Raw genomic sequence first — 114139 nt, forward strand, 5'->3', positions numbered from 1 at the left:
GCTGACGCAAAGCCAGCCGCAGCAGGCTTCGACACCTGCACACGCCGAGGCGAAAGCCAGCCAGGCAGCCCTGACGGCGACGTCAGGCGCGACAGCGAGCACCGCGGCGACCAGCACCGCGCCGCTCACGCTGGACAGCAGCTTTCAGCAGGTATTGAGCAGCTTCAGCAAGCAGGATGAGAAAGGCGCCTCGCTGACGCAAACGGACAGCACCGCGCTGACCAGCGCGCCGCTCAGCAGCAGTACCGCGCCGCTGATGACGCAGACCGCGTCGGCCACGACCGATACGCCATCGACGCCGATGCTTAACGCTCAGCTGGGCAGCGACGAATGGCAGCAGGCGCTGAGCCAGCAAATCGTGATGTTCAGCCGCAACGGCCAGCAAAACGCCGAGCTGCGACTGCATCCGGCAGACCTTGGCGCGATCCAGATTAGTTTAAAGCTGGATAACGACCAGGCGCAGATCAATATGGCCTCCAGCCACAGCCACGTCAGGGCCGCGCTGGAAGCCGCCCTTCCGCAGCTGCGTACCGCGCTGGCGGAAAACGGCATTAACCTGGGACAGAGTCAGGTAAGCAGTGACAGCTTCGCGCAGAGCCAGGGCTTCCAGCAACAACAACAGGAGGCACGCCGCGACGGACAACACGGCACCTTCTCTCTCTCCCAGGATGACGATAGCGAGATAACGCCGATCGCCGTTCCCGCCGCCTTACAGGCGCGCATCCTCGGCACCGGCGCTGTCGATACTTTTGCCTGACAGCGACAAACGCTGAAGGTAAGCGTAAAACCCGCGTCTTTTCTTCCCATTGTTTGACTTAAGACGCGGGATAATCTGTCCAGGCAAACCGAGAGGTTTGCCAATAATTCACAGGAAGTTACTGCAAAAATGTCTGATAACGCGAAAGCAAAAGGCCGCAAACGTTCACTCTTAATTCCGGTGTTACTGATTGTAACGCTGGCCGCTTGTAGCGTGGCAGGTTATGCAGCCTGGCGAATGATGAATAAACACGATAGCGATAAACCGGAAGCCGCGAAAGTTGAACCACCGCCCGCTCCCGTCTTTTTTGCGCTTGATACCTTTACGGTCAACCTGGTCAATCCTGACAACGATCCTGACCGCGTGCTGTACGTAGGCTTTACCCTGCGTCTGCCGGATGAGGATACCCGTCGTCGGATGAATGATTATCTGCCGGAAGTGCGCAGCCGTCTGCTGCTGCTGCTCTCTCGTCAGAGCGCCGCCACACTGGCGTCGGAGCAAGGTAAGCAGGCGCTGATTGAACAGATTAAGCAGGTGCTGTCACCTCCGCTGGTGAAAGGACAGCCTGCGCAGGTGGTAACTGACGTGCTGTTTACCGCCTTCATATTGAGGTAAATCAATGGGCGATAGCATTCTCTCCCAGGCTGAGATTGACGCGCTGCTTAATGGCGACAGTGACAGCGCGGTAGATGAAAAGAGTCAAAGCGGGCCGGAAGGCGACATTCGTCCTTACGACCCTAATACCCAGCGTCGCGTGGTGCGCGAGCGCCTTCAGGCGCTGGAGATTATTAACGAGCGTTTCGCCCGACATTTCCGTATGGCGCTGTTTAACCTGCTGCGCCGCAGCCCGGATATCAGCGTCGGTGCGATCAAGATTCAGCCGTACCACGAGTTCGCCCGCAATTTGCCGGTGCCAACCAACCTGAATCTGATCCACCTGAAACCGCTGCGCGGAACCGCGCTGGTGGTGTTCTCGCCCAGTCTGGTGTTTATCGCGGTAGATAACCTGTTCGGCGGCGACGGTCGCTTCCCCACTAAGGTGGAAGGCCGTGAGTTTACCCACACCGAACAGCGCGTTATCCGCCGCATGCTGAAACTGGCGCTGGAAGGCTACAGCGACGCGTGGAAGGCGATCTATCCGCTGGATGTGGAATATGTTCGCTCCGAGATGCAGGTTAAGTTCACCAATATCACCACCTCGCCGAACGATATCGTGGTCAACACGCCGTTCCAGGTCGAGATTGGTAACCTGGTGGGCGAGTTTAACATCTGTATTCCGTTCTCGATGATTGAGCCGCTGCGCGAACTGCTGGTCAACCCGCCGCTGGAAAACTCCCGTACCGAGGATAACCACTGGCGCGAAAACCTGGTGAAACAGGTCCAGCATTCGGAACTGGAGCTGATTGCGCACTTTGCCGAAACCTCGCTGCGTCTGTCGCGTATTTTGCAGCTGAAGCCCGGCGATGTGCTGCCAATCGAGAAACCGGAGCGCATTATCGCGCACGTCGATGGCGTACCGGTATTGACCAGTCAGTACGGCACCATGAACGGCCAGTATGCCCTGCGTGTCGAGCATTTGATTAACCCGATTTTGAATTCGCTGAATGAGGAACAGCCCAATGAGTGACAGCAATAAACCGTCCGACGACATTTCTGCGGACGATCTGTGGGCTGAGGCGATGAACGAGCAGGCCGCCACCAGCGCGCCGCAGAGCGACGACGTGTTTAAAACGTTCGAGAGCAGCGCCGCTGCCGGTTCGCTGCAGGATATCGACCTGATTATGGATATCCCGGTTAAGCTCACCGTTGAGCTGGGCCGCACCAAAATGACCATCAAAGAGCTGCTGCGTCTGACGCAGGGTTCCGTGGTGGCGCTGGATGGTCTGGCTGGCGAGCCGCTGGATATCCTGATCAACGGCTATCTGATCGCTCAGGGCGAGGTCGTGGTGGTGAACGATAAATATGGCGTGCGTATCACCGATATCATTACGCCGTCTGAACGTATGCGTCGTCTGAGCCGCTAAGTATGATGAATACCCAGTCCCACGCGCTGCAACCCGCGGCGCCCGCGGCTCCGGCAATTTCAGCCGGTTCCGTCGTGACCCAGGTCAGCAGCGTGCTGGCCGTGATTGTACTGCTGATCCTCGCCTGCGCCTGGCTGGCGCGCCGTCTCGGCTTTGCGCCAAAAACGGTAAGCAACCAGGCCCTGAAGGTGAGCGCCAGCGTACAGGTCGGCCAGCGCGAGCGCGTGGTGATTGTGGATACCGCCGAGGCGCGCCTGGTGCTGGGCGTCACGGCGGCGCAAATTACTCATCTGCATACGCTGCCGCCGGTGGCGCCAGATGAACGCGCGCCCGCTTCCGCCGCGCCGCAAGATTTTCGTCAGCTGTTACAGAATTTGGTTAAACGTCCCGGAAAACCCCAATGATGCGTCGACTGCTTCCTCTTCTGCCACTGTTGTTGCTGGCGCCGGCCGCTCACGCCCAGCTGCCGGGCCTGGTCAGCCATGCGTTGCCCAACGGCGGGCAAAGCTGGTCGCTGCCGGTACAGACGCTGGTTTTTATTACCTCGCTGACCTTTATTCCCGCCGTACTGCTGATGATGACCAGCTTTACCCGCATCATCATCGTGTTCGGCCTGCTGCGCAACGCGCTCGGCACGCCCTCCGCACCGCCGAATCAGGTGTTGCTTGGCCTGGCGCTCTTTCTGACCTTCTTTATTATGGCGCCGACCTTCGACAAGATTTACGACGAAGCCTATTTGCCCTTTAGCCAGGACAAGATCAGCATGGATGTGGCGCTGGAGAAAGGCGCGCAGCCGCTGCGCGACTTTATGCTGCGCCAGACGCGCGAAGCAGATCTGGCGCTGTTTGCCCGCCTGGCGAATACCGCGCCAATTGAGGGGCCAGAAGCGGTGCCGATGCGCATTTTGCTGCCTGCTTACGTAACCAGCGAGCTGAAAACCGCTTTCCAGATTGGCTTTACCGTTTTTATTCCGTTTCTGATTATCGATCTGGTGGTCGCCAGCGTGCTGATGGCGCTGGGGATGATGATGGTGCCGCCGGCAACCATCTCGCTGCCTTTCAAACTGATGCTTTTTGTACTGGTGGATGGCTGGCAGTTATTAGTCGGCTCCCTGGCGCAAAGCTTCTATTCCTGATTATTCCGATTCCCCCGGAGATATAAATGACGCCAGAATCCGTAATGGTAATGGGCCAGGAAGCGATGCGCCTGGCGCTGATGCTTGCCGCGCCCCTGCTGCTGGCGGCGCTGGTCAGCGGCCTGATTATCAGCCTGCTGCAGGCCGCAACTCAGGTTAACGAACAGACGCTTTCATTTATACCGAAGGTGCTGGCCGTTGCGGCGACAGCGGTCATTGCCGGGCCCTGGATGCTGAATCTGGTGCTGGACTATATCCGCACCCTGTTTACCAACCTGCCTTATATGATCGGCTGATGGTCACGCTCGACAGCAGCCAGCTGGTTCACTGGGTCAGTCAGTTTTTCTGGCCGCTGGCGCGCATGCTGGCGCTGTTCGCCACGGCGCCGCTGCTGAGCGAGCGCGCCATCAGCAACCGGGTGAAGATCGGGCTGGCGGCGCTGATTACCTGGATAATGGTACCGACGCTGCCTTCGGTCGAGGTCACGCTGTTTTCACCTGCTGGTTTCTGGCTGCTGCTTCAGCAGATGCTGATCGGCATCGGCCTGGGGTTCACAATGCAGCTGGCATTTGCTGCGGTGCGCCTGTCCGGCGAGGTGATTGGTTTACAGATGGGGCTCTCTTTCGCCACCTTTTTCGATCCAGGCAGCCGATTGAATATGCCGGTGCTGGCGCGTTTTCTCGATATGCTGGCGATGTTGCTCTTCCTGACCTTTAACGGACATCTGTGGCTGATCTCGTTACTGGCGGACAGTTTTCATACGTTGCCGATTGGCGGGCAGCCGCTAAACGCCAATGCTTTTAATGCACTGGTCAAAGCGGGCGGGTTAATTTTCCTTAATGGCATGATGTTAGCGCTACCCTTAATCGTCCTGCTGCTTCTGATAAACCTGGTACTGGGTTTGTTAAACCGTGTTACACCTCAGCTGTCGATTTTCGCGGTTGGCTTTCCAATTACCTTAACAGTGGGAATTTTGACCATGGGGTTGATGATGCCACTGGTTGCGCCCTTCTGTGAGCATCTGTTCAGCGAAGTCTTTGATTTGCTCGCCCAGTTTCTTTCGGAACTGTCTCAACCCTGATGATTAAGTATCTCACTATCTTTCTGAAGTGATACTTAAGCCACTTAAAACATTCTGTGCATTTTTCAAACCAGTTTTCTCAGAAATCAACTAAGGAAATTCTGATAAATGAGAACTGACTCTGAAAATTATTCTTATTAAACCCCGCTTCAAGTATTTTATTTCACAGATTCCCGGCATCGCTAACTCAGTGGAATCGTTGACAAAATCGGCAACAGGTTGTTTTCGAACAAAAAAAATCCTTTAACGATTTTTCTTGTCAGGACCTTTTTTTTCCGGCATTGTCAACACTCGCTAAAACGTCACACTTTCGCTAAGCAAATGTTTTTAAGAATCGTCCTATCAGAATTGAGTGTGTTATGCGCGATAGTGACGGGGCTCTCAAAACAGGGTGTTATGCACGCTTATTGCAAACCGCCAGCGATTCCCGCTATCACTGGAGGGATAAGTGACGTCAAGGCAGCACAAAAACAACTTTGCAGAAACGGGTCAGGGAAGAATACTTTTGGCAGGCGTATGGCCTGTCGCCAGACTGCTGAGCAGAATAAAAAAGTGTCTTAGAAATCTCTCTCGTACCGCAACGCGTAATTCATCGTTGATTTAAACGGATAACAAATTGGTGAGGGTCGCTAAACATGCCAACGATTATTATGGATTCATGCAACTACACACGCCTGGGATTATCGGACTACATGTCCTGTAAGGGAGTCAAAAAGAAAAACATCTTTTCCGTCTCCGATATTGAGCAATTACAGCAGCGCTGCGAACAGTTAAAACCTGGCGTAGTGTTTATTAACGAAGAATGTTTTATTCATGAATCGGATTCCAGCGACCGCATCCGAAACATTATTATGCAGCATCCTGAAACGCTGTTTTTTATCTTTATGGCGATTTCTAATATCCATTTTGAGGAATACCTCTACGTTCGTAAGAACCTGATTATTACGTCAAAATCGATAAAAACGACGACGCTGGACTCTTTACTTAGCACTTATTTGCAGAAAAAACTCAACGCATCTACCCGTATTTCTTCAGGACTGGATGTGCACCCGCTGACATTAAGTCAGACTGAGTCTAATATGCTGAAAATGTGGATGTCAGGTCATGACACCATTCAAATTTCAGACAAGATGCAAATTAAAGCCAAAACCGTTTCGTCACATAAAGGCAATATTAAGCGCAAGATCAAAACCCATAATAAACAGGTTATCTACCATGTGGTGCGCTTAACTGATAATGTGACCTCAGGCATTTATGTCAATGTGAGATAGTTAATCAGCGAAAGAACCGGCTAACCAGGCCGGTTTTTTTTCGCCATTTTTGCGAGCAAGATCTCATTCCCTCCCCTCACCCTTTTCCTTTCTCTGCCGATGTTAGCCTCATACCCCCGACATGAGATCAAGGATATGAACACCTCACTAGCTTCTTCTACGCCGTTCAAGGCTGGCCTGTGGCGCAACCTGCGTCTGGTGCCGCTCTTTAGTATGATTTTTGGCGGCATTATGCTGCTGTTCGCCCTCTGTATCGCCCTTGCCAGCTACTTTCTGGTTCAGAGCAACCAGTCGCTGCGGGACGCCACCGATGAGATCCAGGTGCGCATGGGGATCTCCAACAGTTCAAACCATCTGCGCACCGCACGACTGACGATTATTCAGGCTGGCGCCGCCGCCCGCATCGGCGAAATGGATGAGTTCAAAGCCAGCATCGCCGCTACCGAGAAGCGCATTCAGCAGGCGCAGGAGGGCTTCAGGGTCTATCAGAACCGCAAAGTCAAAACCCCGGAAGATATCGCGCTCGACGGGCCGTTAACGGCGCGTTTCAACGACTATGTTGAGAAGGGCGTAAAGCCGATGATCAACGCCGGCAAGCAGGGCAGCTTTGAAGGCATTATTGCGCAGGAGACCGACGTCACGCGTAAACTCGACAATGCCTATAACGAGGTGCTGCTGCAGGCCATCAAACTCCGCACTCAGCGCGCTGACGCCATTAACGCCAGGGCTGAGCATCAGTCGCGCATCGGCTTTATTGCCATGGCGGTCGCTTTCGTCGCCGCCTTGCTGCTGACGCTGGTGACTTTTGTCTTCCTGCGTCGCGTCGTGATCAATCCGCTGCGTCAGTCGGTCACGCGCATAGAGCGCATCGCTCAGGGCGATCTTACCGCGCCGCCGGAACCACACGGTCGCAGCGAAATTGGCACGCTGCTGCATAATCTGCAGCTGATGCAGGATTCGCTGGTGAAAACCGTCGGTACGGTGCGCGAAGGCGCAGTGGCCATCTATCAGGGATCCGGCGAGATCACAGCCGGCAATACCGATCTCTCCTCCCGTACCGAGCAGCAGGCTGCCGCGCTGGAGCAAACCGCCGCCAGTATGGAGCAGCTGACCGCGACGGTGAAGCAGAACGCCGAGAACGCCCACCACGCCAGCCAGCTGGCGGCAGACGCCTCTGGCAAAGCGCGCAGCGGCGGCGAACTGGTTAACGGCGTGGTTAAAACCATGACCAATATCTCCGGCAGCTCGAAGAAGATCGCCGAAATCACCAACGTCATTAACAGTATCGCCTTCCAGACCAATATTCTGGCGCTGAACGCCGCGGTGGAAGCGGCGCGTGCCGGTGAGCAGGGTCGCGGCTTCGCGGTGGTGGCAAGCGAGGTGCGCAGTCTGGCGCAGCGCAGCGCCCAGGCGGCTAAAGAGATTGAGTCGCTGATTGCGGAGTCGGTCAATTTGATTAAAGACGGTTCGCATCAGGTGGGCGAAGCAGGTGAAACCATGGGCGAGATCGTTGAGGCGGTACGCCGCGTCACCGATATTATGTCGGAAATCGCCGCCGCCTCGGATGAGCAGAGCCGCGGTATTCAGCAGGTAAGCCAGGCGGTGACCGAGATGGACAACGTTACGCAGCAGAACGCCTCGCTGGTTGAGGAGGCTTCGGCAGCGGCCGCGTCGCTGGAGGATCAGGCAGGCAAGCTGACCCAGGCGGTCGCCGCCTTCCGCCTGCAGGATACGCCCGCGCGTCCGGCCACTTCATCCGCTTCTGCCTCGCCCGCGCTGAAATCGCCGCTCGCCTCCCCGCGTCCGGCGCTGGCGGCTCCAGGCAATGACAACTGGGAAACATTCTGACGCCGCCAGGCAGTAAAAGGCGTTTTGAATAGGACAGATTAAGCATTAAATAAGGCGCCTGCGGGCGCCTTTTTATTTCCTGCTGTCAGGAGGGATGGTGCGTAAATAGCCTTTTAATTCTCCTGGTAAGGCTCCACAAATACCCCTTCCGGATGATCGCCCTCATTAAAAAACCAGATGCCCAACGGATAATCTTCCAGCGCCACCAGATACATGACGCCTTCATTAAAGGGTTCTATGGCGAGAATAGTGCCGACGCGGCGCGGGCCGCCGTCGGTTTTCACGGTTACGCGGTCATTGACCTTCATGCACGTTGCTCCTGATGATTTTCCTGGCATCAGTGTAAACGAAGAGGCCTGCCTCAGCGACGCGCAATTACCCAAACCGCATGGATGATGCCGGGAATATAGCCGCACAGCGTCAGTAAAATATTGAGCCAGAATGCGCCGCCAAAACCGACCTGCATAAATACGCCCAGCGGCGGCAAAATAATAGCGATAATGATGCGTAACAAATCCATGGTCTCTCCTTGTCGCGTCAGTTTTTTACTTTGCTGCTAACTATAGACGATGTGGCTGATTAAAAAGGAAAAACCAGGTAAATTTAAGTAAGCGCGTAACTTTTCGCTTTCTTTACGTTTCGCAACAAGACTTCTGACACGGCTACCTTTTACACTTTCCTCACTGCCCCACCCCAAAGGGGCAGTCAACCTAAAAGTAACAAGGATTTTGCCCGCGCAGCGCGGGCTTTTTTTTTGCCTGCCTTACTCTCCTTCACAGATTCCTTAGACAACCTTGCCCGCCAGCTATACTTAGTCGATCCGCCGCGATCCGTGGTCGGAGAAAGCCTGTAAATCCTTTGTTAAAAAGGAGAGCGATAATGGCACAGACAAACGCAAGCGGTACCGATCTTCAGCACGACGATAAACCCGACGTGGAGTCGCTGCTGGAAAGCCTGCCGGGCAAAGCGCAGGAAATGCCTCACTCTTTTCCGGAGGCGGATAACAGCCGTCACCTCAGCACCGGCGGCAGAGCATGGGGAAGCAGTATTGAGCTGGCGGATGAGTACGAACTGGATATTCGCGACTGCACCTGTAATGAATTGAACCGCTAACCGCGCGGCAAAAAAATACCCGGCAGGGAGCGCCGGGTAAATATTCAATTAATTCGTTACACCAGGAAATTCTTGACACCTCAGCAGGGTACGCCTGCCCTGCGTTAAGACAAGCACTCTCTGTGCACAAGCCTGTAACCTTTTCCGCTAAAAAGACGGGGAAGTTACCGGGAACAGCCTGAATTTAGCGGCTCTCGACCATGCACTCTTTGTGCATCCCGCCTCGCTTATCCGCTTCGATTTAAGAATTATCCTGGAAGTAGCGCGCGACGGGCGAAAAGAAGGCGCAATCGTTCATCAACTATAATACTGAAAATCCGCCAGTTAATGTCGCAAGGAGCCTGCTATGCCCAGTTTGCAACAGCCGCTGTTAGTCATTACCGATCTGGATGGTTCCCTGCTCGATCATCATACCTACCGCTGGGATGCTGCCGCAGAGTGGCTGGCCGAGCTACAGCGTAATCAGGTGCCGGTGGTGATCTGCTCCAGTAAAACCGCCGCTGAAATTGTGCCGCTGCAAAAGCGGATAGGCCTGACAGGCATCCCCTTTATTGCTGAAAATGGCGCGCTGGTGCAGATGTCAGCACAACGGCGCGTGCGCGTTCCCCCCGAAAGCCCCGGCTACGATGCGCTCTGTCAGACGCTCAGCACGTTGCAGTCGCGCTTTCGTTTTCAGGGCTTCTGTAATTTCAGCAATGCTGAGGTTGCGGCGATGACTGGCCTTGCCGAAGGCGAAGCCACGCTGGCGCGCCAGCGAGAGGCGTCGGAAGTGATTGTCTGGCGCGACGATGAAGAGAAGCTGGAGGCGTTTCGCGCCGCGCTGGCGCAGCATCAGCTCCAGCTGACGCAGGGCGGCCGCTTCTGGCATGTAATGCCGACAGGCAGCGGCAAAGGCGAAGCGCTGCGCTGGCTGCTCGGCCAGTATGACCATGTTCCCACCACTATCGGCCTTGGCGATGGCCCCAACGATGCACCCATGCTCGATGCGGTTGATTACGCCGTCGTGATCAAAGGCTATAGCAAAACGCCAGTCTCGCTGACCCGGCAAGACGCGCAGCAGATCTACCATACGGCGCATTACGGCCCCGAAGGCTGGAAAGAAGGTCTTGATTATTTTCTGAGCCAGCCAGATTAAGCCGCACCCACTGTTTATCAAAAGGATAGCGCGATGAGTGATTTTTATCAGAATGGCGTGATTACCAATTTCCATAATCTGACCGACCGCAGCGTAGAGTCGCTGGAAAAAGAGATGGTGCGCTTCGCGCGCAAACGCAAAATGGGGCTGATTCTGCCGTCGCTCTTTTCTGAACTGGAAGGGCCGGCGCTGGGACATATCGTCGATGAGCTGGCTAAAGTGCCCTATCTTGACGAGATCGTGATTGGCCTCGATCGCGCCGACCGCGATCAGTTTCTCTACGCGCGCGAATTTTTCTCGCGCCTGCCGCAGCGCCACCGCATTTTATGGAATGACGGCCCGCGCCTGAAGGCAATTGATGCCGAGCTGGATAAAGAGGGGCTATCTCCCTCCCAGCCGGGCAAAGGACGCAACGTCTGGTTCTGCACCGGCTTTACGCTCGCCTCGGATCGCACCCAGTGCGTGGCGCTGCACGACTGCGATATCGTCACTTATGAACGCGGCATGCTGGCGCGCCTGCTCTATCCGCTGGCGAATCCGGCGTTCCAGTATGAGTTCTGCAAAGGCTTTTACGCGCGCGTCGCCGACGGCAAGCTTAATGGCCGCGTTGGACGTTTGCTGGTTGGCCCGCTGCTGCGCTCGCTGCAGAAGGTCTATGGCCACTCCGAATATCTCGACTACCTGGCCAGCTTTCGCTATCCGCTGTCGGGCGAATTCGCCATGCGCACCCATGTGCTTAACGGCATTAAAATTCCCGGCGACTGGGGGCTGGAGATTGGCGTGCTGTCGGAAATTTACCGCAACTACACCACGCGCCAGACCTGCCAGGTGGAGATCGCCGACAACTATGACCACAAGCATCAGCCGCTGGCGGAAGATGATGGCACCGGCGGCCTGAAGCGTATGAGCAGCGATATCGTGCAGTCGCTGCTGCGCAAACTGGCGACGATGGGCGTGCCGCTCACCAGCGACTCCTTTCGCGTGCTGAAGGCGACCTACTACCGCAACGCGCTCGATATGATGGAGATCTACAACCATGAGGCGGCGATGAACGGCCTGAAGTTCGATCAGCACACCGAAGAGGCGGCGGTGGAAATGTTTACCCAGTCGATTCTGGAAGCGGGACAGGCCTTTATCGAGCGCCCTAACGACAAGCCGTTTATTCCCAGCTGGAGCCGCGTTCAGTCCGCCTTCCCCGATATTTTGCAGCGTATCTACCAGGCGGTGGAAGAGGACAACGACGGTAAGGTTTAACCTTCAGCCACCACGCGGTTGCGGCCCTGACTTTTTGCCAGATAGAGTCGGCGGTCCGCTTCCGCCTGTAAGCGCGTCGCCTGGTAATCCCCCTGCTCTTCGCTGCTGGCGACGCCCGCGGAGAGCGTCACGCTAAAGCAGCGGCTGGCATTCACCAGAATGGTTTTGGCCGCCAGCCGCTGTCGCATACGTTCCGCCACCTTTTGCGCATCTGCCAGCCCGGTGTCAGGCAGCACCACGCAGAACTCCTCGCCGCCCACGCGCCCGGCCAAATCCTCTTTACGCAACGCCTGAGCGATAATCGCGGCGACGCGCATCAGCGCCTGGTCGCCCGCCTGATGGCCCCAGGTGTCATTGACGGATTTAAAGTGATCGATATCGAGCTGAATCACCGAGAGCGGCGCATTGAGCTGCTGGCAGCGTGCCGTCTCCCCCTCAAAGCGCTCAAAAAAGGCGCTGCGGTTAAGCAGACGCGTCAGGCCATCGTAGCTGGCGCGCCACTCCAGCCGGGCAGAGAGCTGGCTCAGCCGCCGCACCAGACGAACGATAACCTGATGCGCCACCAGCAGCAGGAGTACGAACAGCAGCCACATCGCAAGCATAAACAGCATGGCATGTCCTAAATCCTGCCGCAGCCCCTGCGCCAGCGTTTGCTGATTCAGCAGGTAGCCGTCCACGTTTTTCAGCCTGCGCCAGCTGATAAACTGACTCTCCAGCCGCAGCGCGCCCTGCGGCTGACGCGCCATTTGGGCGTAGAGCCGCTGTTGCGCACTGCTGCTCAGCGCTTTACCGTCCGATGCGTTAAGCGACGCCAGGGGCTGTTGCGCTTTATCCAGCAGCATCACGCTCCCCTGCAACGCACTATGGCGCATGCTGCCCAGCAGCCTGGCGATACGCTGCTGGCTAAAATCCATCGACAGCACGCCATACCAGTAGCCGTTGCTGAAGACAGGTGTGCTGACCGTAAGCATGGCGCCCTCATCGTTCGCGCCCTGATAGACGCCAGACCAGCGCAGCTGCTGAGAAGAAGCCAGGGCCGAGATGGCGCGGAACCAGGGACGCGATACGACGGTAGCATAGCTGGCGGAAATGGCTGACAGGCTCTGCGGCGGACGCGAACTGATAAAAAAACCGGCGCGCGAGGTGTACCAGAAGCGCGAATGGAAATCGGCCTCCGCATCGCTGAACTGCATAATAAAGCTGAACTCCAGCGCCGCGAGCAGCTCGCCGTTAAGTCGCGCCGCATCGCGTTGCAGCAGATTATCCTGCGCCAGCTCGCTGTCACCAACGCCGTTTATCGGCATGCTGCGCGGCATATTGAGCCGCAGCTGCCAGGCGGGCTGGCGGCGCAGCTGATTAAACTCCGCCAGCGCGCGGCGTCCGTGATCGGCGTCGAGCGGATGCGACAGCGCGTAAGTGAACATGCGGCGATAGTAGATTAGCCCGTCAATGCTCTCCTGAAACTGGCTTTCCAGCCCGTTCTGCATATCTGCCAGCGCGGCGCGCTGCCTGTCTTCATAGTTCGCATGCAGGGTGTAAAGCTCGCGCAGGGTCAGAAAAAAGGAGAACAGCAAGACCGCTAAAAACAAGAGGTGAACACGCAGCTCGGGACGTAACGTTCGGACGGAGAGCGGCAAAACAACCATCAGCAACGATGCTCCGAATAACTAACATCGGGCGATTATAACAGGCGTGGTGGATCAGAAAATGCGGGAAGTCACGGGGGATGAACAAAGCATCCCCGTTGAATGGGGCTTAGCTGGCGAGCTGTGATTCAGGGACAGAGTGGCTAAGCTCATCCTGATGAAAGGCTTCGCGGCGCACTGCGTAGCCGTCATACCAACGGCACTCTACCATTCCGCTGGCATAGCCAGTCACAACCATGGCGGGGCCGCCCTCTTTATGCTGAACTTCATCGCTAATCATAAAGCTCATTTCCTTCTCCTTTTGACCGTTAACAGAACCTTTCTATCTATAGCAGCCATCCGGATAGCCTGCCTGTTAAGGCGGGCAAAAAAGCGTAAATTCAGAGTAAAGCAGTAAGAAATATTGAAAATAAAAAAAGCGGATAAAAATTATTATCCGCTTTTAACATCTGAAGGAGCTGAAATCAGATTTTGCAGCCTTCGCAATCCGCTTCGTCGCCTGCATCGTCCGGCACTTCATTGACCTTTTCCGCCGCCCTGGCTTCAGCCTGCTCCAGCTGGGCATCAATATCAAATTCAAACATATCGTCGTTCATCGCGTCTCCTCTTCAGACTTCACATCATATGGCAGTGCGCTTTATACCGATTTACCGCGCAGTTTAGCAATCAGATTCACCGCCAACAGCACAATCGACCCAACGATAAAACCGAGCACCAGGTTAGCGCCGTTACTGAGCAGGCTGGCCACCAGCCCGTTCATATCGCCGGTAATTGCCTCAATCAGATGATGCAGCGGCGCGAGGCCATGCACGATAATGCCGCCGCCGACCAGAAACATCGCCAGGGTGCCGGCCACCGTGAGAATTTTCATCAGCCAGGGGGCGAATCCGAGCAGAAAACGGCCGACGCCCTGTGCGATTGCCGAAGACTTCTCATTCAGCCAGTAGCCGAGATCGTCGATTTTTACGATAGCGGCGACGATGCCGTACACGCCGATAGTCACCAGAATGGCGATACCAGCGAGGATCAATACCTGGTTCAGCAGCGGAGCGTCAGAAACGATGCCGAGCGTAATGGCGACAATCTCCGCAGAGAGAATAAAGTCGGTACGCACAGCGCCTTTGACCTTATTCTTTTCAAACTCGCGCGGGTCCTGCTGCGCCAGTTTATCCAGCCGCTGCTGGCGCGCCTCGGGGCTTTTCTCCTGCTTATCGTGCTGCAAACTGTGCAGCACCTTTTCGACCCCTTCATAGCAGAGGTAGGCACCGCCAATCATCAGCAGCGGCGTAATAAGCCAGGGTGCGAAAGCGGAAATCAGCAGCGCCAGCGGCACCAGGATCAGTTTATTAAGAAACGAGCCTTTCGCGACGCCCCACACAACCGGCAGTTCGCGATTGGCCTTTACGCCCGTTACCTGCTGCGCGTTCAGCGACAGATCGTCGCCCAGCACGCCAACGGTTTTTTTTGCCGCCACTTTACCCATGACGGAGATATCATCCAGAAGTGTTGCAATATCATCTAATAAAGTCAGTAAGCTGGATCCAGCCAAAATTTCTTCCTTATTCCGGTTCGTTATGTTGACAACAGGGACAGCGCTCCAGCGTCGCGGCGGTTATCTCAGCGATGCCGTCGCACTCCCACTCTACGCGGACCGCGCCTGACAGCTCGCCTGCATGCAGGTATTTGCTGACCGGGCTTTCCGTCATGCCGGTAATCTCCTCCGTCGCGACCAGCGTGTCGCCGACATAGACGCGCGCCGTCGCATGAGCATTAACCATGCGCTCGTCGCGCAGCTGATAGAGGCGTTTTACCGTCAGTTTAATACTGCTCATCCAGAACTCCTGCTCGCGGGGGAAGGCGAAATCTAACCCGGCGAAGTCAACAAGGCAAGGCGACCTCAACGCGGCCGATAGTGCTGAATACCGTTGTGATCGATCTCTGCGCTCTGGTCCATCGCCAGCAGCCACTCCTCCAGCCGCTCCTGAAGATCGCTGTCGCTTAGCCGCAGCTTATTGCGCAGCGCGCACTCCCAGATAATCAGCACCTTCCAGCCGCTCTCCTGCAGCTGCCGGACATAGCGGTTATCGCGTTCAACGTTACTGTTGATTTTGCCGACCCAAAATTCTGTGCGCGTCGCCGGCACCTTAAAGAGATAGCAGTTGTGGTGATGCCAGAAACAGCCGTGAACAAAGATAATCGCCTGCTGCTCCAGCAAAACGAAATCGGGACGGCCTGGCAGGTTTTTATCCTGAACGCGGTAAGCAAAGCCGCGATCCTTTAACAGCTGCGCCACCCGCAGTTCGATGGCGGTATCCTGCTGGCGTATCGCACGCATATTTTTGCTGCGGGTCGTGCTGGAGTGTACATCGGCCATGGCGTCTCCTTTTTGCCCTATCTATCAACTTTAGTCGGACTCAATAAAAGCGAAAGCCTCCGCTGCGGTTAACGAGGCGGCGACCGGCGGATAAAATCCCGACGATGCGTCATGCAGGCGGCCTTTAGGCATCGACCGCCAATTTCTTCGAAGCCAGAGGAGTGTTAGCATAGCCCGTTCACAGTTAAGGAAAAATGCATGCTTGCCGATGACGCCACCGCAATGACGGAACCCGCTTCTCCCCTGCTCTCTCCCGATAGCGAAACCGCTGACCTGATGCGCCAGGTGCTGGCGATTTATGCCGCGCGCGATTTAGCGGCAAAATTCCATCAGGCGGGCTTCCGCGACTGGACGCCGCAGCAGCTGACGCGTCTGCGGCAAAACAAAAGCGCATTGCCGCCCCTGAGCGAAGGCGAATTAGCGCTGTTGCGCAGCCTGCTGCCTGCGCGTCCCGCCCATTACGACAACCCGCAGTTTCGTTTTATCGATCTCTTCGCGGGCATTGGCGGCATCCGGCGCGGTTTCGACGCCATCGGCGGAAAATGCGTCTTCACCAGCGAGTGGAATAAAGAGGCGGTGCGCACCTACAAGGCCAATCACTACAGCGATCCGCAGGAGCACCGCTTCAACACCGATATTCGGCACATCACCCAGCCCGCAGGCCTGCGCGACGAGGCGGCCATCTATCGCCATATCGACGCGGAGATCCCCGATCATCAGGTGCTGCTGGCCGGTTTTCCCTGCCAGCCCTTTTCGCTGGCGGGTGTGAGCAAAAAGAATGCGCTGGGGCGCGCGCATGGCTTCGAGTGCGAAGCCCAGGGTACGCTGTTTTTCGACGTGGCGCGTATTATCGCCGCCAAAAAGCCGCCGATCTTTGTGCTTGAGAACGTCAAAAACCTGAAAAGCCACGATCAAGGCCGCACCTTCGCCGTCATTATGGCGACGCTGGATGAGCTGGGTTACGACGTGGCCGATGCCGATGCCGACGCGCCGGATGCGAAGATTATCGACGCGCGCCACTTCCTGCCCCAGCACCGCGAGCGCATCGTGCTGGTCGGCATCCGCCGCGACTATCCGTTCAGCAAAGCGCTGTCGCTGCGTCAGATTGAGCAGCACTATCCGTCCGCAGTGCCCAGCCTGCAAAGCCTGCTGGAACCCGAGCCGGAGGAGAAATATATTCTTTCCGCGCAGCTGTGGCGCTACCTCTACGACTACGCCAGAAAACACAAAGCGAAAGGCAACGGCTTTGGCTTTGGGCTGAACGATCCGCGTAAAGCTGACGTCTGCGTACGCACCCTGTCGGCTCGCTATTATAAAGATGGTTCGGAAATCCTCATCGATCGCGGCTGGGATCAGGCACTGGGCGAAGCGGATTTCAGTAACGCGGAGAATATGGCGCGTCGGCCGCGTCGCCTCTCGCCGCGCGAATGCGCGCGCCTGATGGGCTTCGAAGCGCCAGGCGAGCATCAGTTCCGCATTCCGGTTTCCGATACGCAGGCCTATAAGCAGTTCGGCAACTCGGTCGTGGTGCCGGTTTTCGCCGCCGTAGCACAGCTGCTGCTTCCCATTATCAGGCAGTTAAATAACGCATAACAGGGCCAGAGTTTCGCTTAGTAACGCGCATTATGCTGTTTTTCCAGCAATGCGCCCTCTGTCACAAAGTTGTCACGCAACCGGCGAATACTCGCTTTTATTTTCGGGTTGCGCTATGTCTTCCATCACTCTTCTTAATCGCCGTTTTCGCCTGCGTAAGCCGGGGCTTCCCGGCTGGCTCAGCAGTCTGCGCGGCAACTTCACCCTGTTTGTTATCCTGTTCTGCCTGCTGCAGGCGCTGGGCGTTACGCTGCTTACCGCGCAGGTCAATCATACACAAAGCGCGCTGGCGCAAACCGCGGAACTGCGGGAAAGGCTGGCCCTGCTTGATAAAGCGCGTATCGAACTGCTGACCGCCAGCGATGACAGCCATCGCGCGGGTATCTATCTGATGCAGGACCAGCAGAGCGGCTCGGTAGACAGCTGGAAAAGCCTGGCTGACAGCGCCAGCGCGTCGCTGCAGCAGGCGAAAACGCTTTTCGCCCGCTATCACGCCGCTGACAACAGCCCGCTGGCGCAGGGCTTTACCCTGCTGGCGCAAGGGCTGGAAGAACAGCTGAAAGGGTTAAAGGATAACCAGATTGACGCCTTTTTTATGGTGCCGATGCAGGCCTATCAGCAGCAGTTCAACGACGCCTGGTTCGCTGAAATCGACGCGGCAAACAAAGAGCTTGGCGCGGTAAATCACAGCACGCTGGAGAGCATGACCCACAGCCGCAACCTGTCGCTTATCGTCAGCGCGCTGCTTTTCTCGCTGCTGATTATCGGCGGCGTGCTGCTGGCGCGCGGCGTGATTACGCCGCTGCGTCACGCCAGCCGCCAGCTGCAGCAAATTGCAACCGGCGATCTGCTGTCGCCACCCGCCGCCGGACGCTTACAGGCGCGTGAGACGCAGCAGCTGTTCAGCGCCATGGCGGAGATGCGTCAGGGGCTGCGCCATATCGTGCATGAGATCAATACCATCGCCGCCAGCGTGGCGGCAGGCGCGGGCGAGATGCAGCAGCATAACGCACGCGTCAGCGAGCAGCATCAGGCGCAGAACGCCAGCTTTACCCATCTGTCTCAGCGGCTGCGACGCGTCGCGGAAGAGGTGGAAACCAGTGCGCAGGTGTCGCAACAGGCGACGCAGCAGGCCTATGACGCCGATACGCTGATGCAGCAGTGCGTTTCGCGGGTGGATGAGATGGAGACGCAGATGCGTCAGATTGTCGACGCCTCAGGAGATATCGCCGGTATCGTGGAGATGCTGGAGAGTCTGTCGCTGCAAACGCGCCTGCTGGCGCTTAACGCGGCGATTGAATCGGCGCACGCCGGGGTTTACGGCCGCAGCTTTTCCGTGGTGGCGAAAGAGATCGGCATGCTATCCAGCCAGAGCAGCGGTTCGACGCAGCGCATCGACGGTCTGATTCAGCATACACAACAGCATGTCACGGAGGGTTTTAACAAGGTTAAAGTGCTGGAGAAGCTGTTCCAGACCATTAGCGGCGCCGTGGCCGCTATCGCCGGACAGCTTCAGGCGCTTCAGCAGAACGCAACGGCGCAAAGCAAGCGGGTCAGCCATATCGCCGCCGAGGTCCATAAGCTGGATGAGACGCTGCAGGCCAGCACCGGACTCAGCACGCAGCAGCAGCGCGCGGCTGATACGCTTCAGCAGCAGGCGGCGCGACTGGCCCAGAGCGTGCAGCAGTTCCGCATCTGATATGGCTGGTGAGCGCCCATAAAAAAACCCGTCTTGCGACGGGTTTTATTTATTTCTTTTTCTTGCTCTGTTTCTTCAGCAGAGCGCGTAGCTGCTTGACCTCATCCGCGGAGAACGCGTTTGACGCGGTCTCTGCCGTATCCTGGTTATCTACCGCCGATGCGGTGGGCGGCAGCAGGCTCTCCTGCAGACGCTGAACAATCTCCTGACTCATTGAGATCTGATTTTCCAGCGCCAGCTGTTTAATCTGCTCCTTCAGCGCCGGATCAATCTTAATCGTCAAATTTACCGTATCAGTCATTCCGTTACTCCCTTCGTTATTTATCCACAACGTAGCGGAAGTCACTAACGTTTAACAGACTGTCATAAAAATTTAATATTAGGCGCGTATAGGGCTAAAATCGCGCAGCACCGATTCGTCGATGCTGGTGAGGTTGCCCTGTAGCTCTGCGCACAGCTTGGCCATATAGCCCACCAGAAAGTCCGCATTATGCTGCGCCAGCGCCCTGCCCGCCTCGGTTTGCATCGTATCCGGCAGCCGCAGCAGCTTCTTCTGGAAGTGATCGAGCGTCCAGTTTACATCGTTAAGCTCGCGCATTTTGCCGAGCGGATCGTCACTGTCAAACAGCGGACGATTCAGCGCGCCGGCCGTGTAGAACACGCGCGCCAGGCCAATCGCGCCCAGCGATTCGAGACGATCGGCGTCCTGAACGATTTTCGCCTCCAGGGTTTCCGGCGTAATGGCGGCGCTAAAGCTGTGCGCTTTCACCGCGTGGCTTACCGCGGGGATCAGCGCAGCGGGAAAGTCGGGGAAATCCTGCGTCAGAATGCGCGTGGTCTCTTCTGCGGCATAGGTAGAAGCCAGATGGCGTTCGGGATGATTTTTCGGCAGGTTCACCACGTCGTGAAAATAGCAGGCGGTCAGAACCACCAGCGGGCTGGCATCGCTGCCTGCCATAATGCGTTGGGCACTCATCCAGACGCGGCGCAAATGGGCAATATCATGCGCCTTGTCATCATGAACCCAGTTAATCTGAAACCAGCTTTCGAAGCGCGTTTGCCAGAGTGAGAGCGACATGGCTTATCTCCCTGTTAATGTTTGGGTATCGGTCTTAACATCAGACCGTACGCATTGGGACGTCATCTTACCGAGTAGCTGATGACAAATTTTTGACACAGGGTGGTTTTAATTCGCTGTGATAAAACCGGTTTCGAAAAAAAATGAGACCAGGATCGAGTTATAGCGCTAATTCAAGCGCTATCCCAGTTTTTAACAAACTTTCAGCATTAACCCATATCAATTATCTTAAGCAAATCTTATTAATATTGAGCAAAACCGCCTCGTCACTTCCCTCTCAGTGGACAGAACCAGCGGCGGCATCTTCCAGAATGAATCAGTATATCTGCGCTTTGTGAAGGTTAAAGAATCTGAAAAGGTTTCAAAAACGCCCGATATAACGTACTGTATTCGGGTTATACCAGGTAAGGGACCACTTAGTAGACTCGGTCTGGTGCGTTTTTTGCATTTTCGCTTTTTCCTAAAGGCAAATCGTTGTGTTGCCGTTACTGTAAGGCGACAAATTGTTAAGCAGATTGATGTAAATTCATCACGGCTGAGCGCAGGCGCAGGACAGCGATTGAATGTGTGTCAACCGGGCTCTATTTATATTCAGAGGTAATCCATGAAAGAACGGCCGATTCTTTTTTCCGAACAGCGGGTTCGCGCCCTGCTGGTTGGCCAGCAAACCCAGACCCGGCGCATCATGAAAACGCAGACTTTCGGACCGGGTCAGGATCATCATGAAGGCGTACACGCCTTCGACGTTAACGCTAACCATCTGCATGGCTATAAGCTGATGTCGATGGCCGATATCAGCCAGCACTGCCCCTATGGCAAGCCGGGCGATATTTTGTGGGTGCGCGAGACCTGGCGCGGCCCTATCGTGCCCGAAAGCGATCTGGCGGAGTATGAACGCGATCCATCGCCGTTCCGCCTGCCCGCATTTTGTCAGTACCGCGCCGACAACAATGAGCTGGGGCACCATACCCAGGGCGGACCGGAAGCCGATCAGTTCGGCTGGCAGACCGCCATCCATATGCCGCGCTGGGCCAGCCGCATCAACCTGCAGATCACCGCCGTACGTGCGGAGAAGATCCAGGATATCAGCGAAGATGACATTATGGCTGAAGGGGTGCAGACCGATTCGCACTTCCTGAATAACTTCTTCACCATGAATATGAATGCGGAATCGCCTAAAGAGGCCTACCGTAAAGCGTGGCAGAAGCAGTACGGCGCCACCAGCTGGGAAGTCAACCCCTGGGTCTGGGTGATTGAATTTGCGCGCGTCGAGCGCAATTAATACTGCTTTGCGGGCTAAATCACAGACAAATTGCATGCTAAACGGTTGAATAGACAGCTTTCATCCCTGCAGCCAGATCAAGGTGCCAGCGACCGTTTCGGATGCTGGCATTTTTTCTGGCGCGTCAGGGTCGCGAGGGAAATTCTTCAGCGAGTACTGCGATGTTTAAATGGCCGTGGAAAAACGATAATCGCGCTTCCTTTGTTGAGCTGCCCTGGCAACAGGGGCTGGCACAGCCGGTATTTAGCTGGCTGGATGAGGATGAGCAGCAGGCGCTGATCGCCATGGCGCAGCGTTTCCTGCAGCAAAAAAAACTGGTGCCGCTGCAGAATGTCGAGCTTGATGAATTGCGCAGCGCGCGCATCGCTCTGCTCTTCTGCCTGCCGGTGCTGAAGCTGGGGCTGGAGTGGCTCGACGGCTTTCACGACGTGCTGATCTATCCAGAACCTTTTGAAGTCGCCGACAGCTGGGAAGATGAACAGGGCCTGGTGCATCACGCCGCCGCCGTTCATGCCGGACAGAGCTGGACGCAGGGCCCGATTGTGCTCAACTGGCTCGACCTTCAGGATGCGTTCGATCTCTCCGGCTATAACCTGGTGATCCACGAAGTGGCGCACAAGCTGGACGCACGTGGTCGCGGCTACACCAGCGGCATACCGGTGATGGCGCTGCGTGATGTCGCTCTGTGGGAAAAAGATCTTCGCGCCGCCATGGATGAAATCGAAAATGAGGTTGAGCTGGTTGGCGAACAGGCCGCGACCATCGATCCTTACGCCGCCAGCGATCCCGCCGAGTGTTTTGCCGTACTGTCCGAATACTTTTTTACCGCGCCGGCGCTGCTGTATGAACGCTTCCCGGCGATGTACCGCCATCTGAGCCAGTTCTATCGTCAGCATCCGCTGCCGCGTTTAGCGCAAAACTCGCCGCATTCCGCTTAATCCGCGATCGCTTTGCTGCAAAGCTAGCCAGTTGAATGCTAATGTGTTTTTCACTGTTGACACGCCGGAGCGCGGCCATTAATATGCGCCCCATCGAAACGATTCCTCTGTAGTTCAGTCGGTAGAACGGCGGACTGTTAATCCGTATGTCACTGGTTCGAGTCCAGTCAGAGGAGCCATATTAAAGAAGCCCGCTCAGGGAAACCTGAGCGGGCTTTTTGCTGTGGTGACTTTGCCGCTAACGGACTCAGAGTTCGCGGCGCGCAAACGCCAGCATCCGCTCCGCCAGCGCCTGCGGGGTCTGCATCGGCAGCAGGTGACCAGCGCCGTCGATAATCTCCACCTCGCCCTGCGGCAAATGAGTGCGCATCACGTCCCGCTGCGCCTCAACGCCCGGCACGTTACCGTCTTCGCTGCCCAGCACCATCATGGCGGGCAGCTCAAGGCGGCCGATTTGCTCGCGCAGATCTTCCCGGCTGCCGTGTAGCGCCCAGGCGCGAAAGGCGGCAGGCGCGGCGCTTTGCGCATCGGCAATCGCTACCTCGCGCAGCACATCCGGCAGAGGCGCGGAGCAGGCGCCGTCGACAAAGGTTTCCGCCTGCTGACGCGTTCCCTGGTACTCCGCCTGCGTCTGGCGATCCTGCTCGCTCATCGGCTGCGGGCCAGGCGGCGAAGGCGCCACCAGCACCAGCCGTTGCAGATAGTCAGGCTGTCGGGCGGCAAGCGCCATCGCCACTTTCCCCGTCATAGAGTGACCGACAAGGATCACCTTTTCCAGGCGCAGCTGGCGGATAGTTTCATCGACCTGGTTCGCCATTGAGGCTACATCGTAACTTTCAATGTCGGTTGCGCCGCCAAAGCCCGGCATATCCAACGCCACGCAGCGGGAATGACGATCGAGATAAGGCAGCGCTGGAAACCAGGTGCGGTGCGAGCCGCCCAGATAGTGCATCAGCACAAACGTCGTTTCGCCCTCTCCCTGTAAGCTGTAAGGCAGCATAAAACCTCCTATATCAGGGTGCCGTTGATGTCGCCCAGCTGTGCTATAGCTGCCTCGCTATAGCCCGCCTGCCGCAGCGGTGCGACAATTTCGCCTGCCAGATCGGGCACATAGCCGATCAGCAGCTCGCCAGCGCCGTGTAGCGTCACCTCTTCCAGCGCGGCGGGCAGCAGCAACGATTCAGCACGCCCCAGCGTCACGCTGACGCCGTTCGCTTCTACCGTTAACGGCTCGCCAGTGTTGGACACAATACGCGCGCGGCTGAAGCTGAAACGCTGCGACTCGCTAAAGCGCCAGCGTTCCAGCGCAAAATAAGGACCGGCGCAGCAGAAGAGCCGCGTCAGGCCGCCCTTCTCAAGCGTCAGCCCCGGCTGTGGCGTGCAGCGCAGCTCTGGCCGTAGCTCCTCCAGCAGCGCATCGATATTTTTTTCCCACTCTTGCTGAGAGAGGCGCGAACCATCCTCCATCTGCCACGGCATCGCATGCTGCTGGATATTGGAGGTCTGCTCAATTTCATAAATGAGCGTGTCGGGACCAAAGCTGTGCAGCATGCCGCCTGGCACGTAAAAAGTATCGCCCGCTTTTACCGGCACCCGGTACATCACCGCATCGTAATCCTGCGCCAGCAGTGCCGCCTTCAGTCGGGCGTTGTCTACGCCGTCACGTACGCCCAGCAGACAGGTCGCATCGGGCGCGGCCCACAGAATATGCCAGGCTTCGGTTTTGCCGTTCGGCTGCTGCTCCAGCTTTTGCGCCAGCGCGTCGTTAGCGTGGAGGTGAACCGGCAGCATGCCGGTTCCGTCGATAAATTTGCTCAGCAGCGGGAAGTGCGGGCCGCGCCAGCCGGGCGCGACCATCTCGTCGGGGTAGCGTTCGGTGAGCTGGCGCAGCGTCTGACCCGCCAGCTCGCCGTTGGTGACGCTGGCGATCATGCCGTCAACGTCGCTGATTTCCCAGCTTTCCGCAATGCGCGTCTCAGGCAGACCCGCTTTTCCCAACTGCTCTCTGATACGCTGTCCGCCAAAAATATGGGTGGCGAGCGGCGTAGTCAGCTTTAAAGGATAAGCGTTCATATTTCTCCCTTACGCAGGTTTAGATAACCGCGACACCGCCTGTGACCGCAATGGTTGCGCCAGAAATGTAGCTCGCCTCGTCGCTGGCCAGCATAACGTAGGCAGGCGCCAGTTCGGCAGGCTGTCCCATGCGCTGCAGCGGAACTTCACCACCGAAGCTTTCTACCTGTTCAGGCGGCATGGTTGACGGGATCAGCGGCGTCCAGATAGGACCGGGCGCAACGGCGTTGGAGCGAATGCCTTTCTCCGCCAGCAGCGCTGCAAGGCTGCCAGAGAAGTTAACAATGGCGGCTTTGGTCGCTGAGTAGGCGATCAGCTTCGGTTTCGGCTGGTCGGCATTGATCGAAGCCGTATTGATAATGGAGCCGCCAGAAGGCATATGCGGCACCGCCGCCTTGCAGATATAGAACATGGCATAGAGATTGGTTTTCATCGTGCGATCGAATTCTTCATCGCTAATCTCATCCAGCGACATACGCGTCATCTGGAAAGCCGCGTTATTCACCACGATATCGATCTTGCCGAAACGTTCGGCCGCCTGCGCCACAATGCTGCGGCAATGCTCCGCTTCGGTAACATCGCCTGCGATCAGCAGCGCCTGCTGGCCCGCCTCTTCCACCAGCTTCGCCGTGTCTTTTGCGTCTTCATGCTCATCCAGGTAGGAGATCACGACATCCGCGCCTTCCCGGGCATAGGCGATGGCAACGGCGCGACCGATGCCGGAATCACCGCCGGTAATAATGGCGGTCTTGCCTTTCAGGCGGCCAGAACCCTGATAGCTGGTTTCACCATGATCGGGTTTTGGGTCCATTTTCAGGATGCTGCCGGGCCATTCCTGCTGCTGCGCCTGCTGAGGATGTTGTGGACGATCTGTCATACGTTCTCTCCTTTTAGTGACTCTTTCACTGTCGTTAATGGAGCTGAATCGTTATCAGCCTCGAGTCCTAAGTGTAGCAGCTATGACAGAATCGCAAGGTGAAGTGCTAAGCGTAACGGGTTGAAGGCACAACGAATTTATCTGAAACAAAATGAAAAAAGCCCGCACAGAGCGGGCTGTGCGGGCCTGAAAGCGGCAACAAGCGCGTCGGTTAGAGTAAATCTTCCCATGTCATAATCAGCTTTGCCGGCAGTGGCTGCGCCAGCAGCGATTCATCCGGTTTCCAGCTTTCCCAGTCGCGAAAAGCGGCGAAGTTCAGGCCTGTCAGTTTCTCCAGCGCGCTGACCGTAACGCGGTACTCATCGACATTAGGCCGAGGCGCATCCTGCGCATGCGGCAGGACGCGGCGCGGCTCATCCAGCAGATCCGCCTGGCTGACCAGCAGAGCGGTCGCCTGCGGCTTGCCCGCCGTGTTAATGCGCAGCACCACCTTCCAGAACATCAAGGGCACCTGCCATTCAGCATACTGTCGCCACTGGTCATTCAGCACCGGCCCGGTCAGCACGCTGACCTTACGCTTCGACTCCAGCACGCCCGACTCAAGGATATAGCGCTCCACCCCCTGCCAGTACTGCAGGCTCTGGTTGAAGCGAAAATGCTGCGGCGAACAGTTAGTGAAGTGAAAGGTATCTTTATTCGCGCGCACCGCTTCTTCCGCCGTACCCCAGGTGGGATCGCTGCGGCGCGTAAGATGGCCGCGATCGAACCAGCGGCTGTATTCGCTGTAAAAGGCCTGACCGGTGGTGTAGCGACTGTCGATGCGGCTGTCTTCATACCAGCGGTCCCCCTCTTCCAGCAGCGACGGCTGGCCATTGCCGCGATCGATGGAGATATAGCGCGCGCCGTCAATATTGGTGGCGGTAAAAAAGGCGAGTCGTCGTTCAGCGCTCATCAGCAGCGAGAAGTGCTGATAATCCAGTTTCGCTTCCGCGCCCTGCCGACCGTCGCGCAACGGCGCCACTTCGGCAGCGCGCGGCGCGATAATAGCGGCCAGATCGATCGACTCACCGTCGAGAAAGTCAGGCTGGAAACCGTCGCGGTTGCCGTAGTTGCTCTCCGGCGCGGCAGCGGAGGCGATCGGCGGAGCCGCGCGCTCACTGACGGTTAACGCCTGCATCAGCCGCGCCTGTTGCGCCGCAGGCAGCTGCGTCAGCTCGCCCTTCAGCCAGTCAATAATGGCGCTGATGCGTACGCCTTCATTCACCCAGCCGTCATCGCTCTCAACGCCGCCGTGATGTAGCGCGACCAGCTGCCACGCATCGTTAAATACCGGCGCGCCGGAAGAGCCGCCATCGGTATCGGCCTCATAGTGCAGCAGCTGCTCGTGACGCGCCAGCAGCGCGTTATTACGCAGCGTAATCTGCTGCGGCGCGCCGCCGGGATGATGGATAAGGTTAAGGCTGATGCCCAGCGCATGTTTATCGTTGCGATCGTTCAGCGCCAGCGGCTGCGGCGCCTCGCCGCTGCCAGCCACTATCTCGCCGAGCGCAATAAGAGTGCAGTCCAGCGCATCGGTCGGGCTGGTAAGAAAAAATTGCTCCGCATCGGCGGCATAAGTCACGCCGTCAACCAGTTCACCCGCTTCTGTTCGCCGCCAGCCAAACTGCAGCGTGACGCGACCCTGCGCGGGCGGCTGCGGCAGCAGATGGTGATTAGTGATAAAAAGCCCGCCGTGTGTCATAAAACCGCAGCCCCTGGGAATGCCGTCCTCTCGCAGCAGCGCCACGGCGCGGGCGCAGGCTAATCCCTGCTCTAAGAAAGCGATCGGCAACAGATCGTTGCTTTCGCCGGTGATAACGCCCTGACGCAGATGTTGCTGAAAGGCGTAGCGCTGCGCGCGGGCGCGATCCGGCTCTGCCGGTTCACCCGCTGCCAGCGCGGTTCGGGTCTGCGCACGCCGCTGCGCAGTTAATGCCAGCCGCGCGCTAATCAGCGCGGCGCTCTCTTTATCGTTCATTCGCTCCTCCAGGTTAAAAGGCGTGCTGCTCTTTTAACCATAGCCGCTGCGGCTGAACGTTCCTTTTTCTTATGCTTCGATCCCGCCGCGCGGCAGATTGCTCACTGCCGCTCAGGCTTGTTGTTACGCAGCGTTTTGTAAAAATCCATTGCAGCAGGCGAAAAAAAGCCCGCTTAGCGAGAGCGGGCTTTACCGGAGAGAGTATAACGGGAGCAGCTACTTTTCATGGTAGCGATGCACCTCAGGATAATATTCGAAGCCATAGAGCTGGCTAACGGGGATAAGCAGCTCAAGCTCCAGGTTTGATTCGCTTTCGTCACGTTCGTCGCGCCGACGGTCGGTATTAGCCTCGAAACGGTTTTTCCACAGCTGCAGCAATCTTTTCATCTGGTTCGCCCTTATCAAGTCGGAGCCTTAGTAAAGCCCGATCGCTGGCGCAGCTGAACCATCAATTTCTGCAGTTTATTGCTGAAAAACAGCTAACCCCGGCATGGCGTCTCTTTCCGGCGAGCCGGGATAGCGCTACTGCTGTTTCGCCACCATTTTCCGGTAATTATCCAGCCACTTGCCGCTCTTCAGCCGCCACCAGAAGCAGGCGCCGCGTACCGCCCAGTCCAGGAACATGCCGAGCCAGACGCCCACCACGCCCATGCCGAGCATAATCCCCAGCACATAGCCCACCACAACGCGCGCCCCCCACATGCTGAACATAGAGACGTACATAGTGTAACGCGCGTCGCGCGCGCCTTTCAGGCCCGCCGGCAGCACCCAGGAGGCCGCCCAGATCGGCATAAAGGCGGCGTTAAGCCAGATAAGATGCTGCGTTACGCTGATAACGTCCGGGTCGCGCGTATAGAAACGCGCCAGCACGCCGGAGAGCGGTACGGTAAGAAACGCCAGCGCACACAGGCAGAGGCTTGCCAGCCAGAAGACATGCCGGATTTGCCGCTCCGCCTGATAGACCTGGTTACGCCCCAGCCGAGTGCCGGTAATAATGGTGGAAGCCGATCCCAGCGCGTTACCCGGCAGGTTAATCAGCGAGGCGATGGAAAAGGCAATAAAGTTGCCCGCAATAGCGTCGGTGCCCATGCCTGCGACAAATACCTGGGTCAGCAGTTTGCCGCCGTTAAACAGCACCGATTCAATGCTCGCCGGCACGCCGATACCCAGCACCTCCATCAGGATTTTGAAATCCCAGCGGCGAAAATAGCTCGGCAGGCTGATCTTCAGCGAGGCATTAAAGCCGATCATCAGCACGTAAATCACGCCGATTGCGCCGATATAGCGCGAGATGGTCAGGCCCAGCCCGGCACCGACGAATCCCAGCCCCTCCCAGGAGAAGGCGCCGTAGATTAATACGCTACTGATAACGATATTCAGGATATTCATCCCGCCGTTGATCAGCATCGGGATTTTGGTGTTCCCCGCCCCGCGCAGCGCGCCGCTGCCGATAAGCGCGATCGCCGCCGCCGGATAGCTCCACGCCGAGGTCTGCAGATAGCTCAGCGCCAGCTCTTTGACTTTGGGCTCCGCGCCGCCGGCGATGAGATCGATAATCAGATGTCCCCACAGCTCAATGGCGAACACCAGCACCAGCGACAGCACCGTCATCAGCGCCAGCGACTGGCGCGTAGCGGCGCGGGCTCGCTTACCGTTGCGCTTCGCCAGGCTGAAGGCGACCACCACCGTGGTGCCGAGATCGATAGCGGCGAAAAAAGAGATGATGATGATGTTGAAGCTGTCTGCCAGCCCCACGCCCGCCATCGCCTCTTTGCCCAGCCAGCTCACCAGAAAAGTGCTTAATACGCCCATCAGCATTACGCACAGGTTTTCGATAAAGATGGGCACCGCCAGTGGCGTGATCTCACGCCAGAACAGCGTGCGATAAAAGCGGCGTTTGGGATACCACGCCGTGCGCTTTATCGCCTGCATCACTGCTACGCCAGGATTTTGCAAGGGAATAACCAAATCAGAACAGATTGGACAGGAGTTATAATGATGGGTCCGCTTAACTATTTATGCAAAGCGTTTCCCTGACTTTTCAATCATTATTACAATCTTTTATCGCCTTTCACCGCAGCGGCTGCCGCACCGCCCAGATAGGCGCTGCGCACCTCTTCATTGTCGAGCAGCTCCCGACCGCTGCCGCTGAGACGGATCTCGCCGTTCGCCATCACATAGCCGCGATCGGCGATAGCCAGCGCATGACGGGCGTTTTGCTCGACAAGAAACAGCGTCATGCCCTGCTGCGTCAGCTCACGCAGGATGGCGAAAATCTGCTTCACCACAATCGGCGCCAGCCCGAGGCTCGGCTCGTCGAGCAGCAGCAGCCTGGGACGACTCATCAGCGCGCGGGCGATCGCCAGCATCTGCTGCTCGCCGCCGGAAAGGGTCATCGCCCGCTGTTTGCGCCGCTCAAGCAGACGCGGAAAAAGCGCATACATCCGCGCCAGATCGTCTTTCTGATGCGCGCTGCCGATGGCGATGGTGCCCATTTGCAAATTCTCTTCAACCGTCATATCGGCAAAGATTCGCCGCCCTTCCGGCGCCTGCGCGATGCCGCTGGCGGCGATAAAATGCGTTGAACGCTGGCTGATGGGTTCGCCCTGAAAGTAGATTTCGCCCTGCGCGATGCGCGGCTGACCAAAAATAGACATCAGCAGCGTCGATTTACCCGCGCCGTTAGCGCCGATCAGCGCCACGGTTTCCCCGGTCTGCACGCTCAGCGACACCTTTTTCAGCGCCTGCACCGGACCGTAATAGAGATCCACTGCGTCAAACTTCAGCATAGGCTCAGCCATGAAGATCCTCCTCTTCTGCGCCCAGGTAGGCGGCGATAACGCGCGGGTCCTGCTGAATCTGGCGCGGCGCGCCCTGGGCGATAACGTCGCCGTGATCGAGCACCACGATATGGTCGGAAATCGCCATCACCATCGGCATATCGTGCTCAATCAGCAACACGCTGATACGGTGATCGGCGCGTAGACGATGCAGAATCGCGCTCAGCGTCTCGGTTTCCACGGGATTGAGGCCCGCCGCCGGTTCGTCCAGGCAGATAAGCTCCGGCTGGGTGCACATGGCTCGCGCAATCTCCAGCCGCCGTTGCTGACCATAAGAGAGCGTACCGGCCAGCCGGTTGGCGGCGGGCACAAGATCCACCGTCTCCAGCCAGTAAAAGGCGCGATCGAGCGCGCGGCTCTCCGCCTCGCGATAGCCGCGCGTATTGAAAATGCCTGCCAGCAGATTGCGGTTCGCCAGCATATGCTGCGCCACCAGCAGGTTCTCAATCACCGACATCTCGCGGAACAGCCGGATATTCTGAAAGGTGCGCGCCAGGCCAGCGCGATTTACCAGGTGCGCGCCGCCGAACATTTTGTACCAGAGGCGCGATCCCAGCCGCGCCGGCCGCAGCCAGTCCTGTGGCTGGATTTTTTGTCCGAGGATTTGAATCACATCGGTGCTGCGCGCCTGCGCATTCAGCAGAATGCGTCCGCCGCTGGCGCGGTAGAAGCCGGTCAGGCAGTTAAACACCGTGGTTTTTCCCGCGCCGTTGGGGCCGATAAGCGAGGTGACCGAGCCGCGCTCTACGCGCAGGCTGACGTCGTTAAGCGCCTTGATGCCGCCGAAGCGCATCATCAGATGCTCGACCTGTAAAATAGCGTCACTCATGGCGGACTCCTTTACGCGGCATTACCCCGACGCGACTGGTGCGCACCAGCCCGCGCGGCCGCCAGATCATCATCACCACCATCAGCATTCCAAACAGCAGCACGCGGTATTCGGCGAAGCTGCGCAGCAGCTCCGGCGCGACCGTCAGCACAAAGGCCGCCAGCACGACGCCGAGGGTCGATCCCATTCCTCCCAGCACCACAATGGCGAGGATCAGCGCCGACTCAAAGAAGGTGAACGAAGTTGGATTGACAAATCCCTGATAGCTGGCGAAAAACACGCCTGCGATACCTGCCGTCGAGGCGCCGAGCATAAAGGCTGAAAGTTTTACCAGCACATGGTTTAACCCCATCGCGCGGCAGGCGATCTCATCTTCGCGCAGCGCTTCCCATGCACGCCCGACCGGCATGCGCGTCAGCCGGTGTTTGATAAACAACACCAGCGCCACCACCAGAATCAGCACCACATAGAGGAAGATAAACTTCATATTGGGGTTGTAGTCGAGGTGGAAGAACTCATGAAAAGGCACGCCGCCTTCGCGCGCGCGTCGGCCAAACTCCAGCCCGAGAAAGGTGGGCGACGGCACAGAAACGCCGTTTGGCCCGCCGGTGAAGCTCAGCCAGTTGGTCAGCACCAGCCGGATAATTTCGCCGAAACCGAGCGTAACAATCGCCAGATAGTCGCCGTGCATGCGCAGCACCGGAAAACCAAGCAGCGCCCCCGCGAAGGCGGCCAGCAGCGCGGCCAGCGGCAGCATACTCCAGAATCCGAGGCCGAGATACTGATAGCCGAGCGCCAGCCCATAAGCGCCGATGGCGTAAAACGCCACGTAACCGAGATCGAGCAGTCCCGCCAGCCCCACCACAATATTCAGCCCCAGCCCCAGCAGCACATAGATCAGCCCCAGGATCGCCACGGTCAGCAGATATTTGCTGGCGAGAAAGGGAAACAGCAGCGCCACTGCCAGCAGCAGCGGCAGGATCCAGCGCAGACGCGAGCGGTAGCCCGGCTCGCGCACGTAAACGCCGTCGTCCGCGCCCTCGAAGCGCCGCAGCAGCGCCCGCCCGCGCCCGGTTTGCAAAAAGAGGCTGAGCAGCAGCCGTCCTGCCATAACCACAGCCACCAGCAGCGCCACGCGCGCTGGCGCCAGGTCGAAGGCGTAACCCTTCAGCACCACGCCGACAATCGGCCCGAAAACCACCAGCGCAACCAGCCCGGCCAGCAGGGTGTCGCGCAGCGCATGGCGCACATTTACCGAGTCATTCATCATTGCGCCCTCACACTTTCGCAACCAGCGGACGGCCAAGCAGTCCCTGCGGGCGGAAGATAAGGATCACCACCAGCAGCGCAAATGAGAAAACGTCTTTGTAGTCGGAGTTCACCAGCCCGGCGAACTGCGCTTCCGCCACGCCGAGCAGCAGCCCGCCCAGCATAGCGCCGGGCAGCGACCCGATGCCGCCCAGCACCGCAGCGGTAAACGCCTTGATGCCGATGATAAACCCGGCATAAAAATCGAAGGTGCCGTAGTTCATCGTGACCAGCACGCCTGCCAGTCCAGCCATCGCCGCGCCGATCACAAAGACCAGCGATATCACGCGATCGGTATTAATGCCGAGGATCGCCGCCATTCGTCGGTCCTGCTGCACCGCGCGACAAATACGGCCAAGGCGCGTGTACTGAATAATCCAGGTGAGCAGCGCCATGCCGCAGAAGGCGGCAGCGAGGATAAAGAGCTTAGTCCAGGTGATCTGCACCAGCCCGCCGTCAAACTCGACGCGCAGCACGCCGGTAAGCAGCGTCGGCACGCCCTGCTGATTGGGCCCCTGGCTCAGCTGAACATAGTTCTGTAAAATCAGCGACATGCCGATGGCGGAGATGAGCGGCGCCAGCCGCGTCGAGTGGCGCAGCGGCCGATAGGCGATGCGCTCAATGGTCCAGCCGTATACCGCTGTCACCACGACGGTGAACAGCAAGGTGCCGAAAATCAGCAGCGGGAAAGAGTGCACGCCGAAAAACGAAAGCAGCGCCAGGCCAATAGCGCAGAGATAGGCGGAGATCATATAGACCTCGCCGTGTGCGAAATTAATCATGCCGATAATGCCGTACACCATGGTGTAGCCGATCGCGATCAGGCCATATACTGCGCCCAGCGTCAGCCCGTTAATCAGTTGCTGAAGTAAGAAGGCGTCCATAACGAAGTCTCTGCGCAAAGCGGGCCGCGCAACCGGGCGGCCCGGACAGGAAACGCCCTGCGACATGCAGGGCGGGCTCAGGCTTACAGCTGGTGGTATTTGCCTTTATCGTCCCACTGATAGATGACGTAATCGGACACTTTTAAATCGCCCTTGCCGTCCCAGGCTTTTTTACCCATCACGGTGGGGACATCGTGTGATTTCAGCCATTCGCTGGCCTTCGCGTTATCTTTACCGGCGCCCTGGTAGGCGGCGGCCAGCGCCTGAACAGAGGCGTAGGCGTAGAGGGTATAGCCTTCTGGTTCGAAGCCGCCTTTGCGGAATTTATCAATCACCGCTTTACCGTCAGGGATCTGACGCGGGTCATTGCCGAAGGTCATATAGATGCCGTTGGTATACTGCGGCCCACCCGCTGCGGTAACCAGTTCCTGCGTGACAATGCAGTCGCCGGAGAAGAAGTTAGCCTTTACGCCCTGCTCACGCATCTGGCGCACCAGCGGGCCCGCTTCCGGATGGCAGCCGCCGAAATAGACGACATCGGGATTCGCCTGGGCGATCTTCGTCACCAGGGCATTAAAATCCTTTTCGCCGCGCGACAGGCCTTCATACATCACCTCTTTCACGCCGCGCTTCTCCAGCGCCGCTTTGGTGGCATCCGCCAGCCCCTGACCGTAGGTATCTTTATCGTGGATCACCGCGACCTTTTTCGCCTTCAGCTTATCGAGCATAAAGCTGGCGGCGATGGCCCCCTGCTGGTCATCGCGTCCGCACATGCGGAACAGGGTTTTCATGCCGCGCTCGGTAATTTGCGGGTTGGTGGAGCCTGGGGTAATCGACAAGACGCCAGCGTCGTCATAGACCTCCGATGCGGGCATGGTGCTGGAAGAGCAGAAATGGCCGACGACCGCCATTACCTTATCCTGATCAACAAGGCGGTTCGCCACGGCAACCGCCTGTTTGGGTTCGCAGGCGTCGTCGCCCTGCACCAGCACGATCTTCTCGCCGTTAACGCCCCCCGCCGCGTTAATATCTTCCGCCGCCTGCGACGCCCCTTTCCAGTACTGCGCGCCGTAGGTGGCGTTGGGGCCGGAGAACGGCCCGGCGACGCCGATTTTTATATCTGCCTGCGCACTGAGCGCAGCGCTGAAACAGCCTGCAATCACGACGTTTAATGACAACTTGATCAGTTTCTGAGACATGCTGTCTATCCTCAACACAGTTAGTTTGCGTTTGCCAGACCACGATGCAGGAGTGGTGAAGGTGTTTATCAGGTTCAGGAAGCTATGCGCGGCGATAAAAGCCGCTATCTGTTGCAAGCAAGAATCTCGCCAGAAAAACCGATAGCGAGGTTTTGCCGAAAGGAAGGTGGCAACGCCAGCGACAGCGCACGACGTCACCTTCTGATTCATTAAACGTAGGCGGGGATTGGCAACACGCCAGCACCCTGTTGGTGCATAATGCGTTCGATCACAGATTCTTGCTTTGCGGCGGCGGTAAACCCGCTAAGCTGTGGGGAAAGATCGCTTATTATCAGGAGAGCATATGCCTACACAACGGAACGGCCTTACCCGCCAGCAGGCGCTGGATGAACTGGAGCGTCTGTATGAAGGCGCGGTGAACGCGCTGCGCGCTGCGATAAAAACCTATACGGAACAGGGTACGCTGCCTGAGGCGGAGGCGCGTCGCCAGGGACTGTTTGTCTATCCTGAACTGCGCATCACCTGGCGCGGCGAAGGCCCGCAGCAAAACCGCACGCGCGCCTGGGGCCGCTTTACCCATACCGGCAGCTACAGCACCACCATCACCCGTCCGGCGCTGCTGCGCCACTATCTCAGCGAACAGCTGGCGATGCTGGAAAAAGAGTATGAGGTGGAGATTCAGGTCGGTCCGTCCAGCCAGGAGATCCCTTATCCTTACGTGATTGATGGCTCCGATTTGTCGCTGGACCGCACCATGAGCGCCAGCATCGCCCGCCATTTTCCCACCACCGAGCTGTCGCAGATTGGCGATGAAACCGCCGACGGCCTGTTTAACCCGGACGCTATTTTTCCCCTCTCGCACTTCGACGCATTGCGCACCGACTTCTCGCTGGCGCGCCTGCGCCACTACACGGGTACCTCGGTCGAGCATTTCCAGCCTTTTGTGCTGTTTACTAACTACACGCGCTATGTGGATGAGTTTGTTCGCTGGGCTACGGAGCAGGTGCGCGATCCCGCCAGCGACTATGACAGTCTGGCCTGCGCGGGCGGCGCGATAATTACCGCCGATACGGCTGACAGCGACGCGGCGATGCTGGATCTGGCGTGGAAAAAGCATCAGATGCCCGCCTGGCATCTCACCTCCCCTAACCGACGCGGCATTACGCTGGTTAATATCGGCGTCGGCCCGTCAAACGCGAAGACTATCTGCGATCACCTGGCCGTAATGCGGCCGCACGCCTGGCTGATGATCGGCCACTGCGGCGGTCTGCGTGAAAGCCAGAGCATTGGCGATTATGTGCTGGCGCACGCCTATCTGCGCGACGACCACGTGCTCGACAGCGTACTGCCGCCCGATATTCCCGTTCCGAGCATTGCGGAAGTCCAGCGCGCGCTCTATGACGCCACCAAAGCGGTAAGCAATATGCCAGGAGAAGAGGTCAAGCAGCGCCTGCGCACCGGCACCGTCGTCACCACGGACGATCGCAACTGGGAGCTGCGCTACTCCGCTTCGGCGCTGCGCTTTAACCTGAGCCGCGCAGTGGCGGTGGATATGGAGAGCGCCACCATTGCCGCACAGGGCTATCGGTTCCGCGTACCTTACGGCACGCTACTCTGCGTATCAGACAAGCCGCTGCATGGCGAAATTAAGCTGCCGGGCCAGGCGAACCGTTTTTACGAAGGGGCGATTTCAGAGCATTTGCAGATCGGTATTTGCGCGGTAGAGCTGCTGCGCGCCGAAGGGGATAAGCTGCACTCACGTAAACTGCGAACCTTTAACGAGCCGCCGTTCCGCTAAAACAAATAAAGCACGGGGGACGCCCCGTGCTGTTCAACCCTGTTATGACACTTTTACCAGAACTTCTTTAACCAACCAGCCGAGCACGGCTAATATGGCTGGCACCATCAGTGTCCAGGTAATGCGGTCGTTGAGACGATCGAACTTTTCATCCACGCGTTCAAACTTCATATCAATTCGTTCAAACTTCTCGTCCATTCGTTCGAACCTTTTATCCATTCGCTCAAGCTTCGCATCAATTTGCCCAAATCTTTCATCGATTCGCTCGAACCTTTCATCAATCCGCACAAATTTCTCATCAATACGGGCAAATTTCTCATCAATACGAGCAAACTGCACTGCCGTCTGGGCGAAGCCTTCATGCATTTCACAGCGCAGCTTAAGCTGTTCGGTATGCAGAACTTCCACATCCGTTCTGGTGGCAAAATTCTGCGAGCGTTCGGTCAGTACCGCCAGGTCGGATTTTATCTGGTGTGTATCCAGCTCAAGCCGCTCGACACGTTGGGTCAGTCGCTCCATAGGGTTTTCTCCTGGCTGTGGAAGAGGGATAAGAGGCCGGGGAAAAGTGTGCGGAAGCTGGCTTAACGGGAATTCCATGATGTTCTCTCCTCTCCTTGTTATCTCTTCCAGAATGCCGCGGGCGCTGCTTCCCCTTGCTGTTGGGTATTTAACCAGATAGCCGACCAGTAAACATTCCCTGTTCCGCTAACTCAGTCAAAAATAGCGAGCGATTTGCGCCTCGATTCAGCGCTGGCAGGGTAGCTCTGCCTCAGGATAATTAACACCCTTTCTGGCGCGCTCTGGAAGCGACTACGCAAATTGATATCAATGAAGCGGAAGAAAAATGCGCGGCGGGCGCAAGCCGCTGTCCGCGCACTAAAGGAGGAAGGAGCATTACCGCGCCCGCTTGTCGCAGACGCGGCTACTGCAATCAGGCGCTGAGCCAGCCCAGCTTGATAACGAACAGCAAAGAGAGGATCACCAGCGCCGCGTTCACCTCTTTGAAGCGACCGCTCAGCACTTTTATCACCGTCCATGTGATAAAGCCGAAGGCGATGCCGTTAGCAATAGAGTACGTCAGCGGCATCGTCAGCGCGGTAACGGTCACCGGTGCCGCCGTCGTGACGTCTTTCCAGTCGATCTCCGCCAGGCCGGACGCCATCAGCACCGCCACAAACAGCAGCGCGGGCGCTGTCGCATAGACCGGCACGCTGCCCGCCAGCGGCGAGAAGAAAAGCGCCAGCAGGAACAGAATAGCGACCACAACCGCCGTTAAGCCGGTGCGTCCGCCTGCGCTCACGCCAGCCGCGGACTCCACGTAACTGGTCGTGGTGGAGGTACCGAGCAGCGAACCAAACAGCGCTGCGGCGCTGTCAGCCACCAGCGCGCGGCCCATTTTCGGGATATTGCCCTGCTCGTCCGCCAGGCCAGCGCGTTTGGTCACGCCCAGCAGCGTACCGGTATTGTCAAACACGTCGACAAACAGAAAGGCGAAAATCACGCTGACCAGGCCGACGTTAAACGCCCCGGCGATATCCAGCTGCATAAAGGTCGGCGCGATGGAGGGCGGCGCGGAGAAGACGCCGGCGAAAGGCGACAGACCGATACCCATCGAAATAAAGGTAATCAGCAGAATGCCGATCAGCACCGCGCCGGTAACGCGACGCGCCTCCAGCACTACAATCACGATAAAGCCAAGCAGCGCCAGCAGCGGGCCCGGCTTCGTCAGATCGCCCAGGCCGACCAGGGTCGCCGGATTATCCACCACGATGCCCGCGCCTTCCAGCGCGATAAGCGCGAGAAACAGCCCGATGCCCGCCGCAATCCCGGCGCGCAGCGGCAGCGGAATGCTGGCGATAATCCACTCGCGGATTTTGAAAATCGAAAGCGCGAAGAAGATCACCGCCGACAAAAATACTGCGCCCAGCGCGATCTGCCAGGTGTAACCCATGTGCAGCACGACGGTATAAGTAAAGAAGGCATTCAGCCCCATGCCCGGTGCCAGCGCGATCGGGTAGTTGGCGATCAGGCCCATCAGTACCGAGCCGATTGCCGCCGCCAGACAGGTGGCGACGAAAACCGCCCCTTTATCCATGCCGGTGGCACCCAGAATGCTGGGGTTAACAAACAGGATATAAGCCATCGCCAGGAAGGTGGTGATCCCGGCGACCACTTCGGTGCGAACCGTCGTGTTATGCGCTTTTAGCTTGAACAGTTTTTCTAACATCATCATCTCTCAAGAGCGGAGACGGCACGAATGCGCGTTCTCACTTGCCAGTGTGGGTTACATGCTGATTTTTGTGATACCGCACGACGCGCCGCTGCATGCTGACGGCTGCTGTCGTCACGCCCTGAATCTCCATAAGGCCTGAAGTCATAGCAATCGCTATGCCAGCTGCAAACGCAATCGTTTACCTTGCCAGGCCTGGCATTTTCTAAGAGAAATCTGAACCAAATGAAGGCGCGATTATGGTGCATTGCCCCGCTGCTGCGCAATCGTTTTCATCGCCTCCTTCAGGCGGCCAAAAAATTCTGCGCTAACGCACGCTTCAGCAAACTCAATGGCGATATCGCTCACGTTTCCATCGCTTGTCGGCGCGGCTCAAAACGCGCCGTGTACACTCTTGTTAACCTTTTTATAACCTTGAGGTCGAGCTGCATGAAGCCCGCCATTCTGGTTGTCGATGATGATAAAGCCGTCTGCGAACTGCTGCAGGATGTGCTGAATGAACAACAGATTAGCGTTTACTGCTGCCATTACGGTCGGGATGCGTCTGCGCTGCTGGCGCAGCATAGCGATATCGCGCTGGTGATGCTGGATATGATGCTGCCGGATACCAACGGTCTGCTGGTGCTGCAGCAGCTGCAGCGTCAGCGTCCGGACCTGCTGGTTATTATGCTGACCGGCATGGGTTCTGAAGCGGAAATGGTGGTAGGGCTGGAGATGGGCGCGGATGACTATATCGCCAAGCCTTTTAACCCGCGAGTGGTGGTGGCCAGAGCGCGCGCGGCGCTGCGGCGCGGCGGCCGTCTCACACAGCCGGAAACGGCGGAGTGCGGCTGGCGTTTTAACGGCTGGCAGCTTGATGAGGCGCGCTGTCAGTTGCTCAACCCCCAGCGCGAGTCCGTTCCGCTGACGCAGGGCGAGTATGCGCTGCTGCGCGCGCTGGTGCGTCACGCGCGCAAGGTGCTGACGCGCGATCAGCTGCTGGAGCTGACGCACAGCGAAAGCCTTGACGTGTTCGATCGCACTATCGACGTGCTGATTATGCGTCTGCGGCGCAAAATCGAAACTAACCCGCATCAGCCCAGCCTGATCCGCACCATTCGCGGCCTTGGCTATGTCTTTTCTGCCGATGTCGCGCGTCCGGAAGCGGTCCGGCTAAGCGCCTGACCAGGCGCCCCGCCGGAACCGCGTCGCCTGACGCTATTTTACCGTCCAGCCCTTGTAGCTGCCGACGTTGTTGCGATCGATCAGGGTAACCGGAATCAATACCGGTTTATCGGGCGCCGGTTTACCCTGCAGAATGTCATAGCCAATCTCCACCGCCTTCGCCGCCATTACCTGCGGATCCTGCGCAGGGGTGGCGACGAACAGCGAATTCTTACGCTTCAGCGCCTCTTCGCCATCGGGCGATCCATCGACGCCGACAATAAAGAACTCGTTGCGCTGTGCCTGTTTCGCCGCCAGATCGGCACCGATCGCCGTAGGATCGTTAATGGCGAACACCGCATCCACCTTCGGATTGGCTGACAGCAGGCCGGTCATCACCTCAAGCCCCCCTTCGCGACTCCCTTTGGCGTTCTGGTTAAATGAGAGCAGTTTGATATCGGGGTGACGTTTCAGCTCGGTCATGCAGCCCTCTACGCGGTTCTGTACGGCGGAAACCGGCGGCCCGTTAATAATCAGCACGTTGCCCTTCGCTTTCAGACGGTCGGAAATATACTTACAGGCCATCTCTCCCGCCTGGGTGTTATCCGAGGTGATAGTGGCATTGGCGCCATCGGCCGCGACGTCGACCGCCACCACCACAATCCCGGCGTCGCGGGCGCGTTTCACCGCAGGCGCGATGCCTTTAGAGTCGGCGGCGTTGAGGATAATCATGTCGACTTTCGCCGCGATAAAGTTATCGATCTGCGCCACCTGCTGGCCCAGATCGTAGCCGCTGGAGACCAGCGTTACGTTAACTTTGTCACCCGCCAGCTCGCGCGCCTTCATCTCCGCGCCTTTGGTTATCTGCACGAAAAACGGGTTGGCAAGATCGCCGACGGTGACGCCGATAGATTTGAGATCTTTCGCCTGGGCGACAGAGGCGCTGAACAGCGTTGCCGCCAGCAGCCCGGTTACGATCGGATTAAAACGCATAGACCTTCTCCTGCTGTTATTAGAATCGCCAACGGCTGAATGGCGGAGGGTAAAAAAGCGCTTATGAGACGTGGTGCCGGGTGCGGTATTTGTCGATCATCACCGCGATAATAATCACCGCGCCCTTGATCACCAGCTGCCAGAAATAGGAGACGCCCATTAGCGTCATGCCGTTGTTCAGCGTGGCGATAATCAACGCGCCGACCAGCGTGCCGGTAATGGTACCGATGCCGCCGACAAAGCTGGTGCCGCCGAGGATCACCGCAGCGATGGCGTCCAGCTCATAGCCGACGCCGAGGTTGCCGTTGGCGCTATAGAGACGCGACGCAGACATCAGCCCGCCCAGCCCGGAAAGCAGCCCGCTCATGGCGTAGACAAACACCAGCACCGCGCCGACCTTAATGCCGGTCAGCCGCGCCGCCTGCATATTGCCGCCGACCGCGTAGATATGAACGCCCAGCGTGGTGCGGCGCAGAATAAACCAGCAGAGGGCAATTACGGCGAAGGCGATAACGATCAGCCAGGGCACCGGCCCAAGGTAGCCGTTGCCTATCCATTCAAAGCTGATATCGGAGTTGATCACCGTAGTGCCGTTCGCCAGCAGATAGGCGGCGCCGCGCAGCGCCGTATAGGTGCCGAGGGTGACAATAAAGGGCGGCAGTCCGGCCCAGGCAACCAGAATACCGTTGAACAGTCCCATCACCAGACCCGCGCCCAACGCCATTGGAATCGTCATGCTGGCGAGCATCGGATCGAGCGAGGCCACCATCGCCACCACCGCCGTGGTGCCGAGCATTGAGCCGACCGACAGGTCGATCCCGCCGGTTAAAATCACAAAGGTCATACCGGCCGCCAGCACAATATTAATCGAGGCCTGGCGGGTAATATTGAGCAGATTGGCCTCGGTGAAAAAGTTCGGCGCGACAAAGCCGAACACCACCACAATCAGCACGAGGATCGGCAGGATGCCAATGGTTTGCAGCAGATCGCCCATCAGCGCCCGTTTAACGGTGGGCGGTTTGGCACGCGTGGTTTCTGTCATCGCTCTGTTCTCCTTATATGTCTGTCGGCGACGCCGTATGCGCCCCGGTGGCCAGCGTCATAATGTTTTCCTGGCTGATATGCTCTCTGTCCAGCTCGCCTGCGATGGCGCCTTCGCGCATCACGTAAACGCGGTCGCTCATGCCGACCACTTCCGGCAGCTCACTGGAGATCATCAGAATCGCCACGCCCTGCTGTGCCATCTGATTCATCATGCGGTAGATCTCGCTTTTGGCGCCGACATCGACGCCGCGCGTCGGCTCATCCAGGATCAGGATGCGCGGCCCAATCGACACCCAGCGCGAAATCAGCAGCTTCTGCTGATTACCACCCGACAGGCCGCCCGCCCGCACCTGCGCATGCGGCACGCGGATATTGAGCGTGGCGATAGCGTCGCTGGCGATCTGCTCCCCTTTGCGCCGGTTCAGCAGCCCGTAGCTGGCGTCGCGCTCCAGCGTCGCCATCACAATGTTCTCCCGCGCCGCCATCTCCAGAAAAAGCCCCTGCTCTTTGCGGTTTTCGGTGAGAAAACCGATGCCGCGAGCAATGGCGTCGCGCGGCGAGTGGATTTTTACCTCCTGCCCGTCAATCCAGATCTCGCCGCCGCTGGGTTTATGCACGCCGAAGATAAGCTGCGCCAGTTCGCTGCGCCCGGCACCCACCAGTCCGGCCAGTCCGACGATCTCGCCGGCGCGTACCGCCAGACTGCTTGGTCGCACCTTGCCGCCATCGGTCAGATGGTTGACCGCCAGTCGAATTTCGCCGAAGGGAATGGTGTGATCTTTATTAAAGAGGTCGCTGAGCGGACGGCCGACCATCATGCGCACCAGTTCGCTGGCGTTGAGGCTGTCGCGGGTCAGGCTGCCGACATACTGTCCGTCGCGCAGCACGCTGACGCGATCGGAAAGCTCATAGACCTCCGCCATCCGGTGGCTGATATAGATGATTGCCATGCCTTCCGCGCGCAGGCGCTTAATCAGCGCGAAAAGCTGTTCGGTTTCACGGTTGCTTAGTGCGGCAGTGGGTTCGTCCATGACCAGAATGCGGCTGTTGCGGTAGAGCGCGCGGGCGATCTCTACCTGCTGCTGCTCAGCGATGCTGAGGCGGCTGACGCGGTCGGTGGCTTTAAACTGCGCGCCGAGCCGGTCGATAACCTGCTGCGCCTCTTCGGCCATCTGGCGTCGGCGGATGAGGCCGCCGCGCGTGATTTCGCTGCCGAGAAAAATGTTCTCCGCTACCGTCAGGTTAGGCGCGAGGTTGATCTCCTGATAAATCAGCGTGATGCCTGCCGCCAGCGCCTCCTTTGGCCCCTTAAGGGCGTAGGGCTGGCCGTCGATCAGGATCTCGCCGCTGGTGGCGCTATAGGCGCCCGCCAGGATCTTCATCAGCGTGCTTTTGCCCGCGCCGTTCTCGCCCATCAGCGCGTGGATTTCACCGGCATAAACGGTGAGATCCACGCCTTTGAGCGCATAAAACTGGCCGAAGCGCCGCGTGATTTCGCGCATCTGCAGAATCGGTGTGGCTGTCATGGGCCGCTCCAGATAACCGTGGTTACGGCTGAGTAAAGCAACGCCAGATAAATGGAAAATGTCAGCGGCCGTTCATATTTGTCATAAACGGCGTCAGGGCGCGTCCTATACTCGCCTCAGTCACGGCGGGCGCGGAGGCGCGATATGCGGCATGAACATCCCTGGCAGGCGGGCGCGCGGGGCCGCCTGCTGCTGTTTAATCTGCTGGTGGTGTGCGTCACGCTGATGGTGAGCGTGGTCGCGATACTCGGCTTTCGCCATGCCGGGCGTATTCAGGAGCAGGCGCAGGCGCAAACCCTGAACGATATGAGCGCCAGCCTGGCGCTGGCGCGTGATACCGCCAGCGTCGCCACGGCGGCGGTACGCTTGTCGCAGGTGGTAGGCGCGCTGGAGTATCAGAGCGAATCACAGCGGCTGCAGCAGAACCAGCAGGCGCTGCAGCATTCGCTGACGCTGCTCGCCTCGGCGCCGCTCGCGACGCGTCAGACCGCGCGGGTTGCACGCATCCGCGCGCGCAGCCTGATGCTGGAGCAAACCATCACCCAGCTGCTGATTAACGGTCATCAGCGCCACCTGCAGCGCAATGCCCTGCTCAGCGGCCTGTGGCAGTCACAGCTGCTGCTGGACCATATCGATCAGCTCGCTATCCGGGTGCCGGACGGGCCAGCAGCGTCGCTGCGCGACCAGACCGAACGCCTGCTCGCGGTGGCGATCCGCACTCCCTCGCCTGGGGCGGTAGTCGATCAGCTGCAGCAGGTGATGGCGGCGTGGCAGCCCGCCTCTGGCGATGCGGTGCTGGATGAAAAAATCGCGCGTCTGATTGCGACCCAGCAGTCGCTGCGCCCGCTGGCGGACCGGCTCGCCGAGAACGATCTGGCTATCGCTTACTCAACCTACCGCATCAAGGCGCTGGTGGCGGCGCTGAACGACGATATTACCGCCTGCGTGCAGCAGGTGGCGCAGCAGAGCGAAATGCGCAGCGCGGAGACCCACCGCGAACTTAACTCGGTGATCCTGTTTATCGCGCTGTTCGCCCTGCTGGCGCTGGCGATCACCGGCTATGCCGGGGTCTATATCTACCGCAACCTCGGTTCCAGCCTGACCGCCATTGCAGAGGCGATGACCCGTCTGGCGCAGGGGGAAAAGCACGTCTCTGTGCCCGGCCTGCAGCGGCGCGACGAGCTGGGCGATCTGGCGCGCGCCTTCAACGTTTTTGCGCGCAATACCGCGTCGCTGGCGCATACCTCGCGCCTGCTGAAGGAGAAGAGCAGCCAGCTTGAGTCTACTTTTCTCGCTATGCGCGACGGCTTTGCGCTGTTCGACAACGACGGCCAGCTGGTGGTATGGAACGCTCAGTATCCGCAGCTGCTGGGGCTGCCCGACCATGCGCTGCGTCGCGGCCTGCACTATCGCCAGCTGCTGCAGCGTGCGGGCGTGGATCTGCCGCACCCGGGCGAGCCGCAGGAGGTGCGGCTGGCGGATGGCCGCACGCTGGAGCTGCGCTTCAGCCCGGTGCCGCATCGCGGTATCGTCAACACGGTGCTGGAGCGCACCGCGCGCAAGGCGCTGGAAGAGGCGCTGGTGCACAGCCAGAAAATGAAAGCGGTTGGCCAGCTTACTGGCGGCATCGCACACGATTTTAATAACCTGCTGGCGGTGATTATCGGCAGCCTGGCACTGACCCAGGGCCAGCTGCCGCCGGGGAGTCTGGCAAGCCGCGTCGAACGCGCCCGTCAGGCGGCGGATCGCGCCGCGCTGCTCACTCAGCGTCTGCTGGCCTTTTCCCGCAAGCAGGCGCTGCATCCGCGCGCCGTCTCGGTGGCGCAGCTGGTGGATGAGCTGCAAAGCCTGTTACAACACTCGCTGCTGCCCACCCAGCGTCTGGTTATTGAGGCGCAGCAGCCCGGCTGGCTCGCCTGGATTGACGCCAGCCAGCTGGAGAATGCGCTGATGAATCTGGTGGTCAACGCGCGTGACGCCATGCAGCAAAAAAGCGGCGAAATCCGCCTGCGCATCTGTAATCAAAGGCGGGAGCAAGGCGAGCGCGTGGTGATTGAGGTGGCTGACCAGGGCTGCGGCATGACGGCCGAGGTGCGGGAACAGGTATTCGAACCCTTTTTCACCACAAAAGAGACCGGCAGCGGCAGCGGGCTGGGCCTGTCGATGGTGTATGGTTTCGTGCGCCAGTCAGGCGGCCAGATAGAGATCGACACCGCCCCCGGCCAGGGAACTACCGTACGTCTGCTGCTGCCGCGCGCGCCCGAAAGCGCGGCGGCACTGACGCCGGTAAGGCCCGTCACGCCCCCGCCGCCGCGCGATAAGCTGGTGCTGGTGCTGGATGACGAACCGGCGGTGCGCCAGACGCTCTGCGAGCATCTGCATCAGCTTGGCTACGTGACGCTGGAGTGTGACAGCGGCGAAGAGGCGCTGGCGCTGCTGCGCCAGACGCCCGATATCGATCTGCTGATCAGCGACCTGATGCTGCCCGGCGCGCTGAACGGCGCCGAGGTGATCCGCCAGGCGCAGCAGCAGTGGCCGCAGCTGGCGACGCTGCTGATCAGCGGTCAGGATCTGCGCCTGCAGCCGGTCGCGCTGCCGCTGTGCGAGCGGCTGGCGAAACCCTGGCAGAGCGGGCAGCTGGCGCAGGCGCTGACGCGCGCCTGGCAACGCAGCGAGCGGCTCAGTCGCGCCCGGCAGGCTGCCAGAGCGGCACCGGTTTCCCGCTGATATAGCGCTTACGCAGCCGGCTGGAGAGCGCATCCATGATCATGACCACCGCCACGAGGATGATGGTCAGGAACATCACCACATCCCAGTTCCACAGGCGCATATTTTCGGCGTAGACCAGCCCGACGCCGCCCGCGCCGACAAACCCCAGCACAGCCGCCGAGCGGGTATTGGATTCGATCTGATAAAGGCTGAGCGCAAGGAAATGGGGGAACGACTGGGTGAAAATGCCGAAGCGATGTTTTTGCAGGCTGTTGGCGCCCACCGCCCGCAGGCCACGGCTCGGCGAACGCTCTACCGCCTCGTGCCCTTCTGAATAGAGCTTGCCCAGCAGCCCCACATCCTGCATCACAATCGCCAGCACGCCCGCCAGCGGCCCCATGCCAACGGCGCGAACGAATATCAGCCCCCATATCGCCATATCGACGCCGCGCAGCAGATCGAGCAGGCGACGCACCGCCCAGGCGATCGGACGCATCGCGCGGGCGTGCATCACGTTGCGCGCGGCAAAAAACGAGAGCGGCAGCGCGATAATCGATGCGGAAAGGGTTCCGGCAAACACGATCGCCAGGGTAATGCCGATTTGCGAGAAGTAGTAGCCGAACGGCCAGTTGAGGAAATCCTGCCAGACAAACATGCGCAGAAAATAACGGCCCAGCTGCTGCGCGCCCATCACGGCGCGGCTCCACTCAATGCCGTAAAATTCAAAGAAGAAAATATAATAAAGCAGCGCCGCGACGGCCATAAGCGCGATACGGCGCAGATAGCGCCTCTGCGCGGCGAACAGCGCCGGGTGTTCCTGCTTCAGTTTGCCGATATCCGGCGCCAGCGTAATCATGACGATCCCTCCACCACGCGGCGGCGCAGCTGGCCGGAAAAAGTATCCAGCAGCGATACCACCACAATAATCAGCAGCAGCGTGATGCTGACCTGATCGTAACGATCGAGTTTGATATTGGTCATCAGCTCCTGGCCGATGCCCCCTGCCCCTACCAGCCCCAGAATGGTCGAAGAGCGAAAGTTAATCTCCAGACGCATAAAGCTGTAGGAGAGAAAGAGTGGTTTAACCTGCGGCCAGAAGGCGAAGCGCATACGCTGCAGCTTGCTGGCGCCGCAGGCGGCCAGCCCGCGCACCGGCTTATCGGAGGCGCTTTCGATCGCCTCGTAGAAAAGTTTGGTCAGGCTGCCGATGGTATGCAGCGCCAGCGCGAGAAAGCCGGGGATAGCGCCGATGCCGAACGCCATAACAAACATCACCGCCCAGGCAAGCTCTGGCATGGTGCGCAGAAAAGCGACAGAGGCGCGAATAGCGAAGCGCAGCCCCGCCGGGGTTTTGGTATTGTCGGCGGCGAAGAAGGCCAGCACCGCGGCAATACCGACCGCCACGACGGTGGACGCCAGCGCCAGCTGCAGCGTCTCCCAGATAAGCGGCAGCTGAAAATGAAGGCGGTAGCCCCAGTAAGCGAGCGATCCTTCCGTTTTCACGCTGTCGAACAGCGTGGAAAAGTGCAGTACCGGCAGCGTTTCCCACAGGTAGTCGAAGAAGTGCGGCATCGACTCCCAGAGCGTCGTCAGGCTGAATTCCGACATCCTGCCCGCAACGAGATAGAGTGTGACCAGCACCAGCGACCAGATAAGCGTGTCGCGTTTCTGCTGGCGGCGGATGCGTTGGTAGTAGCGTTCGAAGTCAGTCAAAAGAGATTCCTGCATGAAGTGATAAAACGCAGAGACGCTTAACCCACAAGTAACCCGTCTCTCTGTCACCCGCGTCGGCTTCGGGCATCTCTTTCCGCAGGAGAGAGATGCCCGGTCAACCTTAGCCGCGCTGGCCTTTCGCCAGGTCGCGCTTCATATCGATAATATTCTGGTAGTCGGCGACCGTTGCCGGGCCGATATGCTGAGCGCCGCCGACTGCCTTCACAAAGCAGGCGTGCTGCTCTTTATCCAGCTTCTTGATGGTATCGACCACTTTCTGTTTGAAATCGGCCGGGAGTTTGTTGCTTACCAGCAGCGGGCCGTTCGGGATAAGCGGCGACTGCCAGATAATGCGGATCTGCTTCATCAGATCGGGGTGATCCATGCGGATCATGCGGCCAAAGGCGCCGGAGCTGTAGCCGCTGTTGTAGTCACCAACCAGCGAAGTCCAGGTGACCGCGCCGTCGAACTGGTTGTTCAGCACGCCGAGGATATCCTGCTCGTGGCCGCCGGAAAACGTCACGCTGGAGAAGAAGCCGTTGTACTTATCATCCACGCTGCCACCGAACGCCTTTTTAAAGGCCTGGTTCGGCATCAGGAAGCCAGAAGTGGAGTCAGGATCGGCCATGCCGAACGATTTACCCTTCAGATCTTCCAGCTTCTTATAGGGGCTGTCGTTTTTAACGATCACCACCGAGTGGTAGCCTTTCGAACCATCTTTGTCGTCAACCACAATGCCGACGATATCCACGGCTTTCGGATCCTGCAGATAGACAGAGGCGTAGGAGGCGGGCGACATGCTCAGCACCATATCAATCTTGCCGCCCAGCAGACCCTGGATAACGCCCGCATAGTCAGAGGAGTTACGCAGCTTAGTGTCTACCTTAAGCTCTTTATCAAAAAAGTCCTTCACGCACTGGTTATCGCCAATCTGCTGGGTGGCGTTCTGGCCGCCGAGAATGCCCAGATTCAGCTCTTTCGGCGCATCCGCTGCGTTCACGCCAAAGGTCATTACGCCGGTCAGTAACGCTAATAAAGTCAGTTTCATTCGAGGTTTTTCTCTTGCCGTGGGAGTTAGTGAAGCTGATTGATTTCATCGCCGTACAGCTGTTGCAGCAGGCTGTCGGTGAGGTGCGCCGGATGGCCGTCGAACAGCACCCTGCCGCGCTGAATGCCGATTACGCGCGTGCAGTAGCTTTTCACCAGTTCAACCGAGTGCAGGTTCACCATCACGCTGATACCCTGCTCGCTCACCTGGCGCAGGACATCCATGATGCGTTTGGTATTTTTAGGATCGAGCGACGCCACCGGCTCATCGGCCAGCAGGATCTTCGGGTTCTGCATCAGGGCGCGGCAAATGGCCACGCGCTGCATCTGCCCGCCCGACAGGTTCTCGGCGCGCTGCAGCGCCTGCGGCAGCATATTCATCCACTGCAGCAGTTCGATGGCGTGGGCGCGGTCGCTGTCCGAAAAGACCTTAAAAAAGGATTTCAGCGTCGAGGTCTGGCTCAGACGGCCCAGCAGCACATTGGTCAGCACGTCGAGGCGCGGCACCAGACAGAAGTCCTGGAAAATCATGCCGCATTCGCTGCGCCACTGGCGCAGCTGGCGGCTGTTGAGCGTCAGCAGGTTACGCTCGGCTTCGCCGTCACGCAGGCTGTACACTGCGCCTTCAGAGGCGTCGATCGTGCCGTTAAGCATATGCAACAGCGTCGATTTGCCTGCGCCTGAGCGGCCGATTACGGCGACCATTTCTCCCGCATGCAGATCAAAACTGATATTGTCCAGCACGCGGTTTTCGCCCCAGCTCTTGCCCAGGCCCTGCACCGACAATACTTTCTGCCCAGTCTGGCGAAGCGGCGTGCTGCTGTTGTCCACCACTGTTCTTAACAGTGCCTGTGCCATGATTCACTCCGTATTCGTTGACAAGTCGTAAGTTGACGCCTATTACGGCCCGAGGCGATGACTCTCTGATGACAGTCAGGTGATCAAACGGTGACAGGGTCGCCCGCGCCCAGCGACAGGGTAAAACCGTCGGTGGCAACCCGGACAGACTCAGGCAACGCATTGTTTGCTAACCAGTTATCCATATGGTGTGAAAGATGGTTCAGCCAGGCGCGACGCGGCGCGAGCCGGTCGATAATCGCCAGCGCGCGCGTCAGATCGTTATGGTTGCGCGCAGTGGCCGCAGGCGGATCGTTGCAGTCAATCACCAGCTCATCAATGCGCTGGCCCGAAAGAAAATCGTCGGTATCGGGCGGCAAACCGCAGGTGTCGCACAGCCAGGCGAGCCGCGCACCATGCCAGTCGAACAGGTAGCCGTGGGTCAGCTTCGAGTGCTGTAGCGGCAGCGGCGTAACCTGCAGCGCGCCGAAGAGATGCGGCACAAAGGGCGTCAGCGACGGCCGAAAATCGAGCAGGCCAGGATGCTTAAAAAGATCGTCGCAGCCCTTTTCGTCCGGCGGCCCCCAGACGGGAATCGCCTCGCCCAGCCCCCAGCGCAGCGCAAACAGCCCCTGCACGTGGTCCATGTGATAGTGCGTTAACAGAATGCGCGACAGCTCGCCGGGGGCGAAGCGTTCCGCCAGCAGCGGCAGACCGGCGTCCAGCAGGATGCGCTCGCTGCCCGCCTCAATCAGCGCGCTGCAGGGCGCGCGCCGCCGTTTAATGTCATTGCGCGCCCGCAGGCAGGCGGCGCAGTCACAGCCGAAAAGCGGCGCGGCGGTCACCCCGCCGGTGCCGAGAAAGGTCAGCTTCATGGTAGCGGCTCCAGCAGCTGGCGCAGCTGCAGCAGGGTCTGCGACAGCGCGCCGTTGTTATTCAGCAGGCGGCAGCCCGGCGGCGGCAGCTGCGCGGCGCGATCCAGCCGACGCGCAATCTCCGTCTCGCTCTCCCGCCCGCGCTGGCGCAGACGCGCCGCCAGCACCTCCGGCGATACCGTCAGGCAGAGCGGCAGCAGCCGTACGCCGTAACGCGCCTGCGCCTGCGGCAGATGCTGACGCGAGCCGTTGACCAGCACGTCATGCCCGCGCGCCAGCCAGAGATCCAGCTCCAGCCCAAGACCATAGTGCAGGCCGTGTGCCGTCCAGCGCAGGGCGAACAGCCCCTGCGCCGCGCGGCGCGCGAACTCGCTCTCGGTCAGGGCGATATGGTTCTCGCCGCCCGCATCGGCCGCGCGCGTAATATAGCGATGGGCGATCAGCAAATTGGGCGGAGGCGCTTCGCGCAGCGCGTTAAGCAGGCTGTCTTTGCCCGAGCCTGACGGCCCGATAAGCCAGATCAGGCGCGCCATTAATAGACCTGCCTGCCCTGCGTCCAGACATGACGAATATGCGGATGGCCGTGGTCAGTATGCGCCAGCACCAGATCGGCGCGACGGCCTTCGGCTATAACCCCGCGATCCTCAAGGCCGAGCGCGCGCGCCGGATTGCGCGTCACCAGCGCCACCGCCTGCGGCAGTCCCAGCGCGTTGCGCTCGTCGGCGGCGAGGCGGAACGCCGCATCCAGCAGCGACGCAGGATAGTAGTCAGAGGAGAGAATATCGAGCAGCCCTTCCGCCGCCAGCGCCCAGGCGGCGACGTTGCCGGAGTGGGAGCCGCCGCGCACGATGTTGGGCGCGCCCATCAGGATCTGCATCCCCTTCGCGCGTGAGGCGCGCGCCGCCTCCAGCGTGGTGGGGAACTCGGCGATAGCGCTGCCGACGCCGTGTGACTCCTCGACGTGCGCCTCGGTGGCGTCGTCGTGGCTGGCGATGGCGATGTTACGCGCGCGGCAGAGCGCGGCAATCGCCTGACGGTTCGGCTGCGACCACTGCGCCGCCAGCGTCAGTTGCTCATGCTCGAAGGCATCCATCTGCTGGTCGTTGAGCGCATACTTGCCCTGGTAATATTCGCGGTACTTCTCCAGCGAGGCGTACTGGCGCTGGCCCGGGGAGTGGTCCATCAGCGACACCAGCGACAGTTCCGGCGTGCTCATCAGCGCCTCGAACAGCGAGAGCGTGGCGTGGTGCGGCAGCTCGCAGCGCAGATGCAGCCGGTGTTCGGCGCGGTTCAGCCCCTTGCGGTTGCTGTCGCGGATGGCGTCGATCATTTTGCTCAGGTTGTCGAGGCGATGACCGCCGTCGCGCACGTCGCCGACGCCGATGGCATCCAGCACCGTGGTGATGCCGCTGGCGACCATCAGCGCGTCGTGGCTGCTCATCGCCGAGTGGGCAGGCCAGTCCACTTTTGGACGCGGGGCGAAGAATTTATCGAGGTTATCGGTGTGCAGCTCGACCAGACCCGGCAGCAGATACGCGCCCTCGCCGTCCAGCGCACCGGGCTGACGGCTCGGCGTTTCGCTGAAGCTGGCGATCAGGCCGTCGCGCATCTCCAGCGATCCGGTTACCAGCTCGTTTTCCAGAATCAGAGTGACATTATTGACGATCATGCTTCCGCTCCGCTGTTGATCGGTTGCATGACGTGCAGGCGATCCGCCACCCGTTCGCGCACCGCTTCATCGTGAAAAATGCCGACTATGGCCGCGCCGCGCGCGCGCGCCTGTTCAATCAGCTCCACCACCGCCGCGCTGTTGGCTTTATCCAGCGAGGCGGTCGGCTCATCCAGCAGCAGCACCGGATAGTCGGCGATAAAGCCGCGCGCGATATTGACGCGCTGCTGCTCGCCGCCGGAGAAGGTGGAAGGCGCCAGCGACCAGAGACGCTGCGGCACGTTCAGCCGCGTCAGCAGATCTCTGGCGCGCTTCTCGCAAAAGGCGCGCGCCACCCCACGCTCCAGCAGCGGCTGCATCACAATTTCCAGCGTTGGCACGCGCGGGATTACGCGCAGAAACTGGCTGACCCAGCCGAGAGTATCGCGACGCATCGCCAGGATCTGGCGCGCCGGGGCGTTCGCCATATCGACCCATTCTTCATGATGACGCAGCCAGATATGGCCGCTGTTGGCCTGATAGTTGCCGTAGAGCGCGCGCAGCAGCGTCGATTTACCGCTGCCGGAGCGGCCATGCAGCACCACCACCTCGCCCGCTGCCACCTCAAGCGAGGCGTTTTGCAAAACCGGCAGTTCAGCGCCGCCCTGATTGTGCAGCACAAAGGTTTTGCAGAGATCCTCGACGCGCAGTTGTATGTTCATGCGTTTATCCGTCATTAGTTGAGCACCGATGAAACCAGCAGCTGGGTGTAGGGATGGTGCGGATCGTCCAGCACGCGGTCGGTCAGCCCGCTTTCCACCACGCGGCCCTGCTTCATCACCAGCAGCCGGTGCGCCAGCAGGCGCGCCACGCCGAGATCGTGCGTGACGATAATCACCGCCAGGTTAAGCTCGCGCACCAGGGTGCGCAGCAGATCGAGCAGCCTCGCCTGCACCGACACGTCCAGGCCGCCGGTCGGCTCGTCCATAAACACCAGCTTCGGCTGGGTAACGAGGTTGCGGGCAATCTGCAGGCGCTGCTGCATACCGCCCGAAAAGGTGGTGGGCAGATCGTCGATGCGGTTGGGCGCGATCTCCACTTCCTGCAGCCAGCGGCTCGCCTGGGCGCGGATATCGCCATAGTGGCGGTTGCCCACCGCCATCAGCCGCTCGCCGATATTGCCGCCCGCGGTGACCTGTGCGCGCAGCCCGTCGAGCGGATGCTGATGCACTACGCCCCATTCGGTGCGCAGCAGGCGGCGACGGTCGCTCTCCGACAGCGCGTAGAGATCGCGCTGGCTGTAGAGAATGTTGCCCTGCTGCGGCGTCAGGCGCGCCGACAGGCTGCGCAGCAGCGTGGTTTTGCCGGAGCCGGATTCGCCGACGATGCCGAGCACCTCGCCGGGATAGAGATCGAAGCTCACCTCTTCGAAACCTTTGCCCGGCGCATAGAGGTGCGTCAGGTTATTGACCGCAAGCAGCGGCTGTTCACTGTGCATGTTTCTGTTCCTGCTGCTGGTGGCAAAAATCGGTGTCGGAGCAGACGAAAAGGCGCGTGCCCTGGTCATCCATCACCACCTCGTCGAGATAGCTGTGGCGCGAGCCGCACAGCGCGCAGGGTTCATCCCACTGCTGTACGGTAAAGGGGTGATCTTCAAAGTCGAGGCTCTCAACTTTGGTAAAGGGCGGCAGCGCATAAATACGCTTTTCGCGGCCTGCGCCGAACAGCTGCAGCGCGGGCATCATATGCATCTTTGGGTTATCGAATTTCGGGATCGGCGACGGATCCATAACGTAGCGATCGTTAACCTTTACCGGATAGGCGTAGGTGGTAGCGATATGCCCGTAGCGCGCGATATCTTCATAGAGCTTCACCTGCATCACGCCATACTCTTCCAGCGCGTGCATGGTGCGGGTTTCCGTTTCGCGCGGCTCGATAAAGCGCAGCGGTTCCGGGATCGGCACCTGAAAAATCAGGATTTGATCCTCCTCCAGCGGCGTCTCCGGAATGCGGTGACGCGTCTGGATCAGCGTGGCGTCGGTGGTGCGTTCGGTAATCGCCGCGCCGCTGACGCGCTGGAAAAAGCGGCGAATCGATACCGCATTGGTCGTATCGTCCGCGCCCTGGTCAATCACCTTCAGCACGTCGGCGTCGCCAATCACGCTGGCGGTGATCTGAATGCCGCCGGTGCCCCAGCCGTAGGGCATCGGCATCTCGCGCCCGGCGAACGGCACCTGATAGCCAGGAATCGCCACTGCTTTCAGAATGGCGCGGCGGATGGCGCGCTTGGTCTGCTCGTCGAGATAGCCAGGGTTATAGCCGGTCAGCTCAGCCATGATTGCGCTCCTGATGATCCTGACGCAGACGCTTCAGCAGCTCCAGCTCCGCCTGGAAATCGACGTAGTGCGGCAGTTTTAGATGGGAGACGAAGCCAGCGGCCTCGACATTGTCGGCGTGCGCCAGCACGAACTCTTCATCCTGCGCCGGGCTGGTGATACGTTCGTCATGCTCGCGGGTTTGCAGGGCGCGATCCACCAGCGCCATCGCCATCGCTTTACGCTCGGCGCGGCCGAACACCAGGCCATAGCCGCGGGTAAAGTGCGGCGCTTCTTCGCCGCGGGTGGTGAAGCCGTTAACCATCTCGCATTCAGTCAGCAGCACTTCACCGATCTCCAGCTCAAAGCCGAGCTCTTCCGGGCAGATGCTGACGCTGAGGTAGCCGGTGCGGATCTCGCCGGCGAAGGGATGGGTACGGCCATAGCCGCGCTGGGTGGAGTAGCCGAGCGCCAGCAGAAAACCTTCGTCGCCGCGCACCAGCTGTTGCAGGCGCGCCGCGCGGCTGGCCGGAAACTCCATCGGCTCGCGGGTAATATCCACAGGCTCGCTGCCGTCGTCTGTTTCCCGCGCCGCCAGCCCCTCGTCGCTCATCATGGCGAACATATGGGGGCAGCGCGCAGCCAGCGCCTCGTCGTCGCGCGGCGCGGCAGGCGCTTCGCCGTTAGCCAGCAGAGTAAAGTCGAGCAGGCGGTGGCTGTAGTCATAGGTCGGGCCGAGCACCTGTCCACCCGGCAGATCCTTATAGACCGCGGAAATACGGCGCTCCAGCCGCATCTCACCGGTCGCCAGCGGGGCGCTGTCGGCAAGCCGCGGCAGCGTGGTGCGGTAGGCGCGCAGCAGGAAGATAGCTTCCACCAGGTCACCGCTCGCCTGCTTGATCGCCAGCGCCGCCAGTTCGGGATCGTAGATGCCGCCTTCGGTCATCACGCGATCGACTGCCAGACCCAGCTGTTGCGCGACCTGATCGCAGCCCAGCTCCGCTACCTCGCGCGCGCCGCGCCGCAGATCCGCCTGTAGCTGATGGGCGTTGGCGATCGCCTTCTCGCCCCCTTTAACGGCTACGTACATCAGCACACCTCCACGTCGGTGGTGCGCGGCAGCGCCATCATCGCTTCGCCGCAGGTAAAAATCAGATCGACGCCCTGCGGGAAAGGATGCGGACGGTTGCGCAGATACTCCAGCACGCTCTCCGGCAGCTGCGGCGCGATGGCGCGCGATTCGCGCAGACCTGGCCCTGAAAGGCGTAGCGTCAGCCCGCCGTTGAGCGACGGCACCTCAATAATCAGCGTGGTGCTCTTTTCCGGCGCCAGGTTGTCGCCTGCGGCGAAATCCGCCGGACGGGGGTTGCTGCTGGCATGGCTCAGCGCGAAAGGCGCGTCGCAGCGTTCGCTCAGCGGCACGCCGGTATGGAAGCGCAGGTTGCTGCGCAGAATATCGTTATCCACCTGCGGATCGATCCACAGCGGGCTTTCCTGATCCACCAGCGTCAGCAATACCGCGGTCGCGGCGGGTGACAGCGTGCCCCAGCCCTGTGCCAGCGGCAGCGATACCATCACGCCCGGTTCGCTCATCGCTTTCAGAATGCGACGGAACGCGCGCTGCGCATCGGCCACCGGATGGTTAAAACTAGCCAGTAAAGTCATCAGTTGTCTCCGCGTACCAGCGTAAAGAAATCTACTTTTGAGCTGGCGATTTCCCGCGCGCGCAGCTGGCGCTGCTCCTCGCGCAGGGCCGCCAGCGGCGTTATCACTTTTTCCGTCAGCAGCGCATGGGTCTGCGGCTGCTGCAACAGCGCGTCAATCAGGGCGCAGCGCTCGGCGTGCGCCTTGTCGCGCCCCAGCACGTAGCTGTAGCCGAGCGTGCCATCCTCCAGCCGCACCACGGCGCGCGTGACGGTGGCGTCGCCCATCACAAAGCGCTTGCCGCTGGCGCCCATGCGCGCCATCAGGCGCGTCAGGCCGATTTCCGCCGGGCGGATCAGCGAGAAGCGCGGCGCGAGATGCAGCGCCTGCCAGTGCTCAGCCAGCGCCGACGCGCTGCTGTGCGCCAGTACCGAAAGCCACTGCTGTCGTTGCGTTAAGCTTTCCATCAATGCTCCAGAGTCAGTTCGATCATGTCGCCGCGCGTCAGGCTGACGGAATACTCCGCCAGCGCGCCGTCGCGGGTTTTGTTCAGGGTGCGCACGCAGAGCAGCGGCGCGTGCAGCGCAATCTCCAGCAAACGGCACTCCTTGGCCTGGGCGCGGCGCGTGCTGATGCGGGTCTGGCTGCGCACCAGCTGGTGGCCGCCCTGCTGTAGCAGAAAGTCGTGCAGCGAGCCGCTGCTGAAGCGCTGCAGCGACGGCCACCAGTTCAGGTCAGGCAGAAAGTGGTTAATCACGCAGACCGGCACGCCGTTAACCCGGCGCAGGGTGCGCAGATGAATAACGCTGTCGCCTTCGACAACCCCCAGCGCGCTGGCAACGTCGGCGCTGGCCGGGCGTACTACCGCCAGCAGCCGCTCGCTGGTGGGATGGCTGCCCTGCTCCATCAGGTTCTGACTGAAGCGCGCCTGCGCATGCAGCGGATAGTCATAAGGACGCATCAGCACCAGGATGCCGACGCCATGACGGCGCTGCAGCAGACCTTTATTGACCAGTTCGTCCACCGCGCGGCGCAGCGTGTGGCGGTTCACCTCATAGCGTTCGGCCAGCTGCTGTTCGGAAGGCAGATAGTCGCCGCTGCGGTAGTTCTCCCGCAGCGCCTGCTCAAGCTGCGCGGCGACGGCCTGGTAAACAGTGGTCGGATGTCTGGATATCTCCATCTTGAACAGATCCTCAACCTTGACTGAGTGGGGAAAGCAGCGGTAAGCCCGGCTGCGTGTTGGGCATTACCTTGACCTGCGCAGATGACAGGATGGTGACTGTGCAGTGACGCGACGATGAATTCGCCCGCAGCCGTGGAAACACCTGGTGGTTTGGTAAGAATTTTTAAACTTTTTTCTCAGCGAAACGGCATAGAGATTTCATTGCTTTTTCAATAACAAACTCTGAGACCAGACGCAGTGCAGCCTGAGGGATTTCTGCTAGTTTAATAACTGACACATCCTTGTTACGTGAAAAATGAAAATGATTAACAGCACCAAACTTTCCGCGGGCTTTCGCGGCAGTTTTATTCGTGAAGTGTTATTGCCTCTGGCGGCGATCCTGCTCCTGACCTTAACGGGCGCCGGGACCGGCCTTTTTCTCAGTACCTCGATCACTAATCAGAAAGCGCAGGCGCAACAGCAGCGGATGATCCAGGCCTCGTTTACGCAAAGCCTGGCGGAACATCAGCGCCAGCTGCACAGCCTGTCGCGCTGGACGCCGCTGGAAGAGCATCTTGAAGCGGTTCAGCCCGACCAGCGATGGATGGATGATAACGTTGGCCGCTGGCTCTATGAGATGTTCGGCCACCAGCTAATTATGGTGCTGGACGACGCCCGTCGGCCGGTGCAGGCGTGGCGCGACGGCGCTCTTCTGCCGTCGCCAGAGCGCGATCCCGGCGTGCAGGCGATTTTAGCCAGCGCCCTGCTGCGCGCAGACCCGCTCCAGGAGGAGGCGGACTTCGCCCGTATTGAGGGCCGCGTGGCGGCGCTGGCGATTGGTGATATTCGCCGCGATATGCAGTCGGCGCCTCGCTTCAGGCTGGTCAGCCTGAAGTTTCTCGACGACGGCTACCTCGCCTCGCTGGCGGAGCGCAGTCAGCTAAAAGGACTGAGCTTTTCCGACACCGGCGCGCCGCCCACGGCCCCGGCGCGCTTTATGCTGACGTCGCAGGCGGGAGGCGGAGTCGGCTACATTAACTGGGACCCGGCGCGGCCCGGCGCGGAGATGCTGCGCTCCGTCGGCCCTTCGACCGGCATCGCCGTACTGGTGGTGACGCTGCTCTGCCTCTATATGGTGCGCCGCCTCTGGACCTCTTCCCTTAAGCTGTCGCAGTCGATGCTGAAGCTCGGCGCCAGCGAAGCGCAGGCGCTGCATCTGGCGTTTCATGACGTGCTGACCGGCCTGCCGAACCGCGCGCTGGTAGAAGAACGCCTGACCCAGGCACTGGCGCAGGCGACGCGACAGGAGCAGCGCGTGGCGCTGATGCTGATCGACCTCGATCGTTTTAAAAATATCAATGACACCTACGGCCATCACGCGGGCGATGAGCTGATTATTGCCGTGGCCCAGCGCCTTTGCGGCCTGGTGCGCGCCAGCGATACCGTAGGACGCATCGGCGGCGACGAATTTATTCTGGTGATGCCGGAGGTTGAAAACATCGGGCAGGTGCAGGCGCTGGCGCAGCGAATTCTCGACGCGCTCAGCCAGCCTTTTCCGCTATTCGGCGGCGAGGTGTGGAGCGGTGCCAGCATCGGGCTGGTGCTGGCGCCAAAAGATGGCCTTGATCGCCAGGAACTGGTGCGCAAAGCGGATATCGCGCTCTACGAAGCCAAAAGCAGCGGGCGTGGAAAATATCGCCAGTTCGAAAGGGCAATGGATGAGTCGATCCGCACGCGGCAGAGCATTGCTGCCGACCTGCGCGCCGCGCTGCAAAGCTATCAGGGGCTGGCGGTCTGGTATCAGCCGCTGGTAGATATCGACGGCAAAAGTATGGTGGGCGTCGAAGCGCTGCTGCGCTGGGATCATCCGACGCGCGGTACCATTGCGCCAGGGGATTTTATCGCTATCGCCGAAGAGACCGGGCTGATTATTCCGCTGGGCGAGTGGGTGCTGCGCCAGGCCTGCCTGACCCAGCAGCGTTTCTCCGGCTTAATGGTGGCGGTGAACGTGTCGCCGGTACAGTTCCGCGCCACGGGATTTGTGGCGCGCATGGTTGATATCGTACGCGAAAGCGGCGGCGATCCGCAGCGTATCGAGCTGGAGATCACCGAAGGGGTGCTGATTGAAAATGAGCATGAGGCGCGCGCCATTATTATCGCGCTGCGCGACGCGGGATTCCGCATCGCGCTGGATGATTTCGGCACCGGCTACTCCAGCCTTAACTACCTCAGCACCTTTCCGGTGGATAAGATCAAGATCGACCGCTCTTTTACCCAGTCGCTGGGCGTGGCGGAAAATTCTGTGGCGATTATCGAGTCGGTGGTGAAACTGGGGCATGCGATGGGGCTGACCGTTACTGCTGAAGGGGTGGAAACGCCGGGACAGATGAGCGCGCTGGCCGACGCGGGATGCAATCAGCTGCAGGGCTATCTGTTCAGCAAGGCGGTTCCGCTTGAGCGGCTGGGCGACTGGATGAGCTAGGGAAAAGCGCGCGCTGACGGAGCGCGCTCGCACTACTATTCCGGGAAATCGGTTTCGATAGAGGTCTGCTTCCAGGCTTCGATCTGCGCCAGACGCTCTTTCAGCTTCGCCGTCACCGCATCATAGCCCCACGCGCCCATCACCAGATGACGCGGCGGATTAGCCTGTTCGGTGATGGCGATCATCGCCTGCGCGGCGCGCGCCGGATCGCCTTTCTGCGTGCCACTGTATTCCGCCGTCGCCTTCATGCGCGCCGCAGCGGTTTCCGCATACTCCGGCAGCGTGCTCGGCGTCTGATGCAGCGAACGGCCTGCCCAGTCGGTGCGGAACGGGCCTGGCTCGACGCAGGTGACGTGAATGCCGAGCGACGCGGTTTCTGCCGCCAGCGAGTCCGACCAGCCTTCAACCGCGTGTTTACTGGCGGAGTAGTAGCCGGAGCTGGCGAAGCCGATAAAGCCCGCTACCGAAGTAATATTGATGACGTGCCCGCGACGCTGCTGGCGCATGGTCGGCAGCACAGCGCGCGTCAGGGCGAAAAGGCCGAAAACGTTCGCTTCGAACTGGTCGCGGATCGCCTGGTCTTCGCCCTCTTCCACCGAGCTTTGATAGCCGTAGCCAGCGTTATTCACCAGCACGTCTATGGTGCCGAACTTTTCCAGCGCCGCATTCACCGCGCTGTTGATGCTGTCGGCACGCGTGACGTCGAGCCTTACCGCCAGCGCGTTGCTGCGGCCATCAACCAGATCGGCCACTTTGGCAGTATCGCGCGCCGTCACCACCACGTTAAAACCGCGCGCGATGGCCTGTTGCGCCAGTTCGCGGCCAAAACCTGTCGAGCATCCCGAAATAAACCACACCGGATTTTTATCTGTAGCCATGAGTGACTCCCAAATGGATTGTGGCGAATCGCCTGTGCCCCGACGCGAACGGCCAGGGGAAAGAGAGAGGCTAAGAGTAGCGGCCCGCGACGGGGCCGCTTAACGCTTTGTGCCTCTACTTTTTATGCAGCAGCTGGCTGGCGGTATCGCTGATGATCTGCGCTGCGCCGCGATCGCCTTTCGCCATTGAGCTCATAAAGGCTTTCGCCTGCTTAAAGGTGATATGCGGCGGCAATGGCGCCACCTCCGGATCGGTTTTCACCTCCAGCACAACCGGACGGTCGGCGCTCAGCGCGCGGCGCCAGGCGTCCTCCAGCTCATCCGGGTTATCCACGAAGATACCCTGCAGGCCAAGCGTTTCCGCAAACTGCGCGTAGCGCACGTCCGGCAGCTGCTGCGTCGCCTCGAAGCGCGCGTTGCCCTCCATGACGCGCTGCTCCCAGGTGACCTGATTAAGATCCTGGTTATTAAAGACGCACACGATAAGGCGCGGATCGCTCCACTGCTGCCAGTATTTCTGGATGGTGATCAGCTCCGCCATATTGTTCATCTGCATCGCGCCGTCGCCCACCAGCGCGACCACTGGCTTATCGGGATGGGCGAATTTCGCGGCAATAGCGTACGGCACCGCCGCGCCCATACAGGCCAGGCCGCCAGAGAGCGAAGCGCGCTGGCCCTGCTTGACGCGATAGTCGCGGGCGAACCAGTTGGCGCAGGAGCCGGAATCAGAGGTGACGATGGCGTTATCAGGCAGCTGCGGCGACATTTCCCACACCACGCGCTGCGGGTTAACCGGGTTGGCGGGCGCGTGGGCGCGATCTTCCATTACCTTCCACCAGTCACGCACCTGTACCGCGATCTCCTCCTGCCAGCTGCGGTCCTCTTTATGTTCCAGCAGCGGCAGCAGCGCGCGCAGGGTTTCCGCCGCATCGCCGTGCAGGTTGACTTCACAGGGGTAACGCAGGCCGAGCATCGCCGGGTCGATATCGATCTGAACCGCGCGCGCCTTGCCCTCTTCCGGCAGGAACTCGGTCCAGGGGAAGCCGCTGCCGATCATCAGCAGCGTGTCGCAGTTCTGCATCAGCTCCCACGACGGTTTGGTGCCGAGCAGGCCAATAGAGCCGGTGACGAAAGGCGCGTCGTCCGGCAGCACATCCTTACCGAGCAGCGCCTTGGCGACGCCTGCCGCCAGCACGTTAGCGGTCTGCACCACCTCCACCGCCGCGCCGCGCGCGCCTGCGCCAATCAGAATGGCGACCTTTTTACCGGCGTTAAGCACCTCGGCAGCGCGCTGCAAATCCGCCTCGTAAGGCACCACTTTAGGGCGCTGATAGCCGGGGCCGGAGTGGGTAAAGCCGTGTAGATGTTTCGGCGCTTCCCAGGGTTCGTCCTGAATATCCTTCGGCACAATCACGACCGCCACGCCGTTTTGCGCTTTGGCGATGCGCACGCCGCGATCGATCAGATGACGCACCTGCGCGGGCGCGGCGGCTTCCTGCACAAAGTTGGCTACGTCAGCGAAGACGCGATCAAGATTCATCTCCTGCTGATAGCTGGCGCCGCGCGCGGTGACTTCCGCCTGGCCGGCAATCGCCAGCACCGGCGCGTGATCCATTTTTGCGTCGTAGAGGCCGGTGAGCAGATGGGTCGCGCCCGGTCCGCCGGTTGAGAGGCAGACGCCCATCTCACCGGTAAATTTGGCGTGACCGGCCGCCATAAAGGCCGCCATCTCTTCGTGCCGCACCTGAATAAATTCAATGCCGTCGCCCTTCTCATTGGCGCGCTGGATGGCGCCGAGCACGCCGTTAATGCCGTCGCCGGGATAGCCGTAAATACGGGTTACGCCCCAGGCCTTCAGCCGCTGCACAAAGAAATCGCTGGTTTTCATGCTCATCGTTGTCGCCTCCTTGAAAATCCGTGTCAGAGATTAAGGGTAGACGACAATCTGGCTTATTCGCCTGCTAATGCAGGAAAGCGCAGCCGTAAATCGCTGAATATTTGCGCCATATCCGCCGCTTCACCTGCCTGCTCGACGGCGCGAAATACCTGCGTTTTCAGAAAATGACGCCAGCTTACCGGCGCGTCGGCAAGAAAGGCGGTGAGCAAGCGGTAGCGCTCCGGTGTCCAGCACGCTTCAAACGCCTCGCGCGCCTCGCCGTGATGAAAATGCGCCTTCGCCTGCTGTGGCATCGCGGCGCGCAGCTGCGCTGTCGCCGCCGCATCTACCTCGCCATCGGTTATCACCACGCCATACTGCTCGCGCGCCGCTGCCGCGCTGAGAAAACCGCAGCGCACATCGCTGAGCACCGCCCCGACGTCGCGCTGCGCGGGCAGGCCGTAGCCACCCGCGCCAGGCCCGCGCACCTCGACTACATCGCCCGGCTGGCAGTGGATTACGTCGCGGTTGCCATGCTCCAGCACCTTGCCGTCGCGCAGGGTGCGAAAATGAGAAAGGCCACCCGCACAGCCGCCCGCCGCGCCTGCCGAGGCGAACACCGAACGGTTGCGGTTGCGCGCGGTGACGGTGGTCTCCGGCGTGAAAATCTCGAAGGCCATTTCGGTCGCCAGCCCGCCGCGAAAGCGTCCAGGCCCGGCGCTGTCGGGTGCCAGACCGTAGCGCAGGAAGCGAATGGGCACTTCCGCTTCGTTGATCTCAATCGGGGTATTTTTCAGGAAGGCGGAAAGCCCGCCCGATCCATCCGGCCCGTCGTGACGCGGCGTGCCGCCCGCGCCGCCGCCGACCGGCCCAAGCGATGCCACCACGCTGCGGTTGTGCGCGTCCAGCGTGCGAATATTCATAATGGAATTGCCGCCCGGCGAGTTCGCTGGCAGTCGCTCCGGCAGCGCCAGGGAAAAAACGCCGACGGTGGCGATTTGCGACAGGGCGCAGGTAAGCGACCGCATGCCGACGGCGGCGGGCGCTTCGCAGTTCATCACCGTACCTGGCGGCAAGACAGCGCGCGTCGGGCGCAGCGTGCCGGCGTTAAGCAGCAGCCCAGGCTCCAGCGTCGCCAGCACGTAGGTGACGCCGACCAGCGCCAGCGGATGGCGCTCGCGACCGCCGGTCGGCATATTCAGCGACGAGGCGAGCTGCGGATCGCTGCCGGTGTAGTCCAGCTCCAGCGTATCGTCGCGCACGCGCAGGGTAATCGCCACGCGGCAGGGATAGCCGCCTTCGCCATCTTCATCGGCGTAATCGGCGTAAAAATAGTCGCCGTCAGGGATGGTGCGGATAATGGCGCGCGCCTGCTGTTCGGCATAGTCGAGAATTCCCTCGATCCCCTGCAGAAAATCAGCGACGCCGAAGCGGGCGATAATCTCATGGATCTTACGCTCGCCGATATTGACCGAGGCGATCTGCGCCTTGAAGTCGCCCCAGTTTTGCTCCGGCACGCGCACGTTAAGGCGCAGAATACGCGCCACATCCTCATTCAGCTCACCGTTGCGCATAATCTTCAGCGGCGGAATGCGAATGCCCTCCTGCACGATGTCGGTAAGCGAGCGCGACAGCGAGGCGGGCACCGCGCCGCCGATATCGGTATTGTGAATATGGCCGACGACAAAGCAGACGATTTCACCGGCGTAAAATACCGGCTTCCAGATATGAATATCGGGCGAATGGGTCGCTACATTGCCTGCATAGGCGTCGTTGGTGATGCAGATGTCCCCTTCGCGATAGTCGCCGATCAGCGCCAGCACAGGCGCATAGTCGATGCCGCTGTACCAGGGCGCCCCGAAGCTGCGTGGCGAGGCGAAGGCCAGCCCGTCGCGGCTGACGATCTGGCAGGAGAAATCTTCGGTCTCCTTCACAAAGGTGGAGTGCGCGGTGCGCATCAGGGTAAACGCCATCGCGTCGGCCGCCGCCGCGCAGTAGTTGGCGAGTATTTGCAGGTTACGTCCGTCAATAGCCATGATTACGGCTCCTCGCCCAGGGGAGTAATTAACAGGTTGCCAAAGCTGTCCACCTCTACCTGCATACGCGGCGGCACGCAGGTGGTGCAGTCATCCTGCGCCACGATAACCGGCCCCCGCAGCTGGTGGCCAGGGCGCAGCGCAGCGCGCAGCACCAGATCGACCTGATGGAAGGCGCCATCTATCCACGCCTCAACCCGCTTCGCCGCCTGCACCGGTTCGCTGGCCGCCGGGAGCGTTTTCAGCGTGGGTTTCGGCGTGGGCGAAGCGATCACCAGCCGCAGGTTGATAAGCTGTACCGGCGCGGCGGCATCGCTGTGGCCGAACAGCTGATGATGCTGCCGGTCGAAAGCCATATGCAGCGCCGCCACGTCGGCGTTCGCCAGCCACACCGCCTCCAGCGGCACGTCAATCTCAAATGACTGGCCGCGATAGCGCATATCGGCGCTGAACTGCAGCGTGAACGGCATCTCTTTGCCATGCTCCGCCGTCAGCCAGGCCTGCGCCCGCTGGCTCAGGCTCTCCGCCTCGGTCGCCAGCCGGTCCGCCAGCTGTGCGTTGAGATCGCTGTAGAGGGTGCGGATAAAGTCATTGCGGATATCCGCCACCAGCCCGCCCAGCGCCGACAGCACGCCGGGCGTCGGCGGCACGATAACGCCTTTCATATTGAGTTCGCGCGCCAGAAAGCAGCCCATCATCGGCCCCGCGCCGCCAAAGGCGAGGAACCAGAATTCGCGCGGGTCGAGGCCAAAACGCGACAGCAGGCCGCTGGTGTCGCTGTACATGCTGGAGATCGCCAGATCAATGGCGGTTTCCGCGGTCTGCTCCACCGAGACGCCGAGGCGATCGGCCAGCGGCTGCCAGGCCGCGCGCGCGGCGGCGACATCGACCTGCACCGCGTGGTAGCCGAGATCGCCATGGCCAATCATGCCGCAGGCGGCGAAGGCGTCGGTGGCGGTCGGCTGGGTGCCGCCGCGCTGGAAGCAGACCGGGCCAGGCAGCGAACCGGCGCTGTCCGGCCCCATCTGCATAACGCCCTGCGCGTCGATCCACGCCAGCGAACCGCCGCCCTGCCCGACCGAGGTCACCGCCACCGAGGGAATATAGACCGGGAAGTCGCCGATCATCTCGCCGTTGCCCTGCGCCACTTCGCCATTAATAATCACCGCCACGTCGGCGCTGGTGCCGCCGATATCGAGGCTGAGGATGCGATCAAAACCGCAGGCGCTGGCGAGATAGCTGGCGCCGATAACGCCTGAGGCGGTGCCGGAGAGCACCATCTGCACGCATTCGCGCTTCGCCTGCTCAACGCCCATCACCCCGCCGTTGGATTTGGTGATGCGCGGCGGCGTCGTCACGCCTCTGGCGCGCAGCGCGCTTTCAAACTTTTCCAGATAGTTGATGACCATCGGCTGCACGTAGGCGTTGATGGTGGCGGTGATGGTGCGCTCATATTCGCGAATAATCGGCCAGATATCGGCAGAGCAACAGGTCAGCAGATCGGGCGCGACCTCCTCGACAATCGCCTTGACCGCCGCCTCGTTATGCCGGTTGCGGTAGCTGTGCAGCAGCGCCACCACGATGCCCTGACAGCCCGCCTCACGCGCCCGCTCGATGGCCGCCAGTACGCTCTGGCGATCCACAGCCTGTAGCACCCTGCCGTCGCGGTCGGTGCGCTCGCGAATAGCGAAAACGCGGTCGCGGCTTATCAGCGGTGCGGGCCGCCGGGAAAAGAGATCGTGAATATGGGGGATTTTCAGTCGCGCCAGCTCCAGCACGTCGCAGAAGCCTTCGGTGGCAAACAGCGCCAGCCGCACGCCGCGCCGCTGGATCACTGCGTTAATGCCGACCGTGGTGCCGTGGGTAAAGTAGCCAATTTCTGCCGGGTCAAGGCCGTCGCGCTCGGCAAACTTTGCCAGTCCGGTCAGAATTTCGCTGCCAGGCGCATCGGGCCGCGACAGCACTTTCAGGGTATGGATCTGATTAGTTTGCCGATCCAGCACCGCGAAATCGGTAAAAGATCCGCCAATGTCTACGCCAACGCGGTAACGCATCTGTGTCGCTCCAGTGTCAGGAGAGAGGGAACTCCATCAGCTTGTGCGGCTCCTGCACTACGCGCCAGCCGAGCCGCTGGTAGATCTGATGAGCATCATTTGTTGAAAGCATCCAGCGCCGCACCGTGGCAAGCTCTGGATGTTCGCGCACGCAGCTTGCCAGCCAGCTGCCTAAGCCATGTCCGCGCCACGCCTCGTCGATAATCACATCGCACAGCCAGCCGAAACGGGTGTAGTCGGTAATCAGCCGTCCAAAGCCGATCTGCGTATCGACGTGGTAAAGCCCGAACGGCAGCGACGCGGCAACCGCCCGCTCGGTTGTGGCGCGCGACTGCCCTTTCGCCCAGTAAGAGCGTTCGGCCAGCTGGTCATGGATCCAGTCCATGTCCAGCCGTGTCCGTTTGGTGGAGAGGGTAAAGTCGTCGCGCTGCCAGATATGGTCGGCAATTATTAGTGCAGTCATTAATAACTCCTTGTCGCGGCATGGGTTTATAGTAAATGCGCCCGGTCAGCCGACGCGGCTGAAGAGGCGCGGCGAACCAGTCAGATAAGGTGAAAAACGGGCTGAAAAGAAATTTTATGCTGCCTGAAAGCGCAGGGTTCGGCACTAAAAAAAGCCCCTTATGGGGCTGAGTGTCCTGAGGCGTTTTTTCCGAACAGGATGGCCCCGATTACCGGGCCAAAAGAAGAGGAAGCTGTTGCGTTTAGACTGTGCCCAGCACATCGTTCTGCCGCGTAATCAGCGAGCGCAGCGGCACGCTGCTCTTCATTACCGGCGATTTGATCACGATATAGCTAAAGTATTTATCGATGCCGATCTGCGCATCGAGCATCTTCTCAATCACTTCCTGATAGTGCTCAATGCTGCGGGTGATAAAGCGCAGCAGATAGTCGTAGCCGCCGGTGATCAGGTGGCACTCCATCAGCTCATCGACCTCGCGCAGCGCGCTCTCGAACTTCATAAAATCTTCGCGGCGATGGCCGGAGAGCGTCACTTCGGTAAAGACCGTAACCGAATCGGTGATTTTGGTGAGATTGATATGGGCTTCATAGCCGGTGATAAAGCCCGCCTGCTCAAGGCGCTTGACGCGCTGCAGGCACGGGCTGGGCGAAAGTCCCACGGCATCGGCGAGATTAACGTTGCTGATACGGCCATCTTTTTGCAGTTGCACCAGGATGTTGATATCAATGCGGTCAAGTTTCATTAAGCCGTTCATACCACCCCTCATTGTTAACCAATTGTGCAGGACGTGCTGATGGTATAACACGCTTTGCGCCGCCAGCGCCAGCGCTAACGTGCGTGTTATCCATCAGGAAAAATTATAATTATTTCAGGAATATCAATGAGGAAGGCGGCGTTATCCCAGACGGCCGGTGGCGCGCGCCAGGGCGATATCGAAAATATGCAGCGCCTCCTCAAGTTGTGAATCAGTTGTAACAAGCGGAGCAAGGAAGCGCACCACATTGCGCTGAATGCCGCACTTGATCAGCAGCAGGCCCTCCTGGCAGGCGCTGTCGAGGATCTTCTGCGTCAGCGCGGCGTCGGGCTTGCCGGTTTCAAAATCAAGAATCTCCACCGCCAGCATAAAGCCCAGGCCGCGCACGTCACCGATACAGGCGTACTTTTCCGCCAGCTGCTGCAGCCGCGCGTGCAGCTGTTCGCCGAGCTGTTCGGCGCGCGCCAGCAGGTTGTCATGCTCCAGCAGATCGAGCACTGCCAGCGCCGCCGCGCAGCCCAGCGCGTTGCCGCCGTAGGTGCCGCCCAGGCCGCCCGGCGCTGGCGCATCCATTATCGCCGCTTTGCCCACCACGCCGGAGATCGGCAGACCGCCGCCGAGGCTTTTAGCGACCGTTACCAGATCGGGTTTGATGTTGAGATGCTGGAAGGCGAACATCTTGCCGGTACGGCCAAAGCCGGTCTGCACTTCATCGCAGATCAGCACAATGCCGTGCTGCTCGGTGATGCGACGCAGCGCCTGCATAAACGCCGGGCCGGCCGGCAGGAAGCCGCCGTCGCCCTGCACCGGCTCGATAATGATCGCCGCCACGCGCTCCGGCGCGATCTGCACCGCAAAGAGCTGATCCAGCGCCTTCAGGCAGTCTACTTCCGTAACGCCATGCAGCGGATTGGGGAACGGCAGACGATAGATATCCGCCGGGAAAGGCCCAAAGTTCTGCTTATAGGGCTGGCTCATGCCGGTCAGCGTAACGCCAAGCAGCGTGCGACCATGAAAAGCGCCGTCAAAAGCGATAACGCCAGAGCGGTTGGTGTGGGCGCGGGCGATTTTAATCGCGTTCTCTACCGCTTCCGCGCCGCTGGTAAAGAAGACGCTTTTATAGGCCTCATCGCCGCCGACCAGCTGATTAAGACGCTGCGCCAGTTCGATATAGCCCGGATAGGCCACCACCTGAAAACAGGCGTGCGATACCAGACCCAGCTGCTGCGTCACCGCATTAACGACCGCCGGGTGGTTATGCCCGACGTTGAGCACGCCGATGCCGCCAACGAAGTCGAGATAGCGGTTGCCCTCTACGTCCCAGACCTCGCTGCCCTTTGCGCGCTCAATGACCAGCGGATGCGCGGTCACTACGCCGCGCGGCACGTTCTGCGCGCGCGCGTCCAGCAGTAAACTGTTGTCTGAATAGGTCTGTTGTTCGGCCATGACATTCTGCATTTTCATACCTCATCCACGTAACGTTCGGTTGGCTCAAGTATCGCAACCCACTGGTTCAGCATGCTGCCGTTATGGGTAAGGCTGCGGCATTTCCTGTCAAAATCGGTGCCCTTTCAGCAGGGAAATTTCTTCATATCACGCGCGTCAGTTGATGCGGCGCGGCGCGTTAAGAACGGCAACCTGTATCAGTAACCTCGCGCGCGATCGATAAGGCCGATCATCGCCTCGCCGCGCTGATAGCGGCGTAGGTTCTCCAGCAGCGCGGCAACGGCGCTTTCGTTTTGCGTCTGGCTGGCGATATGCGGCGTCAGCCAGATAGCGGGATGTCGCCAGAATGGATGGGCTGGCGGCAGCGGCTCGGGGTCGGTCACGTCAATGACCGCCGCGCCAAGCTGGCCGCTGTCGAGGGCGTCCAGCAGATCCTGATGGTTGAGCTGCGCGCCGCGTCCCGCCTGCACCAGCGCCGCGCCCCTGGGCAGCTGAGAAAAGAGGTCGCGGTTAAGCAGGCCGCGCGTCTCCGCCGTCAACGGCAGCAGGCAAACCAGGATGTCGCTGCGTGCCAGAAACGCGCCGAGCTGGGCAGCCCCGTGGAAGCACTCCACGCCGTCGAGTTCGCGCGGCGTACGGCTCCAGCCCGCACAGTCAAAGCCGAACGACGCCAGCTGCCGCAGCGCGGCCTGTCCCAGTTCGCCCAGCCCCATCACGCCGACGCGCCGCGTAGCGGCGGGTTTTACGCTGTGCGCCAGCCACTTTTCTTCGCGCTGCTGTTGCAGATAGCGCACCATATCGCGATGGAGGCCGAACACCGCAAAGGTGACGTACTCCACCATGCCCTGCGTCAGCCCTGGCTCAATCATGCGCACCACCGGCAGGCCGGGCGGCAAGGCGGCAAGATCGAACTGATCCGCGCCCGCCCCCACCGACAGCAGCACTTTCAGATTGGGAAAGGTCTCCATTAACTTCTCTGGCGGCTGCCAGGCGATCAGCACCTCGATTTCCTGCGGGTCGCCGATCTCGGGCCAGAGGTGGAGCTGAATATCGGGCGCATGCTGCGCCAGCCACTGCTGCCACAGCGCGCCGCGCTGCGGGTCCGATTTATAGAGGATCTGCATCAGGCCATCGCCTGGGTCATCAGGCCAAACGCCTGCATGCCGCCCGCTGGCGGCGTCCAGGGTGTGCCGCGCACCATGGTGGTGGGATTATCCACCTGCGCCAGCCCAAGCGTGGCGAGCCAACCTGCCAGCGGCAGCGCGGCGTCGGTATCAATACGCACAAATTCGCCGCGCAGCCCCTGCATCAGCGAGGCGATCAACGCCTGCGCTACGGCAAAGGCGGTTGCGATAACAGGCCCGATCGCCCAGCCGTGGCCGAAGCGGCGCAGGCTGGCGAAGCCGTGGATCTCGCCCTGCGCATCCTCCAGCAGGACGGTCTGATGCTGGTGAATCAGATGCGCAATCAGCTGCGGACGCAGCATGCCGTGAGCCTGCTGATCAAGCGCGGTCAGCGCTGGCGCGTCCTGCGCCAGCGCGCGACGCAGCTGCAGCCCGGCAGGCAGAGAGACCGTCGGTGTCGCGTCCAGCGAGCGCGTCTGGTACTGAAGGATCTGTCCGGTGACCACAAAGCCGAGCTTCTCATAAAGCCCTTTGCCCATCTCGGTGGCGTGCAGCCGCACGTTATAGTCAGGCACCTTTTCCAGCAAAGTCAGCATCAGCTGTTTGCCCAGACCGCGGCCCTGCTGCTGGCCATCCACCATTACCAGCCCGATGGTGGCGGCGCGTTCACCCCAGCGCCAGAGCATAGCGCTGCCGAGCAGTTCGCCCTGCTCCTCTATGACTACGCCCTCGCCGAGCATTATTGCCTGCTGCCAGTCTTCACGGCGGTGCGGCCACTTCAGCTGCTGCGTCATGGCGTGGCAGCGTTCAATATCGTGCGCGGTCAGGGCGCGAAAAATGGTGGTCATGCGTTGCTCCTTACATCATGCCAGGCGTTTCAAGTGCGCTGCCGTCAACCAGACGGCTGTAGCGATAAGCTGTGGGATCAACGACCGGCGTCTCGTTAGTGGCGAGATCGGCGGCGAGCCGTCCCGCGCCCGGTCCAATGCCGAAGCCGTGTGCGCTGTAGCCGGCCGACAGGACCAGGCCCGGCAGCTTCGCCACGGTGGAGATAACCGGAATGGCGTCGGGGGTGCTGTCGATCATCCCGCCCCAGGCCTGCGCCAGTTTAAGGCCAGACAGCGCCGGATACTCGTTGCGCATGGCAGTTAATCCCTCCTGTACGGTAGCGGCGTCGGCGGCAGGATCGAGGATGCGCGTGCGTTCAAAGGGCGATTCGCCATCGAAAGCCCAGCCGCCGAGCGCTTCCGGGCCGTGAAAAAAGGGCTTCATCCCGATATTCAGACGCAGATTTTTGCGGCGGCTTTTAAAAGTGGCATAGAACTGGCGCGCGTAGCGAATGCCCTGCGCGCCCGGCTCCAGGCGGCCGCGGCCGGAGACAGAAACGGTATAGCTGCCGTCAAGCTGCGGACGACAGGCGAAGCCAGGCGTATAGAGCGGCACGCCGATCGCCTGCGCGATGGGCTGAGTGCGAAAGGCGGTGCCGATAACGTTGCCGAGCGGCAGGTCGATGCCGTGGCGGCGGCAGAACATCGACGTCCACGCGCCCGCCGCGCAGATCACGCGGCTGGTTTTGATCAGGCCGCGCTCGGTCCAGACGCCGCTGACGCGCCCGGCGGCGATATCCAGCCCGCGCACCGCGCACTGCTGAAACACCAGCGCGCCAAGGCGCTGGGCCGCAATCGCCAGACCCGGCGCGGCCAGGCGCGGCTCGGCGTGGCCGTCGGTAGGCGATGAGACGCCGCCGAGCCAGCGGGTGGTGCTGCCGGGCGTGGCGGCCTTCGCCTGTTCGCCCGTCAGGATGTCGCTGCGCACGCCGTAATTTTTCGCCATGCGATTCCACGTCTCCCACGCGGCGATATCCGCCTCGTTGCGCGTGGCGTAGATTAGCCCGCTGCGCCGGAAACCCAGATCTTCACCGGTCTCCTGACCCAGCTCGCCCCAGCGTCGCAGCGCATGAATAATCAGCGGCAGCTCGAGTTCGTCGCGGTTCTGCTGGCGACACCAGCCCCAGTTGCGGCTCGACTGTTCGGCGCCGACCAGTCCCTTTTCCAGCAGCGCCACCTTCACCCCTTTTCGGGTCAGCTCCCAGGCGGCGGCGGCCCCGGCGATGCCAGCGCCGATAATTACCACATCGACGGCGTCGGGAAAGTCGGCGCTGTCCTGTACATAGCGGAGTGGAGCGGGCATAGCGTTAGTACCTCTTTTTGCAGTCAACAGCGCACAAGGTAAGGGCCTTATTGGCGCAGCCAGATTGTTCATGCCCAGCGCACTGCTGGGACAATATGGCAAGCCAGATAGCCCTATTCCGCTTTCAAAATCTCTTCGTGCTCGTCCAGCCAGCCCTGCCGCAGCTCCGGCACCGCGCGTTTCAGGCGCTCGAAATAGAGCTCGCGGGTCGGCTTGTCGTAATCTTCTCGCGCCAGCTGGGTCACAATGCGTCCCGACTTCATCACCACAATATTGTCGCAGACCGCCCGCACCGCGTGCATATCGTGACTGATAAACAGCACTGACAGGCCCAGTTCGCGCCGCAGCTCGCTGATTAGATCCAGCACCGCCGCCGCGACGACGGTATCCAGCGCCGAGGTGACTTCGTCGCACAGGATCAGATCCGGCTCCGCCGCCAGCGCGCGCGCCAGATTGACGCGCTGTTTCTGACCGCCAGAGAGCGCCCAGGGACGTCGCCACAGCACGCTGCGCGGCAGCTTCACCAGATCGAGCAGCTGATGCAGCCGCTGGGTCAGCGCCTGGCCGCGCAGGCCGTGAAACAGCGCCAGCGGCCGCGCCAGGATACGCTCAACGCTGTGCGCCGGGTTGAGCGCGGTATCCGCCATCTGAAACACATACTGGATACGGCGCAGCTCATTATCTGGCCGCCGGTGCATATCGCCCGCAATATAGTGGCCGTTAAACAGCATATGGCCGTGACAGGGCGCGTTGAGACCGGCGATGGCGTGCGCCAGGGTAGTTTTGCCTGAACCCGACTCGCCGATAATGCCGATAGCCTGCCCTTTCCACAGCTTGAGGTTAATATCCTCCAGAATGCGGATCTTCGGCTGGCCGTCGCTGTCGCGCGGGCCGTAGCCGGCGCAGAGATCGCGCACCTCCAGCAGCGGCTGAAGCTCGCCGCTCGCCTCGCGCCACGGACTGGGTCGCTCTGTCTGTCGCGCCGCGTCCATCAGCAGCCGCGTATACTCCGCCTGCGGCGCGCCAATCAGCCGATCAGTGGCGCCATATTCGGCGATCTGGCCGCGCAGCAGCACCAGAATGCGATCCGCCATCTGCGCCACCACGGCAAGATCGTGGCTGACGTAGATGGCGGTGACGCCGCGCTGCGCCACCACGCGACGGAAGGCCTTCAGCACTTCCACCTGGGTGGTGACGTCGAGCGCCGTGGTCGGCTCGTCGAGGATCACCACGTCGGGATCGCCGATCAGCGCCATCGCGGTCATCAGCCGCTGCAGCTGCCCGCCGGAAACCTGATGCGGCCAGCGGTCGCCGATGGTATCGGGGTTGGGCAGCGCCAGCTCGCGGAACAGCGCCACCGCTTTGGCCTTCGCCGCTTTGCGCGTCATGGTGCCGTGGATCACCACCGGCTCGATCACCTGATCGATGATCTTCATGCCGGGATTAAAGGAGGCCGCCGCGCTCTGGGCGATATAGGCGACTTTGTTGCCGCGAAACTCGCGCAGCTGCTGCGGGCTGAGGCTGTTGACGTCGACGCCCGCCACGTGGATGTTGCCTTCGGCGATGCGGCAGCCGGGGCGGGCATAGCCCATCAGCGCCATGGCGATAGTGGTTTTCCCGGAACCCGATTCGCCAATCAGGGCGAGCACCTCTCCTTTCTGTACGGTGAAGCGGATATCTGACACCAGGTCAATCGATTCGCCCTTGTCGCTCTGCGCCGTGACGCGCAGCTTTTCCACCGAGATCACCGGCATTGCGGTATGCGGCATCACGTTCATACCCCCTCCTTCGCCAGCGTCAGCGGACGCATCTGTTGCAGGCTGTCGATAAACAGGTTAGCGCCGATAGTCAGGCTGGCGATCGCCAACGCAGGCATCAGCACCGCTGGCGAGCCGTCAAACAGCCCCTGAATATTTTCACGCACCAGGGTACCCCAGTCGGCGTAGGGCGGCTGTACGCCGAGGCCGAGGAAGCTCAGGCCGCTGAGCAGCAGGACGATATAGACAAAGCGCAGACCGAAATCCGCCAGCATCGGATGCACCATATTGGGCAGGATGTCATGAATGGCGATATACCAGCGGCTCTCGCCGCGCAGCCGGGAGGCGCGCACATAGTCCATATTGCGCAGGCTGCCCGCCATAGCGAAGGCGATGCGGAACGCGCCCGGCCAGTAGGTGAAGATGGCGGTGAGCAGCAGCATCGGCAGCGAAGAGCCGAATACCGCGACGATCATCAGCGACAGCACTTTGCCCGGCAGCACCAGCATGGCGTCGTTAACGCGACCCAGTATCTCCTCCAGCCAGCGGCCGGTCACGGCCGCCAGCAGCGCCAGCAGCGTGCCGATCAGGCTGGCGCCGAGCGCCGCGCCCAGCGCCAGACCGATAGAGAACTTCGCGCCGTAGAGGATTCGGCTGAGAATATCGCGCCCCAGCGCGTCGGTGCCGAGCCAGTTGTCCGCGGTAAAGCCGCCGAACAGCGGGCCGCCGCCGATATCCTCGACGTTGTGCGGTGCCAGCTGGTTGCCGAAAATCGCCATCAGCAGCCAGAACGTCGAGACCGTTAAGCCCAGCCGCCCTGAGATCGACAGCGACTGAAAGAGACGAACGGGAAGTAAAATAGTCATGCGCTTCTCCATTTCGGGTTGAAGGCGATGGTCAGCACGTCAGCCAGCAGCAGCAACAGCAGATAGCAGCCGGCGAACAGCATTACGCAGAACTGCACCACCGGCAGGTCGCGGTTGCTTACCGCATCCACCAGCTGGCTGGCGAGGCCGGGATAGCTGAAGATGGTTTCGATAATGATGACCCCGCCGAACAGATAGGACAGGCTGAGCGAAATCGCGTTAGCGATAGGGCCGACCGCGTTGGGCAAGGCGTGGCGCAGCACAGCGCGCAGCGGCGACACGCCTTTCAGCAGCGCCATCTCCAGATAGGGGCTGTCGAGCTGGTTGATAATGGCGGCGCGCGTCATGCGCGCCATCTGCGCCACCAGCACGCAGCAGAGCGTCAGCACCGGCAGCGCGTAGGCTTTCAGGTAGCTGACCAGATCCATATTCGGCGAGCCGAACGACATCGCCGATACCCAGTGCAGCTTGACGGCGAAGATCAGCACCGCCACCGTCGCCACCAGAAACTCCGGCACCGCCACCGTCGCCATGGTGCCGATCACCAGCACGCGATCCAGCATCGACCCGCGCGTCATGGCGGCGGTTATGCCAATCAGCAGCGCCAGCGGCACGCAAATCAGCGTGGTGATCGCCGCCAGTTCAAAGGTGGCGGGAATGCGCTGCGCCACCAGCTGCATCACTGGCAGATGGCTGGCGAAAGAGGTGCCGAAATCGCCCTGCAACATGCCGCCCAGCCAGCTGAAGTAGCGCAGCAGCAGCGGCTGATCCAGCCCAAGCTGGGCGCGCAGCGCCGCCACCGTTTCCGGCGTGGCGTTTTGCCCGAGGATCATCTGCGCCGCGTCGCCCGGCAGCAGGCTGGTGATAAAGAACACCACCGCCGAGACGATAAGCAAAGTCAGGATGCCAGCGCCTGCGCGGCGGGCGATCAGGAACATCATGTATCGGTTCATCGGCGTTCTCCAGCGTAGAGAGGGTTAAGCGGACAGCCAGGCGAATTCGTGAAAGCGGTAGCCCATCATCATGCCGGAGGGCCAGGCTTCGACGCCCTTCACCTTTTTGCTGTAGCCGTCGGTGGAGCTGATAAAGGTAGGAATAATGGTGCCGCAGTGGTCGTAGATCAGCTTCTGCATATCGCCGTACATCTGCTTGCGTTTCCCCTGGTCGCGCTCGCCGCGCGCCGCCGTCACCAGCTGGTCGAACTGCGGGTTCTTCCAGCCCGACTCATTGTTGGGCGCGCCAGACAGGTAGAACTGCGAGAAGAGCATATCGAGCGTTGGCCGCGGGTTGATAGAGCCGTAGCCCACGGGATCTTTGGTCCAGTGCGTCGACCAGTAGCCGTCATAGGGCACGCGGCGTACCTTCACGTTGATGCCGGCGTTACGCGACACCTGCTGGATCAGCTGGCCGCCTTCGACCGCCCCTTCGATATTCGGCGTGGTGACGATCTCTACCGTCGCGCCCTTCATCCCCGCCTTTTCGATATGGAATTTCGCCTTTTCCACGTCGAGCGGACGCGGCTTCAGCTCGGCGTTATAGAGCGGATGCCAGGGCGGCACCGGCGTATCGTTGCTGACGTCGCCGTAGCCCTGCAGTACGGTTTTTACCAGCATCTCGCGCGGCTGCAGATATTTCATCGCCAGCACAAAGTCTTCGTTGCTGCCCGGTTTGATATCGGTGCGCACAATCAGGTTGGTGTACATCCCTGATTTGCTCTCCAGTACGGCGAAGTCGCTGGTCGCCTTAATGCGCTTGCAGTCGTTAGCGCTAAGGGTCGAGACGATATGCAGATCGCCCGACATCAGGGCATTGACGCGCGCCGCCTGGTCGGTAACGCCCAGCAGCTCCACCTCGTCGAGATGCGGCAAACCCGGCTTAAAATAGTTGGGATTTTTGCTGCCGACCGAACGTACGCCCGGCGTAAACTCCTTGCAGACGTAAGGCCCGGTGCCGATGCCTTTGGTAAAGTTTTTGGTGCCGTCTTGCACGATCAAAAACGGCGGCGCGGCGAGAATATAGGGCAGATCGAAGTTTGCCTGGCTCAGCACCAGCTGCACTTCGTTGTCATTTACCGCGTTCAGGCTCTGGAACTGCTCGGCGATTTTAAAGGCGTTAGAGGCGACCGCGGCATCTTTATGGCGGCTCAGCGAGTAGATCACATCTTTAGCGGTCAGCGGCTTGCCGTCGTGGAAGGTCACGCCGCTGCGCAGCTTAATCTGCCAGGTGATGCCGTCGCTGGAGTCGAGCGACGCCGCCAGCGCCGGCAGGGCTTTGAGATCTTTATCCAGCTCGGTCAGGCCGTTGTAGAACATGCACTGCCGGGTATAGTCGCCGCTGTTGTTGGCTTTGGCCGGGTCAAGGGTATCGGTCGCGGAGGCGTTTGACATCGCGGCGCGTATTTTGCCGCCTTTCACCGGCGTTTCGGCGGCAAAGCCCAGCTGTGGGAAGCCGATAATGCCGCTGCTCATCACCGCGCCGGCGGAGAGCATTTTCATCAGGCCGCGGCGTGACAGCGTGCCTTCGGTCAGCATGCGCGTCAGCGCGTTATTATCATTTTTACTCATCTGCGTACCCTCAATAGCGTTTAAGGTTCAACCCCTGGAATGAAGCATCAAGAGAAACGATCTTTGGCTTTGTAATAGAGTCCGGCCAGCGGCAAAAACCACGGCTTGCCGTGATAACCGGGCAGCGCGGGCCAGGCGTCGCGCTGCCAGGGATTGCGATTGCTTTTTTCGGCGATCAGATCCGCCATCACCGCGCCCATCCACACCGACATCTGGGTGCCGTGGCCGCTGTAGCCCATGGAGTAGAAAACGCCGTCATGTTCGCCCGCGTGCGGCAGCCGGTCGGCAGACATATCCACCATGCCGCCCCAGCAGTAGTCGATGCGCGCCTGCGCCAGCGGCGGGAAGAGCCTGGCCATGGAGGCCTGCAGGATGTCGCCGCTGCGCGAATCGGAGGTGGGATTGCTGACCGCAAAGCGCGCGCGGCCACCAAATACCAGCCGACGATCGGCGGTGGTGCGGAAGTAGTTGCCGAGGTTGAGCGAGGTGACATAGGTACGATCGTTTGGCAGCACGCGACGGATTAACGCATCGCCCAGCGGCTCCGTCACCACGATAAAGCTGCCCACCGGCACGATACGGCGTTGAAACCAGCGAAAAGGCCCGACGTTAGAGCAGCCGGTCGCCATCAGCACCTTGTCGGCGAGGATCTCCCCTTTGGCGGTCTGTACGCGGTGGCGATAGCCGTCAAGGCGGGTTAAGCCGGTTACGGCGTGGTGTGGAAAGATTTTCGCGCCGCTGCGCGCCGCCGCCGCCGCAAGGCCGACGCCGAATTTGCCCATATGCATCTGGCCACCGCGCTGTTGCAGCAGCCCGCCGTGAAAGGCGTCGCTGTCAACTTCGCGGCGGATCGCCTCTTTGCCGAGCAGCTCAATCTCCGGGTCCACGGTGCGGCGCATCAGCTCCCAGGCCTCGCGCAGACCGGCGAAATGCGACGCCTTACTGGCGAGCTTGAGCTTGCCGCACAGGCGAAAATCGCAGTCGATCCGCTCATCGCGCACCAGCTGTTCGACATAGCTGACCGCATCGTCGTAGGCGCGGTAGAAGCGGCTGGCTTTCTCGATGCCCTGGCTCGCCACCAGCGAGGCGAAGTTCTGCGCCACGCCGGTATTGCAGTGTCCACCGTTGCGCGCCGAGGCCTGGCTCATCACCTCGCCGCCCTCCAGCAGCACCACGTCAAGGCCGCTGCGCGCCAGGCTCAGCGCTGCCGAAACGCCGGTAAAGCCGCCGCCGATCACCACCACGTCAGCATGCGACGGCAGCGACCCCTGCGCCGCGCCGTGAAACGGCGGTGCCGTGGCCTGCCAGAACGATTCGAGTTTCATAGCGCACTCCTCAGAGTCCAACGACGGCAGGCAATGCGCCGATGTCATGGATTTCGGTGTAGCCGTAGTAGGGGTTAGCCGGTTCGTGACCGCGATTAACCCAGGCTTTATGGGTGATGCCGAGATCGTGCGCCGTCATCAGGTCGTAGCGAAAGCTGGAGGAGACGTGCAGGATCTCGTCCGGGCGGCAGTCGAGCTTCTGCAGCATATATTCAAAGCCCTTCATCTGCGGTTTATAAGCGCCCACCTCCTCCGCGGTGATCGCCATATGGATCGGCGCGCCCAGACGCGGAATATGGTGCGGCAGCAGATCCTTCATCGAGTTGCTGAGCAGCACCAGCGGGAACTCGGTTGCCAGTTTCGCCAGCCCGGCAGGCACGTCGGGGTGCGGTCCCCAGCTGGCGCAGTCGGTGTAGATAAAGTCGCTGTCGGCCTTATCCCACGCCACGCCCCATTTTTTGCAGGTGCGCTGCAGCGCGTTGCTCACCACGTCGTAGTAAGGCTTCCAGGCGCCCAGCACTTCATCCAGACGATAACGGGCGAAATCGGTTGTGAAGGCCTGCATCTCGTCAGCCGCCACGCGCGCCTTAAAACAGCGCGCCGCCGCACCCGCCATATCGAAGTTAATCAGCGTGCCGTAACAGTCAAAGGTGATGAATTTCGGTTTAAACAGTGCCATGACGCGACCTCGTTTTAATCAGGAAAAGTTAAAAATCGATCAGTACGCTTTTCTGACGCTGGCAGGCCTGAAACGCCTGCCGCCCCAAATCTTTGCCGACGCCGGATCCAAGAAAGCCGCCGGTGGGAATGATGAAGTCGCCGGAGCGGCCGTAGCGGTTGACCCACACGGTGCCCGCCTCAATGGCGCGTATGGCGCGCAGCGCGCGCGGCAGGCTCAGGGTATGCACGCCCGCGCACAGGCCATAAATCTCATGCGCCGCCAGCCGCAGGCCCTCTTCTTCGTCGTCGAAGGTCTGCACCGTCAGCACCGGGCCGAAAATCTCCTGCTGCACCGCCGGGTTATCCTCGGTGACGCCGCACAGCAAGGTGGGCTGCCAGAACCAGCCCTCACCGGTGTCGGCGAAACGCTCGCCGCCGACCAGCACTTCCGCGCCCTGCGCCTTCGCGGCGGCGATCACGGAGGCGACTTTTTTGCCCTGCCGTTCATCGATCAGCGGCGCGTAGCGGCTGTCGCCGCTCCAGGTCACGCCCGGCTGCACGCCGCGGCACAGCGCGCTCAGGCGATCGAGCAGCGGCGCAGCGATGGCGCGCTGCACAATCAGACGGGTGCCCGCCACGCAGGCCTGGCCACCGTTGGCGGTAAAGCCGCGCAGAATGCGCTGCGCCACCACCTCGATGTCGCCCGCGTCGTCAAACACCAGCTGCGGGCTTTTGCCGCCCAGCTCCAGCGTGACCGGCTTCATGCCATGCTGCGCCACGTCGCTCATAATGCGCGCGCCGGTCAGGGTCGAGCCGGTAAACGAGACTTTGCGCACCAGCGGATGCGTCACCAGCGCGTGGCCGGTCACCGCGCCGCTGCCCTGCACGATATTCAGCACGCCAGCCGGCAGGCCGGCCTGCACCGCCAGTTCAGCCATGCGCACCGTTGAAAAGGGCGTAAGCTCGGAGGGTTTGAGCACCACCGCGTTGCCCGCCGCCAGCGCCGGGCCGCACTTCCACGACGCCATCGACAGCGGAAAATTCCACGGCGTAATGGCGCCAACCACGCCGTAAGGCTCAGCGATCAGCATGCCGAGGCTGCTGTCGCGCGTTGGAAAAAGATCGCCGCTGTACTTATCAGCGCACTCGGCATAGAAGCGAATCGCTTCGGCGGTGAACGGAATTTCATGCTGGATGACATCGCCGATAGGACGGGTGGAGCCGAGCGCCTCCAGCTGCGCCAGCAGGCTGTCCTGCTCAATAAGATCGGCCCAGCGACGCAGCACCCGGCCGCGCTCGCGCGGGGCGCAGCCAGACCAGCCGCTGGTTTTCAGCGCCTGGTGCGCGAGCTGCACCGCGCGGTCAACATCGGCGGCGTCCGCCTCATGCAGCGTGGCGTAGGCTTTGCCGTCGGACGGACGTCTGACGGCGAACGCCGCGCCCTGGGTTTGAACGTGATGGCCGTCAATATAATGGCCGACAGGAAGCGAAACTTTTTCAGGGTCGAAACTTAACATGGATAAATCCTTATTTGTTACACCCGTCAACCATCAGGTAATTAGCGCTAAAGCAGGACTTATATTCAGCGTTAATAAGCTTGTGCAAAAAGGTAATGCAGAAAGTATGCCAGCCAGCTGAAAAATAAAAATGCGTTTAAAACAGCGCAAAAAAATTTTCTGCCGTATTGAAACAGGAAATTTTGCGTAATTGCCGAAGGAATAAACAGATGATTTGGCTCACAAAATTCATGCGTTACCGTGGTGCATTGCGCATGAAACTTGCACTAAAATGGCGAACAGTGAGAAAAACCTGACGCAGCGCACAAAATAAAAAAGCGTTTGCCACTTACGCGACAAACGCTTTCTACAGGAAATTAAAAAAAGCCGGAGAATTAATTCAGGCTGCCAATATGGAAGGCTTTCTGTTCCAGATATTCTTCAATGCCATAGCGCGATCCTTCCCGGCCAATTCCCGATAATTTTACGCCGCCGAATGGCGCGACTTCTAATGAGATCGCGCCGGTATTAAAGCCGACCATGCCAAATTCCAGCGATTCGGCGACGCGCCATGCGCGACGAATATTTTCGGTAAAGAAATAGGCACCCAGGCCATAGGGCGTATCGTTGGCCATCGCGATCGCCTCTTCTTCCTCGTCAAAGATAAACAGCGGCGCGACCGGACCGAACGTCTCTTCATGGGCGATACGCATCTGTGCCGTAACCTTGCCGAGCACCGTGGGCTGCACGTAAGTGCCGTTGCCGTGGCTGGCGCCGCCGGTCAGCAGCTCCGCGCCCAGGCCGAGCGCATCTGCGATGTGGCCGTTAACTTTCTCAACTGCGCGCTCGTTGATCAGCGGGCCGATAGTGCTGCCTGGCGCAAAGCCATCGCCCACCTTCAGGGTGGCGACCGCGTCGAGCAGCTTCGCCGCGAAGCGTTGATAAATAGCGCGCTGCACCAGAATGCGGTTGGCGCAGACGCAGGTCTGCCCGGCGTTGCGAAACTTGCTGACCATTACGCCCGCTACCGCGATATCGACATCGGCGTCGTCGAAGACAATAAAAGGCGCGTTGCCGCCCAGCTCCAGGCTGAGGCGTTTTACGCTGTCGGCGCTCTGCTGCATCAGCAGCTGGCCGACGCGCGTCGAGCCGGTGAAGGAGATTTTCCGCACCAGACGGCTGCCGGTCAGCGCCGCGCCAATCTCGGTGGGCAGACCGGTCACAACCTGCAGCACGCCGGCGGGAAAGCCCGCGCGCTCTGCCAGCACCGCCAGCGCCAGCGCCGAAAGCGGCGTCAGCTCCGACGGCTTGACGATAATAGGGCAGCCCGCCGCCAGCGCAGGCGCGACTTTACGCGTGATCATGGCGATGGGGAAATTCCACGGCGTGATGGCCGCCGCGACGCCGACCGGCTGTTTCAGCACCAGAATGCGGCGATCTTCGCTCGGCGCAGGAATGGTGTCGCCGTAGATACGGCGCGCCTCTTCGGCGAACCATTTGACAAAGCTCGCGCCGTACAGCACTTCGCCCTTCGCTTCGGCGAGCGGTTTGCCCTGTTCGGCGGTCATGATTGCCGCCAGGTCGTCGGCGTTATCGAGAATAAGCTGATGCCACTTCTCCAGCAGCGCGGCGCGGCTGGCGTTGGGTGTTTTGCCCCAGGCGATGCGCACCGATTCGGCGCAGGCGATAGCCGCTTCCGTCTCAGCGCGCCCCAGCGCCGGAATGGTCGCCAGCGTTTCACGACTGGCGGGATCGACAACCGGCAAGGTCTCGCCGCTGTGAGCATCCTGCCAGCGGCCGCCGAACAATGCCTGCTGGCGCAGCAGATCGGAATCTCTTAGTTGAAGACGCGACATCTCACTCCCCTTTTTCATCGGTTTTCTTCCACTCTATCGCGTCGTCTCAGCGCAGGATGTTTTTCTCACCAGGCAGAAACCCGAAACAGCGAGTTTTGCGGAGTTAAAAAAAATTTTATGCCGCGCGGCTGCTATGCTCAGTTTTTAAACAAGGAGATAAGTATGAGCGATCATATGTGGCGATCAGTCGATGACTATTTCACCCAGACGCTGGTGAAACCGGATGCGGCGCTGGATGCAGTGCTGGCGCGCAACGCCTCCGCTGGCCTGCCGCCGATTGACGTGGCGGCCAACCAGGGCAAACTGCTCTACCTGCTGGCGTGCATGATGAACGCCTCGCGCATTCTGGAGATCGGCACGCTGGGCGGATACAGCACGCTGTGGCTCGCACGCGCCCTGCCGGAGAGCGGCCGCATTGTGACGCTGGAGTTTTCGCCGCAGCATGCGCAGGTGGCGCGCGAAAATTTCGCCGAAGCGGGCATGGTGGATAAGATAGACCTGCGGGTGGGTGCGGCACTGGAGATCCTGCCGACGCTGCAGGGGCCGTTCGATATGATCTTTATTGACGCCGATAAACGCAATAATCCGCACTACCTGCGCTGGGCGTTGAAGCTGGCGCGCGTCGGCAGCGTGATTATCGGCGATAACGTGGTGCGCGGCGGGCGCATTGTCGATTCGCAATCAACAGACGAAAACGTGCAGGGGCTGCGGCAGTATCTGTCCGACGTCGGCAACAGCCCGCATCTGACGGCCACCGCGCTGCAAACCGTCGGCAGTAAAGGCTGGGATGGTCTGCAGCTGGCCATCGTCGAGTCGCTGCCGGATTAGATCTGGAAGTCGATAACCGGCTCTTCTTCGCTCTGCGAGGAGAGCGCCTGACGTTTAATCTCCTCCAGCGACAGATTGGCGTTGCATAACTCCATAAACTGCCAGACGTAGTTGCGCTGCAGCTGTCCGCGCTTCAGGCCAAGCCAGACGGTATTGGCATCAAACAGATGGTGCGCGTCGATACGCACCAGCGCCTCGTCCCGCTGGGTTTCGCACGCCTGATCGGCAAGGATGCCGACGCCTAATCCCAGTTCGACATAGGTTTTTACCACGTCAGAATCCTGCGCGCTCAACACGATATCGGGCTTCAGGCCCGCGCTCTGGAACGCGCGGTCAACGCGCGAGCGACCGGTAATGCCCTGGCGATAGGTGATAAGCGGATAACGGCTCAGGGTGTTGAGCGAGACCGGCTGCTGCTGCACCAGCTCATGATCGCTGGGCACCAGCAGCGCATGGTGCCAGCTGAACCAGGGGAACGCCGCCAGGCTGGGGTTATTCACCAGCAGTTCGCTGGCGATGCCGACGTCCGCCTCGCCTGCCAGCAGCATGGCGACAATCTCCTGCGGCGATCCCTGATTAAGCTCCAGCCGCACGTTGGGATAGAGTTGGCGAAACGCCTTGATAACGCGCGGCAGGCTGTAGCGCGCCTGGGTATGCGTCGTAGCGATGGTCAGAATGCCGCTGGTTTCATTAGTGAAGACGTCCGCCAGACGGCGCACCTTTCCCGCTTCATCGAGGATGCGTTCGGCGATGGTCAGCAGCGCTTTGCCCGGCTCGGTCATGCCCAGCAGGCGCTTGCCGCGGCGGATAAAGATCTCAACGCCAAGCTCATCCTCAAGATCGCGGATATGGCGGCTGACGCCTGACTGTGAGGTAAATAGCGTGTTTGCCACTTCCGTCAGATTGAACTCGCAGCGCGCCGCCTCGCGGATGATTTTAAGTTGCTGGAAATTCACGGTATTTACCTCCCTTTACGAAATTGTTATCTCCGATGGTAAAAAGGTTTATTGATATCAACAAATAATAAAAACTTTGTGCTTATGCGCAGGGGGAATATATGGCAGCGGGTGAGCGCCCCGCCAGAGCGCTTTGGTGCCTGCTGCGCAGACGGGCTGGTGTTTGCTGCGCGAATGGCTCTGAGCGGGTACCGCTCGGCGGTGGTTTGCCTGGCGTGCGCTGTGCGAAAGGCGCTAAGCGGATTCCGGCTGTCTGGTTTGCATGGTGCTCGCTGTGCGAACGGCTGGCTCTGAGCGGGTTCCGCCCGCCAGGCGCTAAGGAGTTTCAACAGCTGCGCTGCCGGCGTGCGTGTTAAGGGGCTCGCCAGCCCCTTAACAATCCCGGCTTCCGGCAGCCTCCACGCCGCGCTCCGCGCGGTCCCTTCGTTACTTACGTCAGCCTTACGGACCGCGCGGATTCGCCGTCCTGGCTCATGCCGCGCTCTCGCCGACGTCCTGTCGGCTCGTCCTGGCCGCCGCGCGCGCCTCAGCGTGTCGGATGCCTCTGTTACACCCTCGCCTGTGAGTTCTTATTTTTTATAAAAGGCTGCGTTGTCTGCCGCTTTTAAGCATCAACCTGCGTCGTCTGAATCCAGGGTTCGCTCTTGCAGCGATAAGTTCGCGTCTTCAAAAGTCAGATTTGTTGTCCTGGCCGCCGTGTGCGCCTCAGCGTGTCAGATGCCTCTGGCACACCCTCGCCTGTGAGTTCTCATTTTTTTATAAAAGGCTGCGTTGTCTGAATGCTTTTAGTGATGAGCTTATGGGGAAAGGTCGGGACTCGTAATGGGGAGTGGGAAGCCAAAAGCGGGTGGTGGATCTGGATTGGTGCCTGCACAACAGGTAAAGCGGCCCCGCGGGGCCGCCAGAGCGAGGCTAGCTGACCAGCAGCAGCGCTCGCTCCTCCGCCATAGGCTTGTTAAGCAGCGACAGCAAAATATCCTTCACCGCCTGCGCGGACGGCGAAAGCGGCAGACGCGCCGAGACGTTCAGCGACAGCGGCAGATGCAGCGCCGGGCTGTTGATGCGCGCCATCCAGGCCTGAGTTGAGCTGACCAGCGCCCGCGCGGCAGACTCCGGCAGCACCGTCACGCCCATCCCGCTGGCGACGGCGGCGGTCAGCATCGACAGAGACTCGATCTCGCCGATAATGCGCGCGCTCAGACGACGCAGTGAAAAGGCTTCGTCAACGCGCTTGCGCACCGCGCTATAGTCGCGCGGCAAAAACAGGCTCATCTGCGCCACCTGGGCCAGATCGACCGATCCGCCGGGGCAGTCGGTTGCGCCGACCAGGTAAAGCTCTTCTTTTATTAGCGGCATACTGGTAATGCCCGCCGTCGGCGAACGGTCATAGAGCACCGCCATATCAAGCTGGCCGTTCATTATCTTTTCATTCAGTGAACTGCCGCTGTTCTCATGCAGATAAACCAGAATTTCCGGATGCTGCTCCCGAACCGTTTGCAGCAGCGGCATGGTCAGCGAGGATGCCGCCGTACCCGGCGCCATGCCGATAGAGACCTGTCCGCTGAGCACCTGTCCGGCGTTGATTACCGCCGTCTGCGCCTGCTCGCACTGCCGTAAAATCGTTCGCGCATGCGCATAGAGAATTTTACCGGCTTCGGTCGGCGTTACGCCGCGCTTGGTACGAATTAACAGCTGCTGATCCAGTTCGTTCTCCAGCGTGGCAACCTGTTGACTGAGCGCAGGTTGCGCGATGTGCAGCACTTCAGCCGCCTGCGTCAAACTGCCAATATCGACGATTTTCACAAAGTATTTCAGTCGTCTTAAGTTCATCTTGCCTCCGTCACATTCCCCGAATGCCAATAACATCTGTTCGTGCGGCCTGCTGGCCTGGTAACAGACAAATTGCAATTAGCAGGCCAGTTTTTCTTCCGGCACGCGCTGCCTTATGCAGAAAAATCCTAACAGCGCGAAAAATAAGCCTTTCTGATTACGCATAAAGAGGTAATAAGCTGCAGGAATGGCGCGGCAGTAACGGACAGCCCGGCGGATGCACTTCGCTGGTGCAGCCAGTGCGAGCCAGACGTGCATATTGCGGATAGCAGAAAACAACGGGTGAGATAAGCAAAACAGAGGTATGCAGCAGAAAGGGAGCCAGAAAAAAAAGCCTGCCCGTTTTCTAAAAGCGGGCAGGCCTGAGCGTAGGAAATCAGCGTTTTTTGCGGTTGCGATGCATATCAATCGAGACGGCGGCCACAATAATAATGCCTTTAATAATATCCTGAACGTAGGCATCGACACCGACAAAGGTAAACCCACTTTTGATCAGGCCCAAAATCACTGCGCCAATCAGCGTGCCCGTAATGCGTCCGACGCCGCCCATCAGGCTGCTGCCGCCGATAACCGCTGCGGCGATCGCGTCCAGCTCGTAAGACATCCCCATGCTTGACTGACCGCTGCTGACGCGCGCCGCCAGCACCACGCCCGCCAGGCCGGAGAGCGCACCGGCGATGGTATAGACGATAATCAGATATTTATTAACGTTAATGCCAGAGACCTTGGCCGAGGTCATATTACCGCCAATAGCGTAAACGTATTTGCCGTAGCGGGTGTGCTTCAGCGCGATATGAAAGAGCAGCGCCACCACAAGAAAGATAATAACCGGCATCGCGCCCTGGCCGATGGAGGTAAAGCCGTCGGAAAGGAAGCTGATCGGATTACCCTGGGTATAATACTGCGCCAGACCGCGCGCCGAGACCATCATGCCCAGCGTAGCAATAAAGGGCGGAATGCCGGTGCGGGTGATCAATACGCCATTGACCATACCGCACAGCAGCCCCACGCCGATCCCCGCGCCGATAGGCACCACGGCAGGCATATTCACCAGCGATGGAAACATCGGCGACAGGCTGTCAGAAGTTTGCGCCAGGCTGGCCGCCACCACGGCAGTCAGCGCAATCACCGAACCCGATGAAAGATCGATACCGGTAGTAATGATGACCTGGGTGACCCCGACGGCGATAATGCCGATAATCGCCACCTGCAATACAATCAGGATTAGACGGTTGGTGTTCATCAGAAACGACTGGTCTCGCACATACCAGCCGGCTATTTCGAAAATCAGCGCGATGCCGACCATAACGATAAAGATGCCGGTATCTTTGGGCAGTTTATGCCGCAGATTGCCGAAAAATGATGTCTGTTCAGCTGCCGGAGTGGCAGTCACTTTGATATTGCTCATAGTTGTCTCGCGCCTCACTCGGATGCCAGCGACAGAATGGTTTCCTGGTCGGCCTCTTCTTTATCGAGGATGCCGGTAATACGCCCCTGATGCATTACCATCACGCGGTCGCTCATGCCGAGAATTTCCGGCAGTTCCGACGACACCATGATGATTGCTACGCCGCGGTTGGCCAGCTCAGAGATCAAACGGTAAATCTCTGCCTTCGCGCCAACGTCAATGCCGCGCGTCGGCTCGTCGAGGATCAGGATTTTGGGCTGCGCCAGCAGCCAGCGGGCGATCAGCACCTTCTGCTGGTTGCCGCCGCTCAGGTTATTGATGATTTGATCCATGGTCGGCGTCTTGATATTCAGCCGACGGATCTGCTCCATACAATCCTGCGCCATCTTGATATGACTGACGAAGCCGCTCTTGCCGCTGTACTCCGGCATATTGACGATGCTCATGTTCTCCATCACCGACAGCACGAGAAACAGCCCCGATTTCTTGCGGTCTTCGGTTAAAAACGCCATGCCCTTCTCTATCGCCGTTGAAGGCGAATCGATATTGACCGGCACGCCGTCAATCAGCACTTCGCCGCTGTCGATGCTCTCCATGCCAAACAGGCTTTCCATTACCTCACTACGCCCCGCGCCCACCAGACCGGCGACGCCCAGGATTTCACCGCGCCGCAGGCTAAAACTGACGTCATGAAAGCGATCTTTGCTGCTGAGGTTGCGCACCGTCAGCACCTCTTCGCCAATCGAATTGTTGAATTTTGGAAAGAGTTGAGTCAGTTCGCGTCCGACCATCTGGGTGATCAGCGACTGACGGGTAAATTGCGCGGTGTGATTGCTGCCGACCCAGCTACCGTCGCGGAAGATGCTGATCTCATCGGTGATGGCGAAGATCTCATCCATTTTATGGCTGATATAGATGATGGCTTTGCCCTGCGCGCGCAGGTCGCGAATGATGGTGAACAGATGCGCCACTTCGCTTTCAGTCAGGGCGGAGGTCGGCTCATCCATAATCACGATATCGGCGTTCCAGGAAACCGCCTTGGCGATCTCCACCATCTGCTGCGCGGCGATGCTCAGCTCGCCCACCAGACGGTCGGCCTTGAGACGGATATTAAGCTGGTTGAGCAGCGCCTGCGTCTGCTGGTTGAGCTTGCCGTGATCAACAAAGCCGTACTTCATCGGCTCGCGTCCCAGCCATATATTCTCTGCGACGGTCATGTAGGGCACCAGATTAAGTTCCTGGTGGATCATGGAAATGCCTGAACGCAAGGCGTCCATGGTGTCCTGAAACTGCACCGGCTCCCCTTTAATGCGGATGGTGCCCCGATCGGGACGGTACATCCCGATCAGGCACTTCATTAAAGTGGATTTGCCCGCGCCATTTTCGCCCATCAAGGCATGCACCGATCCCGGACGCACGCGCAGCGAAACGTTGTCGAGTGCCTTTACACCGGGAAAGAACTTGCTGATGCCTTCGGCTTCAAGCGCAAAAGCGGTCATACATCACCTCCGTACGGCTGAGTCGGGATCGGTTATTTCTGATTACGGTTAACGAACTGCTGCATATTGTCTTTCGTGATCAGCTGGTAAGGAATATCGATAATCTTCTGTACCTTTTCGCCCTTCGCCAGCTTAACGGCCGTCTGCACTGCGCCCTCGCCCTGCCCTTTAGCGTCCTGGAACACCGTGGCGACCATCTTGCCGTTTTTCAGCATCTGCAGCGCGTCCGGGGTGCCGTCCACGCCGGCGATCAGGATATGGTTAGGATTTTTGCCCAGCGCCTGCAGCGCACCGATAGCCATCTCATCGTTGTTAGAGGCGATCGCCTGGATATCGTCGCCTGCGGTCAGCCAGTTGCTCACCACGTCTACCGCATCGTTACGCATAAATTTGGCAGTCTGCTTCTGCACGACTTTGATGCCGGGGTATTTGGCGACAACCGCCTCAACGCCTTTGGTGCGGTCGCGCGTGGCTTCGTTAGCGAGATCGCCCATCAGAATGGCGACGTTGCCTTTGCCGTTTAACGCTTTCGCCAGCGCTTCCATCTGCAGACGGCCCGCCAGTTCGGAGTCCGACCCGACATAAGCCATCTTGTCGCTAAGCTCCGCCTGCGGGCGACGATTAACGAAGATCAGCGGGATGCCCGCTTTGGTGGCCTGATCCATGATCGGTTTCACCGCGTTGGTATCCACCGGGTTGACGATGATGGCGTCTACGCCCTGGCCGATAAAGTTCTGCACCTGCTGCAGCTGCTGGGAGACATCGCCTTTGGCGTCTTCCATCTGCCCCTGAACGCCCTCTTTCTGCATCTCTTTTTGCATCGCGGTACGCAGAATGGTGAGGAAGTTGTCGTCGAATAACGCCATAGATACGCCGACCGAAAGATCTTTCGCCATCGCGGCGGCGGGCAACATGCAGGCTAACAGTGTGACAGCGAGTGTTTTTTTGATGTTCATGAGTAACCCTTATTGTCGTTAACTTGCCGACGCCGCTGATACCGCGAATGAAAAATATCTTTTACATTCACTCAACGTTGCTGGCGGTTCAAATCTGTTTACAGAGGTGGGGCCTGGACGTTCGCGCTTTTTTGTGACTCACTCCTCCTTTTTACAATTGCTTGTTTCCGCAGGAATTAATTTTAAAATTACGTTCCAGTTTTGCTGATTCATTCCGGCGGTGATAATAAGAAGTTTATTTATTCCATTAATATTGCTTTTGAAATTTTTATCATAAAAGCACTGAAACAGTTGTTTTAACATCGCCAAATAACAAAACTTTGACACGTATCTAACATCTGCTGGGAAATGCGTTTAAAGTGAGATCCTGTTGGCAGTTTGAAATCTCGCCGAATCTGTTGAAAAAGCGGCAATCCGCTGCTTTTGCGAGCGTTCAGTCGGGAAAAATGAAATCGTGCTTTGACAAGCCACAACGGCGTCGCTAATATTCGCCCCGTTCCAACGATTCCTCTGTAGTTCAGTCGGTAGAACGGCGGACTGTTAATCCGTATGTCACTGGTTCGAGTCCAGTCAGAGGAGCCAGATTTAAAAAGCCCGCTCAGGGAAACCTGAGCGGGCTTTTGGTTTTTGGGGCAATACTGCGAATAACCCGACGCGCCAAACATTCCCGCCGGTGCAATAACAGCTCACTCTTTGAAACCCTCGCCTTACCATTTCCCCTGGATCTGTAAATGCCCGCCTGCCGCGCTGTGATACCATAACCGCTTAACCATCCTTGTTACTAAACGCTATGTCAGATACCACACCAAAAAGAAAAAACGATCCTGAAGGGCTGAAAAAACGCATTATCGCTGGCGCCCTGACGACTTTTGCCGAGTACGGCATGCAGGGCGCGCGTCTGGAGCAGATCGCTGAAAACGCGCAGACCACCAAACGCATGGTGGTTTACCATTTCGGCACCAAAGAGAAGCTCTATATCGAGGTGCTTGAACAGGTCTATCAGGCGATCCGTGAGCATGAGACCGGCCTGAACCTGGCGGCGATGGAACCTGAGCTGGCGATGAGCAAACTGGTGGAAGCCAGCTTCGACTACCATGTCTCGCATCCCGATTTTATGCGGCTGGTCTGTACGGAAAACCTGTTGCGCGGCCGCTATATCAGCCAGTCGCCACGCATCAAGGCGCTGAACCGCAGCGCCCTCGACCTGCTGGACGATATTCTGACGCGCGGCCAGCAGCAGGGCATCTTTATTCGTGAGGTCGAAACCATCGACGTTCACCGCCTGATTAGCAGCATCTGCGTGCATCACGTCTCCAACCGCTACACCTTTAACGCGCTCTTCAGCCCGGATAACAGCGAAGAGGAGAGCATTCGCCGCAATCGCCAGCTGGCGGTGACGGCGACGCTGCGCTACATCCGTAAACCGGCTTAAGGGAAGCGACAACGCTGCGATGGGCTACGCTTAACTCACTAAATTCACCGATCTCAACACAGGAATGTAGTCGTGAGCAGAGACGTCGAACGCTATCCCCTTCGCAACACTACCCTCAGCGACCAGGATGAGTCGCTGTGGAACTGGGCGCAAAACGCCCGCATCGGTAGCCGGCGGCAACTGCATCAACCGCGTAGCGAAGCAGAGCTACAGCAAATTTTGCGCGGCACGCAGGGCCGCGTGCGCGTGGTGGGCAGCCGTTTGTCGCCAGGCCGTATGCTGGACGTCGAAGAGGATGAAGTGCTGGTGGATATCAGCGCCCTCTCCGGCCTGCTGGCGCAGGATGAGCAGAGCGTCACCGTGGCGGCGGGTACCACGCTCAACGACCTCTATATCCAGCTGACCGCAATGGATCGCATGCTGGCCGCGTCGCCTGGCGTGATTGCGGTGCAAAAGCTGGCGGGCGCGATGGCGACCGGCACCCACGGCCAGGGCCTGCACCAAAGCTCGCTGGCGGACGAAGCGCTGCGCATTCGCATGGTGCTGGCCGACGGTTCAGTACGCGAGTTTACGCGCGGCGAGCCTGACTTCCCCGCCGCGCAGGTCACCCTTGGCGCGCTTGGCATTGTCACTGCCGTGACGCTGCGCACCCAGCCCTTCCGCATCTACACCTGTTATAAAAACGCCGTAACGGCGGACAACCTTGAGCAGGATCTGCTGCGCTGGAACGAAGAGTATGCGCTGAGCAAGGCATGGTGGTTTGTCGATGACAATCTGATGCACGTCTGGAACGCCCGCGAAGCAGACGCGCAGGAAACCGCAGAGTGGCAAGCGAACGGCCGCGAAGTGGTGAAGCACGACGATCAAGGCGATGACAGCCTGAACAGCACCATCGACCAGACGCTGGAGCAGATGCATCGCGATACGCAGATTCACGGCAAAGGCGGCAAACAGTTCCGCACCGTCACTCGCTTCCGCGACTTTACCGACGTCACCGGCGATATCTACCAGCTCTTCTGCCGTGGCATCGCGGTGCCGCAGATCAACGTAGAGATCGGCATTCCGCTGGCGCGTACACCTGCCGCGATCGGCAAAATCAAACGCTGGTACACCGCTAACCGCCCCCATATGCACTATCCGATTATTCTGCGCTGCACCGGCGCGTCCGAAGCCTGGCTCAGTCCCGCTTACGGCGAGCCAACCTGCTTCTTTGGTTTTGTGGTCTATTACGCCGATGACGGTTCGCTGTCGCAGGACGGCCTGCACTTTCTCACCGAAGTGGAAAAGCTGCTGGCGGAGGAAGGCGGCCGGCCGCACTGGGGCAAATATTACGACGCCGGGCGCTACGTCTGGCGCGAAGTTTATCCGCACTGGGACGATTTCCGCACGCTGTGCCGCGAACTGGATCCGCAACGCCGCTTCAGCAACCGCTATCTGACCGCGCTTTTTGACTGACTTTTACAGGGAGAGAACCATGTATGCATGGGTAACGCTGCTGACGCAGCCCGATTATCTGGTGGGCGTAAAGGCGCTGCACCGTTCACTGAAGCAGAGCAACACGCGCTGGCCGCTGGTGGTGATGGCTACCGAGGCGATCCCACTGGCGGATCGCGCCGCGCTTCAGGCGGAAGGCTGTGTGGTGCAGCAGGTCGATCCGATCTATCCCAACCGCGAGCTGGAACAGCACTACGCGTCAGCGCAGTTCGGTGAAGTATGGACCAAGCTGCGCGCCTGGCAGCTGACCGCTTATGAGCGCGTGGTGTTTCTTGATGCTGATATGCTGGTGCTGCGCAATATGGACGAGCTGTTCACGCTCGATCTTGGCAGCAATCAGCTGGCGGCCTGCCACGCCTGTCGCTGCAACCCTAACCAGATCGCCTCCTATCCCGCCAGCTGGCAGCCGGAAAACTGTCACTACACCTGGCAGGATCGCAACCAGCCCGCGCCCGCGTCGCTGGATAACTACCTGAACGGCGGCTTTCTGGTGCTGAAGCCGGACAACGCCATCTATAAGCAGCTGGCGGGTCGTATTGCGGCGATCGAGGATCTGAAGGCCTACCCGTTCTCCGAACAGGATCTGCTAAACGAGGCGTTCGCTGGCCGCTGGCAGCCGCTTCCCTATATCTACAACGCGCTGAAAACGCTGCCGTTTCAGCACAGCCGGATGTGGAATGAGCGCGAGGTGAAGAACCTGCACTATATTCTGGCGAAGCCGTGGAAGCGCGATTTGCAGCAGCCGGAGAGCGAGCGCGACCGCTACTATGCGCTGGATAAGCTCTGGTGGGAGAAAGCCACGGGTTAAGGAAAAGCCTGGCGCGCGGCCTGCCAGACCGCGCGCTTTGATTCGCTATACTTTTTGCCAGCGCCGCTCGACGGCCGACACCGCAATCGCCTCCAGCACCTTCTGCACCTGCAAACCTTCGGCAAAGTCGGGCCACAGGCGATCGCCCGCCGCAACGCCGTTGATTAAATCCCGAATCTCTACCGTTTTCTGATCGTTAAAACCGATGCCGTGTCCTGCCGAGACGCAGAAGCTGGCATAGTCGGGATGCGCCGGGCCGGTCAGAATGGTTTTAAAACCCTGTCGCCCCGCCGGTTCGTCATGCAGATAGAGCGCCAGCTCCGCCATACGCTCCTGGCTGTAGCGCAGCGTGCCCCGGGTGCCGGTAACCACATAGGTCAGCCCCATTTTGCTGCCGCAGGCGATACGCGACGTTTCAATCACGCCGTGTGCGCCGTTGCGAAAGCGCAGCAGCGCGCTGGCCTGATCTTCATTCTCTACCGGCAGCAGACGGCTGGGATCTTTTGCATCGGGACGGGTTTTAATCACCGTCATCATGTCGCCGCTGACCTCTTCAATATCACCCACCAGATAGTGCGCCATATTGACGATATGCGCCGCCAGATCGCCCAGCGCGCCGAGGCCCGCCAGCGCCTTCTGACAGTGCCAGTCGAGCGGCGTCTCCGGCTTCGCCAGATAATCTTCGTTGTGGGTGCCGTAGAAGTGCACCACCTCGCCGATTTCGCCGCGCGAAATAATCTCTTTCGCCAGCTGGCTGGTCGGGTTCTTCATATAGTTGAAGCCCACCAGCGTTTTTACCCCCGCCGCCCTGGCGGCGTTAACCATCTCTTCCGCATCTGCCACCGACAGCGACAGCGGCTTTTCTGAATAGACATGTTTGCCGTGGCGAATCGCCTCCAGCGCCATCTCTTTATGCAGAAAATTAGGGGCGCAGATATCCACGACGTCAATGGCGGGATCGCGCACCAGTTCACGCCAGTCACCGGTAGAGCGGGCGAAACCAAAGGCGGCGGCCTGCTTTTCCGCCAGCGCCGGATTAACCTCCGCCAGCATTTCCCGCACGATTTCGCCTTTAAGCGCAAAGACCGTCGGCGCCTGCGCATAGGCGATTGCGTGGCAGCGTCCGATATAGCCGCTGCCGATCATGCCGATCCTGACTCTGTTCATCGACTGCCCTCTGGTTTCATAATGAGATTTTTTCGGAATATACGTTCCGAAAAATGCGCAGGCAAACGGCAGAGATAAGAAGTGTGAGCCGCTTTGAGATCTTTATCTTACGGAAGAAAAGCGACGATAAAGAGGAGATAGCCAGCCGCGCAGTGTTAAGCATTTTTTTCATTAAGGCTTTTAAAGAAAAATAATTTTCATCTGACGCACGCCTTTTCTGCCGGTGGCGGCGCAGCCCCTGGCGTTTATTTCAGCAGTTGAACAATTTTGTGAAAAAGGGCTTTGACATGACCGATGCAGGTCGATAATATGCGCCCCGTTCAAACGATTCCTCTGTAGTTCAGTCGGTAGAACGGCGGACTGTTAATCCGTATGTCACTGGTTCGAGTCCAGTCAGAGGAGCCATATTTAGAGAAGCCCGCTCAGGGAAACCTGAGCGGGCTTTTTGCATTCCTCGCCTCAGCAGCCGACAGCGGCTATTCAGCCAGCTTAAGTCTTCTGATCGCCGGCACCAGGCTGGCCGCAAGCGTCGCTGCCAGCACCGCGGCGGCACAGCTCAACAGTACCGCCTGATTGCCGAACTGCATCGCCAGCGGCCCGGCGGCCAGCTCTCCCAGCGGAATGGTAATAAAGGAGCCCATCGCGTCATAGGCATAGACACGCGCCAGCCTGTCGCGCGGGATATGGGTTTGCAGCGCCTGCGCCCAGATCACGCCGAACTGACCAAACCCGGTGCCGGCCAGGCAAAACGCGCCCATCAGCCAGCCGGAAGAAGCGCCGCCCGCCAGCAGCAGAATGGGAAAGACACAGAGCGCCACCAGCATCACGCCGGTGAACATTGCGCGCCGCGGCCGCCAGCGCAGCGCGATACCGGAGCCGATAATCAGCCCGACGCTCTGCGCCGCAATCATCATGCCCCAGCGGGCGCGACCAAAAGTGCTGTCGGCGATAACCGGGCCGAGCACCATTACCATGCCGGTAAAGGCGGCGTTGACCACGGCGAACTGCGCTACCACCGCCCAGACCCAGCTTCGGGAGATAAACTCCCGCCAGCCGTCGCGTAAATCCTGCCAGAGCGTGGTTTGCGTTCCGGACGGCTGCGCGCCGGTGCGAACGGAGAAATAGAGCGGCGCGGCGAGCGCGAAGCCCAGCGCATCGACCGCCAGTCCCCAGCCAGCGCCCAGGGTACTGGTGAGGAGGCCGCCCAGCGACGCGCCGATAATGGTGCCGGCATAGACGCCCGACTGAATAAAGGCGTTCGCCTGGCGCAGCTTCTGCGTCGGTACGGTTTGCGGCACCAGCGCCGATGAGGCGGGCAGCGCAACACCTGCTGCCGCGCCGTTCACGGCGCTCAGCATCGCTAAACCAGCAAGGGTCGCTGAGCCGTCCAGCACCAGCCAGGCGACGCCGCTCTGGGAAAGCGCGGCAGATAGCCATAAGAATATAAGCCCACTGTTAAAACCATCTGTCACGCCAGACTACCTGAAATAATAAACAGGGCTACCCTTGTGGCATCATTATTACCTCAAATGTTAAAATTCACATTCCAAAAAAGCAGGCTCTAATAATCCGGAGGATTTTTGCCGTTAATATTTTCGGGAATTGCTTCTTCGATATACGGAATTTTATATAAATGACATTGGCTAAAAGAGTAATTTAAATGTTGAGAAAACACTAACTCAGCCGGAAAAATCCAGATAAGACAGTGCATGCTCACTCTTTTTTTACCTTTCTCAAAAAAGCTCCTTTTACTTTACATAATACCCCTATACCCAGTGACACTTCTTCTGTAACCAACATTGACATATCCTGTCAATTCTCGTTATGTTGTTATCATTTCAGTTGTTGCACTATAGGAAAGTTAAATTCACTCATGCAAAAATAATCTATAATAAAATAATGATGAAAGATGTGACTATCTTAATAAAGAAAAAATTGTCACCCTTAAATTATTTCATTGTAATAAAATCCATTATTCCATGCATTTTAGAAGTTTCTTTACATATCTGCCATTATTCCGGAATTCGTAGCAACTATTTATCTCGCGATAAAACGATAGTAGACTTGCAAAACCCCATCAATCCGAGCCAGATATTGACAAAAAGGGCCATAGCCTACATATCTGCTATTGCATGTTTTTTTATAAATCGCTATGTTAGAAGACCGCGAACTGACACTAAGGAGCAGAAGATTTGGATAATAAGCTATTGAAATCATTCATTGTTCTTGCAAAAAGTAAAAGCTATCGCGAAGCCGCAGAAAAACTCTTCATTACACAGCCAGCATTAACAAAACAAATAAACCTCCTTGAGCAGGAACTAGATTTATCTCTCTTTGAACGTGATAACCATGGGGCAAAACTGAGCACAGAAGGAGAAATGCTATATCGTAATGCCCTCAGACTGGACGAACAAATTAATCATTTTTTATGTGTCGCGAAAAAGATTCGTACAGGGAAAACAGGTAATCTTAACATTGGATATACTTCATCCTTTCTTAATATCTTCCCTGATATTGTCAGTGCTTTTAAACGTCAATATCCTAATATTAATATTAAACTTATTGAGATGTGTTCTTTACAGCAGGAACAGGAATTACTCAAAGGGCGTCTTGACTTAGGCTTTATGCGAAAACCAGAAAAGGATTTGCTTTCTTTTATACCGCTTGGGAATGACTATCTATGCGCTGTAACACATTCAGGCGTCAGAACCAAGAGAGTAAATATTGATGAATTATTTGATGCAAATAATCTTATTTTAATGAATGAAGCAAGCAATCCAGAACTTTACCATATAGTCAGCGACTACCTCAAGGAACAAAATTTCATTGGTAAACCTGCCCAATACCTGACAAACGTATATGGTGTACTGGCTCTGGTTGGTTCAGGGATGGGTATCGCTGTTCTTTCATATAGTATTATCTCGTTTTTAAAATCAGACTTTAAATGTCAGGCATTATCCGGCCCTCAGAGCGAGTGGTTATTGGGCCTTGCATGGAATAAAAAAATTGAGCTATCCCTGCGTACGGAATTCATCAACAGTATGACCGGAAAAACACAGTGATAATAGATAACCCCGCGTGGGAAAATCAATAACTTACAAGCGAAACGTTTCTTTTATATCAAGAAAAGATAGCGTCAGTGCAAGTGATGAATTAATGATCTTTTCTGCCGGAACCTGCTGTTCTTCAAGCATATTAATTGCATGGGCAAGATCACCGGTCCGGGTACAGAAATGTGAATCTGAACCGACAGAAATATATCCTCCGGCATTCATCACTTCCTCTATTACTTTACGGCAATTCGGCGAACTTCCTTTGCGTGCTATGATGGAACCGCTGTTTACCTCGAGCGCGACATTATTCCTGGCTGCAACAATGGCAATTTCCTGGTAATCAATCGGAAACTGCGGATTACCGGGATGAACAATAATTTTCACCTTCGGGTGGTTTATCACTTTTATCAAGCACTCTGTATTCTTTACAATATTTGAACACGGAGAATAAACCGGGGCATGGAATCCAGCCATAACATAATCTAGCTTATCAGCCATAATTTCATCACAGTCAATACTGCCATCTTCAAAAATATTGGCCTCTATGCCTTTTAGAATACGTAATCCATCAATGTGATTAGGAATTGCATTCATGTTGAGGAAATGCCAGCGGTGAGGGGAATCTTCAAGGGCCGGGCCATGATCAGTGATACCCAGCGCCAGCATATTTTTACGTTTTGCTTCCATTATATGTTCATATACGGAACTATACGCATGTGCGCTTGCATGGGTATGGATATGCAAATCGATCAATAAATTCATATTGAAATACCTTTGAGCTTATTCCTGAAAAAAACCCTTTGCATTACTTCCCCAGACTAAGAAAAAGCAAAATAACAACAAACCCGTTAAGACTAAAGGAAGTGAGAGAACGCCGGACCATGTTAGTAATATACCTCCGGCAAGCCCACCTCCGGCAATTGCCATATTCCATACGGTCACCATAAGAGATTGAGCTATATCAGAAGCCTTACCTGCTGTGCGTGCAGAGGCCGTCTGAAATAACGTTGCCCCGCCTCCAAATCCCAGCCCCCACAAAAAAGATGCACTCATCACGGAATAAGTGTTTTTATAAAAAAAAGATAAAATTATGGAGGACAAAATAAATAAAAATAGTCCACTCATGATAAGAAACCTAAGATGTCTGTCAATAAACACCCCTGTAATAACGATGCTGGTAACTGCCATTACCCCAAATATCAGAAGAAATGTACTGATATGACGAATACCAAGTGACTCTGTCAGGTACGGCGATATATATGTATACATCATGTTGTGACCAAGTGAAAAAATGAATGTCGCCACTAATATGGTTTTAACACCCGGTATAGATAACACTTTTCCGATAGAAAAACGCTCAGAATAGCTTGTACCTTTTTGTTCAGGTAATGTCATCATCCCAGCCACAAACAATAGCCCGGCAAGCAGCGTCATTGCATAAAATATAGTACGCCAACCGTAAATACCCCCGAGGAACGTTCCTGCCGGAACCCCCAGGGAAAGCGCCAGCGGAACGCCCAACATAACAATAGTTATAGCCCGTCCCTGTCGGGACGGCTTTACCATTCTGCCCGCATACCCAGCAGCCAGCGCCCATAAGAGACCTGCGAAAATTCCGGCTATAAACCGCGCGAACAATGTGATAACAAAAGAATCAACCGCAGCAGTTATGCCATTTGATACGGCAAATCCCCCCAGTGTAATTAAGAGTAGATTTTTCCTTGACCAGTGTTGTGTTGCCAGCGTTAACGGAGCAGCTGAGCACAGAGAACCAACTGCATAGAGTGTCACCCACTGGCCCGCTTCGGAAGCGCTGACGTGAAATGACTGCTCCAGAGAATGGAGAAATCCAGCAGGGAGTGCCTCAGTCAATATGGAAAGAAAAAGCGCTGCGCCGATAATACCAAGCTGAAATACAGGCATTCCCACTTTAGCCTTAGTCATATCTGTAAAATCCTCCATAATTTGACCTGTTTATTTAATCATTCCGTAAGCTTTCATGAACTCTTCGGGATAACGCATGCCTGCGATTTCATGCCCTGAGAGGATTTCAGATATCATGGAAGTCTGTTGTGTCGTTAACGCTATGTTTGCAGCCCGAATATTTTCATCCAGGTATTGTGGGGTCCTGGTTCCGGGAATAGGGATAATTTCGGCGTCATTATTCATGATCCATGCCAATGCAAGTTGCGCAGGGGTCATTCCGTTAGCTGTGGCGAAGGCCCTTAATTTATCAACTATCCTATTGTTTGTTTTAAGGTTACTCCCCATAAAACGTGGGAGATAGCGACGCGAATCATTCTGCGCGAGCGTACCTATATCCTGTAGCTTCCCACCAAGTAATCCCCTGCCCACAGGACTGTAGGCCACAACCGAAATACCGAGTTCATTGCAGGTATCAAGGACGCCATTAAATTCAATGTCGCGGGACATCAGAGAATATTCTGTCTGAACCGCACTTAGACCAAACGCTCCACCGGACAACTCCTGTAGTTGTTCGTGTGCAAATCGGATTGTTTCAGCGCTGACCTCTGACAGGCCAATTGCGTTAATTCTGCCATCTGATCTTAACTGGTACATCGCACGCATCGATTCTCGGAGTGAGGCAGGTTTCTGAATCACTCGATGCAAGTAATATAGATCAATACTTCTTCCCAGCCTTTCGAAACTTTGTTCGAAAGAGCGAAGAATGTAATCACGGCTATTATTGACTTCACGATGAAGGGGATTATAAACATCCCGAACTATACCGCATTTGGTCGCCACAATGACCTCATCGGCTGCATAATTTTGCAGAACCTTTCCGAGTATTTTTTCATTATGCCCGTAACCATAAATATCGGCAGTATCAAGGAAATTAATCCCTTTCTCAATGACGCTGTGAAGGATTTTCATGGCATCTTTTTCCGACGTTGGGCCGTAAAACTCTGATAGCCCCATGCAACCATAACCTTCTGCCGTTACGGTCAGTGCTGAATGTCCAAGAGTGATCTTTCTCATAATACATTATATCCTTTATTATACCCATTTATTACCAGTGATTATTTGACACTATTTCCTTGTCTATACTAATCAACATATCGCTAGTAAACTCCCTTACAGACGGGATTATGTATCTCACACCAGTTTCCAGCATTTGTTCTTTCTGATAAGTAGTTACTGGCGTGCCAATAAACGCGGTTTTATAAAATTTTGCGACCTCAGCCAATCGGTTAATATCGTCAATGAAAAGGACTTCATCGAAGTTTAGCTTAAAAATATCTCGGGTTATCTCCATGACACCCGGCCTTATAGAGTTGGTATCAATATAAGGCTTGTCATTATCAAAGTACCTTCTAAGTGAGGAAAGGTATTTGTCAAAAATATACTCTTTTGTCCGCCCACCATATGAAGTTACTCTAACATTAAACTCCTGCAATATTTTCAGGAAATCTTCAGCCCCAGGAGTAATTTCGATAGGATGTGCTTTAATGTATTTCATATGATGATTAAAGAAAGCATCAATGGTTTTTTGTGCTGACCAGGGTAATTTGCAGGTCAGAGACATATTGTGGCCACCGGCAATATGAGGAGAACCCCAGACCAGCCGTTCAAGCTCTGGGGTATAAACACCACCATGTAGCTCAACAAATGATTTAATTGCAGGGCTATAAGTATCGTTTAAAAGTACACCATCAACGTCAACAGCAACAAGCTTTATTTTATTTAGTGTATTCATTGTTCAGCCCATATTGTTTGAAGAAATTATAAGTGCGCCATTATGACCACCAAAGCCCATTGACAATTTTAAGGCATGCCGGATTTTAAGTTTACGAGGTTTACCATAAACAACATTAAGTTTAATTTCTGGATCTAGAGATATGAGGTTTGCGGTTGGCGGAATAAGACCGTGTTTAACAGAAAGTATAGTTAATACTGTTTCTACGGCCCCGGCTGCTGCTAATGTATGCCCTATAGCACCTTTTAATGATGTTACAAATGCATGCTGCCCAATTTCTTTTTCAATGACTTTCCCCTCCGTGACATCGTTAAGACGTGTCGAAGTACCGTGAGCATTAACATACTGGATATCCTTTCCTTCTAATCCAGCTTTCTCCATCGCCTGCTGAATAGCGGCAGATAATCCTCGCCCCTGAGGTTCAGGGGTTGTAACATGATATGCATCTGTTGACGTTCCGGCACCACTAATAAATGCCAGTATTTCTTGCCCCCTTGAAATAGCATGTTCTTCGGTTTCAAGAACAACAAACCCAGCCCCTTCAGCAATAACAAATCCGTCCCGGTCCTGGTCAAATGGCCTGCTGGCATGCTTTATATCAGGATTTTTGGACAGCGCTCCCAGACGATTCATTCCACTAGCAATTAGTGGAACAATCGGTGCTTCGGTAGCCCCAGCAATCACCACATCACATCGTCCCTCTTTAAGCCACTGGCAGGCCGTATCAATGGCAGTTATGCCGGAAGCGCATGCTGTGCTCACCAGTAAACTTGGACCGGTAGCATGACAGTCAATCGCAATCTGACCTGCGGCCATGTTTATCATTGCGCCAGGGATTGTAGATGGAGATACCATCCGATTACCCTCTGATTCGAGGACCTGTTGTTCAGCAAGGAAACGCTCAATTCCCGCCAGTGAATTTCCAACCACGACGCCAACACGTCTGCCGTTCCATTTTTCTGGATCTAACCCCGCTTCAGCCACTGCTTCCCGGTAGGCAACGAGTGCGAACTGGATAAATCTGTCTATACGCCTCGCAAGGCTACGTCCCAGCGCTTTATCAGGGTCAAAATCAACGATGCTGCATGCGTAATCATTTTCAAGCCCTTTAAGCTGTTTGCATTTACGTGCGGAAGACTTTCCACTGAGAACAAAATCCCAGCTTGAGGAAACATTGAGTCCGGCCGGGCATACTAAGCCCGTTCCGGTAACCGCGATGCGTTTATCATTTTCTGGCATAACGTTAAGCCTTATTCTGAATGTATTCAGAAATATCTTTCATTGTAAAAGTTGGTAGAATATCCCCATCCGGAATTTTAATGCCAAACTCTCTTTCCAGATCGAGCTGGATTTCAATCGTTATAATAGAATCAACACCAAGTGTTTCGAGATCCTTATTAGCCATAATATCAATTTCGTTGAGTCCAAAATTTTCAACAAGAATTTTTATAACTTTATCCGTTATCGTTGTCATAAGAATCAGCCTCTCTAGATATCAACCATTTGGAATGAATATGCCATTTCAGCAATACTCACACCTCCTTGTTTCAACAAAACATTAAAAATGGTTTTATTTTTTTGATTACATCCTATTTTCTCTGAGATGATTTGAACCTCTTTGTTAAACTCAGCATAGGAAAAGAACCTACTTTTCATTGCAGTTAATATCGGTGTTTTATTTGAGCTAAATCTGGAAATAAATAGCTGACAATTCTGTTTCCCAGCCTCCATTAAAACCATTGCAGGATAATGATCCTGAGCATGGTCAAAATAAGCCGTATTGTTCATATTAACTGTAAGCGTAGAGGTTGCCTTATTACTTTCAAATTTTGGAAATTTAACAACAACGTTATCATAACACCTGCGATATACATATTCCGGCAATACATTCACAGCTTGCTCAAAAACGAAAGGCTCTATCTTTATAGTCTGGTTATTTCCTTTACTCCGCATCTTATAATATGCCTCAGCAGACATATATTTTACTAGCATATGAACAACTGCCATATAGTTATCATTTAGAAATGCATTAGCCTTGTATTCTTGCGAAATAAGTTTATGTCTTACGCGGCGTGAATTATCTGTAATTACATTAAAGGCAATGTTTTTCCCTTGCAAGTTAACAGTTGGTATAAAATCCTCTAAAAATTCGCATGACCATTCAGCTAAAATAAACTTAGTGTCAAACGGTTGATGCTCGTATCTATGTACTATATAAGTTTCAGCCTGTCTTGCGCACTCAAGTAAAAACATAAGATCGGTTATTGGTTTAACATGATCACAGAAATAATGATGCTCTGGCAAAAATGCCATAGCTCTGTATTCAGAATCAAAACAAACACAACCAGATAAAAAGCTCTCATTTTTATGAATTTTGTGGGTAAAAGGGAATTCGCCCATTAAATTTCTTTTTACTTTTTCGCCTAATTCCATACCGTTGCGCTCTCAATACCAGACTAAACTCATCCTAAACTTATAAAGTTTAATTGGTGAAATGAATATTTTCTATAGCGTGATAACCAACCGGTATCACAGTCTTCTATTAGTTCCTTGTTAAAAAATAAAAAAATGATCGGTCTTTTAAATTAATTCGCACAGAGCTCAAACCAAAAATTAACAAACCCAAAAATCAGGTAATTTTCATCATACATAGAGTGGGAAAAGAGTGAGGTTGTTCTTACTTTGGAGTGAGTCTTGAAAGAATTGTTAAGATAAAAATACGCTAATGGTTCACAGATAAGAAATTTAACTTTGCGAGAAACGCTAATTTTCAGGCAGTCCACGCCCTTATGAACATCCTGCCAAAGCACATTAAAACACAGGGATAGCTAAACAAATATCGGCGCCTGACGTGCGAAAAGTTGTCATCCATAGTAGAGGTGAATAGGAGCTTGCCCCGCATACTTAAAAGCCAGGTCATATTTTATGCCCAGCGTACGATCTCACCAAACAGTCACGCCCAGTACTTCTAAAGCAGTATTCCCATTTTTTCAGCCTGAGAGGAAAAACAGGCTAAACGCGCATTTTACAGGGATTGGTCACATGTAGCGGGGATGGTGCGCCGCTTTTAACTTTGAGGGTAATGACCCAGAGTTAAACGGAGTACTTACCCCATGAGTTATGTAGTGATGACGTCCAGCCTGAACGTAATAGCGCATGCTGTTACCAATAGGTTCATGGGCTTCATTGATGGGCTCCTCACAGGGATATTGGGTCTGACGTCCATTTGTTATGACTATAGCCAGTGCTCATGTCAGCATAAAAATGGCTGAAAACGGTTTAGCCGCGTCGGGAGTACATACTATTCACCCAATTCAGTCACCCGTCGATATGAGTTGAATGAATGGAGCGCGCGCTGCACAGATGATTCCCGATCAGGAGGCAGGTCTGGTTGCCGCGGAAAGATTACCTTGAGCCGAACCGATAAGAGCGCCTGACAACGCCAGCGGGAGGGAAAAGCGCTTAAGAATAACAATTTATAATAAAAAAGGCGGCCGCAGCCGCCCTCTCATACTTAGCGCCAGCCCAGTTCCGGGGCGACATATTTCAGAATCGCTTCGATAACGTGCGCGTTGTACGCCACGCCAAGCTGGTTCGGCACCGTCAGCAGCAGCGTGTCCGCTTCGGCGATGGCCTCATCCTGCGCCAGTTGCTTAATCAGCGCTTCCGGCTCCGCCGCGTAGCTGCGGCCGAAAATGGCGCGCGTCTTCTCATCAAGGAAACCGACGGAGTCCTGCTCCTGCCCGCTGCGGCCAAAGTAGGCGCGGTCCATATCGTTAACCAGCGCGAAGATGCTGCGGCTGACCGATACGCGCGGTTCACGCGTATGCCCCGCCGCTTTCCAGGCTTCGCGGTAAGCGCGGATCTGTTTCGCCTGCTGAACGTGGAACGGCTCGCCGGTCTCGTCATCTTTCAGCGTGGAGCTTTGCAGGTTCATGCCCATTTTCGCTGCCCACTCCGCCGTCGCGTTGGAGCCGGAACCCCACCAGATGCGCTCGCGCAATCCTTCAGAGAAAGGCTCCAGGCGCAGCAGGCCCGGCGGGTTCGGGAACATCGGCTGCGGGTTGGGCTTGGCGAAACCTTCGCCGCGCAGCACCTCTAAAAATGCTTCAGTATGACGGCGGCCCATATCGGCATCGGTTTCGCCCTCTTGCGGCGCATAGCCAAAGTAGCGGTAGCCTTCTACCACCTGCTCCGGCGAGCCGCGGCTGATGCCGAGTTGAAGGCGCCCGTTAGCGATCAGGTCCGCCGCGCCTGCATCCTCCGCCATATAGAGCGGGTTTTCGTAGCGCATATCGATAACGCCGGTGCCAATCTCGATTTTACTGGTACGCGCGCCGACCGCGGCCAGCAGCGGGAACGGCGAGCTAAGCTGACGGGCAAAGTGGTGCACGCGGAAGTAAGCGCCGTCTGCGCCCAGCTCTTCAGCGGCGACCGCAAGGTCGATAGACTGCAACAGCACATCCTGCGCGGAGCGGGTGGCGGATTGTGAAGAGGGAGTCCAGTGACCGAAGGATAAGAAGCCAATCTTTTTCATAATTCAGTTCCTTTCGCGGGCAAACTTCGCCGCTGCGTGAGAGATAAGATTCGATGACCAAAGGTTACGACAGCCGCGTCTGTACTGATAGCCAATAGTTTTCAACCGTATCATCAACTTTTTCGACATAAGCTAATTCCTGATAAGCCTTCTCTTTTTCGTCATCCTGCCGCAGGGTTTATCTGCTGCGGCTTGCGCGCCAGATCAGACCGAAAGGGTCAAACGTTTTTCACCCAGGCCAGCAAACTCTCACGCTCTCTGGCAGACAACAGGAGTGACGGCATGAAACGGCTTTCGTTACCGATGTACGACATTCATCATCCCGACACGCGGGCATTGACCGGCATTCTGGCGCAGCGCCTGCGGGCAGAGGTTGAGTGGCCTGCGGATCTGCTGGCGCACTGGCGCGCTGACGACCTGCTGCTGAGTCAGACCTGCGGCTATCCGCTGGTGACAATGCTGCCTGACGTACAGCTGGTCGGCGCGTTTCAGCTCAGTGCGCCGGGGTGCGATGGCGCACGCTACCGTAGCTGGCTGGTTGCGCGTCAGGAGGATGAGGATTGCGCGTTAGCGGATTTTCGCGGCCGTCGGGCGGTGGCGAACAGCGTCGATTCCCACTCCGGCTATAACGCGCTGCGCTATCTTATTGCGCCGCTGGCGCAGGCGGGCCGCTTTTTCAGCTCCACGCTGTTGAGCGGCAGCCACCGCCAGTCGCTGGCGGATCTGCGCGCGGGCAAAGCGGATATTGCGGCGATCGATTGCCTTAGCTGGGCGCTGTTGCGACGCCATGCCCCGCACGAGCTGGCGTCGCTGGCGATTATCGGCGAAACGCCGCTCTGCCCCGCCCCGCCGCTGATCGCCTCGGCGCAGATCGATGCGCAGACGCTGGCGACGCTGCGCCGCGTACTCACACAGCTTGCAGAGGAAAAGGCGGCGCGCGCCAGCTTTATCAGTGGGTTCACTGTGCCAGAACGCGCCGCCTATAACGAAATAAAACGCTGGGAGGAGCAGGCCGCCGCGCATGGCGTGACCTGCCTGTAACTCAGTGGCGCGCCGCGACCACCGCGTCCGCTACCTGACGCGGCGCCTGGGCGTAGTGGGCGAACTCCATGCTGTAGGTGGCGCGGCCCTGCGTCAGCGAGCGCAGCGAGGTGGAGTAGCCGAACATCTCCGCCAGCGGCACTTCAGCGCGAATAATACGCCCGCCGAAGTGCTCATCCATGCCCTGCACATGTCCGCGACGCGACGAGAGGTCGCCCATAATGCCGCCCGCATACTCTTCCGGCGTCTCTACCTCGACTTTCATAACCGGCTCCAGCAGCACCGGATCGGCCTGCTTCGCCGCCGCGCGAAAGCCCAGAATCGCCGCCATGCGGAATGCCATCTCCGAGGAGTCGACGTCGTGGTAGGAGCCGAAGGTGAGGATCGCCTTCACATCCACTATCGGGTAACCGGCAATCACGCCGCTGTTCAGCGCCTCGCGGATACCTTTTTCCACCGACGGGATATATTCGCGCGGCACCACGCCGCCTTTGGTAGCGTCTTCAAAAACAAAGCCACCGCCCGGCTCCAGCGGCTCAATCGTCAGCACCACATGGCCATACTGCCCTTTACCGCCGGACTGACGCACAAATTTGCCCTCTACCTCGCGCGCCGCTTTGCGCAAGGTTTCACGGTAGGTTACCTGCGGACGGCCGATATTCGCTTCGACGCCAAATTCACGTTTCAGACGGTCCACGATAATCTCCAGGTGCAGCTCGCCCATACCGGAAATAATCGCCTGGCCAGACTCCTCATCGGTATGCAGCCGAAACGAGGGATCTTCCGCCGCCAGCCGCTGCAGCGCCAGGCTCATCTTCTCCTGATCGCCTTTGGTTTTCGGCTCGATTGAGAGCGAGATCACCGGCTCCGGAAACTCCATGCGCTCCAGCGTGATGATGGCATCAGGGTCACACAGCGTTTCGCCGGTCGTCACCTCTTTCAGTCCGACGCAGGCGGCGATATCCCCGGCGCGGATCTCTTCAATTTCATGACGCGCGTTGGCATGCATCTGGACGATGCGTCCGATACGCTCTTTTTTGCCCTTCACCGTATTCCAGACGCTGTCGCCTTTGCGCAGCACGCCGGAATAGACGCGCACAAAAGTGAGCTGTCCGACGAAGGGATCGCTCATCAGCTTGAACGCCAGCGCGGAAAAAGGCTCATCGTCGCCCGGATGCCGCTCCGCCTCGTTGCCTTTTTCATCTATGCCCTTGATCGCGGGAATATCCGCCGGCGAGGGCATCAGCTCGACCACCGCATCCAGCATGCGCTGTACGCCTTTGTTCTTGAACGCGCTGCCGCACAGCATCGGCTGTATTTCGTTGCGCAGCGTGCGCTGGCGCAGACCGGCGATAATCTGGTCATGCTCCAGATCGCCGCTTTCCAGCCAGGCCTCCATCAGCTCGTCGCTCGCCTCGGCCGCCGCCGACACCATTTTTTCGCGCCACAGGGCCGCCTCTTCGCGCAGGCCGTCCGGGATCGGCGCATAGCTGAAGCTCATGCCTTGCGAGGCGTCGTCCCAGTAGATCGCCTGCATTTTCAGCAGATCGACCACGCCGCTGAAGTGCTCTTCCGCGCCGATGGGGATGACGATCGGCACCGGGTTGGCGCTGAGGCGATCTTTCATCATCTGCACCACGCGAAAGAAATCCGCGCCCTGCCGATCCATTTTGTTGACGAACGCCAGGCGCGGTACGTGATATTTATTGGCCTGCCGCCACACCGTTTCCGACTGCGGCTGCACGCCGCCAACGGCGTCATAGACCATCACCGCGCCGTCCAGCACGCGCATCGAACGCTCGACTTCAATGGTAAAGTCTACGTGGCCGGGCGTGTCGATAATATTGATGCGATGCGGCGAGAAACTGCCGTCCATGCCGGGCCAGAAACAGCTGACCGCCGCCGAAGTAATGGTGATGCCGCGCTCCTGCTCCTGCGCCATCCAGTCGGTCGTTGCGGCACCATCGTGCACTTCACCCAGCTTGTGGCTCATTCCGGTATAAAACAGAATGCGCTCGGTCGTGGTGGTTTTACCGGCATCGATATGCGCGGAGATGCCGATGTTGCGGTAACGCTCAACGGGAAGTGTTCGGGGCATGATGCGTCCTTAGTCTGTTGACTCGTGGTGCGGCGCGCACGATTGCGCGTCGTCGCAGATCAGCTTACGCTCACTGTACGACTAAATACGAACAGTTTGAGCTATAATTGCACAACTCATAGAGCGTAGAACAGGAAGACCATGCTGGAAAATCATCCGCAGCCGCACGAAATTACACTGGAAAATGTGCTGTTTGCGCTGGGCAATCCGATACGACTGGCGGTTTTTCAGGCGCTGGCGCAGCACGGCGAACAGAGCTGCAACGCGCTGCGCGGCGAAATTGCCAAATCGACCATGACCCATCACTGGCGCGTATTGCGCGACAGCGGCGTCATCTGGCAGCGGCCCGTCGGACGGGAGAATCTGATTTCGCTGCGCCGCGACTGTCTGGACCGGCGCTTTCCCGGCCTGCTCCCCGCCCTGCTGGCGGCGATAGCGCGCAGCTGATCCACGCGACGCTGGCAACCGCAGCCGTCAGGTTTTAAGGTAGGAAGCTCAACAGCAAAGGAAAAAATCGATCATGCGCATTCTTATCGTGGGCGCCGGGGCCACCGGCGGATATTTTGGCGCGCGTCTGGCGCAGGCGGGGCGTGATGTTACTTTCCTGGTACGCGAGCGACGCTTCAGGCAGCTAAAGGAGAACGGGCTGGTGCTGAGAACGCCGCAGGGCGTTGAGAAACTCCAGCCGCAGCTGGCGCAGGCGGGATCGCTGAGCGGCACGTACGACCTGATTATCCTTACGGTGAAAAGTTTTGGCCTGGCGCAGGCGATAGAGGACATTGCCCCCGTCGTCGGCGAGCAGACGCTGATCATGCCGATCCTCAACGGGATGCGCCATATCGACAGGCTGCGTGAACGCTTCGGTGATAAAGCGATCGGCGGGCTGGTGAAGATTAACGCCACGCTGGGCGAACAGGGCGAAGTGGTACAGATGACGCCGCTGCATCAGATCTATTACGGCGCGCTCGACGGCCATAACGATGCGCGGCTACAGCGCGTCGATGAGGCGCTGCGCGCGGCCAGTGTCGATACCTTTTTCACCGACAATATTATCAGCGAACTGTGGGAGAAGTGGCTGCTGCTGAGTACGCTCGGCGCGGTTTGCTGCCTGGCGCGCGGCGATACGCAGCAGGTGCTTACCGCCGACGGCGGCGAAGCACTGCTGCGCGGCATTTTTAGCGAGGTGCTGGCGACCATTACCGCCGACGGCTACCAGCCGCGCCCGGCGGTGACAGCAAAAATCCTCGAGCTGCTGAGTAACCCCGCCACGCCGATGACCTCTTCGATGTACCGCGATTTAACGCAGGGATACGATATTGAAGCGGAACAGGTGATCGGCGATCTGGTTGAGCGCGCGGCGCGCCACGGCGTCAGCGTCCCGCTGCTTAACGCGGTGAATGTGAATTTACAGGTCTATCTGAAAAGCCGTTGATCAACGCTTCGCCGTCAGCCGCGCCTGCACAGCGGGCAGCTGTACCAGGCGATGCCAGGCATTATCCACCGCGTCGGGCATCGCCACTTCGCCGAAGAATCCGGCACCGCGCGGGCCGTAGCCTTTTTCATCGTTGCGCAGGCGCTGCACCTCGCCCATCAGCAGTTGCACAAAGCGCTCCATCGACCATAAACCCTGCGGCGGCGCGCCGGTGATGCGCGCCATGCCGGAATCGAGCGTCACGACCGGCGTAAATACCGGCCAGTTGATAAAGAGCGGCGCGTTGTCGCGCTCGCGCCACTGCCAGCGAAAGGTGGCGTCAGCGCGGCGCTGCAGCAGCGGATCCTGAATCAGCACCACGCGCTGCGGCCGCAGTTGCCGCGCGTCTAGCAGGCGCTGGCTAAAGGCGGCATTCTCGCCGGAGTTGCGCGATTCGCCCTCCAGCAGCAGCTTATCCTCGTCGATTCCGCCAAACTGGCGGGCAATCTCCGCCAGCATCTGTGCCTCGCTTTTGCCGCGCGTCTCGATATCGCGATAAAAAGGATGCAGCGCCATCGCCTGCGCCAGCGCGCCGGTGGCGTGGCCGATGCCGCCGCTGAGCAGCAGAGGAAGCCCGAACTTCTTCGCTAGCGCTATGGCACCTTCGATATTCGGCAGCACCGCGTGCCCGGCCAGTATTGCCATATCGGCTTCAATGTCGCCTTCGACAGGCATATCGTCCAGCGCCAGCCATGCGGCGATAAGATTGAGATCCTGAATAGCCTGATGACTGAGCTGCATTTCTCCTCCGGTTCGGGTTGTTCACAGACGCGACGAAACGCCTGCACGATGAAAATTTTGCTACACTGGCCGCCTCTGTCCTGTGGAGAAATCAATGACTTCCCGCGCTATCACTCTTGATGACGTCGCTCGCCTTGCTGGCGTCTCCTACCAGACCGTCTCCCGCGTGCTGAACCATTCGCCGCAGGTGTCGCCGCGCACCCGGGCGAAAGTAGAAGCAGCCATGCAGCAGCTCAACTATGTGCCAAACCGCGTGGCGCAGCAACTGGCGGGCAAGGCGACGCGCACGCTTGGTCTTGCCACCAGCGATCTGGCGCTGATGGCACCGGCGCAGATCGCCTCAGCGATACAGCAGCGCGCCAGCCGCGCCGGTTATCATCTGGTGATCGCCATGCGCAGCCATAACAGCGCCGCCGACACCGTTAATGAGCTGCTGGCGCAGCGCGTGGATGCGCTGATGATCAATCTGCCGCTGGTTGCCGCAGAGGCGGAGCAGATTCAGACGCTGTGCGGCGATAAGCCGGTTATTTTTATGGATGTCGAACCGCAGGCGAAGGTAGCGCAGTGTCAGTACTCTAACGCGCGCGGCGCGCGGGCTGCCGTTGAGCATCTGGTCACGCTGGGACATCACCAGATTGGCCTGCTGAACGGCCCGCCACAGGCGATCTCGGCGCAAATCCGGGAGGCGGCATGGCGCGAGGCGCTGGCGGCGCACCAGCTGACGCCCTTTTGCATCTTGCAGGGCGACTGGAGCGCGCAGTCCGGCTATCAGGCCATGCTGCAACAGCTGCCGGATCGCCTGCCGCAGGCGCTGCTGGTGGCGAACGATCAGATGGCGCTTGGCGCGATGCGCGCGCTGCACCAACACGGCGTCGCGATCCCAGAGCAGATCTCCGTTATCGGCTATGACGATACCGCCGAAAGCGCCTGGTATCAGCCGCCGCTGACCACGGTGCGCCAGGATCTGCATGCGCTGGGCGAAGCATGTGTCGAGACGCTGCTGGCGCAGATGCAGGATGAAGCGCCGCCGCAAAGGCCGCTGGAGCCGTCGTTGGTGCTGCGCGAAACCACCGCCGCGCCGCGCGGCGCATCGCCCGATCTCGCTGCGCTGGCGCAACAGCTGCAACGGATAGCGCGTCAGTTGCAAAACCGCTAAGGACATGATTAAACATGTCGGTTGCATTCACAACGTTTGTCAGGGAGATAAACATGCCGACCGTACTCAGAATTGGCGCATATCGCTTCTACTTCTACAGTCATAAACCAAACGAACCCGCGCACATCCATATTGATAAGGAGAGTGCAACGGCTAAAATATGGTTGCATGACATGAGTGTGGCGCGCAGTGTGGGTTTTGCTTCGCATGAGCTGCGTGAACTACAGCGTCTGGTTAAAGAGAATCAACAACACCTCCAGGAGGCCTGGGATGCTTACTTTACAAAGTGAGAACGATATACGCGTCATGAAGGTTTATATTGATGATGACCGTCTGACCGTCGATTTGATGGATGGGCGCAGCATCTCTGTCCCTGTCGCCTGGTACCCCCGTCTTGCTGCCGGTACGCCTGAACAGCGTCAAAAATGGGAGCTATGCGGCGCGGGTTACGGTATTCACTGGCCTGAGCTGGATGAAGACCTGAGCACTGAGGGGCTGTTGCGTGGCGCAAAAGGAATAATGCTCAGCCATTGAGGTTATTTTGGACTATATCATTACAGACTTAATGTAGTGCCACTGGACGAGCCGTAGCAAAAAAAACCGCAGACTTAAAAAAGCTGCGGTTTTTTACGTTACGAAATTACCTTACGAAGCTCCGCTTCGTATTTAAGCGGACCGTTACTGCGCTTTCGGCTCGCCCATCGCTTTCAGTTTTTTCGACAGGTCGCGACGCTCTTTCGACAGATCGGCGTTTTTGATGATGTATTCATCCACGCGGTCTTCGTAGTCGGAACGCATTGACGCGATGATTTCCTGAATCGCTTCAATGCTCATGCCCGGCTTAATATACTCGCTCAGGTTGTCCAGCAGCAGTACGCGCTTCTGGTTATCACGGATTTTCTTTTCATTATCCGTAATTTCACGCTGCAGTTTGTTTTTACGTCGGAACATACGCACAAACTCCAGTACGTCCTGAAATGATTGCTTGGCATTTTCCATGGTGGCACCTTTTTTTGGGCCTGCTTACGCAGGGGGTAGAGTCATAACCTTCAGCTTAGCGGTTCGCCAGCCGGGGCGACAATTGTCGCCGCTAAAATCGGACTGGCGCTTATCTTAGCGCAAAGAATGCGCCTTTCACATTAAGTCATTGTCCAAGGTGATTATTTGCGCAGCGCCAGAC

Annotated in this window: 109 protein-coding genes and 3 tRNA genes (2 of these 112 only partly in view); 35 read left to right on the forward strand and 77 right to left on the reverse strand. The window is 58.4% G+C overall.

Translation table 11 applies throughout. From position 1 onward, the window contains the following. The 10 genes from MHZ89_RS07320 to MHZ89_RS07365 form a co-directional block, all read left to right on the forward strand. On the forward strand, positions 1-757 hold the 3' portion of the coding sequence (locus tag MHZ89_RS07320; protein WP_311782459.1) for a flagellar hook-length control protein FliK. 527 nt of this gene lie to the left of the window's left edge; only the last 757 of its 1284 coding nucleotides appear in the window; its start codon lies beyond the left edge, outside the window; the stop codon is at positions 755-757. Positions 758-886: 129 nt separating this feature from the next. Next, complete coding sequence (gene fliL / locus MHZ89_RS07325; RefSeq protein WP_311782460.1) at positions 887-1372, forward strand: flagellar basal body-associated protein FliL; 486 nt, start codon at positions 887-889, stop codon at positions 1370-1372. A 4-nt stretch (positions 1373-1376) separates the two neighbouring features. Further along, positions 1377-2384, forward strand: coding sequence for a flagellar motor switch protein FliM (gene fliM / locus MHZ89_RS07330; protein WP_033749825.1), 1008 nt, complete (start codon positions 1377-1379; stop codon positions 2382-2384). Continuing rightward, positions 2377-2781 carry a flagellar motor switch protein FliN gene (gene fliN / locus MHZ89_RS07335; protein ID WP_120453576.1) on the forward strand — a complete coding sequence of 135 codons (405 nt, stop codon included), beginning with the start codon at positions 2377-2379 and terminating at the stop codon, positions 2779-2781. The genes fliM and fliN overlap by 8 nt, the downstream gene beginning before the upstream one ends. Positions 2782-2786: 5 nt before the next feature. Beyond that, positions 2787-3185 carry a flagellar biosynthetic protein FliO gene (fliO, locus tag MHZ89_RS07340; protein ID WP_311783009.1) on the forward strand — a complete coding sequence of 133 codons (399 nt, stop codon included), beginning with the start codon at positions 2787-2789 and terminating at the stop codon, positions 3183-3185. Next, positions 3185-3916 carry a flagellar type III secretion system pore protein FliP gene (fliP, locus tag MHZ89_RS07345; protein ID WP_311783010.1) on the forward strand — a complete coding sequence of 244 codons (732 nt, stop codon included), beginning with the start codon at positions 3185-3187 and terminating at the stop codon, positions 3914-3916. Before fliO ends, fliP begins: the two co-directional genes overlap by 1 nt. A 26-nt stretch (positions 3917-3942) precedes the next feature. Next, on the forward strand, positions 3943-4212 hold the full coding sequence (gene fliQ / locus MHZ89_RS07350; protein WP_311782461.1) for a flagellar biosynthesis protein FliQ: 270 nt from the start codon (positions 3943-3945) through the stop codon (positions 4210-4212). Further along, complete coding sequence (gene fliR / locus MHZ89_RS07355) at positions 4212-4997, forward strand: flagellar biosynthetic protein FliR (protein WP_311782462.1); 786 nt, start codon at positions 4212-4214, stop codon at positions 4995-4997. The genes fliQ and fliR overlap by 1 nt, the downstream gene beginning before the upstream one ends. Before the next feature lie 635 nt (positions 4998-5632). Beyond that, a complete protein-coding gene (gene rcsA, locus MHZ89_RS07360) occupies positions 5633-6268 on the forward strand; it encodes a transcriptional regulator RcsA (RefSeq protein WP_033749830.1) in 636 nt (211 codons plus the stop codon). Between the two features lie 135 nt (positions 6269-6403). Further along, a complete protein-coding gene (locus tag MHZ89_RS07365; RefSeq protein ID WP_311782463.1) occupies positions 6404-8116 on the forward strand; it encodes a methyl-accepting chemotaxis protein in 1713 nt (570 codons plus the stop codon). Between the two features lie 113 nt (positions 8117-8229). Here the strand turns inward: MHZ89_RS07365 and dsrB are convergent, their stop codons facing one another. Both dsrB and MHZ89_RS07375 read right to left on the reverse strand, forming a co-directional pair. Continuing rightward, a complete protein-coding gene (gene dsrB / locus MHZ89_RS07370; protein WP_311782464.1) occupies positions 8230-8424 on the reverse strand; it encodes a protein DsrB in 195 nt (64 codons plus the stop codon). Positions 8425-8477: 53 nt separating this feature from the next. Beyond that, positions 8478-8636 carry a YqaE/Pmp3 family membrane protein gene (locus tag MHZ89_RS07375; RefSeq protein ID WP_033749833.1) on the reverse strand — a complete coding sequence of 53 codons (159 nt, stop codon included), beginning with the start codon at positions 8634-8636 and terminating at the stop codon, positions 8478-8480. Between the two features lie 359 nt (positions 8637-8995). On the opposite strand from MHZ89_RS07375, the gene MHZ89_RS07380 reads away from it, so the two are divergent. The 3 genes from MHZ89_RS07380 to MHZ89_RS07390 all read left to right on the forward strand — a co-directional run bounded on the left by MHZ89_RS07380 (position 8996) and on the right by MHZ89_RS07390 (position 11618). Then, positions 8996-9229, forward strand: a complete 234-nt coding sequence (locus MHZ89_RS07380) for a DUF2525 domain-containing protein (protein ID WP_311782465.1) — start codon at positions 8996-8998, stop codon at positions 9227-9229. Positions 9230-9575: 346 nt separating this feature from the next. Further along, the gene (locus MHZ89_RS07385; RefSeq protein ID WP_311782466.1) at positions 9576-10364 is read left to right on the forward strand and encodes a mannosyl-3-phosphoglycerate phosphatase-related protein; all 789 of its coding nucleotides are present in this window, start codon (positions 9576-9578) and stop codon (positions 10362-10364) included. Between the two features lie 33 nt (positions 10365-10397). Next, positions 10398-11618, forward strand: coding sequence for a glycosyl transferase (locus MHZ89_RS07390; RefSeq protein ID WP_311782467.1), 1221 nt, complete (start codon positions 10398-10400; stop codon positions 11616-11618). Here MHZ89_RS07390 and dgcQ read toward each other — a convergent pair. The 6 genes from dgcQ to MHZ89_RS07420 form a co-directional block, all read right to left on the reverse strand. Continuing rightward, positions 11615-13264, reverse strand: a complete 1650-nt coding sequence (dgcQ, locus tag MHZ89_RS07395) for a cellulose biosynthesis regulator diguanylate cyclase DgcQ (protein WP_311783011.1) — start codon at positions 13262-13264, stop codon at positions 11615-11617. The genes MHZ89_RS07390 and dgcQ overlap by 4 nt on opposite strands. 109 nt (positions 13265-13373) lie before the next feature. Beyond that, entirely contained in the window at positions 13374-13553 is a 180-nt protein-coding gene (locus MHZ89_RS07400) for a DUF2158 domain-containing protein (RefSeq protein WP_311782468.1), read from the reverse strand. 175 nt (positions 13554-13728) lie between these two features. After that, positions 13729-13860 (reverse strand): hypothetical protein, encoded by a 132-nt coding sequence (locus MHZ89_RS07405; RefSeq protein ID WP_257025846.1) that lies wholly within the window; start codon positions 13858-13860, stop codon positions 13729-13731. A 41-nt stretch (positions 13861-13901) separates the two neighbouring features. Next, positions 13902-14813: a DUF808 domain-containing protein gene (locus tag MHZ89_RS07410; RefSeq protein ID WP_311782469.1), complete on the reverse strand. Its 912-nt coding sequence runs from the start codon at positions 14811-14813 to the stop codon at positions 13902-13904. A 10-nt stretch (positions 14814-14823) separates the two neighbouring features. Beyond that, positions 14824-15096: a hypothetical protein gene (locus MHZ89_RS07415; RefSeq protein ID WP_126689879.1), complete on the reverse strand. Its 273-nt coding sequence runs from the start codon at positions 15094-15096 to the stop codon at positions 14824-14826. A 65-nt stretch (positions 15097-15161) separates the two neighbouring features. Next, on the reverse strand, positions 15162-15638 hold the full coding sequence (locus MHZ89_RS07420; protein ID WP_120453548.1) for a very short patch repair endonuclease: 477 nt from the start codon (positions 15636-15638) through the stop codon (positions 15162-15164). Positions 15639-15836: 198 nt separating this feature from the next. Between MHZ89_RS07420 and dcm the strand changes: the two genes are divergently transcribed. After that, a complete protein-coding gene (gene dcm / locus MHZ89_RS07425; RefSeq protein ID WP_409373237.1) occupies positions 15837-17231 on the forward strand; it encodes a DNA (cytosine-5-)-methyltransferase in 1395 nt (464 codons plus the stop codon). A 115-nt stretch (positions 17232-17346) separates the two neighbouring features. Next, positions 17347-18930, forward strand: a complete 1584-nt coding sequence (locus MHZ89_RS07430; protein ID WP_311782470.1) for a methyl-accepting chemotaxis protein — start codon at positions 17347-17349, stop codon at positions 18928-18930. A 49-nt stretch (positions 18931-18979) separates the two neighbouring features. Here MHZ89_RS07430 and MHZ89_RS07435 read toward each other — a convergent pair whose 3' ends face one another. Both MHZ89_RS07435 and MHZ89_RS07440 read right to left on the reverse strand, forming a co-directional pair. Further along, positions 18980-19231 carry an Arc family DNA-binding protein gene (locus tag MHZ89_RS07435; protein WP_311782471.1) on the reverse strand — a complete coding sequence of 84 codons (252 nt, stop codon included), beginning with the start codon at positions 19229-19231 and terminating at the stop codon, positions 18980-18982. 78 nt (positions 19232-19309) lie between these two features. Beyond that, positions 19310-20008, reverse strand: a complete 699-nt coding sequence (locus MHZ89_RS07440; protein WP_311782472.1) for a phosphohydrolase — start codon at positions 20006-20008, stop codon at positions 19310-19312. A 604-nt stretch (positions 20009-20612) separates the two neighbouring features. Between MHZ89_RS07440 and MHZ89_RS07445 the strand changes: the two genes are divergently transcribed. The 3 genes from MHZ89_RS07445 to MHZ89_RS07455 all read left to right on the forward strand — a co-directional run bounded on the left by MHZ89_RS07445 (position 20613) and on the right by MHZ89_RS07455 (position 22407). Then, on the forward strand, positions 20613-21290 hold the full coding sequence (locus tag MHZ89_RS07445) for a hypothetical protein (RefSeq protein WP_311782473.1): 678 nt from the start codon (positions 20613-20615) through the stop codon (positions 21288-21290). A 161-nt stretch (positions 21291-21451) separates the two neighbouring features. After that, entirely contained in the window at positions 21452-22228 is a 777-nt protein-coding gene (mtfA, locus tag MHZ89_RS07450) for a DgsA anti-repressor MtfA (protein ID WP_311782474.1), read from the forward strand. Positions 22229-22331: 103 nt separating this feature from the next. Then, positions 22332-22407, forward strand: a tRNA-Asn gene (locus tag MHZ89_RS07455). Positions 22408-22475: 68 nt separating this feature from the next. Here MHZ89_RS07455 and MHZ89_RS07460 read toward each other — a convergent pair. From MHZ89_RS07460 to MHZ89_RS07510, 11 genes are all read right to left on the reverse strand, one after another. After that, positions 22476-23228, reverse strand: coding sequence for an alpha/beta hydrolase (locus MHZ89_RS07460; protein WP_311782475.1), 753 nt, complete (start codon positions 23226-23228; stop codon positions 22476-22478). An 8-nt stretch (positions 23229-23236) separates the two neighbouring features. After that, the gene (locus MHZ89_RS07465) at positions 23237-24301 is read right to left on the reverse strand and encodes a class I mannose-6-phosphate isomerase (protein ID WP_311782476.1); all 1065 of its coding nucleotides are present in this window, start codon (positions 24299-24301) and stop codon (positions 23237-23239) included. Positions 24302-24320: 19 nt separating this feature from the next. Beyond that, positions 24321-25178 carry a glucose 1-dehydrogenase gene (locus MHZ89_RS07470; RefSeq protein WP_311782477.1) on the reverse strand — a complete coding sequence of 286 codons (858 nt, stop codon included), beginning with the start codon at positions 25176-25178 and terminating at the stop codon, positions 24321-24323. A 211-nt stretch (positions 25179-25389) separates the two neighbouring features. Further along, the gene (locus MHZ89_RS07475) at positions 25390-27195 is read right to left on the reverse strand and encodes a DNA/RNA non-specific endonuclease (RefSeq protein WP_311782478.1); all 1806 of its coding nucleotides are present in this window, start codon (positions 27193-27195) and stop codon (positions 25390-25392) included. Between the two features lie 216 nt (positions 27196-27411). Beyond that, entirely contained in the window at positions 27412-27582 is a 171-nt protein-coding gene (locus tag MHZ89_RS07480) for a hypothetical protein (RefSeq protein WP_311782479.1), read from the reverse strand. Between the two features lie 135 nt (positions 27583-27717). Continuing rightward, positions 27718-29127 carry an EmmdR/YeeO family multidrug/toxin efflux MATE transporter gene (locus tag MHZ89_RS07485; protein ID WP_311783013.1) on the reverse strand — a complete coding sequence of 470 codons (1410 nt, stop codon included), beginning with the start codon at positions 29125-29127 and terminating at the stop codon, positions 27718-27720. A 119-nt stretch (positions 29128-29246) separates the two neighbouring features. Then, positions 29247-29996, reverse strand: coding sequence for an ABC transporter ATP-binding protein (locus MHZ89_RS07490; RefSeq protein WP_311782480.1), 750 nt, complete (start codon positions 29994-29996; stop codon positions 29247-29249). Beyond that, complete coding sequence (locus MHZ89_RS07495) at positions 29989-30864, reverse strand: ATP-binding cassette domain-containing protein (RefSeq protein WP_311782481.1); 876 nt, start codon at positions 30862-30864, stop codon at positions 29989-29991. Before MHZ89_RS07495 ends, MHZ89_RS07490 begins: the two co-directional genes overlap by 8 nt. Continuing rightward, on the reverse strand, positions 30857-32131 hold the full coding sequence (livM, locus tag MHZ89_RS07500; protein WP_409373238.1) for a high-affinity branched-chain amino acid ABC transporter permease LivM: 1275 nt from the start codon (positions 32129-32131) through the stop codon (positions 30857-30859). The genes MHZ89_RS07495 and livM overlap by 8 nt, the downstream gene beginning before the upstream one ends. Before the next feature lie 10 nt (positions 32132-32141). Beyond that, the gene (locus MHZ89_RS07505) at positions 32142-33056 is read right to left on the reverse strand and encodes an ABC transporter permease subunit (RefSeq protein WP_096073395.1); all 915 of its coding nucleotides are present in this window, start codon (positions 33054-33056) and stop codon (positions 32142-32144) included. An 83-nt stretch (positions 33057-33139) separates the two neighbouring features. Then, on the reverse strand, positions 33140-34255 hold the full coding sequence (locus MHZ89_RS07510) for a branched-chain amino acid ABC transporter substrate-binding protein (RefSeq protein WP_311782483.1): 1116 nt from the start codon (positions 34253-34255) through the stop codon (positions 33140-33142). A gap of 343 nt (positions 34256-34598) precedes the next feature. On the opposite strand from MHZ89_RS07510, the gene MHZ89_RS07515 reads away from it, so the two are divergent. Then, positions 34599-36053, forward strand: coding sequence for an AMP nucleosidase (locus tag MHZ89_RS07515; protein ID WP_311782484.1), 1455 nt, complete (start codon positions 34599-34601; stop codon positions 36051-36053). A gap of 42 nt (positions 36054-36095) precedes the next feature. Here the strand turns inward: MHZ89_RS07515 and MHZ89_RS07520 are convergent, their stop codons facing one another. Both MHZ89_RS07520 and MHZ89_RS07525 read right to left on the reverse strand, forming a co-directional pair. Continuing rightward, a complete protein-coding gene (locus MHZ89_RS07520; protein WP_311782485.1) occupies positions 36096-36572 on the reverse strand; it encodes a hypothetical protein in 477 nt (158 codons plus the stop codon). Positions 36573-36984: 412 nt separating this feature from the next. Further along, positions 36985-38283, reverse strand: a complete 1299-nt coding sequence (locus MHZ89_RS07525; RefSeq protein ID WP_311782486.1) for an NCS2 family permease — start codon at positions 38281-38283, stop codon at positions 36985-36987. A 429-nt stretch (positions 38284-38712) separates the two neighbouring features. Between MHZ89_RS07525 and MHZ89_RS07530 the strand changes: the two genes are divergently transcribed. After that, positions 38713-39447: a response regulator transcription factor gene (locus MHZ89_RS07530; RefSeq protein WP_311782487.1), complete on the forward strand. Its 735-nt coding sequence runs from the start codon at positions 38713-38715 to the stop codon at positions 39445-39447. Positions 39448-39480: 33 nt separating this feature from the next. Here the strand turns inward: MHZ89_RS07530 and MHZ89_RS07535 are convergent, their stop codons facing one another. The 3 genes from MHZ89_RS07535 to MHZ89_RS07545 all read right to left on the reverse strand — a co-directional run bounded on the left by MHZ89_RS07535 (position 39481) and on the right by MHZ89_RS07545 (position 42989). After that, a complete protein-coding gene (locus tag MHZ89_RS07535; RefSeq protein ID WP_311782488.1) occupies positions 39481-40419 on the reverse strand; it encodes an ABC transporter substrate-binding protein in 939 nt (312 codons plus the stop codon). 61 nt (positions 40420-40480) lie between these two features. After that, on the reverse strand, positions 40481-41461 hold the full coding sequence (locus MHZ89_RS07540) for an ABC transporter permease subunit (RefSeq protein ID WP_311782489.1): 981 nt from the start codon (positions 41459-41461) through the stop codon (positions 40481-40483). A 13-nt stretch (positions 41462-41474) separates the two neighbouring features. Further along, on the reverse strand, positions 41475-42989 hold the full coding sequence (locus MHZ89_RS07545; protein ID WP_311782490.1) for a sugar ABC transporter ATP-binding protein: 1515 nt from the start codon (positions 42987-42989) through the stop codon (positions 41475-41477). Positions 42990-43133: 144 nt separating this feature from the next. On the opposite strand from MHZ89_RS07545, the gene MHZ89_RS07550 reads away from it, so the two are divergent. Continuing rightward, positions 43134-45716 (forward strand): ATP-binding protein, encoded by a 2583-nt coding sequence (locus MHZ89_RS07550; protein WP_311782491.1) that lies wholly within the window; start codon positions 43134-43136, stop codon positions 45714-45716. Here MHZ89_RS07550 and phnE (MHZ89_RS07555) read toward each other — a convergent pair. The 14 genes from phnE (MHZ89_RS07555) to phnF all read right to left on the reverse strand — a co-directional run bounded on the left by phnE (MHZ89_RS07555) (position 45670) and on the right by phnF (position 56957). Next, the gene (gene phnE, locus MHZ89_RS07555) at positions 45670-46554 is read right to left on the reverse strand and encodes a phosphonate ABC transporter, permease protein PhnE (protein ID WP_311782492.1); all 885 of its coding nucleotides are present in this window, start codon (positions 46552-46554) and stop codon (positions 45670-45672) included. The two genes, MHZ89_RS07550 and phnE (MHZ89_RS07555), sit on opposite strands and share 47 nt — an antisense overlap. Continuing rightward, positions 46551-47411, reverse strand: coding sequence for a phosphonate ABC transporter, permease protein PhnE (gene phnE / locus MHZ89_RS07560; protein WP_311782493.1), 861 nt, complete (start codon positions 47409-47411; stop codon positions 46551-46553). The genes phnE (MHZ89_RS07555) and phnE (MHZ89_RS07560) overlap by 4 nt, the downstream gene beginning before the upstream one ends. Positions 47412-47532: 121 nt before the next feature. Further along, the gene (phnD, locus tag MHZ89_RS07565) at positions 47533-48459 is read right to left on the reverse strand and encodes a phosphonate ABC transporter substrate-binding protein (protein WP_311782494.1); all 927 of its coding nucleotides are present in this window, start codon (positions 48457-48459) and stop codon (positions 47533-47535) included. Between the two features lie 26 nt (positions 48460-48485). Beyond that, entirely contained in the window at positions 48486-49316 is an 831-nt protein-coding gene (gene phnC / locus MHZ89_RS07570) for a phosphonate ABC transporter ATP-binding protein (protein WP_311782495.1), read from the reverse strand. Positions 49317-49399: 83 nt separating this feature from the next. Next, positions 49400-50170, reverse strand: coding sequence for a phosphonate metabolism protein PhnP (gene phnP / locus MHZ89_RS07575; protein WP_311782496.1), 771 nt, complete (start codon positions 50168-50170; stop codon positions 49400-49402). Further along, on the reverse strand, positions 50167-50703 hold the full coding sequence (phnN, locus tag MHZ89_RS07580) for a ribose 1,5-bisphosphokinase (protein ID WP_311782497.1): 537 nt from the start codon (positions 50701-50703) through the stop codon (positions 50167-50169). The genes phnP and phnN overlap by 4 nt, the downstream gene beginning before the upstream one ends. Continuing rightward, entirely contained in the window at positions 50703-51839 is a 1137-nt protein-coding gene (gene phnM / locus MHZ89_RS07585; RefSeq protein ID WP_311782498.1) for an alpha-D-ribose 1-methylphosphonate 5-triphosphate diphosphatase, read from the reverse strand. Before phnM ends, phnN begins: the two co-directional genes overlap by 1 nt. Further along, entirely contained in the window at positions 51836-52540 is a 705-nt protein-coding gene (phnL, locus tag MHZ89_RS07590) for a phosphonate C-P lyase system protein PhnL (protein ID WP_311782499.1), read from the reverse strand. The genes phnM and phnL overlap by 4 nt, the downstream gene beginning before the upstream one ends. Before the next feature lie 14 nt (positions 52541-52554). After that, on the reverse strand, positions 52555-53316 hold the full coding sequence (gene phnK, locus MHZ89_RS07595) for a phosphonate C-P lyase system protein PhnK (protein ID WP_120453488.1): 762 nt from the start codon (positions 53314-53316) through the stop codon (positions 52555-52557). After that, positions 53306-54154, reverse strand: a complete 849-nt coding sequence (locus tag MHZ89_RS07600; protein ID WP_120453486.1) for an alpha-D-ribose 1-methylphosphonate 5-phosphate C-P-lyase PhnJ — start codon at positions 54152-54154, stop codon at positions 53306-53308. The genes phnK and MHZ89_RS07600 overlap by 11 nt, the downstream gene beginning before the upstream one ends. Next, positions 54147-55223, reverse strand: a complete 1077-nt coding sequence (locus tag MHZ89_RS07605) for a carbon-phosphorus lyase complex subunit PhnI (protein WP_311782500.1) — start codon at positions 55221-55223, stop codon at positions 54147-54149. Before MHZ89_RS07605 ends, MHZ89_RS07600 begins: the two co-directional genes overlap by 8 nt. Beyond that, the gene (gene phnH / locus MHZ89_RS07610) at positions 55223-55798 is read right to left on the reverse strand and encodes a phosphonate C-P lyase system protein PhnH (RefSeq protein ID WP_311782501.1); all 576 of its coding nucleotides are present in this window, start codon (positions 55796-55798) and stop codon (positions 55223-55225) included. The genes MHZ89_RS07605 and phnH overlap by 1 nt, the downstream gene beginning before the upstream one ends. Beyond that, entirely contained in the window at positions 55798-56244 is a 447-nt protein-coding gene (gene phnG / locus MHZ89_RS07615; RefSeq protein ID WP_120453474.1) for a phosphonate C-P lyase system protein PhnG, read from the reverse strand. The genes phnH and phnG overlap by 1 nt, the downstream gene beginning before the upstream one ends. Further along, entirely contained in the window at positions 56244-56957 is a 714-nt protein-coding gene (gene phnF / locus MHZ89_RS07620) for a phosphonate metabolism transcriptional regulator PhnF (protein ID WP_269950126.1), read from the reverse strand. The genes phnG and phnF overlap by 1 nt, the downstream gene beginning before the upstream one ends. 304 nt (positions 56958-57261) lie before the next feature. On the opposite strand from phnF, the gene MHZ89_RS07625 reads away from it, so the two are divergent. Next, positions 57262-59421 (forward strand): EAL domain-containing protein, encoded by a 2160-nt coding sequence (locus MHZ89_RS07625; RefSeq protein ID WP_311782502.1) that lies wholly within the window; start codon positions 57262-57264, stop codon positions 59419-59421. A gap of 35 nt (positions 59422-59456) precedes the next feature. Here MHZ89_RS07625 and MHZ89_RS07630 read toward each other — a convergent pair whose 3' ends face one another. The 18 genes from MHZ89_RS07630 to MHZ89_RS07715 form a co-directional block, all read right to left on the reverse strand. Further along, a complete protein-coding gene (locus MHZ89_RS07630) occupies positions 59457-60299 on the reverse strand; it encodes an oxidoreductase (RefSeq protein WP_311782503.1) in 843 nt (280 codons plus the stop codon). A 115-nt stretch (positions 60300-60414) separates the two neighbouring features. After that, positions 60415-62193 carry a thiamine pyrophosphate-requiring protein gene (locus MHZ89_RS07635; protein WP_126689898.1) on the reverse strand — a complete coding sequence of 593 codons (1779 nt, stop codon included), beginning with the start codon at positions 62191-62193 and terminating at the stop codon, positions 60415-60417. Positions 62194-62249: 56 nt separating this feature from the next. Further along, positions 62250-64211 carry a hydantoinase B/oxoprolinase family protein gene (locus tag MHZ89_RS07640; RefSeq protein ID WP_311782504.1) on the reverse strand — a complete coding sequence of 654 codons (1962 nt, stop codon included), beginning with the start codon at positions 64209-64211 and terminating at the stop codon, positions 62250-62252. Positions 64212-64213: 2 nt separating this feature from the next. Next, entirely contained in the window at positions 64214-66265 is a 2052-nt protein-coding gene (locus tag MHZ89_RS07645) for a hydantoinase/oxoprolinase family protein (RefSeq protein ID WP_311782505.1), read from the reverse strand. Between the two features lie 16 nt (positions 66266-66281). Then, positions 66282-66728, reverse strand: a complete 447-nt coding sequence (locus MHZ89_RS07650) for a GNAT family N-acetyltransferase (RefSeq protein ID WP_311782506.1) — start codon at positions 66726-66728, stop codon at positions 66282-66284. Between the two features lie 241 nt (positions 66729-66969). Then, positions 66970-67482: an Lrp/AsnC family transcriptional regulator gene (locus MHZ89_RS07655; RefSeq protein ID WP_120453460.1), complete on the reverse strand. Its 513-nt coding sequence runs from the start codon at positions 67480-67482 to the stop codon at positions 66970-66972. Positions 67483-67623: 141 nt separating this feature from the next. Further along, positions 67624-68940 (reverse strand): 4-aminobutyrate--2-oxoglutarate transaminase, encoded by a 1317-nt coding sequence (gene gabT, locus MHZ89_RS07660; protein WP_120454192.1) that lies wholly within the window; start codon positions 68938-68940, stop codon positions 67624-67626. A 185-nt stretch (positions 68941-69125) separates the two neighbouring features. Continuing rightward, positions 69126-70052, reverse strand: a complete 927-nt coding sequence (locus MHZ89_RS07665) for a glyoxylate/hydroxypyruvate reductase A (RefSeq protein ID WP_311782507.1) — start codon at positions 70050-70052, stop codon at positions 69126-69128. Continuing rightward, on the reverse strand, positions 70052-70900 hold the full coding sequence (locus MHZ89_RS07670) for a GNAT family N-acetyltransferase (protein WP_311782508.1): 849 nt from the start codon (positions 70898-70900) through the stop codon (positions 70052-70054). The genes MHZ89_RS07665 and MHZ89_RS07670 overlap by 1 nt, the downstream gene beginning before the upstream one ends. 10 nt (positions 70901-70910) lie before the next feature. Continuing rightward, a complete protein-coding gene (locus MHZ89_RS07675) occupies positions 70911-72242 on the reverse strand; it encodes an FAD-binding oxidoreductase (RefSeq protein WP_311782509.1) in 1332 nt (443 codons plus the stop codon). Between the two features lie 113 nt (positions 72243-72355). After that, positions 72356-74020 carry an ABC transporter ATP-binding protein gene (locus MHZ89_RS07680; RefSeq protein ID WP_311782510.1) on the reverse strand — a complete coding sequence of 555 codons (1665 nt, stop codon included), beginning with the start codon at positions 74018-74020 and terminating at the stop codon, positions 72356-72358. Continuing rightward, positions 74017-74865 carry an ABC transporter permease gene (locus MHZ89_RS07685; RefSeq protein ID WP_311782511.1) on the reverse strand — a complete coding sequence of 283 codons (849 nt, stop codon included), beginning with the start codon at positions 74863-74865 and terminating at the stop codon, positions 74017-74019. The genes MHZ89_RS07680 and MHZ89_RS07685 overlap by 4 nt, the downstream gene beginning before the upstream one ends. Continuing rightward, positions 74862-75818, reverse strand: coding sequence for an ABC transporter permease (locus MHZ89_RS07690; protein ID WP_311782512.1), 957 nt, complete (start codon positions 75816-75818; stop codon positions 74862-74864). The genes MHZ89_RS07685 and MHZ89_RS07690 overlap by 4 nt, the downstream gene beginning before the upstream one ends. Before the next feature lie 24 nt (positions 75819-75842). After that, the gene (locus tag MHZ89_RS07695; protein ID WP_311782513.1) at positions 75843-77429 is read right to left on the reverse strand and encodes an ABC transporter substrate-binding protein; all 1587 of its coding nucleotides are present in this window, start codon (positions 77427-77429) and stop codon (positions 75843-75845) included. Positions 77430-77476: 47 nt separating this feature from the next. Next, positions 77477-78754 (reverse strand): FAD-binding oxidoreductase, encoded by a 1278-nt coding sequence (locus MHZ89_RS07700; RefSeq protein WP_311782514.1) that lies wholly within the window; start codon positions 78752-78754, stop codon positions 77477-77479. 10 nt (positions 78755-78764) lie between these two features. Continuing rightward, positions 78765-79433: a haloacid dehalogenase type II gene (locus MHZ89_RS07705; protein WP_120453444.1), complete on the reverse strand. Its 669-nt coding sequence runs from the start codon at positions 79431-79433 to the stop codon at positions 78765-78767. A 28-nt stretch (positions 79434-79461) separates the two neighbouring features. Next, positions 79462-80931: an aldehyde dehydrogenase family protein gene (locus tag MHZ89_RS07710; protein WP_311782515.1), complete on the reverse strand. Its 1470-nt coding sequence runs from the start codon at positions 80929-80931 to the stop codon at positions 79462-79464. A gap of 374 nt (positions 80932-81305) precedes the next feature. After that, on the reverse strand, positions 81306-82766 hold the full coding sequence (locus tag MHZ89_RS07715) for an NAD-dependent succinate-semialdehyde dehydrogenase (protein WP_311782516.1): 1461 nt from the start codon (positions 82764-82766) through the stop codon (positions 81306-81308). Between the two features lie 162 nt (positions 82767-82928). Here MHZ89_RS07715 and MHZ89_RS07720 point away from each other — a divergent pair, with 162 nt between their 5' ends. Then, positions 82929-83594 (forward strand): O-methyltransferase, encoded by a 666-nt coding sequence (locus MHZ89_RS07720; protein WP_311782517.1) that lies wholly within the window; start codon positions 82929-82931, stop codon positions 83592-83594. On the opposite strand, the gene cbl is transcribed toward MHZ89_RS07720, so the two are convergent. The 5 genes from cbl to MHZ89_RS07745 form a co-directional block, all read right to left on the reverse strand. Beyond that, positions 83591-84550 carry an HTH-type transcriptional regulator Cbl gene (gene cbl, locus MHZ89_RS07725; protein WP_311782518.1) on the reverse strand — a complete coding sequence of 320 codons (960 nt, stop codon included), beginning with the start codon at positions 84548-84550 and terminating at the stop codon, positions 83591-83593. The two genes, MHZ89_RS07720 and cbl, sit on opposite strands and share 4 nt — an antisense overlap. Positions 84551-85462: 912 nt before the next feature. Further along, positions 85463-86380: a nitrogen assimilation transcriptional regulator NAC gene (gene nac / locus MHZ89_RS07730; RefSeq protein ID WP_311782519.1), complete on the reverse strand. Its 918-nt coding sequence runs from the start codon at positions 86378-86380 to the stop codon at positions 85463-85465. Between the two features lie 376 nt (positions 86381-86756). Next, positions 86757-87779 (reverse strand): ABC transporter permease, encoded by a 1023-nt coding sequence (locus MHZ89_RS07735; protein WP_311783014.1) that lies wholly within the window; start codon positions 87777-87779, stop codon positions 86757-86759. 23 nt (positions 87780-87802) lie between these two features. Further along, a complete protein-coding gene (locus MHZ89_RS07740; RefSeq protein ID WP_311782520.1) occupies positions 87803-89287 on the reverse strand; it encodes a sugar ABC transporter ATP-binding protein in 1485 nt (494 codons plus the stop codon). 32 nt (positions 89288-89319) lie between these two features. Further along, positions 89320-90243 carry a sugar ABC transporter substrate-binding protein gene (locus MHZ89_RS07745; RefSeq protein ID WP_120453426.1) on the reverse strand — a complete coding sequence of 308 codons (924 nt, stop codon included), beginning with the start codon at positions 90241-90243 and terminating at the stop codon, positions 89320-89322. Positions 90244-90749: 506 nt separating this feature from the next. Between MHZ89_RS07745 and MHZ89_RS07750 the strand changes: the two genes are divergently transcribed. From MHZ89_RS07750 to MHZ89_RS07765, 4 genes are all read left to right on the forward strand, one after another. Next, positions 90750-90825 (forward strand) — tRNA-Asn (locus MHZ89_RS07750). A 208-nt stretch (positions 90826-91033) separates the two neighbouring features. After that, positions 91034-91675 carry a TetR family transcriptional regulator gene (locus MHZ89_RS07755; RefSeq protein ID WP_120453410.1) on the forward strand — a complete coding sequence of 214 codons (642 nt, stop codon included), beginning with the start codon at positions 91034-91036 and terminating at the stop codon, positions 91673-91675. A 72-nt stretch (positions 91676-91747) separates the two neighbouring features. Next, positions 91748-93130, forward strand: a complete 1383-nt coding sequence (locus MHZ89_RS07760) for a D-arabinono-1,4-lactone oxidase (RefSeq protein WP_311782521.1) — start codon at positions 91748-91750, stop codon at positions 93128-93130. A gap of 19 nt (positions 93131-93149) precedes the next feature. Then, positions 93150-93977 (forward strand): glycosyltransferase family 8 protein, encoded by an 828-nt coding sequence (locus MHZ89_RS07765; protein ID WP_311782522.1) that lies wholly within the window; start codon positions 93150-93152, stop codon positions 93975-93977. Between the two features lie 45 nt (positions 93978-94022). On the opposite strand, the gene MHZ89_RS07770 is transcribed toward MHZ89_RS07765, so the two are convergent. Continuing rightward, positions 94023-95144 (reverse strand): Gfo/Idh/MocA family oxidoreductase, encoded by a 1122-nt coding sequence (locus tag MHZ89_RS07770; RefSeq protein ID WP_311782523.1) that lies wholly within the window; start codon positions 95142-95144, stop codon positions 94023-94025. Between the two features lie 329 nt (positions 95145-95473). On the opposite strand from MHZ89_RS07770, the gene MHZ89_RS07775 reads away from it, so the two are divergent. Further along, a tRNA-Asn gene (locus MHZ89_RS07775) sits at positions 95474-95549 on the forward strand. 71 nt (positions 95550-95620) lie between these two features. Here the strand turns inward: MHZ89_RS07775 and MHZ89_RS07780 are convergent. Further along, positions 95621-96616 (reverse strand): MFS transporter, encoded by a 996-nt coding sequence (locus MHZ89_RS07780; RefSeq protein WP_409373240.1) that lies wholly within the window; start codon positions 96614-96616, stop codon positions 95621-95623. Between the two features lie 720 nt (positions 96617-97336). Here MHZ89_RS07780 and MHZ89_RS07785 point away from each other — a divergent pair. After that, the gene (locus tag MHZ89_RS07785) at positions 97337-98206 is read left to right on the forward strand and encodes a LysR family transcriptional regulator (RefSeq protein ID WP_311782524.1); all 870 of its coding nucleotides are present in this window, start codon (positions 97337-97339) and stop codon (positions 98204-98206) included. A gap of 33 nt (positions 98207-98239) precedes the next feature. Here the strand turns inward: MHZ89_RS07785 and MHZ89_RS07790 are convergent, their stop codons facing one another. The 8 genes from MHZ89_RS07790 to MHZ89_RS07825 all read right to left on the reverse strand — a co-directional run bounded on the left by MHZ89_RS07790 (position 98240) and on the right by MHZ89_RS07825 (position 106452). After that, positions 98240-98959: a PHP domain-containing protein gene (locus MHZ89_RS07790; protein WP_311782525.1), complete on the reverse strand. Its 720-nt coding sequence runs from the start codon at positions 98957-98959 to the stop codon at positions 98240-98242. Between the two features lie 18 nt (positions 98960-98977). Next, complete coding sequence (locus MHZ89_RS07795) at positions 98978-100141, reverse strand: MFS transporter (protein ID WP_311782526.1); 1164 nt, start codon at positions 100139-100141, stop codon at positions 98978-98980. A gap of 30 nt (positions 100142-100171) precedes the next feature. Next, on the reverse strand, positions 100172-101197 hold the full coding sequence (locus tag MHZ89_RS07800) for an aldo/keto reductase (protein WP_311782527.1): 1026 nt from the start codon (positions 101195-101197) through the stop codon (positions 100172-100174). A 31-nt stretch (positions 101198-101228) separates the two neighbouring features. Then, positions 101229-101915, reverse strand: coding sequence for an HAD family hydrolase (locus tag MHZ89_RS07805; RefSeq protein ID WP_311782528.1), 687 nt, complete (start codon positions 101913-101915; stop codon positions 101229-101231). Between the two features lie 3 nt (positions 101916-101918). Continuing rightward, a complete protein-coding gene (locus MHZ89_RS07810) occupies positions 101919-103154 on the reverse strand; it encodes a beta-ketoacyl-[acyl-carrier-protein] synthase family protein (RefSeq protein ID WP_311782529.1) in 1236 nt (411 codons plus the stop codon). 4 nt (positions 103155-103158) lie between these two features. Beyond that, a complete protein-coding gene (locus MHZ89_RS07815) occupies positions 103159-103389 on the reverse strand; it encodes an acyl carrier protein (RefSeq protein ID WP_311782530.1) in 231 nt (76 codons plus the stop codon). 14 nt (positions 103390-103403) lie between these two features. Further along, entirely contained in the window at positions 103404-104348 is a 945-nt protein-coding gene (locus MHZ89_RS07820) for an AfsA-related hotdog domain-containing protein (RefSeq protein ID WP_311782531.1), read from the reverse strand. 1081 nt (positions 104349-105429) lie between these two features. Then, a complete protein-coding gene (locus MHZ89_RS07825) occupies positions 105430-106452 on the reverse strand; it encodes an LLM class flavin-dependent oxidoreductase (protein ID WP_311782532.1) in 1023 nt (340 codons plus the stop codon). Positions 106453-106734: 282 nt separating this feature from the next. Between MHZ89_RS07825 and MHZ89_RS07830 the strand changes: the two genes are divergently transcribed. After that, positions 106735-107493: a PhnD/SsuA/transferrin family substrate-binding protein gene (locus MHZ89_RS07830; protein WP_311782533.1), complete on the forward strand. Its 759-nt coding sequence runs from the start codon at positions 106735-106737 to the stop codon at positions 107491-107493. Position 107494: 1 nt separating this feature from the next. Here MHZ89_RS07830 and fusA read toward each other — a convergent pair whose 3' ends face one another. Beyond that, positions 107495-109591 (reverse strand): elongation factor G, encoded by a 2097-nt coding sequence (gene fusA, locus MHZ89_RS07835; protein ID WP_311782534.1) that lies wholly within the window; start codon positions 109589-109591, stop codon positions 107495-107497. 141 nt (positions 109592-109732) lie between these two features. On the opposite strand from fusA, the gene MHZ89_RS07840 reads away from it, so the two are divergent. Continuing rightward, the gene (locus tag MHZ89_RS07840) at positions 109733-110038 is read left to right on the forward strand and encodes a helix-turn-helix domain-containing protein (RefSeq protein WP_311782535.1); all 306 of its coding nucleotides are present in this window, start codon (positions 109733-109735) and stop codon (positions 110036-110038) included. Between the two features lie 73 nt (positions 110039-110111). Beyond that, positions 110112-111023, forward strand: a complete 912-nt coding sequence (locus tag MHZ89_RS07845) for a ketopantoate reductase family protein (RefSeq protein ID WP_311782536.1) — start codon at positions 110112-110114, stop codon at positions 111021-111023. On the opposite strand, the gene MHZ89_RS07850 is transcribed toward MHZ89_RS07845, so the two are convergent. Then, positions 111024-111803, reverse strand: a complete 780-nt coding sequence (locus MHZ89_RS07850) for a YdcF family protein (RefSeq protein ID WP_311782537.1) — start codon at positions 111801-111803, stop codon at positions 111024-111026. Between the two features lie 94 nt (positions 111804-111897). Between MHZ89_RS07850 and MHZ89_RS07855 the strand changes: the two genes are divergently transcribed. Genes MHZ89_RS07855 through MHZ89_RS07865 form a run of 3 tightly spaced genes read left to right on the forward strand, consistent with a single transcriptional unit; the run spans position 111898 to position 113493 of the window. Continuing rightward, positions 111898-112959 (forward strand): LacI family DNA-binding transcriptional regulator, encoded by a 1062-nt coding sequence (locus tag MHZ89_RS07855; RefSeq protein ID WP_311782538.1) that lies wholly within the window; start codon positions 111898-111900, stop codon positions 112957-112959. A 53-nt stretch (positions 112960-113012) separates the two neighbouring features. Next, a complete protein-coding gene (locus MHZ89_RS07860; RefSeq protein WP_311782539.1) occupies positions 113013-113249 on the forward strand; it encodes a DUF4160 domain-containing protein in 237 nt (78 codons plus the stop codon). Next, positions 113230-113493 (forward strand): DUF2442 domain-containing protein, encoded by a 264-nt coding sequence (locus MHZ89_RS07865; RefSeq protein ID WP_311782540.1) that lies wholly within the window; start codon positions 113230-113232, stop codon positions 113491-113493. The genes MHZ89_RS07860 and MHZ89_RS07865 overlap by 20 nt, the downstream gene beginning before the upstream one ends. Before the next feature lie 144 nt (positions 113494-113637). On the opposite strand, the gene tmaR is transcribed toward MHZ89_RS07865, so the two are convergent. Both tmaR and MHZ89_RS07875 read right to left on the reverse strand, forming a co-directional pair. Further along, positions 113638-113958: a PTS system regulator TmaR gene (gene tmaR / locus MHZ89_RS07870; RefSeq protein WP_103796801.1), complete on the reverse strand. Its 321-nt coding sequence runs from the start codon at positions 113956-113958 to the stop codon at positions 113638-113640. A gap of 161 nt (positions 113959-114119) precedes the next feature. Then, positions 114120-114139 carry the 3' end of an FUSC family protein gene (locus MHZ89_RS07875; protein WP_311782541.1) on the reverse strand. Its footprint extends 1039 nt past the window's final position, so only the last 20 of its 1059 coding nucleotides appear in the window; its start codon lies off the right edge, out of view — the gene reads right to left on this strand; the stop codon is at positions 114120-114122.

Origin of the sequence: Pantoea sp. ACRSB (assembly GCF_022346905.1) — a bacterium.
GTDB lineage: Bacteria > Pseudomonadota > Gammaproteobacteria > Enterobacterales > Enterobacteriaceae > Pantoea > Pantoea piersonii.

Bases quoted from the DNA above. Each gene is read 5' to 3' on its own strand.
- fliN (WP_120453576.1), top strand. From the start codon at position 2,377: ATGAGTGACAGCAATAAACCGTCCGACGACATTTCTGCGGACGATCTG.
- MHZ89_RS07375 (WP_033749833.1), bottom strand. From the start codon at position 8,636: ATGGATTTGTTACGCATCATTATCGCTATTATTTTGCCGCCGCTGGGC.
- MHZ89_RS07765 (WP_311782522.1), top strand. From the start codon at position 93,150: ATGTATGCATGGGTAACGCTGCTGACGCAGCCCGATTATCTGGTGGGC.
- fliR (WP_311782462.1), top strand. From the start codon at position 4,212: ATGGTCACGCTCGACAGCAGCCAGCTGGTTCACTGGGTCAGTCAGTTT.
- MHZ89_RS07705 (WP_120453444.1), bottom strand. From the start codon at position 79,433: ATGGCACTGTTTAAACCGAAATTCATCACCTTTGACTGTTACGGCACG.
- nac (WP_311782519.1), bottom strand. From the start codon at position 86,380: ATGAACTTAAGACGACTGAAATACTTTGTGAAAATCGTCGATATTGGC.
- dgcQ (WP_311783011.1), bottom strand. From the start codon at position 13,264: ATGGTTGTTTTGCCGCTCTCCGTCCGAACGTTACGTCCCGAGCTGCGT.
- MHZ89_RS07825 (WP_311782532.1), bottom strand. From the start codon at position 106,452: ATGAAAAAGATTGGCTTCTTATCCTTCGGTCACTGGACTCCCTCTTCA.
- phnF (WP_269950126.1), bottom strand. From the start codon at position 56,957: ATGGAGATATCCAGACATCCGACCACTGTTTACCAGGCCGTCGCCGCG.
- MHZ89_RS07445 (WP_311782473.1), top strand. From the start codon at position 20,613: ATGAAAGAACGGCCGATTCTTTTTTCCGAACAGCGGGTTCGCGCCCTG.
- MHZ89_RS07385 (WP_311782466.1), top strand. From the start codon at position 9,576: ATGCCCAGTTTGCAACAGCCGCTGTTAGTCATTACCGATCTGGATGGT.
- MHZ89_RS07860 (WP_311782539.1), top strand. From the start codon at position 113,013: ATGCCGACCGTACTCAGAATTGGCGCATATCGCTTCTACTTCTACAGT.
- MHZ89_RS07675 (WP_311782509.1), bottom strand. From the start codon at position 72,242: ATGCCCGCTCCACTCCGCTATGTACAGGACAGCGCCGACTTTCCCGAC.
- MHZ89_RS07530 (WP_311782487.1), top strand. From the start codon at position 38,713: ATGAAGCCCGCCATTCTGGTTGTCGATGATGATAAAGCCGTCTGCGAA.
- MHZ89_RS07795 (WP_311782526.1), bottom strand. From the start codon at position 100,141: ATGACTAAGGCTAAAGTGGGAATGCCTGTATTTCAGCTTGGTATTATC.
- MHZ89_RS07640 (WP_311782504.1), bottom strand. From the start codon at position 64,211: ATGGCTATTGACGGACGTAACCTGCAAATACTCGCCAACTACTGCGCG.
- MHZ89_RS07710 (WP_311782515.1), bottom strand. From the start codon at position 80,931: ATGTTAAGTTTCGACCCTGAAAAAGTTTCGCTTCCTGTCGGCCATTAT.
- MHZ89_RS07690 (WP_311782512.1), bottom strand. From the start codon at position 75,818: ATGAACCGATACATGATGTTCCTGATCGCCCGCCGCGCAGGCGCTGGC.
- MHZ89_RS07545 (WP_311782490.1), bottom strand. From the start codon at position 42,989: ATGACAGCCACACCGATTCTGCAGATGCGCGAAATCACGCGGCGCTTC.
- MHZ89_RS07475 (WP_311782478.1), bottom strand. From the start codon at position 27,195: ATGAACGATAAAGAGAGCGCCGCGCTGATTAGCGCGCGGCTGGCATTA.
- phnC (WP_311782495.1), bottom strand. From the start codon at position 49,316: ATGGCACAGGCACTGTTAAGAACAGTGGTGGACAACAGCAGCACGCCG.
- MHZ89_RS07480 (WP_311782479.1), bottom strand. From the start codon at position 27,582: ATGAAAAGATTGCTGCAGCTGTGGAAAAACCGTTTCGAGGCTAATACC.
- MHZ89_RS07770 (WP_311782523.1), bottom strand. From the start codon at position 95,144: ATGAACAGAGTCAGGATCGGCATGATCGGCAGCGGCTATATCGGACGC.
- fliQ (WP_311782461.1), top strand. From the start codon at position 3,943: ATGACGCCAGAATCCGTAATGGTAATGGGCCAGGAAGCGATGCGCCTG.
- MHZ89_RS07630 (WP_311782503.1), bottom strand. From the start codon at position 60,299: ATGGCTACAGATAAAAATCCGGTGTGGTTTATTTCGGGATGCTCGACA.
- MHZ89_RS07505 (WP_096073395.1), bottom strand. From the start codon at position 33,056: ATGGACGCCTTCTTACTTCAGCAACTGATTAACGGGCTGACGCTGGGC.
- MHZ89_RS07535 (WP_311782488.1), bottom strand. From the start codon at position 40,419: ATGCGTTTTAATCCGATCGTAACCGGGCTGCTGGCGGCAACGCTGTTC.
- MHZ89_RS07485 (WP_311783013.1), bottom strand. From the start codon at position 29,127: ATGCAGGCGATAAAGCGCACGGCGTGGTATCCCAAACGCCGCTTTTAT.
- MHZ89_RS07670 (WP_311782508.1), bottom strand. From the start codon at position 70,900: ATGACCACCATTTTTCGCGCCCTGACCGCGCACGATATTGAACGCTGC.
- MHZ89_RS07430 (WP_311782470.1), top strand. From the start codon at position 17,347: ATGTCTTCCATCACTCTTCTTAATCGCCGTTTTCGCCTGCGTAAGCCG.
- MHZ89_RS07415 (WP_126689879.1), bottom strand. From the start codon at position 15,096: ATGAGCAGTATTAAACTGACGGTAAAACGCCTCTATCAGCTGCGCGAC.
- MHZ89_RS07790 (WP_311782525.1), bottom strand. From the start codon at position 98,959: ATGAATTTATTGATCGATTTGCATATCCATACCCATGCAAGCGCACAT.
- MHZ89_RS07715 (WP_311782516.1), bottom strand. From the start codon at position 82,766: ATGTCGCGTCTTCAACTAAGAGATTCCGATCTGCTGCGCCAGCAGGCA.
- dcm (WP_409373237.1), top strand. From the start codon at position 15,837: ATGCTTGCCGATGACGCCACCGCAATGACGGAACCCGCTTCTCCCCTG.
- fliO (WP_311783009.1), top strand. From the start codon at position 2,787: ATGAATACCCAGTCCCACGCGCTGCAACCCGCGGCGCCCGCGGCTCCG.
- phnN (WP_311782497.1), bottom strand. From the start codon at position 50,703: ATGGCGCGCCTGATCTGGCTTATCGGGCCGTCAGGCTCGGGCAAAGAC.
- MHZ89_RS07680 (WP_311782510.1), bottom strand. From the start codon at position 74,020: ATGAACGTGATGCCGCATACCGCAATGCCGGTGATCTCGGTGGAAAAG.
- MHZ89_RS07665 (WP_311782507.1), bottom strand. From the start codon at position 70,052: ATGCAGATCCTCTATAAATCGGACCCGCAGCGCGGCGCGCTGTGGCAG.
- MHZ89_RS07510 (WP_311782483.1), bottom strand. From the start codon at position 34,255: ATGTCTCAGAAACTGATCAAGTTGTCATTAAACGTCGTGATTGCAGGC.
- MHZ89_RS07550 (WP_311782491.1), top strand. From the start codon at position 43,134: ATGCGGCATGAACATCCCTGGCAGGCGGGCGCGCGGGGCCGCCTGCTG.
- MHZ89_RS07520 (WP_311782485.1), bottom strand. From the start codon at position 36,572: ATGGAGCGACTGACCCAACGTGTCGAGCGGCTTGAGCTGGATACACAC.
- phnP (WP_311782496.1), bottom strand. From the start codon at position 50,170: ATGAAGCTGACCTTTCTCGGCACCGGCGGGGTGACCGCCGCGCCGCTT.
- livM (WP_409373238.1), bottom strand. From the start codon at position 32,131: ATGAATGACTCGGTAAATGTGCGCCATGCGCTGCGCGACACCCTGCTG.
- MHZ89_RS07420 (WP_120453548.1), bottom strand. From the start codon at position 15,638: ATGGCCGATGTACACTCCAGCACGACCCGCAGCAAAAATATGCGTGCG.
- phnM (WP_311782498.1), bottom strand. From the start codon at position 51,839: ATGATCGTCAATAATGTCACTCTGATTCTGGAAAACGAGCTGGTAACC.
- fliM (WP_033749825.1), top strand. From the start codon at position 1,377: ATGGGCGATAGCATTCTCTCCCAGGCTGAGATTGACGCGCTGCTTAAT.
- MHZ89_RS07800 (WP_311782527.1), bottom strand. From the start codon at position 101,197: ATGAGAAAGATCACTCTTGGACATTCAGCACTGACCGTAACGGCAGAA.
- MHZ89_RS07540 (WP_311782489.1), bottom strand. From the start codon at position 41,461: ATGACAGAAACCACGCGTGCCAAACCGCCCACCGTTAAACGGGCGCTG.
- MHZ89_RS07740 (WP_311782520.1), bottom strand. From the start codon at position 89,287: ATGACCGCTTTTGCGCTTGAAGCCGAAGGCATCAGCAAGTTCTTTCCC.
- MHZ89_RS07840 (WP_311782535.1), top strand. From the start codon at position 109,733: ATGCTGGAAAATCATCCGCAGCCGCACGAAATTACACTGGAAAATGTG.
- MHZ89_RS07390 (WP_311782467.1), top strand. From the start codon at position 10,398: ATGAGTGATTTTTATCAGAATGGCGTGATTACCAATTTCCATAATCTG.
- MHZ89_RS07830 (WP_311782533.1), top strand. From the start codon at position 106,735: ATGAAACGGCTTTCGTTACCGATGTACGACATTCATCATCCCGACACG.
- tmaR (WP_103796801.1), bottom strand. From the start codon at position 113,958: ATGGAAAATGCCAAGCAATCATTTCAGGACGTACTGGAGTTTGTGCGT.
- rcsA (WP_033749830.1), top strand. From the start codon at position 5,633: ATGCCAACGATTATTATGGATTCATGCAACTACACACGCCTGGGATTA.
- dsrB (WP_311782464.1), bottom strand. From the start codon at position 8,424: ATGAAGGTCAATGACCGCGTAACCGTGAAAACCGACGGCGGCCCGCGC.
- MHZ89_RS07380 (WP_311782465.1), top strand. From the start codon at position 8,996: ATGGCACAGACAAACGCAAGCGGTACCGATCTTCAGCACGACGATAAA.
- MHZ89_RS07435 (WP_311782471.1), bottom strand. From the start codon at position 19,231: ATGACTGATACGGTAAATTTGACGATTAAGATTGATCCGGCGCTGAAG.
- MHZ89_RS07635 (WP_126689898.1), bottom strand. From the start codon at position 62,193: ATGAGCATGAAAACCAGCGATTTCTTTGTGCAGCGGCTGAAGGCCTGG.
- MHZ89_RS07655 (WP_120453460.1), bottom strand. From the start codon at position 67,482: ATGAACGGCTTAATGAAACTTGACCGCATTGATATCAACATCCTGGTG.
- phnK (WP_120453488.1), bottom strand. From the start codon at position 53,316: ATGCACAGTGAACAGCCGCTGCTTGCGGTCAATAACCTGACGCACCTC.
- MHZ89_RS07845 (WP_311782536.1), top strand. From the start codon at position 110,112: ATGCGCATTCTTATCGTGGGCGCCGGGGCCACCGGCGGATATTTTGGC.
- phnD (WP_311782494.1), bottom strand. From the start codon at position 48,459: ATGAAACTGACTTTATTAGCGTTACTGACCGGCGTAATGACCTTTGGC.
- MHZ89_RS07865 (WP_311782540.1), top strand. From the start codon at position 113,230: ATGCTTACTTTACAAAGTGAGAACGATATACGCGTCATGAAGGTTTAT.
- fusA (WP_311782534.1), bottom strand. From the start codon at position 109,591: ATGCCCCGAACACTTCCCGTTGAGCGTTACCGCAACATCGGCATCTCC.
- MHZ89_RS07645 (WP_311782505.1), bottom strand. From the start codon at position 66,265: ATGCGTTACCGCGTTGGCGTAGACATTGGCGGATCTTTTACCGATTTC.
- MHZ89_RS07470 (WP_311782477.1), bottom strand. From the start codon at position 25,178: ATGACAGATCGTCCACAACATCCTCAGCAGGCGCAGCAGCAGGAATGG.
- MHZ89_RS07805 (WP_311782528.1), bottom strand. From the start codon at position 101,915: ATGAATACACTAAATAAAATAAAGCTTGTTGCTGTTGACGTTGATGGT.
- MHZ89_RS07755 (WP_120453410.1), top strand. From the start codon at position 91,034: ATGTCAGATACCACACCAAAAAGAAAAAACGATCCTGAAGGGCTGAAA.
- mtfA (WP_311782474.1), top strand. From the start codon at position 21,452: ATGTTTAAATGGCCGTGGAAAAACGATAATCGCGCTTCCTTTGTTGAG.
- MHZ89_RS07685 (WP_311782511.1), bottom strand. From the start codon at position 74,865: ATGACTATTTTACTTCCCGTTCGTCTCTTTCAGTCGCTGTCGATCTCA.
- MHZ89_RS07440 (WP_311782472.1), bottom strand. From the start codon at position 20,008: ATGTCGCTCTCACTCTGGCAAACGCGCTTCGAAAGCTGGTTTCAGATT.
- phnH (WP_311782501.1), bottom strand. From the start codon at position 55,798: ATGACTTTACTGGCTAGTTTTAACCATCCGGTGGCCGATGCGCAGCGC.
- MHZ89_RS07700 (WP_311782514.1), bottom strand. From the start codon at position 78,754: ATGAAACTCGAATCGTTCTGGCAGGCCACGGCACCGCCGTTTCACGGC.
- MHZ89_RS07820 (WP_311782531.1), bottom strand. From the start codon at position 104,348: ATGGAATTAGGCGAAAAAGTAAAAAGAAATTTAATGGGCGAATTCCCT.
- MHZ89_RS07745 (WP_120453426.1), bottom strand. From the start codon at position 90,243: ATGAACATCAAAAAAACACTCGCTGTCACACTGTTAGCCTGCATGTTG.
- MHZ89_RS07850 (WP_311782537.1), bottom strand. From the start codon at position 111,803: ATGCAGCTCAGTCATCAGGCTATTCAGGATCTCAATCTTATCGCCGCA.
- phnG (WP_120453474.1), bottom strand. From the start codon at position 56,244: ATGGAAAGCTTAACGCAACGACAGCAGTGGCTTTCGGTACTGGCGCAC.
- gabT (WP_120454192.1), bottom strand. From the start codon at position 68,940: ATGCAGAATGTCATGGCCGAACAACAGACCTATTCAGACAACAGTTTA.
- MHZ89_RS07605 (WP_311782500.1), bottom strand. From the start codon at position 55,223: ATGTACGTAGCCGTTAAAGGGGGCGAGAAGGCGATCGCCAACGCCCAT.
- MHZ89_RS07810 (WP_311782529.1), bottom strand. From the start codon at position 103,154: ATGCCAGAAAATGATAAACGCATCGCGGTTACCGGAACGGGCTTAGTA.
- MHZ89_RS07495 (WP_311782481.1), bottom strand. From the start codon at position 30,864: ATGAGTGACGCTATTTTACAGGTCGAGCATCTGATGATGCGCTTCGGC.
- phnL (WP_311782499.1), bottom strand. From the start codon at position 52,540: ATGAACATACAACTGCGCGTCGAGGATCTCTGCAAAACCTTTGTGCTG.
- MHZ89_RS07515 (WP_311782484.1), top strand. From the start codon at position 34,599: ATGCCTACACAACGGAACGGCCTTACCCGCCAGCAGGCGCTGGATGAA.
- fliP (WP_311783010.1), top strand. From the start codon at position 3,185: ATGCGTCGACTGCTTCCTCTTCTGCCACTGTTGTTGCTGGCGCCGGCC.
- MHZ89_RS07855 (WP_311782538.1), top strand. From the start codon at position 111,898: ATGACTTCCCGCGCTATCACTCTTGATGACGTCGCTCGCCTTGCTGGC.
- MHZ89_RS07400 (WP_311782468.1), bottom strand. From the start codon at position 13,553: ATGAGCTTTATGATTAGCGATGAAGTTCAGCATAAAGAGGGCGGCCCC.
- MHZ89_RS07695 (WP_311782513.1), bottom strand. From the start codon at position 77,429: ATGAGTAAAAATGATAATAACGCGCTGACGCGCATGCTGACCGAAGGC.
- MHZ89_RS07720 (WP_311782517.1), top strand. From the start codon at position 82,929: ATGAGCGATCATATGTGGCGATCAGTCGATGACTATTTCACCCAGACG.
- fliL (WP_311782460.1), top strand. From the start codon at position 887: ATGTCTGATAACGCGAAAGCAAAAGGCCGCAAACGTTCACTCTTAATT.
- MHZ89_RS07490 (WP_311782480.1), bottom strand. From the start codon at position 29,996: ATGGCTGAGCCTATGCTGAAGTTTGACGCAGTGGATCTCTATTACGGT.
- MHZ89_RS07405 (WP_257025846.1), bottom strand. From the start codon at position 13,860: ATGAACGACGATATGTTTGAATTTGATATTGATGCCCAGCTGGAGCAG.
- MHZ89_RS07525 (WP_311782486.1), bottom strand. From the start codon at position 38,283: ATGATGTTAGAAAAACTGTTCAAGCTAAAAGCGCATAACACGACGGTT.
- MHZ89_RS07365 (WP_311782463.1), top strand. From the start codon at position 6,404: ATGAACACCTCACTAGCTTCTTCTACGCCGTTCAAGGCTGGCCTGTGG.
- MHZ89_RS07625 (WP_311782502.1), top strand. From the start codon at position 57,262: ATGATTAACAGCACCAAACTTTCCGCGGGCTTTCGCGGCAGTTTTATT.
- MHZ89_RS07650 (WP_311782506.1), bottom strand. From the start codon at position 66,728: ATGACTGCACTAATAATTGCCGACCATATCTGGCAGCGCGACGACTTT.
- MHZ89_RS07465 (WP_311782476.1), bottom strand. From the start codon at position 24,301: ATGAACGCTTATCCTTTAAAGCTGACTACGCCGCTCGCCACCCATATT.
- phnE (WP_311782492.1), bottom strand. From the start codon at position 46,554: ATGATTACGCTGGCGCCGGATATCGGCAAACTGAAGCAGGAACACCCG.
- MHZ89_RS07815 (WP_311782530.1), bottom strand. From the start codon at position 103,389: ATGACAACGATAACGGATAAAGTTATAAAAATTCTTGTTGAAAATTTT.
- MHZ89_RS07600 (WP_120453486.1), bottom strand. From the start codon at position 54,154: ATGGCTGAGCTGACCGGCTATAACCCTGGCTATCTCGACGAGCAGACC.
- MHZ89_RS07460 (WP_311782475.1), bottom strand. From the start codon at position 23,228: ATGCTGCCTTACAGCTTACAGGGAGAGGGCGAAACGACGTTTGTGCTG.